Annotated in this window: 93 protein-coding genes, 1 tRNA gene and 1 pseudogene (1 of these 95 running past the window's edge); 49 read left to right on the forward strand and 46 right to left on the reverse strand. The window is 34.3% G+C overall.

The window, feature by feature from the left end; all coding sequences use genetic code 11:
- Positions 1–47: 47 nt before the first annotated feature.
- Genes OZP15_RS00005 through OZP15_RS00015 form a run of 3 tightly spaced genes read left to right on the forward strand, consistent with a single transcriptional unit; the run spans position 48 to position 3,912 of the window.
- Positions 48–1,595: a peptide MFS transporter gene (locus OZP15_RS00005; RefSeq protein ID WP_269226465.1), complete on the forward strand. Its 1,548-nt coding sequence runs from the start codon at positions 48–50 to the stop codon at positions 1,593–1,595.
- 4 nt (positions 1,596–1,599) lie between these two features.
- Complete coding sequence (locus tag OZP15_RS00010; protein ID WP_269226466.1) at positions 1,600–3,405, forward strand: peptide MFS transporter; 1,806 nt, start codon at positions 1,600–1,602, stop codon at positions 3,403–3,405.
- A gap of 45 nt (positions 3,406–3,450) precedes the next feature.
- The gene (locus tag OZP15_RS00015) at positions 3,451–3,912 is read left to right on the forward strand and encodes a thioredoxin family protein (RefSeq protein ID WP_269226467.1); all 462 of its coding nucleotides are present in this window, start codon (positions 3,451–3,453) and stop codon (positions 3,910–3,912) included.
- Between the two features lie 2 nt (positions 3,913–3,914).
- Here the strand turns inward: OZP15_RS00015 and OZP15_RS00020 are convergent, their stop codons facing one another.
- The 4 genes from OZP15_RS00020 to surE form a co-directional block, all read right to left on the reverse strand.
- Positions 3,915–5,951, reverse strand: coding sequence for a ComEC/Rec2 family competence protein (locus OZP15_RS00020; protein ID WP_281336651.1), 2,037 nt, complete (start codon positions 5,949–5,951; stop codon positions 3,915–3,917).
- 290 nt (positions 5,952–6,241) lie between these two features.
- Positions 6,242–7,354, reverse strand: coding sequence for a lipid-A-disaccharide synthase (gene lpxB / locus OZP15_RS00025; protein ID WP_281336652.1), 1,113 nt, complete (start codon positions 7,352–7,354; stop codon positions 6,242–6,244).
- Positions 7,355–7,377: 23 nt separating this feature from the next.
- Positions 7,378–7,650 carry a hypothetical protein gene (locus tag OZP15_RS00030; RefSeq protein WP_269226471.1) on the reverse strand — a complete coding sequence of 91 codons (273 nt, stop codon included), beginning with the start codon at positions 7,648–7,650 and terminating at the stop codon, positions 7,378–7,380.
- Positions 7,643–8,422, reverse strand: coding sequence for a 5'/3'-nucleotidase SurE (gene surE, locus OZP15_RS00035; RefSeq protein ID WP_281336653.1), 780 nt, complete (start codon positions 8,420–8,422; stop codon positions 7,643–7,645). The genes OZP15_RS00030 and surE overlap by 8 nt, the downstream gene beginning before the upstream one ends.
- 200 nt (positions 8,423–8,622) lie before the next feature.
- Here surE and OZP15_RS00040 point away from each other — a divergent pair, with 200 nt between their 5' ends.
- The 4 genes from OZP15_RS00040 to OZP15_RS00055 all read left to right on the forward strand — a co-directional run bounded on the left by OZP15_RS00040 (position 8,623) and on the right by OZP15_RS00055 (position 12,540).
- Positions 8,623–10,869: a carboxy terminal-processing peptidase gene (locus OZP15_RS00040; RefSeq protein ID WP_281336654.1), complete on the forward strand. Its 2,247-nt coding sequence runs from the start codon at positions 8,623–8,625 to the stop codon at positions 10,867–10,869.
- A 114-nt stretch (positions 10,870–10,983) separates the two neighbouring features.
- On the forward strand, positions 10,984–11,727 hold the full coding sequence (locus OZP15_RS00045; protein WP_269226472.1) for a DNA/RNA non-specific endonuclease: 744 nt from the start codon (positions 10,984–10,986) through the stop codon (positions 11,725–11,727).
- 274 nt (positions 11,728–12,001) lie between these two features.
- Complete coding sequence (locus tag OZP15_RS00050; RefSeq protein WP_281336656.1) at positions 12,002–12,244, forward strand: addiction module protein; 243 nt, start codon at positions 12,002–12,004, stop codon at positions 12,242–12,244.
- Positions 12,241–12,540: a type II toxin-antitoxin system RelE/ParE family toxin gene (locus OZP15_RS00055; RefSeq protein WP_269226474.1), complete on the forward strand. Its 300-nt coding sequence runs from the start codon at positions 12,241–12,243 to the stop codon at positions 12,538–12,540. Before OZP15_RS00050 ends, OZP15_RS00055 begins: the two co-directional genes overlap by 4 nt.
- 278 nt (positions 12,541–12,818) lie before the next feature.
- On the opposite strand, the gene OZP15_RS00060 is transcribed toward OZP15_RS00055, so the two are convergent.
- From OZP15_RS00060 to purH, 9 genes are all read right to left on the reverse strand, one after another.
- Complete coding sequence (locus OZP15_RS00060) at positions 12,819–13,442, reverse strand: hypothetical protein (protein ID WP_281336657.1); 624 nt, start codon at positions 13,440–13,442, stop codon at positions 12,819–12,821.
- Between the two features lie 286 nt (positions 13,443–13,728).
- Positions 13,729–14,844, reverse strand: coding sequence for a hypothetical protein (locus OZP15_RS00065; protein ID WP_281336658.1), 1,116 nt, complete (start codon positions 14,842–14,844; stop codon positions 13,729–13,731).
- 191 nt (positions 14,845–15,035) lie between these two features.
- Positions 15,036–15,302: a hypothetical protein gene (locus tag OZP15_RS00070; RefSeq protein WP_269226478.1), complete on the reverse strand. Its 267-nt coding sequence runs from the start codon at positions 15,300–15,302 to the stop codon at positions 15,036–15,038.
- A gap of 118 nt (positions 15,303–15,420) precedes the next feature.
- Positions 15,421–16,653, reverse strand: coding sequence for a rod shape-determining protein RodA (gene rodA, locus OZP15_RS00075; protein WP_269226479.1), 1,233 nt, complete (start codon positions 16,651–16,653; stop codon positions 15,421–15,423).
- A gap of 17 nt (positions 16,654–16,670) precedes the next feature.
- Positions 16,671–18,602, reverse strand: a complete 1,932-nt coding sequence (gene mrdA / locus OZP15_RS00080) for a penicillin-binding protein 2 (RefSeq protein WP_281336659.1) — start codon at positions 18,600–18,602, stop codon at positions 16,671–16,673.
- On the reverse strand, positions 18,599–19,105 hold the full coding sequence (locus OZP15_RS00085; protein ID WP_269226480.1) for a rod shape-determining protein MreD: 507 nt from the start codon (positions 19,103–19,105) through the stop codon (positions 18,599–18,601). Before OZP15_RS00085 ends, mrdA begins: the two co-directional genes overlap by 4 nt.
- Positions 19,098–19,925 carry a rod shape-determining protein MreC gene (mreC, locus tag OZP15_RS00090; RefSeq protein ID WP_269226481.1) on the reverse strand — a complete coding sequence of 276 codons (828 nt, stop codon included), beginning with the start codon at positions 19,923–19,925 and terminating at the stop codon, positions 19,098–19,100. The genes OZP15_RS00085 and mreC overlap by 8 nt, the downstream gene beginning before the upstream one ends.
- Before the next feature lie 62 nt (positions 19,926–19,987).
- On the reverse strand, positions 19,988–21,016 hold the full coding sequence (locus tag OZP15_RS00095; protein ID WP_269226482.1) for a rod shape-determining protein: 1,029 nt from the start codon (positions 21,014–21,016) through the stop codon (positions 19,988–19,990).
- Positions 21,017–21,068: 52 nt separating this feature from the next.
- Entirely contained in the window at positions 21,069–22,595 is a 1,527-nt protein-coding gene (gene purH / locus OZP15_RS00100; RefSeq protein WP_281336660.1) for a bifunctional phosphoribosylaminoimidazolecarboxamide formyltransferase/IMP cyclohydrolase, read from the reverse strand.
- 350 nt (positions 22,596–22,945) lie between these two features.
- On the opposite strand from purH, the gene OZP15_RS00105 reads away from it, so the two are divergent.
- The 3 genes from OZP15_RS00105 (at position 22,946) to OZP15_RS00115 (ending at position 26,732) form a co-directional block, all read left to right on the forward strand.
- Positions 22,946–24,196 carry an ABC transporter permease gene (locus tag OZP15_RS00105; RefSeq protein WP_281336661.1) on the forward strand — a complete coding sequence of 417 codons (1,251 nt, stop codon included), beginning with the start codon at positions 22,946–22,948 and terminating at the stop codon, positions 24,194–24,196.
- A 216-nt stretch (positions 24,197–24,412) separates the two neighbouring features.
- Entirely contained in the window at positions 24,413–25,729 is a 1,317-nt protein-coding gene (locus OZP15_RS00110; protein WP_269226483.1) for a hydroxymethylglutaryl-CoA reductase, degradative, read from the forward strand.
- Positions 25,730–25,814: 85 nt separating this feature from the next.
- Positions 25,815–26,732, forward strand: a complete 918-nt coding sequence (locus OZP15_RS00115) for a GYDIA family GHMP kinase (protein ID WP_269226484.1) — start codon at positions 25,815–25,817, stop codon at positions 26,730–26,732.
- Positions 26,733–26,803: 71 nt separating this feature from the next.
- Here OZP15_RS00115 and OZP15_RS00120 read toward each other — a convergent pair whose 3' ends face one another.
- From OZP15_RS00120 to OZP15_RS00145, 6 genes are all read right to left on the reverse strand, one after another.
- Complete coding sequence (locus OZP15_RS00120; RefSeq protein WP_281336662.1) at positions 26,804–28,903, reverse strand: peptidylprolyl isomerase; 2,100 nt, start codon at positions 28,901–28,903, stop codon at positions 26,804–26,806.
- Between the two features lie 109 nt (positions 28,904–29,012).
- Positions 29,013–30,272, reverse strand: coding sequence for a hemolysin family protein (locus tag OZP15_RS00125; RefSeq protein WP_281336663.1), 1,260 nt, complete (start codon positions 30,270–30,272; stop codon positions 29,013–29,015).
- 3 nt (positions 30,273–30,275) lie between these two features.
- Positions 30,276–30,470 carry a hypothetical protein gene (locus OZP15_RS00130; protein WP_269226485.1) on the reverse strand — a complete coding sequence of 65 codons (195 nt, stop codon included), beginning with the start codon at positions 30,468–30,470 and terminating at the stop codon, positions 30,276–30,278.
- Between the two features lie 18 nt (positions 30,471–30,488).
- Positions 30,489–31,031, reverse strand: a complete 543-nt coding sequence (gene lptC, locus OZP15_RS00135) for an LPS export ABC transporter periplasmic protein LptC (protein WP_269226486.1) — start codon at positions 31,029–31,031, stop codon at positions 30,489–30,491.
- Positions 31,032–31,080: 49 nt separating this feature from the next.
- Positions 31,081–32,334 (reverse strand): BamG family beta-barrel-assembly machinery protein, encoded by a 1,254-nt coding sequence (gene bamG, locus OZP15_RS00140; protein ID WP_269226487.1) that lies wholly within the window; start codon positions 32,332–32,334, stop codon positions 31,081–31,083.
- A complete protein-coding gene (locus tag OZP15_RS00145) occupies positions 32,327–33,061 on the reverse strand; it encodes a type III pantothenate kinase (protein WP_269226488.1) in 735 nt (244 codons plus the stop codon). The genes bamG and OZP15_RS00145 overlap by 8 nt, the downstream gene beginning before the upstream one ends.
- 142 nt (positions 33,062–33,203) lie before the next feature.
- Here OZP15_RS00145 and OZP15_RS00150 point away from each other — a divergent pair.
- Positions 33,204–33,276, forward strand: a tRNA-Phe gene (locus OZP15_RS00150).
- A gap of 195 nt (positions 33,277–33,471) precedes the next feature.
- On the opposite strand, the gene OZP15_RS00155 is transcribed toward OZP15_RS00150, so the two are convergent.
- The 4 genes from OZP15_RS00155 to OZP15_RS00170 form a co-directional block, all read right to left on the reverse strand.
- On the reverse strand, positions 33,472–35,160 hold the full coding sequence (locus OZP15_RS00155) for a sodium/sugar symporter (RefSeq protein ID WP_281336664.1): 1,689 nt from the start codon (positions 35,158–35,160) through the stop codon (positions 33,472–33,474).
- 185 nt (positions 35,161–35,345) lie between these two features.
- Positions 35,346–36,671 carry a xylose isomerase gene (gene xylA / locus OZP15_RS00160; protein ID WP_281336665.1) on the reverse strand — a complete coding sequence of 442 codons (1,326 nt, stop codon included), beginning with the start codon at positions 36,669–36,671 and terminating at the stop codon, positions 35,346–35,348.
- Between the two features lie 8 nt (positions 36,672–36,679).
- Positions 36,680–38,164, reverse strand: coding sequence for a xylulokinase (locus tag OZP15_RS00165; RefSeq protein ID WP_269226489.1), 1,485 nt, complete (start codon positions 38,162–38,164; stop codon positions 36,680–36,682).
- A 3-nt stretch (positions 38,165–38,167) separates the two neighbouring features.
- The gene (locus OZP15_RS00170) at positions 38,168–39,169 is read right to left on the reverse strand and encodes a GntR family transcriptional regulator (protein ID WP_432419381.1); all 1,002 of its coding nucleotides are present in this window, start codon (positions 39,167–39,169) and stop codon (positions 38,168–38,170) included.
- 142 nt (positions 39,170–39,311) lie between these two features.
- Between OZP15_RS00170 and OZP15_RS00175 the strand changes: the two genes are divergently transcribed.
- On the forward strand, positions 39,312–40,343 hold the full coding sequence (locus OZP15_RS00175) for a LacI family DNA-binding transcriptional regulator (RefSeq protein WP_269226490.1): 1,032 nt from the start codon (positions 39,312–39,314) through the stop codon (positions 40,341–40,343).
- Positions 40,344–40,448: 105 nt separating this feature from the next.
- Here OZP15_RS00175 and OZP15_RS00180 read toward each other — a convergent pair whose 3' ends face one another.
- From OZP15_RS00180 to galK, 10 genes are all read right to left on the reverse strand, one after another.
- A complete protein-coding gene (locus OZP15_RS00180; protein WP_281336666.1) occupies positions 40,449–42,197 on the reverse strand; it encodes a RagB/SusD family nutrient uptake outer membrane protein in 1,749 nt (582 codons plus the stop codon).
- A 28-nt stretch (positions 42,198–42,225) separates the two neighbouring features.
- On the reverse strand, positions 42,226–45,414 hold the full coding sequence (locus OZP15_RS00185) for a SusC/RagA family TonB-linked outer membrane protein (RefSeq protein WP_269226493.1): 3,189 nt from the start codon (positions 45,412–45,414) through the stop codon (positions 42,226–42,228).
- A gap of 18 nt (positions 45,415–45,432) precedes the next feature.
- Positions 45,433–46,905 (reverse strand): fasciclin domain-containing protein, encoded by a 1,473-nt coding sequence (locus OZP15_RS00190; RefSeq protein ID WP_269226494.1) that lies wholly within the window; start codon positions 46,903–46,905, stop codon positions 45,433–45,435.
- A gap of 54 nt (positions 46,906–46,959) precedes the next feature.
- On the reverse strand, positions 46,960–48,675 hold the full coding sequence (locus OZP15_RS00195) for a fasciclin domain-containing protein (protein ID WP_269226495.1): 1,716 nt from the start codon (positions 48,673–48,675) through the stop codon (positions 46,960–46,962).
- 15 nt (positions 48,676–48,690) lie between these two features.
- Positions 48,691–50,211: a RagB/SusD family nutrient uptake outer membrane protein gene (locus tag OZP15_RS00200; RefSeq protein ID WP_281336667.1), complete on the reverse strand. Its 1,521-nt coding sequence runs from the start codon at positions 50,209–50,211 to the stop codon at positions 48,691–48,693.
- Between the two features lie 17 nt (positions 50,212–50,228).
- On the reverse strand, positions 50,229–53,510 hold the full coding sequence (locus OZP15_RS00205) for a SusC/RagA family TonB-linked outer membrane protein (protein WP_281336668.1): 3,282 nt from the start codon (positions 53,508–53,510) through the stop codon (positions 50,229–50,231).
- Between the two features lies 1 nt (position 53,511).
- Positions 53,512–55,752, reverse strand: coding sequence for a fasciclin domain-containing protein (locus OZP15_RS00210; protein ID WP_269226502.1), 2,241 nt, complete (start codon positions 55,750–55,752; stop codon positions 53,512–53,514).
- A 698-nt stretch (positions 55,753–56,450) separates the two neighbouring features.
- On the reverse strand, positions 56,451–58,136 hold the full coding sequence (locus OZP15_RS00215; RefSeq protein ID WP_281336669.1) for a sodium/sugar symporter: 1,686 nt from the start codon (positions 58,134–58,136) through the stop codon (positions 56,451–56,453).
- 275 nt (positions 58,137–58,411) lie between these two features.
- On the reverse strand, positions 58,412–59,461 hold the full coding sequence (locus OZP15_RS00220; RefSeq protein WP_269226504.1) for a UDP-glucose--hexose-1-phosphate uridylyltransferase: 1,050 nt from the start codon (positions 59,459–59,461) through the stop codon (positions 58,412–58,414).
- Between the two features lie 3 nt (positions 59,462–59,464).
- Complete coding sequence (gene galK, locus OZP15_RS00225) at positions 59,465–60,631, reverse strand: galactokinase (RefSeq protein WP_281336670.1); 1,167 nt, start codon at positions 60,629–60,631, stop codon at positions 59,465–59,467.
- 129 nt (positions 60,632–60,760) lie between these two features.
- Here galK and OZP15_RS00230 point away from each other — a divergent pair, with 129 nt between their 5' ends.
- From OZP15_RS00230 to OZP15_RS00240, 3 genes are all read left to right on the forward strand, one after another.
- Positions 60,761–61,759 carry a GntR family transcriptional regulator gene (locus OZP15_RS00230; protein ID WP_281336671.1) on the forward strand — a complete coding sequence of 333 codons (999 nt, stop codon included), beginning with the start codon at positions 60,761–60,763 and terminating at the stop codon, positions 61,757–61,759.
- A 70-nt stretch (positions 61,760–61,829) separates the two neighbouring features.
- Positions 61,830–62,123, forward strand: coding sequence for a type II toxin-antitoxin system HigB family toxin (locus OZP15_RS00235; RefSeq protein ID WP_269226505.1), 294 nt, complete (start codon positions 61,830–61,832; stop codon positions 62,121–62,123).
- Between the two features lie 5 nt (positions 62,124–62,128).
- Positions 62,129–62,494: a helix-turn-helix domain-containing protein gene (locus tag OZP15_RS00240; RefSeq protein ID WP_269226506.1), complete on the forward strand. Its 366-nt coding sequence runs from the start codon at positions 62,129–62,131 to the stop codon at positions 62,492–62,494.
- A 106-nt stretch (positions 62,495–62,600) separates the two neighbouring features.
- Here OZP15_RS00240 and OZP15_RS00245 read toward each other — a convergent pair whose 3' ends face one another.
- A complete protein-coding gene (locus OZP15_RS00245) occupies positions 62,601–62,909 on the reverse strand; it encodes a hypothetical protein (RefSeq protein ID WP_269226507.1) in 309 nt (102 codons plus the stop codon).
- 537 nt (positions 62,910–63,446) lie between these two features.
- Here OZP15_RS00245 and OZP15_RS00250 point away from each other — a divergent pair.
- Positions 63,447–65,483 (forward strand): transketolase family protein, encoded by a 2,037-nt coding sequence (locus tag OZP15_RS00250; protein ID WP_269226508.1) that lies wholly within the window; start codon positions 63,447–63,449, stop codon positions 65,481–65,483.
- Between the two features lie 88 nt (positions 65,484–65,571).
- Here OZP15_RS00250 and OZP15_RS00255 read toward each other — a convergent pair whose 3' ends face one another.
- Positions 65,572–66,261 carry an NUDIX hydrolase gene (locus OZP15_RS00255; RefSeq protein ID WP_269226509.1) on the reverse strand — a complete coding sequence of 230 codons (690 nt, stop codon included), beginning with the start codon at positions 66,259–66,261 and terminating at the stop codon, positions 65,572–65,574.
- A gap of 287 nt (positions 66,262–66,548) precedes the next feature.
- Here OZP15_RS00255 and OZP15_RS00260 point away from each other — a divergent pair, with 287 nt between their 5' ends.
- The 13 genes from OZP15_RS00260 (at position 66,549) to OZP15_RS00320 (ending at position 85,175) form a co-directional block, all read left to right on the forward strand.
- Complete coding sequence (locus OZP15_RS00260; protein ID WP_281336672.1) at positions 66,549–68,096, forward strand: alpha-N-arabinofuranosidase; 1,548 nt, start codon at positions 66,549–66,551, stop codon at positions 68,094–68,096.
- Between the two features lie 93 nt (positions 68,097–68,189).
- A complete protein-coding gene (locus OZP15_RS00265) occupies positions 68,190–69,179 on the forward strand; it encodes a glycoside hydrolase family 43 protein (RefSeq protein ID WP_281336673.1) in 990 nt (329 codons plus the stop codon).
- Positions 69,180–69,241: 62 nt separating this feature from the next.
- Complete coding sequence (locus OZP15_RS00270) at positions 69,242–70,222, forward strand: arabinan endo-1,5-alpha-L-arabinosidase (RefSeq protein ID WP_281336674.1); 981 nt, start codon at positions 69,242–69,244, stop codon at positions 70,220–70,222.
- A 20-nt stretch (positions 70,223–70,242) separates the two neighbouring features.
- On the forward strand, positions 70,243–72,654 hold the full coding sequence (locus OZP15_RS00275) for a glycoside hydrolase family 2 TIM barrel-domain containing protein (RefSeq protein WP_281336675.1): 2,412 nt from the start codon (positions 70,243–70,245) through the stop codon (positions 72,652–72,654).
- A gap of 364 nt (positions 72,655–73,018) precedes the next feature.
- Positions 73,019–74,686 (forward strand): ribulokinase, encoded by a 1,668-nt coding sequence (locus OZP15_RS00280; RefSeq protein ID WP_269226515.1) that lies wholly within the window; start codon positions 73,019–73,021, stop codon positions 74,684–74,686.
- A gap of 10 nt (positions 74,687–74,696) precedes the next feature.
- Positions 74,697–75,395 carry an L-ribulose-5-phosphate 4-epimerase gene (locus tag OZP15_RS00285; protein ID WP_281336676.1) on the forward strand — a complete coding sequence of 233 codons (699 nt, stop codon included), beginning with the start codon at positions 74,697–74,699 and terminating at the stop codon, positions 75,393–75,395.
- Positions 75,396–75,488: 93 nt separating this feature from the next.
- Positions 75,489–76,997, forward strand: coding sequence for an L-arabinose isomerase (gene araA, locus OZP15_RS00290; RefSeq protein ID WP_281336677.1), 1,509 nt, complete (start codon positions 75,489–75,491; stop codon positions 76,995–76,997).
- A gap of 98 nt (positions 76,998–77,095) precedes the next feature.
- The gene (locus tag OZP15_RS00295) at positions 77,096–78,277 is read left to right on the forward strand and encodes an aldose epimerase family protein (protein WP_281336678.1); all 1,182 of its coding nucleotides are present in this window, start codon (positions 77,096–77,098) and stop codon (positions 78,275–78,277) included.
- Between the two features lie 432 nt (positions 78,278–78,709).
- Entirely contained in the window at positions 78,710–79,273 is a 564-nt protein-coding gene (locus OZP15_RS00300; RefSeq protein WP_269226519.1) for an acetate uptake transporter, read from the forward strand.
- Between the two features lie 120 nt (positions 79,274–79,393).
- A complete protein-coding gene (gene acs / locus OZP15_RS00305) occupies positions 79,394–81,301 on the forward strand; it encodes an acetate--CoA ligase (RefSeq protein ID WP_281336679.1) in 1,908 nt (635 codons plus the stop codon).
- A 124-nt stretch (positions 81,302–81,425) separates the two neighbouring features.
- Positions 81,426–83,216 (forward strand): glycoside hydrolase family 13 protein, encoded by a 1,791-nt coding sequence (locus OZP15_RS00310; RefSeq protein WP_269226520.1) that lies wholly within the window; start codon positions 81,426–81,428, stop codon positions 83,214–83,216.
- Positions 83,217–83,903 carry a glycerophosphodiester phosphodiesterase gene (locus OZP15_RS00315; RefSeq protein WP_281336680.1) on the forward strand — a complete coding sequence of 229 codons (687 nt, stop codon included), beginning with the start codon at positions 83,217–83,219 and terminating at the stop codon, positions 83,901–83,903.
- Between the two features lie 63 nt (positions 83,904–83,966).
- Positions 83,967–85,175: a BaiN/RdsA family NAD(P)/FAD-dependent oxidoreductase gene (locus tag OZP15_RS00320; RefSeq protein ID WP_281336681.1), complete on the forward strand. Its 1,209-nt coding sequence runs from the start codon at positions 83,967–83,969 to the stop codon at positions 85,173–85,175.
- Between the two features lie 5 nt (positions 85,176–85,180).
- On the opposite strand, the gene OZP15_RS00325 is transcribed toward OZP15_RS00320, so the two are convergent.
- Entirely contained in the window at positions 85,181–85,657 is a 477-nt protein-coding gene (locus OZP15_RS00325; RefSeq protein WP_269226522.1) for a TspO/MBR family protein, read from the reverse strand.
- A 99-nt stretch (positions 85,658–85,756) separates the two neighbouring features.
- Here OZP15_RS00325 and OZP15_RS00330 point away from each other — a divergent pair, with 99 nt between their 5' ends.
- From OZP15_RS00330 to OZP15_RS00355, 6 genes are all read left to right on the forward strand, one after another.
- Complete coding sequence (locus OZP15_RS00330) at positions 85,757–86,857, forward strand: diphosphomevalonate decarboxylase (protein WP_269226523.1); 1,101 nt, start codon at positions 85,757–85,759, stop codon at positions 86,855–86,857.
- Positions 86,858–86,885: 28 nt separating this feature from the next.
- Positions 86,886–87,104, forward strand: a complete 219-nt coding sequence (locus tag OZP15_RS00335) for a hypothetical protein (RefSeq protein ID WP_281336682.1) — start codon at positions 86,886–86,888, stop codon at positions 87,102–87,104.
- Positions 87,105–87,106: 2 nt separating this feature from the next.
- Entirely contained in the window at positions 87,107–87,409 is a 303-nt protein-coding gene (locus OZP15_RS00340; protein WP_269226525.1) for a type II toxin-antitoxin system RelE/ParE family toxin, read from the forward strand.
- Positions 87,410–87,422: 13 nt separating this feature from the next.
- Positions 87,423–88,361: a mevalonate kinase family protein gene (locus OZP15_RS00345; protein WP_281336683.1), complete on the forward strand. Its 939-nt coding sequence runs from the start codon at positions 87,423–87,425 to the stop codon at positions 88,359–88,361.
- A gap of 1 nt (position 88,362) precedes the next feature.
- Positions 88,363–89,283, forward strand: a complete 921-nt coding sequence (locus tag OZP15_RS00350; RefSeq protein WP_281336684.1) for a geranylgeranylglycerol-phosphate geranylgeranyltransferase — start codon at positions 88,363–88,365, stop codon at positions 89,281–89,283.
- Between the two features lie 269 nt (positions 89,284–89,552).
- Complete coding sequence (locus OZP15_RS00355) at positions 89,553–90,461, forward strand: pseudouridine synthase (protein ID WP_281336685.1); 909 nt, start codon at positions 89,553–89,555, stop codon at positions 90,459–90,461.
- Between the two features lie 57 nt (positions 90,462–90,518).
- On the opposite strand, the gene OZP15_RS00360 is transcribed toward OZP15_RS00355, so the two are convergent.
- Positions 90,519–91,499 carry a LuxE/PaaK family acyltransferase gene (locus OZP15_RS00360; RefSeq protein WP_281336686.1) on the reverse strand — a complete coding sequence of 327 codons (981 nt, stop codon included), beginning with the start codon at positions 91,497–91,499 and terminating at the stop codon, positions 90,519–90,521.
- Between the two features lie 78 nt (positions 91,500–91,577).
- Positions 91,578–91,949, reverse strand: a complete 372-nt coding sequence (locus OZP15_RS00365) for a heavy-metal-associated domain-containing protein (RefSeq protein WP_281336687.1) — start codon at positions 91,947–91,949, stop codon at positions 91,578–91,580.
- 112 nt (positions 91,950–92,061) lie between these two features.
- On the opposite strand from OZP15_RS00365, the pseudogene OZP15_RS00370 reads away from it, so the two are divergent.
- Positions 92,062–92,930, forward strand: a pseudogene (locus OZP15_RS00370) (DMT family transporter).
- 81 nt (positions 92,931–93,011) lie between these two features.
- On the opposite strand, the gene OZP15_RS00375 reads toward OZP15_RS00370, so the two are convergent.
- On the reverse strand, positions 93,012–95,060 hold the full coding sequence (locus tag OZP15_RS00375) for a M16 family metallopeptidase (protein ID WP_269226527.1): 2,049 nt from the start codon (positions 95,058–95,060) through the stop codon (positions 93,012–93,014).
- A gap of 12 nt (positions 95,061–95,072) precedes the next feature.
- Positions 95,073–96,398, reverse strand: a complete 1,326-nt coding sequence (locus OZP15_RS00380) for a M16 family metallopeptidase (protein WP_269226528.1) — start codon at positions 96,396–96,398, stop codon at positions 95,073–95,075.
- A gap of 265 nt (positions 96,399–96,663) precedes the next feature.
- Here OZP15_RS00380 and rplU point away from each other — a divergent pair, with 265 nt between their 5' ends.
- The gene (rplU, locus tag OZP15_RS00385; protein WP_281336688.1) at positions 96,664–97,077 is read left to right on the forward strand and encodes a 50S ribosomal protein L21; all 414 of its coding nucleotides are present in this window, start codon (positions 96,664–96,666) and stop codon (positions 97,075–97,077) included.
- 23 nt (positions 97,078–97,100) lie between these two features.
- The gene (gene rpmA, locus OZP15_RS00390) at positions 97,101–97,361 is read left to right on the forward strand and encodes a 50S ribosomal protein L27 (protein ID WP_111409679.1); all 261 of its coding nucleotides are present in this window, start codon (positions 97,101–97,103) and stop codon (positions 97,359–97,361) included.
- A gap of 141 nt (positions 97,362–97,502) precedes the next feature.
- On the opposite strand, the gene metE is transcribed toward rpmA, so the two are convergent.
- On the reverse strand, positions 97,503–99,827 hold the full coding sequence (metE, locus tag OZP15_RS00395) for a 5-methyltetrahydropteroyltriglutamate--homocysteine S-methyltransferase (RefSeq protein WP_281336689.1): 2,325 nt from the start codon (positions 99,825–99,827) through the stop codon (positions 97,503–97,505).
- Between the two features lie 156 nt (positions 99,828–99,983).
- Here metE and OZP15_RS00400 point away from each other — a divergent pair, with 156 nt between their 5' ends.
- The 4 genes from OZP15_RS00400 to OZP15_RS00410 are packed head-to-tail and all read left to right on the forward strand — an operon-like array spanning position 99,984 to position 102,405.
- Positions 99,984–100,445: an Lrp/AsnC family transcriptional regulator gene (locus OZP15_RS00400; protein WP_281336690.1), complete on the forward strand. Its 462-nt coding sequence runs from the start codon at positions 99,984–99,986 to the stop codon at positions 100,443–100,445.
- A 52-nt stretch (positions 100,446–100,497) separates the two neighbouring features.
- Positions 100,498–100,710, forward strand: a complete 213-nt coding sequence (locus tag OZP15_RS00405; RefSeq protein WP_269226530.1) for an addiction module protein — start codon at positions 100,498–100,500, stop codon at positions 100,708–100,710.
- 5 nt (positions 100,711–100,715) lie between these two features.
- On the forward strand, positions 100,716–101,003 hold the full coding sequence (locus OZP15_RS16285; protein ID WP_432419392.1) for a type II toxin-antitoxin system RelE/ParE family toxin: 288 nt from the start codon (positions 100,716–100,718) through the stop codon (positions 101,001–101,003).
- A gap of 55 nt (positions 101,004–101,058) precedes the next feature.
- Positions 101,059–102,405, forward strand: coding sequence for a deoxyguanosinetriphosphate triphosphohydrolase (locus OZP15_RS00410; protein ID WP_281336691.1), 1,347 nt, complete (start codon positions 101,059–101,061; stop codon positions 102,403–102,405).
- Positions 102,406–102,408: 3 nt separating this feature from the next.
- Here the strand turns inward: OZP15_RS00410 and OZP15_RS00415 are convergent, their stop codons facing one another.
- Both OZP15_RS00415 and OZP15_RS00420 read right to left on the reverse strand, forming a co-directional pair.
- Positions 102,409–103,440 carry a DUF3078 domain-containing protein gene (locus OZP15_RS00415; protein ID WP_281336692.1) on the reverse strand — a complete coding sequence of 344 codons (1,032 nt, stop codon included), beginning with the start codon at positions 103,438–103,440 and terminating at the stop codon, positions 102,409–102,411.
- A gap of 39 nt (positions 103,441–103,479) precedes the next feature.
- On the reverse strand, positions 103,480–105,249 hold the full coding sequence (locus tag OZP15_RS00420) for a 1-deoxy-D-xylulose-5-phosphate synthase (protein WP_281336693.1): 1,770 nt from the start codon (positions 105,247–105,249) through the stop codon (positions 103,480–103,482).
- Positions 105,250–105,432: 183 nt separating this feature from the next.
- Between OZP15_RS00420 and OZP15_RS00425 the strand changes: the two genes are divergently transcribed.
- A complete protein-coding gene (locus OZP15_RS00425; protein WP_269226533.1) occupies positions 105,433–106,536 on the forward strand; it encodes a Fic family protein in 1,104 nt (367 codons plus the stop codon).
- Between the two features lie 53 nt (positions 106,537–106,589).
- The gene (locus OZP15_RS00430; protein WP_281336694.1) at positions 106,590–107,033 is read left to right on the forward strand and encodes a nucleoside deaminase; all 444 of its coding nucleotides are present in this window, start codon (positions 106,590–106,592) and stop codon (positions 107,031–107,033) included.
- Positions 107,034–107,052: 19 nt separating this feature from the next.
- Here OZP15_RS00430 and OZP15_RS00435 read toward each other — a convergent pair whose 3' ends face one another.
- From OZP15_RS00435 to OZP15_RS00445, 3 genes are all read right to left on the reverse strand, one after another.
- Positions 107,053–107,835, reverse strand: a complete 783-nt coding sequence (locus OZP15_RS00435; RefSeq protein ID WP_281336695.1) for a hypothetical protein — start codon at positions 107,833–107,835, stop codon at positions 107,053–107,055.
- A gap of 350 nt (positions 107,836–108,185) precedes the next feature.
- Positions 108,186–109,730 (reverse strand): Rne/Rng family ribonuclease, encoded by a 1,545-nt coding sequence (locus OZP15_RS00440; protein ID WP_281336696.1) that lies wholly within the window; start codon positions 109,728–109,730, stop codon positions 108,186–108,188.
- Between the two features lie 382 nt (positions 109,731–110,112).
- Positions 110,113–110,403 (reverse strand): HU family DNA-binding protein, encoded by a 291-nt coding sequence (locus tag OZP15_RS00445; RefSeq protein WP_269226535.1) that lies wholly within the window; start codon positions 110,401–110,403, stop codon positions 110,113–110,115.
- A 132-nt stretch (positions 110,404–110,535) separates the two neighbouring features.
- Here OZP15_RS00445 and mutY point away from each other — a divergent pair, with 132 nt between their 5' ends.
- The 5 genes from mutY to OZP15_RS00470 all read left to right on the forward strand — a co-directional run.
- Complete coding sequence (gene mutY, locus OZP15_RS00450; protein ID WP_281337496.1) at positions 110,536–111,588, forward strand: A/G-specific adenine glycosylase; 1,053 nt, start codon at positions 110,536–110,538, stop codon at positions 111,586–111,588.
- A gap of 230 nt (positions 111,589–111,818) precedes the next feature.
- Positions 111,819–112,598, forward strand: a complete 780-nt coding sequence (rsmA, locus tag OZP15_RS00455) for a 16S rRNA (adenine(1518)-N(6)/adenine(1519)-N(6))-dimethyltransferase RsmA (protein ID WP_281336697.1) — start codon at positions 111,819–111,821, stop codon at positions 112,596–112,598.
- Positions 112,588–113,940 (forward strand): magnesium transporter, encoded by a 1,353-nt coding sequence (gene mgtE, locus OZP15_RS00460; RefSeq protein WP_269226536.1) that lies wholly within the window; start codon positions 112,588–112,590, stop codon positions 113,938–113,940. The genes rsmA and mgtE overlap by 11 nt, the downstream gene beginning before the upstream one ends.
- Before the next feature lie 131 nt (positions 113,941–114,071).
- Complete coding sequence (proC, locus tag OZP15_RS00465; RefSeq protein ID WP_269226537.1) at positions 114,072–114,848, forward strand: pyrroline-5-carboxylate reductase; 777 nt, start codon at positions 114,072–114,074, stop codon at positions 114,846–114,848.
- 209 nt (positions 114,849–115,057) lie between these two features.
- Positions 115,058–115,343, forward strand: partial view of a 2-hydroxyacid dehydrogenase gene (locus OZP15_RS00470; protein ID WP_269227838.1) — the beginning only. Its footprint extends 617 nt past the window's final position; only the first 286 of its 903 coding nucleotides appear in the window; its start codon is at positions 115,058–115,060; its stop codon lies beyond the right edge, outside the window.

Here is a 115,343-nt window from a genome sequence, read left to right on the forward strand (position 1 = left end):
CTTATTTGAAGCAACTTTAGTCTTAAAAATAATTCAGAACCGAGCTTATGACGAACGACTCAACTTTACCCAAAAATGATTTTCTAGGACAACCCAAAGCACTTTTTATTTTATTTTTTACCGAAATGTGGGAACGCTTTTCGTTCTATGGAATGAAAGCTTTGTTGATATTTTTTCTGACCAAATATTATTTATTTTCAGATGATGCTGGAAATTTATTAATAGGTAGTTATGCCGCTTTGGTTTATGCCATGCCAGTTGTGGGTGGGTTTATTGCCGATCGGTATTTAGGATTCAGGAAAGCCATTGTTTTTGGTGGAATATTACTAGTTCTAGGACATCTCGGAATGGCTTATGAGGGAAATGCCACCACAAAAACCCTAACAGGCGAAATAATAAGAGATGAATTTGCGCTTCAAATATTTTATTTATCATTAGCATTTATCGTGATGGGCGTTGGTTTTTTGAAAGCCAATATTTCATCGCTAGTTGGCGAATTATACGAAGAAGGCGATAAAAGACGGGATTCAGGATTTACCATTTTTTATATGGGAATCAATTTAGGATCTTTCTTGGCAACTATAATTTGCGTTTGGTTAGGTGAATCTTATGGTTGGAGCTATGGCTTCGGTGCTGCAGGAATTGGAATGCTTTTGGGATTAATCACTTTTATATCAGGAAGAAAATTATTATTAGGCAAAGGCGAATCAAAAAATCAAGCCTTTTTAGAAAAACGAATTTTTGGTCTAAAAAATGAATGGCTCATTTATACCGTTTGTTCAGCTGCTGCATTTATCGTTTGGCAAATGGTTCAAAGTCATAGTGTTGTTCAAAATTTACTCATCATTGCTGGAGCTATTTCCTTTATTTACATCATTTATTACGCTTTAACTCAATTAGACAAAATAGCCAGAGAACGCTTGTTTGCATTGACTATCTTGATTGTTTTTACGATTATCTTTTGGGCTTTGTTTGAACAAGCTTACACTTCCTTGAATTTGTTTGCCGATAGAGTTTTAGACCGAACTATATTTGGACACACTATTCCTGCTGGACAATTTTTAAGTTTAAATTCTTTGTTCATCATTTTATTAGCACCAGTTTTTGCTTGGTTTTGGATAAAATTAGAAAAATACAATCCGAACACGGCGGTGAAATTCTCTATCGCTTTATTATTAGTTGGTCTGGGGTTTGGTTCATTAGTATTTGGAATCAATATTTCTGAAATGGGAAAAGTAGGAGTGATATGGATTATTTTATTAAACCTTCTTCACACTTGTGCAGAACTTTGTTTGTCGCCTGTTGGTTTATCGGCAGTTACGAAATTATCTCCTGTAAAGATTGTAGGTTTCATGATGGGCGTTTGGTTTTTGGCTACAGCCAGTTCTGAATTTATTGCGTCTATTTTAGCCAATATCGCTTCTGTTGATACTTCGAATGGAGAAGCACCTGATTTGAATTTAGCCAAACAGAGTTACCTCAAACTTTTTGAATATTTATTTTACACCGGAATTGGTTTTGGAGTTTTGCTTTTGGCACTTTCTAAACCCATAAACAAATTAATGCACGGAGTGGACAAAGAATTAAACAACTAGAATCATGACTGAAAATACAACCGACCAATTTTTTAAAAATCCTGTTTTAGGACATCCAGCTGGATTATTTGTACTGTTTTTTACCGAAATGTGGGAACGGTTTTCTTTCTACGGAATGCGTTCTTTGCTGATTTTATTTTTAACAGCATCGGCTGTAGATGGCGGTTGGGAATGGACACGGGAAAATGCTTCTTCACTTTTTGGTTCTTATGTTGGTTTGGTGTATTTGTCCACCATGTTGGGCGGTTATTTTGCCGATAAAATAATTGGTTTCCGTTGGGCAGTTGTTGTTGGAGCTTTACTGATGACTTTAGGACACGCCTCGATGGCTGTTGAAACAGAATTTTCTATTTATCTAGGATTGGTTTTACTGGTATTTGGAAATGGCTTTTTCAAACCGAATATGACTTCGATTATTTCTGAAATGTACAAAGATCGTCCAGAGAAAAAAGATGGTGCTTACACTTTGTTTTACATGGGTGTCAATGCTGGAGCTTTCTTCGGGATTTTGCTTTGTGGATATTTAGGCGAAAAAGTAGGTTGGAGTTACGGTTTTGGTTTGGCAGGAATTTTTATGTTCTTCGGGATGTTGCAATTTTGGTTGTCGCAAAATATTTTTGGCGAAATTGGTTTGAAACCCAGTGTAGAAAGTAAAGCAAAAGCCGAAGCTGCCGATACTGATAAAAGAAATCCATTCACGCCAATACAATTGGGGGTAATAGCCGTAAGTTGCCTATTAGGATTACTATGGATTTTGAACGATCCTGCCTCAAAAATATCAGGGGGAAAAGTAAATATCTTTGTATTTTTGGGCGAAAACGGAAATTCGATTGCCATTGTTACTGCTCTGGTTTTATTCATCCTTTTACTAATTTACCGTTTTACTCAATATTCTCAAATCACAAAAGAGAAATTGATTGCAGTAACCTTTTTTGCTTTTTTAACGATTTTCTTTTGGGCAATATTCGAACAGTCTCCTAACAGTTTAACCATTTTTGCCAGCGATTATACTAATCGCGTTTTAGAAGGCAATTGGAGTGTTACGTTTTTGGTCATCAATTCTTTAATGACCCTTTTACCATTGGCCATAATTACTTGGGTTTTGACTTTATTATTCAAACAAACATTACAGAAATATACAGTTGCTTCCGTAATTTTGAGCAGTAGTTTTGTTATTATTTGGATTATTGCTTTATGGATGTTGGTCAAAGATTATTATTCTGCAGGTTATTTATCGTTGTCTGATGAAACGTTGAATTTATTAAAAATTGAAAAAGTTACCGAAGCCTTAACCGAAGTTCCTGCTACTTGGTTTTCTACATTAAACTCATTATTCATTATAACTTTAGCACCATTATTTTCTAAATTATGGGAAAGCAAATACAATCCGTCTGCCAATTTGAAATACGGAATAGGGATGGGATTACTCGCTATCGGGATGTCTTGTGTGGCTTTTGGCGCAAGCGATATTGAAGCGGGAGCCAAAACTGCATCGGTAAGCATGATTTGGTTGATTTTAGTTTATCTTTTCCACACCATGGCAGAATTGTGTATTTCTCCTGTGGGGTTGTCTTATGTGAGCAAATTAGTTCCCGCTAGAATGATTGCTTTTATGTTTGGAGTTTGGTATCTTGCTGTCGCTATTGGAATGAAAGGTGCGGGTATGTTTGGAGAAAATATCGACAAAATTGCTAACGAACACGGATTGAGTTATTTCTTCTGGATTCTGACGTCGATTTCTGTTGTTGTGGGACTATTTGCTGTTGTGATGTCGCCAGTGATAAAAAAATTAATGCACGGAGTACGATAGCGGCACTGTTTTTGGAAAGATAAATTTTAAAAATTAGATATAAAAATGAAAAAAATATTGATATGCTTATTAGTAGTAATGGCTTCTTTTACGGTTCAGGCACAGGAGCTAAAATGGGAAACAGATATTAACAAAGCCATAACAGTTTCTAATAAAACCAAAAAACCAATGTTACTATTTTTTACAGGAAGCGACTGGTGTGGTTGGTGTATTCGTTTGCAAAAAGAAGTATTAAAAACCCCTGAATTTACCAAATGGGCTAAAGCCAATGTGGTGTTGGTAGAATTGGATTTTCCTAGAGCTGTTCCACAATCCAATGCTTTGAAAGCACAAAATAATGGTTTACAACAAGCTTTTGGAGTGCAAGGATTTCCAACGGTTTATTTTGCAACCGCCAAAATAATAAAAAACAAACCAAGCTTTACTGGTTTAGGAAGCACGGGTTATGTAGCTGGTGGACCTGCTGCTTGGCTGGATGTAGCCAATGGTATTATCAAAAAGAAATAAATTTAGTTTAACCTAAAGAATCCCTTTTCGCCTGTTGCGTGAAAAGGGATTTTTTGTTTGAGGCAAGTCGCTTTCCATAGTTTCTGAATGTTTTTAAAATTGGAAGCATCAGCAACAACAATTTTAGGCTTTGCATACTTTAAAAAACGTTCCAAATTTATTTTTGGCGATTGTGTCAAAACTAGAATATCGGGACGAATGTCTTTTGGATAAACACCCAGACTATCTACAATTAGGATTTTATTTCCATTAAAATACAGTAGGTTTTGCAATCTTTTTTTAGATTTCAAATTACTAAAATTCCCCATAGAATAAGATGAAAGTGTTTGATTTTTGGATACCACTTTCAAAAGACTGTCATTGGCATATAATGTAATATTTTCTCCGTTACGTTCTGCTATCAAAGTATTTTTATTCGAATTAAAAACAACTAATTCTCTTTGACTTTCCACATCATAATGCGTTTTGAAATAGGCGATTTGCAAAACAATAACACTAATCAAAGTTAAAGCCAATCGATTAAAAATTGGTTTTTTGAACCAAAGAACGCTGGCAAAAATCAGTAAATAAATACTCAACAAAAACTGCCAATTAAACGGTATATCACTAATAACAAATTCTTTTAATGAAGCAATGGCGTTTATAATTTTATTCAAAAACCAAATACTCCATTCTAATGATTTGGAAAGAAAGATTGGAACAAAATCAAACGCTGCCAAAATCATTACCAAAACACCCAAGCCCATTATCACTGTCAAAAACGGAATTACCACTAAATTGGTCACAAAAAACAAGCCTGGAAATTGATGAAAATAATAAATACTCAATGGAAAAGCCCCAATTTGTGCTGCAATAGAAACGGTTAGAATTTCCCAAAAATAATTAGCAATTTTGTTTTTCGGTAACCAAATTCCCGCCAATAAAGGCTGTAACCAAAGAATAAAAAATAAAGCCAAATAACTCAATTGAAAACCTACATCGAATAAAAAAGAGGGGTGAAATAACAAAATCAACAACATCGAAACCAATAAAGTGTGGAAGATATTAGTACTTCTTCTTAAATACATTCCGATAGCTACAAACGAGAACATTGTAACCGAACGAATTACCGATGGAGCCAAACCTGCCAACAATCCAAAGGAAAATAACGAAAGTAAAATAATGATTAATTTGATTAACGAACCTCGTCGTGTATTAGGAAAAGGCTTTAAAATAAAAGTTACAAAAACTAGAATAAAGCCAATATGTAATCCCGAAACGGATAAAATGTGTACCGCTCCTGCGTATTGATAATCTTTTATAATGTCGGGAGAAATATCTTGTTGTTGCCCTAAAATTAGAGCAATAGCCACATTCAATTCTGCTTTATTGAAATTACTTTTTTCTAGATTTCGAATAATTTTGTTCCGTAACTTCGATGTATAATACCAAGGGTCTTTTTCAATAATAGAGCCTACTTTAACATCAGAGCCATCGGTATAGATTTGGGCATAAATTTGTTTGTTTTCGAGGTATTTACTGTAATCAAATTGATTCGGATTTTTGGCTGGACTGTTTTGATACAAACTCCCATCGATTTGTAAATGAGTTCCAATTTCAAAAGAATGATTCAAACTGTCTTTTCGAACATTCAAAAGAATTTTACCCGTCTTTTCTACATTATCAATTTGATTGACTAAAACAATATAACGATCATTGTAAACAGAACTTCGCAATTTTTCTCGAATAGTAACTCTAACTAAATGCGGTTTATCAAAAATAGTTTTGTGATGAGTATAATGACTTTTTTGAAATGAATCTGTATGGACAATTTGAGTAATAACACCCGTAACAAAAGCAATAAAGTAAGTAGCTATACCAAAACAGATAGCGTTATCTGTTTTTTTTCTTGACATCAAAAAAGCAATTATCAAAAAGAAAATTCCACCAAAAAGCAATCCCAACATTACTGGAATAGACATTTTAAAAAAATGCGTCAAAACAATTCCTGCTAAAAAACCAATTGTAATTCTCGCTAAAGGGAAGCCTAATACTTTCATAATGCTAAAAATACAATTTTTTTAGTACGAAATAACTTTGAATAAAAATATTACCTCATTTGGATAATAGCAATATTTCATTCATCGAAATTAAATAAGTCAAACTAACGAGATTGAAATTATTCCTCATTATTCTAACCTTAATTTACGAGAAAGCAAGTACTTGCTCCATTTTTTACATCCGAAATAATGAAGAAAAATCAGAGTATTACGAATCTATTCTATCACAATAAAACAAAAATTATTTACAATTTGAAATGATAGAAGCAAACTATTTTAGCAAAAGCATATTACCTCAAATCCTCAACAATCAATCTAGCGGTGTTTTCGCTAGCACCAATTCCACCTAGTTTTTGTTCCAAAACATCGTATTTTTCGAGGAGATTTTTGCGGTAATTGGGCTCTGTAATTTTTCTTAATTCTTCACAAATTCTTTTTTCATTGCAATCGTCTTGAATCAATTCGGTTACCACTTCTTCATCCATAATTAGATTGACCAACGAAATGTATTTCAACGTAATAATGCGTTTGGCAATTTGATACGAAATCCAACTTCCTTTATAACAAACCACTTCGGGAACTTTGAATAACGCCGTTTCTAATGTTGCCGTTCCAGAAGTGACCAATGCAGCGGAAGCATTTCGCAATAAATCATAGGTTTTATTCGAAACGAATTTGATATTTTCATTAGTTATAAAAGCTTCATAAAACGAAAATTCCTGACTTGGCGCACCCGCAATCACAAACTGATAATCTGGAAAATCATTAACCACGCTTAACATCACCGATAGCATTTTAGTAATTTCCTGTTTGCGGCTGCCTGGCAAAATGGCAATAATGGGTTTTTCGTTGAGTTTATTTTCCTTTCTAAAAACAGAAGCTTCAATCGCTGGATGATTCTGAATCGCATCAATCAGCGGATGACCAACGAATTCAACAGGAAAATGATGTTTCTTTTCGTAGAAATCTTTTTCGAAAGGCAAAATCACGTACATCTTATCTACATCGCGTTTGATTTCGGTGATTCTATTTTCTTTCCAAGCCCAGATTTGGGGTGAAATATAATAATGTGTTTGGAATCCGAGTGGTTTTGCCCATTTAGCAATACGCAAATTGAAACCGGGATAATCAATAAAAATAAGTACATCAGGTTGAAATTCGCTAATGTCTTTTTTACAAATTTTGATATTATTCAAAATCGTTCGCAAATGAAAAAGCACTTCTACAAAACCCATAAAAGCCAAATCACGGTAATGTTTGACCAATGTTCCGCCCACATTTTGCATCAAATCGCCACCCCAAAAACGGATATCCGCAGTTGGATCTTCTTTGTACAAAGCTTTCATCAAATTAGCACCATGCAAATCTCCCGAGGCTTCTCCTGCTATTATGTAGTATTTCATTTTACTGTTTTGTTTGTAAAAATTTATGCAAATATCGTAAAAATGGCAATGCAAATCACCGCCAAAATAACGCCTCTAGCCATGGTTTCTTTGTTTAATTTTAGCAAAACGGCAAAAGCCACAAGATCTAAAATAGTTCCAATGGTGATGAGTTTACCCAACTTACCTTCGGCCTTCAAGATTTGAATTCCAGTCTTAAAATCAAAATCGGTAAAAAAAGTAACAAAGAGAAAACAGCCCAAAATAGACATCGTAATTCCTATCGTCCAGCCATAAAACAATTCTAGTTTATTCATTCCAGTTCCAAGTATTAAGTTTTTGAATGGCATGATGCGCTGTCAAATCAAATTGCACGGGAACTATCGAAACATAACCATTTGCAAGTGCCCATTCATCGGTATCTTCGCCATTGTCTTGATTGACAAATTCGCCTGTTAACCAAAAATAATCTCTTCCTTGAGGCGTTTTTCGTTTGTCGAATTTCTCTATCCAAAGTGCTTTTGCTTGACGACAAATCTTTATTCCTTTGATTTCTTTTTCGGCAAGTTTTGGAAAATTGACATTCAAAACCACACTTTCTGGAAGTCCTTTTTCCAAAACTTCTAAAGTTATTGATTTGATAAATGATTTTATAGGTTCGAAATCAGCATTCCAATCGTAATCCGATAACGAAAATCCAATGGCTGGAATTCCTTCAATTCCCGCTTCGACAGCAGCACTCATCGTTCCAGAATAAATCACATTGATAGAAGAATTAGAACCGTGATTAACGCCCGACACACACAAATCTGGTTTTCGTTTTAGCACTTCATTCACCGCTAATTTCACACAATCTACTGGTGTTCCAGAGCAACTGTATTCCTGAATGACATCCGTATCTTTCGAAATTTTATTGATGTACAAAGTATCATTTATGGTAATCGAATGTCCTGTTGCACTTTGTGGGCTATCCGGAGCCACGACTACAACGGTTCCAATTTCTGCCATAACAGCAATCAAAGCTCGAATTCCAGGAGCGGAAATGCCATCGTCATTAGTGACTAACAGTAAAGGTTTATTTTTTTCCATTGGAGTTGTTTTTCAAATTATTGTATAGAAATTCGTGTAAAAAACAGTTGATTCTTCTAGTAAACAAAGTAACAAAATTAATCCAGTTCAAATATTAAACACTAAACAAAAAAACAATTTTATATCTTTAACAAAAAATTATGCGAGTCCCGTATTTCTTGGCATAGTTTTTACCGTAATTTAGTTTTTTTAAAAAATATATGAATACTATTATCGCCTTTATGAAAAGAAATTATAAAATACTCATTGCTGTAGTTTTACTTTCGGTTTCCTTATTTGCCTTCAGAAAAAGTAGCAACACTATTGAAACTTCCGAAAAGGATAAAATGCTACTAGAATTATTGACCTTTGTAATCGAAAAAGGGCATTACAGCCCCAAAACTATTGACGATACTTTTTCGAAAGGTGTTTACAAAGATTACATTCAAGCATTGGATCCATCCAAAAGATTTTTCTTGCAAGCTGATATTGATGAGTTTGCCAAATACGAAACCGAATTGGATGATCAATTGATGAACCGAGATTTGACTTTTTTCAATCTTACTTACGACCGTTTGATTAAAAGAATGGACGAAGCCAAAGTTTTTTACAAAGGAATTTTAAGCACTCCTTTTGATTATTCGGTTGATGAAACTTTCAATACGGATTACGAAAAAGCGCCTTATGCTAGTAACGAGCAGGAATTAAAAGAAAGATGGCGCAAGCAAATCAAACTTTCTACTCTTTCGTCATTGACCGATCGTTTGAAAATACAAGAAAACAAAGAAAAAGGTATTACTGAAAAAGATACTAAAAGCGATTTAGACACTACAAATCCCGTTGAGTTTTCAGAAAACACTGAAAAACCAAAAACCGACAAAACTGCGGATGAAAAGCCTAAAACATTAGCAGAATTAGAAAAAATCACTCGTGAAAGCTCATTAAAATCATTAGACGAATATTTTGGGTTCATGAAAGAATTAACTCGTGATGATTGGTTTTCTATCTACATTAACTCGATTACGGCTCGTTTTGATCCACACACGAATTATTTTCCACCAGAAGAAAAAGAACGTTTTGACGTAAGCATCAGTGGAAAATTTGAAGGAATTGGAGCGCGTCTTCAAAAGAAAAATGACTTTACTGAAATAACCGAATTGATTTCTGGAGGACCTGCTTGGAGAGGAAAGCAACTAGAATCGGGTGATGTGATTATGAAAGTGGCCCAAGGAAATGGCGAACCACTGGATATTGTTGGAATGCGTTTGGATGATGTGGTTAAAAAAATAAAAGGTCCAAAAGGATCGGAAGTTCGTCTTACAGTAAAAAAAGTTGATGGAACAATCAAAACGATATCTATTGTTAGAGATATAGTAGAAATTGAAGAAACTTACGCAAAATCAAGCGTTGTAGAACGTAACGGAATGCGTTATGGTGTGATTTATTTACCAAAATTCTACATCGATTTTGAAAATGCTGATGGTCGTGATGCTGGAAAAGACATTGCTGCCGAAGTAGAATCTTTGAAAAAAGTAGGTGTAAACGGAATTGTATTGGACGTTCGTGATGATGGCGGTGGATCACTTTCGACAGTAGTGGATATTGCTGGATTATTTATCGAACAAGGCCCAATTGTACAAATTAAATCGGCTGACAAACAAAAAGAAGTTTTATACGATCGTGATAAAAAAATCGAATGGGACGGCCCTTTAGTAATTATGGTGAACAGTTTTTCAGCTTCGGCTTCGGAGATTTTGGCAGCAGCCGTACAAGATTATAAAAGAGGAATTATCATCGGTAGCAAGCAAACTTATGGTAAAGGAACGGTTCAAAACGTAATTGATTTGAATAAATTTGTTCGCAGTAGCAGTTCTGGCGATTTGGGAGCATTGAAAACAACGACTCAAAAATTTTATAGAATTAATGGAGGTTCTACCCAATTAGAAGGTGTAAGCAGTGATGTGGTAATGCCAGACAAATATGCTTACCTAAAAATGGGAGAACGTGATGTAGAAAATGCGATGCCTTGGGATAAAATTGATCCAGCACCTTATTCTGTTTGGAAAAACAATGCTAATTTCAATAAAGCGATTGCCAACAGTAAGAAGAGAATTGCCACGAACCCACAGTTTAAATTGATTGAAGAAAACGCCAAATGGATTGACGAAAGAAGCAAAGAAAACTTGTATAGCCTGAAAATGGACAACTTCAAAAAGAGCCAAAAAGCCATTGAAGAAACTAACAAAAAATTCAAAGCTATTGCCGATTACAATTATAATGTAAAATTTACTTCTTTGCCACAAGAAGCTTTAGCGATGCAAAAAGACGCTTCGTTGAAAGAAAAAAGAGTAAGATGGCACGAAAGTTTATCGAAAGATATTTATGTGGAAGAAGCTTTGAATGTCTTGGATGATTTACAATCGAAACCGGTTGTAAAGAAAAACATTCCTGTGACCATGAAAAAATAAATTTATTGAAGAGCAACATTTTTATTTATGAGTAAATTAAATTCTTCATCAACATTTACGCTCCAGAAATTAAACAAAAATTTCTGGAGCGTTTTTGTTTTTAGTTTGGTTTTTATGGTTTTTTCGGCATTTGTTTTTGTACCAAAAGAGACTAAAACAAAAAACACCACATCCAAACAAACTTTTGATTTCTTACCGACATCGACTACCAACCAAATCGTAAAACACGCTTATTACACTTTATCGTATAGCGAAAAACACGAACAAGCAGAATGGGTAGCTTATGAATTGAAAAAGAATTATGTGAAAAATAACGATTTCAGAAGACCTTATTTTATTGAAGATCCGAAAGTAAAAACAGGTTCAGCCGATTGGCGGAATTACAAAAAATCAGGCTTTGACAAAGGACATCTTTGTCCTGCTGGCGATATGGAATTTGATAGCAATGCTTATACCGAAACTTTTTTTACTTCGAATATTTCGCCGCAACTACACGATTTCAATGGTGGAATTTGGAACAGATTGGAACAAAAAGTACGTTATTGGGCAACCAAATACGATGGCGTTTATGTTGTTACTGGTGGTGTTTTACAATCCTCCTTACCAAGCATTGGACAGGAAAAAGTTTCGATTCCTAAATATTTCTACAAAGTTTTATTAGACAATTCCAATGGCAACTATCGAATGATTGCATTCTTGGTTCCCAATAAAAAAAGCGACCAACCGTTGTATGAATTTGTAATTTCGGTAGATCAGCTTGAAAAAATGACAGGTATTGATTTCTTTCACAAATTAGAGGACAAAACAGAAAATCGGTTAGAGAAAGGTAGTGATTATAAGGGGTGGAGTTTTAATTAGGTACGATTTCCAATTCCTAGAAGAGTTTTCAAAAATTAGAATATTACTTTAAGCTGACATAATCCGTACAGAACATTATTATTTTGATACCATCTTATTTCAAAAAAAGCACTTACTGATGTAGTTTCAAACTTAAAATATTCAAAGAAAAGCAAACTTTTTTTTAAATAAAAACACTAAATTTGATAGCATTTAATCGGGTCTAACCTAGCCAAACTTTGTTGAACTTGATACATATTCAAAATTAAATAGGAATTACTAAATAAAAATAATTATGAATTTAAAATTTATACACGACAACAAAGGCAATAAAACGGGTGTTTTTATTCCTATAGAAGAATGGCAAACACTTAAAACAAAATATTCTGATTTGCAAAATGAAGAAGTGGAAAATAACATTGAACTAACTTCCTGGCAAAAAGAAATTCTTGATGAGCGTTTAGATGATTATTACAAAAATCCTAGTGATGTTGTAGATTTTGACACTACAATTGCTAGTATTAGAAAAAAAATATGAGCTATAATTTTGTAAACAAACCCAACGTAAATCAGGACATTGAGGACATTGTTGTCTATTACAAAAACATAAATCCCGAACTTGCCAATGCTATTTTAGACCGAGTGGAAGAAGCTAAAAAACACATTTCGGATTTTCCTCTCGCTTTTCAGATAAAATACAAGAATGTTAGAACCATACTTTTAGAACAATTTCCGTATCATATTCATTATATCGTGGACGATACCAACAAACAAATTGTTGTTCTTGCTATTATACACGCCTACCGAAACCCTAAAGATTATTCGAGGAGATAACAAATAACCAAGCAAATTTGATGGTTTCTTTTTGTCTTAATTGTTTGCCTGCTCAACTGTTTTGGATGCACAGCAATCCGCTAGTTTATACAATGCTTTCATTTCATGGAACACTTTAGCAGGGAATCAAAGCTAGGCAAAGTCTACCGTTTATAACCGTGTTAGAACCGCGCTCATCTATTCCTTCAGTATCAGTAAGTATTCGATGCAAATGAGTTTTAAAAAATTTAGAAAAATAAATACTACTATAAAATAGTAAAGTTTATTTAACCTTTACTTTATAGAAAATAATCACTTCCTTCTGATAAAATTTCACCTGTTGCTCCATCAACTTTAATATACTTGTAGGAACCATCATATTTACTTATATTATATCTTATCAAATAAATGTAACTATCAGTTTCTTTATCCAAACCTCTATTAATTAAGAGATCTTTTTTTTCACTATTCAAGTCTAATTGATTTGTTGTTTTTATCTTTGTTATTAAATCATATACAGAAAAAGGAAAGTTTTCCTCCCAATTTTTTTCTTCCTCTATTTGCCCTTTTTCATTATATCGTCTAGAAATATCGATAGAAATAGTATAAAATTGTGTTCCTGATGTGATCATTAAATAATTATTTTTATCATAAGTGAAATAATTATAAATGGCATGATTTTTTTTTCTTCTGGTTTCAATATAAGTATTACCATTATCTACTAATTCTACAATAGAATCGTTTTCATCAAATTGAATTTTTTGATTTTTTTGATTTATTTCTTGAATTTTATTCAAGTAAATGTCATCTAATTTTTTCATAATAATTAAATTCTTTATTGGTTTAATTACATTTTCTTTTTTTTGCCTATTGCAACTTATCAGCAAAGCACATATTAGAATTATTATAATTTTAGTTTTCATTGATATTATTTTTAAGATGTTTATGCAATAGATTTCATTGCCAGTACCAACTAGATTTTTATTATAACTTATAATATTACCATGTCACCAAAGTTTTTCAAAAAAAGTTTCAAGTGGCTAGCTGTATAAAGCTCTCGCCTTCCTACCTTACATATGTAGTTACTAGTTCTTAAAACTCAATATTTATTGTGACTTGTAAAGTTTGTGGTTATTTTATTCAAATATAGCTGTTTTTACTATGAATAAACAGTGGATTGTTTTGCTAACTCAACTGTGTGGTTTATCGTTATTTTTTATAAGTATTTGAAAACCAATATTTTTTATTTGTGTTTTCAATTTCTAATTCATCTAAAGCCCCTAAACCGATGCTAGAATTTATGTCTTTTGAGATTACAAAAAAGAAACTATATATTGTATTGACATCTGTTGATGGCACAGAAGGATAGTAATTAGTTCTTTTAAAATTATAATAATCATTATTTTCCTTTTGAGTATCAAAAAAAGACATTCCAATCGATTGGTTTATAACTGGATTAGGTCTATTCGATTTTTCAAATTCATTTAACTTTCTTCCCATAAATTTTTCAGCATTATAGGTTTTGCTTGAAAAATATTCTAATGTTCGATAAGTAATCGCAGATACTATTAAGTTGTTTTGTCTTAATCTTTTAATTTCTGGACTATTAAATCTTTGAAATTTAGTACTGTCTTTTTTTTGAAGTAGATAAACAAAAGGGCTATAAGGCCAAAATGACAAATGACCTTCTGAATTAAGAAATAAATTATAATATTGATATTTTCCCCAACTTACATCTTCAGGTGCTTCTTCAATAGATAAATTTTGCATTAGTTGTTTTATGATATCATTATTAAATAACTGTTCTCTTCCATGTTTGCTTATAATAGCAATATGATAAGGATCTTCCTTGTAAATATACCTGAAAGTTTTTCTTGAAATTTTTTTCTTTGAATGTTCTACTCTTTTTAAAAATTTAGGAGTTTTTAAATACGAAGTACGCTTTCCATTATCACAGCATGTTTCTATTGACAAAATAGGTTTCTCAAAACTATATGAAACATTAAACGGGTCATAAAGTCGTAACTTTAATTCTTTAGGCAATCCCTCAACATTTTGAAAACCTTTTTCATTGTATTCTTTATGATAAGCCATTATGGTGTTGTAACCAACAGGGATTTTTGTAAAATAATAACACTTCCCTGTTTTATCGTATTTTCCCGTTATAGCAGGAATTTCAAAACCTTCAAGCATTACTTTGGCATCATCAATATTTTTGCCTGTTTCGGCATCTTCCAGATAAATTTTTATGGCAATTGTTTCTTTATCTTGGGCACAAACAACAAGTGAAAAAAGGATAAAATAGAGTGTAAATATGTTTTTCATTATTTTGTTGGTTTAAAACTTTACTTACTAAATTTTATAACATTAATAATGCCAAATTTATATTCAATTTCGGAGTATTCAAAAAAAATCCTGTAAACTTAATTGTTTTACAGGATTTGTTATTCAATTTTATAAATTGCTTTTAACTGTGCTTTGGCTTTAATTGTCCAAACCTTTTTCAAATCCACCATTTACCAGTTATTAGACTCTTTTTCTAAATCTTCTTGACTAATGTATTCGCCTCTTTTTATTTCTTCTTTTGCTTCCTGAAGTTCGGCTTTGTATGTTGTTCTGGTTAACGGTGTTCCATCGATGGCATAAGCTACAATGTCATTTTCTTGATAACTTTCTATAACGGCTTTAACTACCTTCAACAAACGTTCGTCAGCTGTATTTATGTACTCTAAAACACTATCTCTCAATTCTAAAGCTCCCATAATAATTGTTTTAATACTCAAAGATAATTCTTTTGTTTCATTAATTATTTATCGAATGAAAATAATATGTAACCGAATTATGTTTAGTTTTATTCGTAAATAAAGCACAAAAACAAACAATAAATTCAGTTCTATAACCCTACCACTCATTCACCTTATTGGCATCCATTTTAATAAAAATAAAAAGCAAAATAGTGAAGCCCCAAAGTCCGGAACCACCATAAGAAAACAAAGGCAGGGGAACTCCAATGGTTGGAAAAATACCCAATACCATGGCAATATTCACGAAGAAGTGAATAAATAGAATACTGGCTACGCAATAGCCATACACTCGGCTAAACTTTGTTTTTTGTCTTTCGGCTAAATAAATGATTCGCAGTAGCAAGCCAACAAACAAGGCTATCACAATCAGAGAACCGACAAACCCCCATTCTTCTCCCACAGTAGTAAAGATGTAATCGGTGTGTTGTTCGGGTACAAATCCGCCTTTGGTTTGTGTTCCTTCAAGAAATCCTTTTCCGAACCAACCGCCCGATCCAATAGCAATTTCAGATTGATTAGTATTGTATCCAATCCCTTTCATATCCACCGATTTTCCTAATAAAATATTGAAACGATCGCGGTGGTGTTGTTTAAATACATTGTCAAAAACATAACTAACCGACAATACATATCCAGAAATCAGTATAAAAACAATACTACTCATGACTAAATTTCTATCGCCCAATCTCGATTTGAGATACACCAATACAATACCAACGAGTGATAAAAGGATTACATATTGAGGTTCTAAAACCAGTGTCAAAACAAATAGAACAATAGCAATAAATCCTGTCCAGATGTACCAAGCTGGCAATCCTTCACGGTACAGAACCACTATCAAAAAGCAATAAATTAAAGCACTTCCTGGGTCGTGAGGAACAATAAGCATAATAGGCAATCCCAATATACTCAATACCTGCCACTGTCGGTTGGTATCTTTTAAATTAATTTGAGTATCACTTAAATATTTGGCCAAAGCCAATGCTGTTGCAGATTTAACAAACTCCGAAGGTTGAATTCCAAAGGAACCAAAAGAATACCAGTTGGCTTGACCCTTAATTGTTTTTCCGAACACAAATAAACCCGCCAAAGAAAGTAAACCGATGACATAAATTACACTGGCGTATTTTTCATAAAACTTTCCATCTACATACAGTAAAACAAAAATCAAAGGAACAGTCAAAACAATAAACATCAATTGTTTGGTCGCTGTCGATTCCATAGACGACAAGGAGGAAGAATAGATATTCAACCACCCCATTATCACTAATAAACTATAGATGATAATACAAATCCAGTCGATATTATTGGTTAAACTTTGATTTTTCATTGCAAATGAATGGCTTGTTAATTACTTTTAGTAGTATCTACTGTTACTTTCGGAACTATAATTTTTGATTTTGCTATAGAATCTCTAATTCTCATTTCTTTCTTAACCGCTTCTGATAATCCGCCTAATTTAGCATAACGATCTTGCAAACTTCTGGCTAATGTTCTTTTCTCTAAATCGGTTCTAGTGATTTTTCCTTTAAGGTATTTTTCGATCATTAAACTAGCAATTGGCCCTGCAATGGTAGCTCCAAAACCTCCATTTTCGACCATAATCGCTATAGCAATTTTTGGATTGTCTTTTGGTGCAAAGGCAACAAATATAGAGTGATCTTCCAGCTTGGTTCTTTTACCATCAATTTTGGCAAAATTCTCGGCTGTTCCTGTTTTTCCACAAATATCAATCCCTTCAACCCGAAGTGCACTTGCAGTTCCTAGATTATACACATCAAACAAACCACTAATCATGGGCTTGAAATATTTTTTATCAATAGAAGTAACGTGTTTTACTTTAAATTTAGGATCAATTTGTTCGCCTTTAATTTTTTTGATGATGTGAGGTGTGTAATAGTAACCTTCATTAGCCACAGCTGCCATCATATTAGCCAATTGAATAGGTGTCATCAAAACCTCTCCTTGCCCAATAGAATTAGAAATAATGGTCTTGCCACTCCAACGCCAATCTGGATATATTTTTTTATAAGTTTTAGAAGTAGGCACTTTTCCTTTTCTACCCGTTGGTAAATCATAACCCATGAATTGTCCGAGTCCAAAGGTCTTTAAATGATTACCCCATTGATCTACTGCATAAGGTGCACTGTTGTACTTTCCGATAATCCTCAAATAAACATTAGCAAAATAAGCGTTGCACGAATTGTAAATTCCATTGTGCAATTGATGCGGACCAAATCCATGGCATTTCATAAATCGTCCAGGCGCATAAGCAAAACCGTGGTGACACATATAAGTCGTTTGCTCATTGATTACTTGCTCCTGAAGACCAATAAGTCCTGTCAATATTTTAAAAGGAGAACCCGGCGGATATTCGGCTAGAAGTCCACGATCATAAAGTGGTTTGGCTATAGAATCACGATACAAAAGAGTGTAATTTTTAGAACGCTGACGTCCCACCAGAATTGCAGGGTCATAAGAAGGGGCGGTTACCAATGCTAAAATCTCGCCTGTTTTGGGTTCGATAGCAACAATACCTCCTCTTTTATTGACCATTAATTCCTCGCCATATTTTTGAAGTTCGGCATCAATAGTTAGGTTTATATCTTCGCCTTGAACGGCAATGGTATCGTATTTTCCTTCTTTGAAAGAACCTATTTCACGATTGAATTTGTCTTTTTGAAAATATTTAACCCCTTTAATACCTCGTAATATTTCTTCATAACTTTCTTCAACTCCTTGTTTCCCTATTAAATCTCCACTCTTATAATACGGATTTTTTTCTATTAGTTTGTCATTTACTTGGGTAATGAAACCAAAAATATTAGCTCCAAAAGTAACTTGATAATCACGAAGGGAACGCTTTTGAAAATAAAAGCCTTCAAACTTTCGAATTTTTTCCTGAAAAGCAGCAAACTCTAATTTATTCAATTGAGGTAAAAATACCGAAGGCAAACGAGGGCTATACACCTTGGCTTTTTCTATTTTTTCGAGAAAATCTTCTTTGGTAATATCTAGTAATTCGCAAAACTCTAAAGTATCCAATTTTTTGATTTCGCGTGGAATAACCATGATGTCATACGACGGCTGATTAGCAACCAACAACTTGCCATTTCGATCATATATATAACCTCTTTCGGGGTAATCGTATTTAATTTTGATGGCGTTATTGTCTGACTTTAATTTTAAAGTATCGTCAATAATTTGCAAATAGAAAAGGCGCAACACAAGCAAACCTGCTACAACTATAATCAATGAAGGAAGCAGTAGTTTTCTCATCGTTTGTTCGGCTTAATAAGATATATAATTATGATGCAGAGAATAATAGTAAAAATGGTACTTAACAATGTTCGAATCAAAACATCCAAAACAAAGGTTATATCAAAAGCTTCTAGCACAAATAAAACTAAATGATGAATCACTACAGAAAGTAAAATGAACGAAAAACGTTCTGGTGTAAGTACATCATTCAATTTTACGGTTTGATATTCATAACTTAACCCAAAAGAAAACCTGAAAAGATAAGGTCGGTAATAAGCCAAAACTATACAAGCTGTAGTATGAATTCCGCCTGAATTACTGAACATATCCATAATTAATCCCAAGAAAAAACTAGCAATCAATAAGCCAAATTTATTGCTATTTACTGGGTATAAAATAATAAAAAGAAGATAAGGATACGGACTGATATAGCCCCAGAAATTCATGTTATTAAAAATAATAATTTGAACCGCTAGTAACAACAGAAAACGAAAAATATTTACGAATAATATACTATTCATCTTTTTCTTCCTTTTTTTCTAGATTGATAATTTCATCTCGATCTTTCCTTTTGATGACATACACATGACCTAAATTAGTCATATCATTAAAAAGTCTAATATTCAAAGTATAATAATTGGTTTCTTCATCAGTAAAAATATTATCAACCGTTCCAATATTGATATTCTCTGGAAAAATAACAGACTGTCCACCTGTTACAATAGTATCGCCTTTTCGAATGGCTGCCAATCTAGGAATATCGGTCAACTGAACAAAACCGGTGCTTTTCCCATTCCAACTCAAAGAACCAAAATGATTCGACTTTTTCAGCTTGGCATTGATTTGAGATTTCTTATTCAAAATACTGATTACAGTAGCATAATTTGCCGAAGTATTATCTACAATCCCTACAATTCCTTGACTATTAATAACGCCCATATCTGTTTGAACGCCATCCAAATCTCCTGAATTTATAGTCAAATAATTTTCATGACCATTAAAGTTGTTGTGAATGACTTTCGAAACCACAATATCAATAGCACGAACCCCTTTGATACTATCTATTTTAGGGATAGATGCAGAATCTTCTACCTGAAAAAGAAGGCTTCTTAATTTTGCATTTTCTTGAGCCAACGCATCGTTTTGAGTTCTTAAATTCAAATACTCACTAAAATCATTAATTTGCTCATAGACTCCACCGCTCAAAAAATTGGCAGAACTAATCACTTTGCTTCGATGATACGAATGAGATTGAATAGTAAGAAATAAGGAAATACCCAAAAGCAGCAAAAACAGCAACCTATTACTGTTTTTATAAATAAAATTAAATATTTGCTGCATATTATACCTGTATAATAGATGTGAAAACTATAACCCGAAACCTGTTACAAAAACCTTTTGTGTTATTTAATCAAAACACTTTTGAATTTTCCAATATTTTTAAGCGCCATTCCTGTTCCACGAACAACTGCTCTTAATGGATCTTCGGCGATATAAACTGGTAAATCTGTTTTTTGAGAAATTCTCTTGTCCAATCCTCTCAACATCGATCCACCACCAGCAAGATAAATTCCGGTATTGTAAATATCCGCTGCTAATTCTGGAGGTGTTTGAGACAAAGTTTCCATCACAGCATCTTCAATCCTTTGAATGGATTTATCCAATGCTTTTGCAATTTCTCTATAAGAAACGGCTACTTGTTTTGGTTTACCCGTCAATAAATCTCTACCTTGAACCGACATTTCTTCTGGAGGAGTTTCTAAATCTTCGATAGCTGCTCCTACTTGAATTTTTATTTTCTCTGCGGTACTTTCTCCAACAAAAAGGTTGTGTTGGGTACGCATGTAATATACGATGTCATTTGTGAAAACGTCACCTGCGATTTTAACAGATTTGTCGCAAACAATTCCACCTAAAGCGATAACGGCAATTTCTGTTGTTCCACCTCCGATATCAACAATCATATTTCCTTTTGGTTGCATGATATCAATACCAATACCAATTGCTGCTGCCATTGGTTCGTGAATCAAATAGACTTCTTTTCCATTTACTCTTTCACAGGATTCTTTTACCGCACGCATTTCTACTTCGGTAATTCCAGAAGGAATACAAACAACCATTCTCAATGCTGGCGTAAACATTCTTTTTTTCAATGCTGGAATGCTTTTGATAAGCATACTAATCATTTTTTCAGAAGCATCAAAATCGGCAATTACACCATCTTTCAAAGGTCGTATTGTCTTAATGTTTTCATGGGTTTTCCCTTGCATCATATTGGCTTCTTTACCAACTGCAATAATTTTTCCTGATATTCTATCACGAGCAACTATCGAAGGGCTGTCAATTACCACTTTGTCATTGTGTATGATTAAAGTGTTTGCGGTACCAAGGTCTATCGCAATATCCTCGGTCATGAAATCAAAAAATCCCATAAATTTTTAGGGGTTAAGAGTTATAAATTTGTAACACACAAAGCTAAACAAATTAATGTTTAAAATGACGTGTTCCTGTAAATACCATTGCTAAATTATTTTCATTGCAATAATCAATACTCAATTGGTCTTTTACCGAACCTCCTGGCTGAATTACAGCTGTTATCCCTGCTTCTTTTGCTAATTGCACACAATCAGGAAAAGGGAAAAAAGCATCACTCGCCATTGAAGCTCCTTCTAAACTAAATCCAAATGCTTTGGCTTTTTCAACAGCCTGCATCAAAGCATCCACTCTTGAGGTTTGTCCTGTTCCAGACGAAATTAAAGTTCCGTTTTTAGCAAAAACAATAGTGTTTGATTTGGTGTTTTTACACACTTTAGAAGCAAAAATTAAATCCTCAATTTCTTGAGTTGTTGGCGCAGTAGTAGTAACGGTTTTTAAGTCTTCTTTAGTATCTGTGATGTTATTTCTTTCCTGAACTAAAACTCCGTTTAAGCAAGTTCTCACTTGTTTTTGAGGCAATTCAACTTCATTTTGAATCAAAATAATTCTATTTTTCTTCTCTTGTAAAATGGCAATAGCTGCATCATCATATCCTGGAGCAATGACTACTTCACAGAATAATTTATTGATTTCTGTTGCTGTTTCAACATCTATTTTTGAGTTTGCAATCAATACTCCGCCAAAAGCAGAAGTTGGATCACAAGCCAATGCTACATTATAAGCTTCAGCAATAGTTGGTCTTGTTGCCAATCCGCAAGCGTTATTGTGTTTTAAAATAGCGAACGTTGGGCCGTCATTTTTGAATTCATTAATCAAATTTACGGCTGCATCAACATCTAATAAATTATTATATGACAATTCTTTTCCGTGTACTTTGTTGAACATGGCGTCAAAATCACCAAAGAAGAATCCTTTTTGGTGTGGATTTTCTCCATAACGCAACACTTGTCCATTTTCAATACTTGTTTTTAAAATAGTTTCGTCTGTATTGAAATAATTAAAAATAGCGCCATCATAATGAGAAGAAACGTGGAATGCTTTTGTAGCAAATAATTTTCTATCTTCCAATGTTGTAGCTCCGTTTTGTTTTGTAATAATATCCAAGAACAAACCATATTCAGCCATGGAAGGAATAATTACGGTATCCTTGAAATTTTTTGCACCAGCACGAATTAACGAAATCCCACCAATATCTATTTTTTCGATAATATCACTTTCGCTAGCTCCCGAAGCAACCGTTTTTTCGAAAGGATACAAGTCAACAATCACCAAATCAATTTGAGGAATATCGTATTCCTGCATTTGTTGCACATCAGATTCGTTGTCCTGACGATTCAAAATTCCACCAAAAACTTTTGGATGCAACGTTTTCACTCTTCCTCCAAGAATAGATGGATAAGAAGTCACATCTTCAACTGGAACAACTGGAATTCCTAGGTTTTTGATAAATTCTTCGGTACCACCAGTAGAATAAAAGATTACATTTTGTTCGTGTAATTTTTTAATAATTGGTTCCAAACCTTCTTTTGAAAAGACAGAAACTAATGCTGATTTGATTGTTTTTGTTGTGCTCATCGTGTAGTTAAAATTTTGTGGTGCAAAAGTAGTTTTTTTACAGATAAAATTCAAATCTATTTCTGTAACAATATTTTAAAAAATAAGACCAATGAAGAAGCCAATTTCAAAAATCAAAACTTCAAAAAAAAGAGCCACGAATTGCACAAATTAACACTAATTTATAGTCCCTTTGAATTACACTAATTCCCAAATTAGGTAAAATTTGTGTAATTGAATTTTAAATTGATATAATTTGTGACAATTTGTGCAATTCGTGGCTAAAAAACTGAAGCAAACTTACCCTATAAGTTTCATTAGGTTTTCGAATTATTTTTTTGGAATTTTACCCTAACACAAAATACGGTTTTATGCTAGTTTACCTTCGACTGTTATCCGAGAGTTTTCGTTTTGCCACAAATGCTTTGCGCAACAATAAACTACGCACCTTATTATCGTTGCTTGGTGTTACCATTGGAATTTTTTCGATCATTGCAGTACTTGCCGCAGTAGATTCGTTGAACAGAAAAATTACCAAAGATTTAAGCACTTTAGACAAAAATACTATTTACTTATTCAATCAATCCTTTGGTCCATCAGAGATTCCAAAATGGAAAAGAGAGCAATTTCCGAATGTAAAATACGACGAATACCTTTATATGAAAGGCGTAATGACCAATACCGATCAATTGGGCTACCAAATATTTACAAAAACCGAATCCATAAAATATGAATCCAAAACCGTTAGCGATGTAAACATTGTTCCTGTTTCGCAGGAGTTTATCGACATTCAAGGATTGGAATTTGAAGACGGACGTTTTTACACCGAATCCGAAGCCAATTCGGCTGCTCCAGTTGTTGTCATTGGAAAAGAAATTGCTACTTCTTTGTTTGAAGATTTCAATCCCATTGGCAAAAAAGTCCGTTTGTATGGACAACGTTTTACCGTTATTGGTGTTTTAAAAAAACAAGGAGCCGGAATGTTTGGCGACAGCGATGATACTTCGGCTTATCTCCCTGTAAATTTTATAAGACAAAAATTTGGAGATAACAATAAAGGATTGGTAAATGTAATTGTTTTCAAACCTGTAAACGGAGTTGATATGGAAGCTTACAAAGCCGAAATTAGTCAAAAATTAAGAAGTTTTCGTGGCATAAAAGCAGGGGAAATTGACAATTTTTTTATCAATGTTTTTTCTGGCTTTACAGATTTAGTAGATGGACTTATATCTGATATGCAATTTTACGGTTGGTGGATTTGTGGATTTTCTTTATTGGTAGGTGGTTTTGGGATTGCTAATATTATGTTTGTTTCCGTAAAAGAACGAACCAATCTCATAGGAATTCAGAAATCTTTGGGAGCCAAAAACCGATTTATATTATTCCAATTCTTGTTCGAAGCCATTATACTTTCTGTAATTGGCGGAATGATTGGTTTGTTTCTCGTTTGGATTATTGCCTTTGGCTTGACCAAAGCATTGGATTTTGAATTTGTTTTAGGAACAGGCAATATCCTTTTAGGAACTGGTCTCGCAGCTTTAATTGGATTGATTTCTGGAATTCTTCCCGCCATTTCAGCTTCTAAATTAGATCCTGTGGAAGCGATTAGGACTGGTATATAGTTTCAATTAAATAAAAAATTGACCACAAATTATACAAATTTTCACAAATCATTAAACCAACTCTATTCATTTTAAATAGCAATTAAATTTGTGAAAATTTGCGCAATTTGTGGTTAGAATTAAAAACACAATACTCCTTTCAATTTTCAAAGAAAACTATTTCAATAAAATGGAAACTGTATCTTTGCTCCCTCAATAAACCGTTATTTAAAAAATATGAGCAACGCTGTCGCTGGATTTTCAAAATTATCCAAAGAAGAAAAGATAAACTGGATCGCCAAAGAATATTTTTCTAATCCTCAAGAAGCTATTTCAATTATCAAAAACTATTGGAATGCTGACGAAAAACTTCAAAAACTACACGATGAATTCATAGAAAATACGATTAGTAATTTCTATATTCCACTTGGAGTGGCTCCCAATTTTTTGATTAATGGAAAGTATAATAGTATTCCGATGGCGATCGAGGAAAGTTCTGTGGTTGCTGCAGCATCAAAATCAGCCAAGTTTTGGGCTACCCGTGGCGGATTTAAAGCCACTGTTATCAATACTGAAAAAATAGGTCAGGTTCATTTTATTTTCAATGGAGACGCATCGAAACTAGAAAATTTTTTCACCCAAATCAAAGACAAATTCTTCAACAACACCGAAAGCATTACCAAAAACATGCAAAAACGTGGTGGTGGAATTCTGGATATAGTTCTAAAAGACAAAACCGATTTACTGCCTAATTATTTTCAACTGCATGCTACTTTTGACACTAAAGATAGCATGGGAGCGAATTTTATCAATTCGTGTTTGGAGCAATTTGCCAAAACATTGAAAGAAGAAGCTCAAGAATATAATTCATTTTCCGAAGCAGAAAAAGGCATCGAAGTCGTGATGAGCATTCTATCGAATTATGTTCCCAATTGTATTGTTCGTGCGGAAGTTTCTTGTCCTATTGAAGATTTAGAAGAAAAACACATCCCGAATCCAAAAGCTTTTGCCGAAAGATTTGTTCGTGCCGTTCAAATTGCCGAAGTAGAACCTTTTCGAGCGGTTACGCACAACAAAGGAATTATGAACGGAATTGACGCAGTAGTTTTGGCAACAGGAAATGATTTCCGCGCAGTCGAAGCTGGAGTTCACGCTTACGCTTCCCGAAACGGAAACTATACCAGTTTGTCTCACGCCAAAATCGAAAATGGAATTTTTAGTTTTTGGCTGGAAGTTCCGTTGGCCTTAGGAACAGTTGGCGGTTTGACATCGTTACATCCTTTGGTTAAATTATCTTTGCAAATGTTAGAAAATCCATCAGCTTCAGCATTGATGCAGTTTGTAGCAGTTGCTGGTTTGGCACAAAATTTTGCTGCTTTGCGTTCGCTAACCACCACAGGAATTCAAGATGGGCACATGAAAATGCACTTGAACAATATTCTAAATCAATTTGAAGCCAATGATGAGGAACGCACTTTGATTCGCAAACATTTTAAAAATCAGGTAGTTTCGCATAGTGGTGTGGTGGAATTTATTGAAAATTTAAGAAAATAATATAAGCCACAGATTAAACGGATCTAACGGATTGACACAGATTTAAAAAAAAAATTGCGCCTTCGCGCCTTTGCGGTGAAAAAACATGAAGAAAGAATTTTACAGTAACGGAAAACTATTAATCACGGGAGAATATTTGGTTCTTGACGGAGCCAAAGCTTTTGCTTTACCTACCAAATTTGGACAAAACCTGATGGTAGAAAAAGGAAAAAACCAAGAAATAAAATGGACGAGTTACGATTCAGACGGAAGTATTTGGTTTGAAGATACTTTTTCATTTGCTGATATTATCAATAAAAACATATCTGAAGAAGAATCATCCAAAAGAAATACTTTAATCGAAATTCTGCACGAAAGCTATTTGTTAAATACCGATTTTATTACTAATTCCGAAGGTTATTTGGTTACAACAACGCTCACTTTTCCACGGAATTGGGGACTGGGAACTTCCTCTACTTTGATTAATAATATTGCACAATGGTTAGAAATAGATGCTTTTGTATTGCTAAACAATAGTTTTGGCGGTAGCGGTTATGATATTGCTTGCGCTCAAAACAACAGTCCTATCTTGTATCATTTAGAAAACGGAAAACCAATTGTCGAAAAAGTGACTTTCGAACCTGAATTCCATGAAAATTTGTATTTTGTTTATCTCGACAAAAAACAAAGTAGCAAAACTGCCATCGCTTCCTATTACAACAACAAAAACGAAAATCTACCCGATAATATCCTCACCATTAATTCGCTAACAAAGGAAGTTTTAAACGCAAAAACGCTTCGGGAATTTGCCACAGCATTAGAAGAACATGAAGCTGAAATGAGCAGCATACTGGAACTGCAAACTATCAAAGAATCTTTGTTTCCTGATTTTGATGGCATAATTAAAAGTCTTGGTGCTTGGGGAGGTGATTTTGTATTGGTAATCTCAAAAGAAAATCCAACTGATTATTTTAAGGAAAGAGGTTTTGAAACTATCGTTTCTTATCAGGATATGATTTTGTAAATCTTATCAATATTCATAAAACAAAAAAAATCCCGATTGCTCGGGATTTTTATATTTCAAGAAGTTTGAATTTAGTAATTAAATTGACTTCTATTGTCTTCGATTTTAGCATTTGCTTTTAATGCTGGGATAACTCTGTTTACATCTCCTGCAGATTGCGCTTTTACTTTAGCAACATAAGCAGAATGATTTTTTATTGCCGGTGCTTTTACTGTGCTTTTGTTCAATACTACATAAACTCCTGTACTACCTTCGATTGGCGCAGAAAGTTTTCCTGTTGCCAATGCAAAAGCATTTCCAACTACTTTAGGCTCTTGACCTACTCCACCTGCCAAAACAGGATTGTCTAATGTAACATTAACCGCTTGTTGTATTGGTGATGCAACAGCTTTCGAAATGGCTTCTAATGAACTTCCTGACATTTTAGCTTTGATTAGTTCCGCTTTTTTCTTGTTTTTAAGAATTGGTTCTACAAAAGATCGTACTAAATCAACAGCCATTAATCCTTCTGGATTCACTTTAGTCATTTTAGCAATTACATGACCTAAATTAGCCACTTCAAATCTTTTTACAGCACCAACGTCTGTTCCTGATTCGAAAGCCCATCTTACAATATTTCTTTGATTTCCTAGAGGACCAAAAGATTCGTCCATTGCTTTTACAGTAACTGGTGATGCCACAGTCAATTTCATAGCAGCTGCAGTTTTAGCAAAGTCTTTTTCAGCTGTATCCATTTCAAATTGAGTTGCTTTAGTATATACGTCATTTGAAGTTGCTTCTGAAGCTTCTATTTTTTGAGCTATAGTTGCTAAACGAACTCCGTCTTGCTTGTCGGTTACTTTAATGATATGAAAACCAAAAGGTGTTTCTACTAATCCAACTTTTCCAATAGGACTGTTGAATACAAAATCATTGAATGGTTTTACCATTTGATTTGGTCCAAAAAAACCTAAATCACCACCTTGTTGTGAAGAAGAATCATCTGATGCTGTAAAAGCTAACATCAAGAAACTATCTGGATTAGCCGTTACTTGAGCCAAGATTGATTCCGCTTTTGCTTTTGCTTCTTCTTTGGTTCTTTTCTCTTTTTTGTTTGGTACTTGAGTTCCTTCGTAGCTAATTAAGATGTGACTTGCTTTTGCATTTACACCTACTTTTCTACCCAATGATTTAGAAATACAGTAGTATTTCCCGAACATATAAGGCCCATAAATTTCTCCTGGAGCCAAGTTGTACAATTTATCAGCATCTACAGCTGGTAAATCTTTTTTGGCAACATAAGTAGAATCATAAGGAATATCAGAATTTGAATTTACAAATTCAACAACATTTGCTGCTGATTTGAATCCTGGTAAAGTATCGTTTTTTCCTGTGGCTTGGTTGTAAACTACACTTCCTTTTAACAGTGCGTTGATTTTAGCTTTCACTTCTGCTTCATCAGCTGGAGATGCTTTGTCTTCAATCAATACGTATTCAACGGCACGAGTTTCGTCAGCTTTGTACTTTTTCTCGTTTTTCTTCATGAATTCTACGATTTCTTCATCTGAAACTTTAACTTGACTATCTTTAACAGAAGAATACAATCCAGCAACATAAGCAAAATTTACTTTGTTGGATTCCATTTCGTATTTCAATTTTCCTTCACTTTCAGTTGTGTACAATCCTGCTTTTACTAAATTGCTATAAATTTGAAATTTAGAATTCAATTCAGCATCTTTCTCTCTGGATTTGATATATTCAGCAATTTGTGGATTACTTTTAGCGGCTTCTTTAAATTTGGCTTCATCAAATTTTCCAGCGGCATTCAAGAACATTGGGTTTTGTCCAATATTTTGATCCGCTTTTAAAACTTCCATAATATGTTTTGCTCCTACTTTCAATCCTAATTTTTCGAATTGAGCCGTTAGCAAAGCAATGGTAACTTCTTGATCCCAAACGGTATTTGCAGCTGCAGTTGGCGTAATTCCTTGTTGACTTTTCTCAACATTACTTACTTTTAGTCGAAAGTCTTCAAATGCAATATCTTTTCCATCTATACTTCCTACGTCTTTAGAATTACCACCAAAACCTCCTTGATCGAAAAGGCTTGGTACTATAAATGCAAATAACGCGAATGCAATAATTACTATAGTTAAAGCCGAGCGTTGTCTAATTTTTTCTAAAACTGCCATTTTTATTGTTGTTAATTTTTAAATTCAGTTTGCGAAAATACAATTATCTAATTAATAATTATACTACTACCGCTATATTTTACAAGAAAATTTGATTTATCAAAAAAAATCATTCTTTTATTGTCATTTTAACCAATTCGATTTTCTTGTTTGTTGCTTCCTCAATGCTAAAATGGTAGTTATCAATACCGATTTCTGCTCCTTTTTGAGGAATTTCTTTTGTGAAATCAACAATAAAACCACCAAGAGTTCCATAAGAATCACTCTCCGGAATAGCTGTTTTATAGGTCTGATTGATATATTCTACATCCAATCGCGCAGAGAAAAGATAAATTCTTGTATCTAATTCTTGTTCGATTAATTCTTCCTGTAAATCGTGTTCGTCTTCGATTTCGCCAAAAAGTTCTTCGATAATATCTTCTATGGTAATAATCCCCGAAGTTCCTCCATATTCGTCTAAAACTACAGCTACACTTTTTCGCTTTTTGGTCAACAAATTCATAGCATCCTTGATATAAATAGTTTCAGGAACAAATTCGACTGGGATGATGATCGATTTGATATGTGTTGGTTTTTTGAATAAATCAAAAGAGTGAACATAACCCAAAATATCGTCCAACGAATTTTGATAGACTACAATTTTAGAATAACCCGTTGTAATAAACAATTCTTTCAATGTAGCAATAGAATCGAATACATCAATGGCAACAATTTCTGTCCTTGGAGTCATAACATCTCTAGCTTTTACACCTGAAAAGTCTAACGCATTCTGAAAAATCTGTATTTCGGAATCCATTTCTTCTTTATCTTCTAGAGTGCTTATTTGTTCGCTAATGTAATCGCCCAACTCTGCTTTACTGAAATACAAAGAAGCTTGACTGCCAGCTGCCTTTGAAAAATTCTTTAGAACAAAGTCAGAAATCCAAATAAAAAAAGTAGAGATAAAAAAAAAGAGAATATAGAAAAAATAGGCTGGAAGTGCAAAAACCTTGATTAAAGTATTGGCATAAATTTGAAAAAAAACCTTAGGAAAAAATTTTGAAGTCAGCAAAACTACTGTTGTAGTTAGTAGCATCTGAATTAGAACACTCATCAATTCCGAGAAGTAAAACCCAAAAGCATTGAATCCTTTTACTAACAATTCACTCATAAAGAGTGCATAAATCACAAGCGCAATACTATTTCCTATGAGCATTGCTGCAATAAACTTGGAAGGTTCTTGGGTAAGCTTGGTTAAAATAGTAGCAATAAACCCAGTTTGCTTTTTTTCTAATTCAAGGTAAATTTTATTGGATGAAATGAATGCGATTTCCATTCCTGAAAAAAAGGCACTACATAACAAACAAACTATTATTATACCTATTTCCATGAATTAAGGCTTCTTGTTTCTGTCTTCAAATTTGTTAGCAAATCTTCTTCTAAAGAAAAACATAAAAATAGAAAGGATAGCAATTCCAAGAAAAAGAAAATGCTGATCATTAGGCTCATCCCAAATTTCAACGGCTTTTACAATAAAAAAAACAGCTGCCACAAGATAAACGTATTGGGTATATTTTAGATAATTCATGATTAAAATGTATTGAAATTATTCGGATGATTCTACTTCTCCTACGATGCTTTGCGAATTGATAATTTTGAAATCTTTACTGAAATCAATTCCTTTGCCATAAGATACTCCTTTTGGGTCGGTAAAAGTGAAGCGTTTGTTGGTGAAAAACCATTCGTTTTTTTGATCAAAATATAGCTGATTGGTTTCTAGCATTTGTCCATCTTCCGATTGAATAACCACATCGCCTTCTAAATCGATAATATTTGTCAATTTATAAGAAGTGGCGTAATCGGATTTGATAAAGGTTCGCTTTCCCTTTTTGTCGTACAAAGTAACATCGATTCCTTTTGGAAATTCAGTAAAAGGAAAGTCCACGCTGGCGTATTCTTTCATTTTCGGGCTTATTAATATGGCCGTAATCCTGCCTGAATCAGTGTATTTTAAGTTAATTTTATCAGCCTCGCCACTGGGAACAAATTCCGAAAAATTACTTTTTTGCACTTCTTTAAAATTACTTTCACAACCTAAAATCAGTGTCAGAACAAGCATCAGAACCAAGTATTTTTTATATGGAATCATACGTCTGACCATGAGAAACTGTTAGTGTAATTAGAAAAAGTAACTGATTTTAATAAAACTTACGTTTCACAAACCACTTGTCATTTAATGAAAAACTCAAACTTACTGTAAAATAATTTTCTTGAACCAAGTTATCCGAAGTAGTTCCTTTTTTTCCGTATTCTAAACCTAAATTAAAATTAGACAAAGAACCCGTTATTGGCAATCCCATACCGAATGTCACAGCTGCATCATTAATAGAATTAGAATTAATCACAAGGCCTGTTTTTTCATATCTTAAACCTCCTCTGTAAGTAATTCTCTGAAAATAACTCGCAAAAGGATTTGAATTAGGAATATAATAACCTCCAATGCTGTATTTTTGACCACGCTCGTAACTCAAATTTGCAATAGTATTGTAATTGCTATTCAATTGACCAATGCCTTGAACAGCAACTTCTGCACCCAAAAGCCATTTTTTAGAATCTCCAATTCCTGCACCAAAAGATAATTTTTTTGGCAACTTCAATTCGTTATTCGAAAGCTCATCCTCTGAAATATCTATTATTGACAAATCAAATTGAGAGTTGTAATCAACAATAGCTACGTTTCTTGTATTTTCTGATTTCAGAGTACTTCCTGGTGAATAATATAAACTAGTAAAAACTGATAGTTTTTCGTTAAACTTGGCTTTATAAGTCATACCGAAATTAAAATTCATGCCCGACAAATTAGAAACATTCAGTTCACGAGAACCAATTCCTTGATCTTCGATATATTCTAAACTATTGCTTTGAATTTGTCCAAAGTTGTAAAAAGCATTTACACCGACATTCAAGTTAGGAAGCACTTTATAACCAAACCCCAAGAAAACTCTATTCAGACCTCCCCAACCGTTAAAACGTTTACTAACTTCGGAAGAAATAGGATTTTCATTCGAAATTCTATACCCTACAGAAGAGTAAGGAATCAGACCAAAAGCTCCTCCAAATTTTTTGCTCAAAGGGATTCCTAGTGCCAGATAATCTAATGTTACCTTTTTTGCAGAACCTTTTTCATCACCTGATTTTAGATTAGTAAAATTACTGCTACCACCAATGGTAAAAGAAGTCCAAGTTAAATTAGCATATCCTGCTGGGTTTTGTAAATTGATATGAGTACTATCTTGAGCTATGGACAAGCCAGCCATAGACCTATTTTCGAGTGTTCCGTTAAATTTCACATCTCCAATTCCATAAAAAGAGTAAGGCGATGAAGTTCCTTCTTGAGCAAAAGAAACAAGTGACAAAAACAAGCAAGCACTTATTATTATTTTTTTAATCATTGTTGATTTTATATTGAAATGTTTGGTTCAAACTTTCGAGAAGGAAATTTGAATTGGCAAATATGGTATTTTTTAATCGTTTAGCCAAAAAAACTGTATCTCCACCCGTTAAAATTATGATAAAGTTTGAATACTTTGCCTTATATTCATCTATAAAACCGTCGATTTCATAGACCAATCCGTTGACCACACCCGAATGAATGGATTCTGAAGTAGATTGCCCGATATACTGTTTTGGATTTTCTAATTCGAGCAAAGGCAATTTTGCAGTATAATCATGTAAAGCTTTGTATCTCATTCCTAAACCTGGAGCAATTGCTCCTCCAAGATAATGGTTGGACTCATCGACAAAATCATAAGTCACACAAGTTCCTGCATCAATAACCAGTCTGTTCTGATTCGGAAACTGAAGTGTTGCCCCTGCTGCCAGTACCATTCTGTCGATTCCTAAAGTTTGTGGTGTTTTATAATCATTAGTAAATGGGAAAACATCATTATGGGAAACAAAATGAACTTTTACAATATTTTCAAAGGCAGAAAAAGCCAGTTTTTCCAGATCTGAAACCGAAGAAATAACCAAATGAGTTGTCTTTTGATATTTTTTTAAAATATTTTTGATGTTTTTTTGAAGTTCTATTTTCAAAAAAACAAAGTCTTCCAAAACGATAGAACCCTCAAAGACAGCTGCTTTAATTCTAGTATTTCCCGCATCGATGGCTAAAATCATAATTTATATTTAGTAGCACGAAGATACGAATTGATTTTTTTTAAAATTTGTTTTGGATAAATTAAAAATGGTTCTATATTTGCACCCGCAAACAAGTTCATCCAACTCTTAATAAAATAAGAACGAAACGAATTTAAAGCATGGTGCCTTAGCTCAGATGGTAGAGCAATGGACTGAAAATCCATGTGTCCCTGGTTCGATCCCTGGAGGCACCACAACAAAACCCGAATAGTTACTATTCGGGTTTTTTGTTTTTTATTATTTTCTGGATTTTTTGAAAACAAAAAAACCGAGAAATTGACCATCGGCGAAGAAGAGAAAAAAAAATAAACTCTCCTTAACTGATCAGTCAAATCTCGGCTTCAAGACTATAAATTGAATCATAGAAAACCTTTTAGGCTATTGGAATCCTACCAGAAGATAGAATAAAGTGCTACTAATATTCCGCAAATGATTAATGAACCTACAGCAAAACCATTGCTCACTTTAAACATTTTAGAATCAATCTCCAATCCTTTTGATTCAACACCTCTTTTAGCGTCAAACAAACTGATAATAATCATCAAGATAACGCAAATTACAAATACAAATCCCATTCTGTCCAAAAATGGAATTTCATATAATTTACTTCCATTTTCTTGAAGTACTTGTGTAGCAAAACCCGAACTATACAAGAATTCTAAATTCACGTGTTCTGGAAGGAATTTTAATATTACTGATAATATAAAACCACCGATTGTTGCAAACATAGCTGCATTCGAACTTGTTTTTTTCCAAAAGAATCCTAGAATAAACATCGCAAAAATCCCTGGACTTACAAATCCTGTGTATTCTTGAATGAATTCAAATCCTCCTTTTTTGTCAATCCCCAACATTGGCGCAATCACAACCGCCAAAAGCATAGCGGCAACTACTGTGATTTTACCAACTTGTACCATTTTCTTTTCAGAAGCATCTACATCAATTTTTTTCTTAAAAATATCCAAAGTAAAAATAGTGGAGATACTATTTACTTTTCCAGCTAACGAAGCTACTACAGCTGCTGTTAAAGCCGCAAAAGACAATCCTTTTAATCCTACTGGCAATAAGTTTAATAATACCGGATAAGAACGGTCTGGATTTAGAATTCCATCAGGCCCTAACATCTCCGTTTGCAATTGTCCTTTAGTATAAATTACATAAGCCGCAATTCCAGGTAAAACCACAATAACTGGCATTAATAATTTCAAAAATGCAGCAAACAAAATTCCTGTTCTAGCGGTTTTCAAATCAGCTCCTAAAGCTCTTTGAGTAATGTATTGATTACATCCCCAATAGTTCAAATTCACAATCCACATTCCTCCTAGCAATACCGTTAATCCCGGTAAACTCGGGAAATTTTCATTCTCTTTTTTGAAAATCATGTGAAAATGATCTCCTGATTGATTATACATATAATTAAATCCATCAACAACACCACTTTGTCCGTTCAATTCAGCTACTTTATCTAAAGCTAAATAAGTAGTTACTAAACCTCCAAATATTAAAAACACTACCTGAACAACATCCGTGTATCCAATTACTTTCATTCCCCCTAATGCAATGATAATGGCAAAAAACGCCAAACCGTACATACACAGATTAATTTCAATTCCAGAAATTCCGTTGATAGCCAAAGCTCCCAAATAAAGAATAGAAGTTAAATTCACGATTACATACAGCAACAACCAGAATACAGCCATAATCATCGCTACATTTCCGTTGTATCTTTCGCTCAAAAATTGAGGCATGGTATAAATTTTATTCTTTAAATAAACTGGAATAAAAAATACAGCTACAATAATTAATGTTAATGCAGCCATCCATTCGTAAGTCGCAATGGCTAAACCCATTTTGAAACCGTTTCCAGACATGGCTATAAATTGCTCCGAAGAAATATTAGAAGCAATCAAGGAAGTTCCAATTGCCCACCAAGTCAAAGAACCCTCGGCTAAAAAGTAATCATGTGAAGCTGATGTGGATTGTGTTTTTTTGCGTATGTAAACAGAATAACCGTATCCAGCTACGATAAAGAAATACACTAGGAATACTAGGTAATCTGCTAATTGTAATGTGTTCATAAAGATGTTTTGGTTTTAAATTAATATGTTAGTTAAAAATTATGCTTTTTATTTCAAAAAAAACGCTGCCCAAAAATAGTATATTTATATCGAAAATTGGTCAAATAAAAAAAGGTGTTCGAAAGTATCTTATTTCTATAAAAAATAAACACTTCCAACACCTTTTTGAAAACTAATTCAAAATATTAAATATATTGATTAATAATATTTTCGAACAATTCTTGTTTGCCACTTTGAAGCGAAAGTTCTCCGTTTTCTTGGGCAATTTTGTATAATTCAGTAAGACCTAATTTTCCTTCTTCGAAAGCTTTTCCGTTTCCAGAATCAAATGAACTGTAACGCTCTTTTCTCAATTTTTCATAAGGAGAAGAAGTAATGATTTTATCAGCTGTCAATAAAGCTCTTGCAAAAGTATCTGCTCCGCCAATGTGTGCTAAGAAAACATCTTCCATATCAGTAGAGTTTCTTCTGATTTTAGCATCAAAATTAATTCCTCCGCCTTGCAAACCTCCAGCTTTCAAGAATACTAACATTGCTTCGGTAGTTTCCTGAATGTTGTTTGGAAATTGATCTGTATCCCATCCGTTTTGGTAATCTCCACGGTTGGCATCCAAACTTCCTAGCATTCCAGCTTTGGCGGCCACTTCAATTTCGTGTTGAAAAGTGTGTTGAGCCAAGGTTGCGTGGTTTACCTCGATGTTCATTTTAAAATCATTCTCCAAACCATATTGACGTAAAAATCCAATAGCAGTAGCGCAATCAAAATCATATTGGTGTTTGGATGGCTCCATAGGTTTTGGCTCAATGAAGAAATTTCCTTTGAAACCTTGTGCTCTTGCGTAATCTCTGGCTTTTACTAAAAACATTCCCATGTGATCCAATTCTCTTCCCATATCGGTATTCAACAACGTCATATATCCTTCACGACCTCCCCAAAACACATAATTTTCTCCACCTAAAGCAATCGTAGCATCCAAAGCCAATTTTACTTGACCACCAGCCCTAGCCACAACATTAAAATCAGGATTCGTAGCCGCACCGTTCATATAACGTGGGTTCGAAAAAGCATTAGCGGTTCCCCAAAGCAATTTCACTCCAGAAGCCGCTTGTTTTTCTTTCAAATATTCGGTGATAGTTGCTAATCTACTTTCTGATTCTGCGAAAGTTGCTCCTTCTCTCACCAAGTCGTAATCGTGAAAACAATAGTGACCAAAACCCATTTTAGTAATGAATTCGAAAGCTGCATCGGCTTTTTCTTTAGCAGCATCAATAGCATCTGCTGGCTGATCCCAAGCAAAATTTTGTGTTCCTGGTCCGAATGGATCGGAACCTTGCCCACAGAAGGTGTGCCAATAGGCAATTGCAAATCTAAAGTGCTCTTTCATTGTTTTTCCTGCAACCACTTGGTCTGGGTTGTAGTATTTAAACGCCAATGGATTGTCAGATTCCTTTCCTTCGAATTGGATTTGACCAATTCCTTTGTAATACTCTTTGTTCCCTAAAACTATCATTTTGTAAATTATTTATTTGTTATTATTTTTTCTAATGCTGTTTTCCAATTTTGATAGGCTTCTAAATAATGTTCTGCATTTTTTAAAGGCATATACGTCATAACGTGATCGTTATTCATAATGTTTTGACCAAATTTTTCATAATCGCCATCTACTAATCCGACAGCTCTTGCTGCTCCTACTGAACCTGTAGTGTTGTAAATTTCAATTTCATGTCCAATCAATGTGGCGACGGTATTCGAAAATATTTCTGAACGAAACAAATTGTCATTTCCAGCACGAATTACTTTAATTTCGGCATTGTCATTCTTCATAATTTCCATTCCATATACAAAGGAGAAAGCAATTCCTTCTAATGCGGCTCTGTATAAATGACCGTGGCTGTGTTTGTTGAAATTCAAATTTAGAATATGACTGTCTATATTTTTATTGTTCAACATGCGTTCGGCTCCATTTCCAAAAGGAATTACAACCACACCATCTGACCCAACTGGTACTTCTGATGCTAGGTTGTTCATGTTTTCATACGAATCCAAACCTCCTATATTTCGCATCCATCGGTACTGAATTCCTGCTCCGTTGATGCACAATAATTTTCCAACTGTTGGATTTTCATTGGTATAATTCACATGAACAAAACTATTTATTCGGGATGTTTCTTTGGATTTTAATTGGTCGGTAACTGCATAAATTACTCCCGAAGTTCCGCCTGTGGCAGCTATTTCTCCGGGTTTTAATATATTTAACGACAAAGCATTGTTGGGTTGATCTCCAGCTCTATAAACGACAGGAATTCCTATTGGCAATCCAGTTTCTTGAGAACCTTTGTCGTTCAATTCGCCTTGATTGGTAAAATTTTCGACAATAGCTGGTGTCAAAGATTGGTCAATTTCGTAGTAATCTAATAGCCAAGTGGCCACTTTGTTTTCTTTGTAATCCCAAAGCATTCCCTCGGACAAACCGTTTTTGGTAGTGGTTATTTGTCCCGTTAACTTAAAGGCAATAAAATCGCCAGGTAACATGTATTTATAAATGTTCTTGTAAATTTCGGGTTCGTTTTCTTTGACCCATTTCAATTTCGAAGCGGTAAAATTCCCTGGCGAATTCAATAAATGTTCGGAGCATTTTTGTTCGCCGATTTCAGCAAATGCTTTGTCTCCAATTGTTACTGCACGACTGTCACACCAAATGATTGAGTTACGTAACGATTTTCCAGCTACATCAACTACTACTAAACCGTGCATTTGATACGAAATTCCAATACCTGTTATTTTTGAAGCATCAATATTGGCTTCCTTAATAGCTCTTTTGGTACCGACACAAATGTGTTGCCACCAAATTTCAGGATCTTGTTCTGCCCAATCTTTGTGATGCGCCATAATTTCCATTTCATCTTGTGGCTCGTGGAGTGCAATAATTTTTTCTCCTGTAGCTGCTTCAACCAAGGCTATCTTGACTGAAGAACTTCCTATATCATAACCTATATAATACATACTTTATAATGATTCTCTTAATATTAAATTGGTTGACACATAAAACTGCATCGGTTCATCTCTGGTAATAAATTCAGCTCCTTTTGTTCCTAATTCTTTAAAATCAGTAGAAATTACAGAAATACCTTTGTAAATGAATTTTTTCATTGGAGTATCATTATACGATAGTAAACCCACATCAACTCCTGGTTCAAAATCTTTCTCTCGACATTGCTCTAAAAACACACCCAAAATTCTATCGCTCACACTAATATAAGCTTTGTTCTTCTCTACATTAAACTCTTTTGGATTGGTAATCACATTAAAATCAAAACCATACTCTTTGCAAAATTTCTTAAAAAAAGTAACAGTCTCCAATGGATGATTGGTGTAATTTGGATATAAAAAATCGATTCCGTTGTACTTTTTAAACAAATCAACAGCACCAATTAAAGATTCATAAAATGCTTTTCCAAAATCTTGAAAAACATAATTATTCTTGGTTTTAGAATGAACATTCCAATCAATTAATAAGAGTTTATCATTGGAAATATTATTCAATACTGAAACTACATCTTTGTGATCAAAATTCATCACAACATACTTATAGTATTTCCCTACACTATTATTGATTATAGTTTTGAAATTATCAATATTATAGTGATGAAATTGTACATCGGTAATGATATTATCCGGCAAGTTATTTACGAACGAGTGATACAAAACCTCTTTGTAAGCTTTAAAAGTATCTAGAACCAAAAGTACTTTCCTAGTTTCGCCTGCTACATAATAGCCCTTATTAGGAACCGATTCTATAACTTTTTGATCTTTCAAAATAGAATAAGCTTTAAAAACAGTATCTCGAGAAAGTTTATTATCTTTACAGATAGTATTTACAGAAGGTAGTAAATCTCCCTTATTCAAAAGGTTTTCCGCTATAGCATTATTAATAGAATTTACTAATTGCTGGTATTTTGGGATATCACTCTCATGATTGATGCTAAAAGCAAAATTCTTTTCATTCATAATTATTGTACTGTTCTGTTCCGTTATGCTAAATTAGTTATTTTTTTGAAATAAAAAATTTTAACAGTATAAATTTCAAAACTTTTTCAATTTTTCGACTATTTCAAAAAACAGTATATTTGTATTCATTATTTTTAATGCTATGGAAGAAAATAAAGACGTTACGATATACGATATTGCTGAAAAACTAAATCTTGCCACCTCTACCATTTCAAGAGCGTTGAAAGACCACCCTACCATAAGCAGTAAAACAATAAAAAAAGTCAAAAAGACAGCCGAAGAAATGGGTTATGTCCCTAATACTTTGGCGGCAGGATTGCGAGGAAACAAAACCAATACTATTGGAGTTTTGATACCAACAGTTACCCAACCCTTCCTTTCTTCCTTGATTAGTGGTATTGAAATCACAGCTCAAAAATCAGGATATAATGTTATTATTATGCAATCTCACGATTCTTATGACGAAGAAGTGAGTATGGCAAAGTCATTATACAGTAGTAGAGTCAGCGGCATAATTTGTTCACTGGCGATGGAAACCCGAGATACTTCACATTTTCAACAATTTGTCGCCAACAACATTCCATTGGTTTTTGTGGATCGGGTTCCTAAAGATTTTAATACTTTTCGAGTAATTATTGACAATTATTCTGCTGGATACAAAGCCACAACTCATCTAATTGAACAAGGCTGCAAGCGTATTGCTCACATTACTGCTGGATCAGAATTTGGAAATTTATACAACGAAAGAAAAAGAGGTTATCTCGATGCCTTAAAAGAAAACAATTTACCTATTGACGAAGAACTAATTGTAAATTTAAAAGCTGTTACTTATGAAGAAGGCGTTAGAGCTAGTAATTTACTACTTGATTTAGAGAATCGCCCTGATGGAGTTTTTTCTTCAGGAGATATTATGGCAGTTAGTGCTATTCAGTCTGCAAAAAAAAGAGGCCTAAAAATCCCAGAAGAACTAGCGGTAATAGGATTTAATAACGATCCTATTTCTCAAATTGTAGATCCAAATTTATCTACTATCACGCATCCTGCTGCAAAAATGGGCAAAATGTCGGCTGAAATTATTTTGAAAAACATCAAATCATTAAAAAAAGACGATGTGAAAGAAATCACTTTTTTGAATACGGAAGTACTGGTTCGGGAATCTTCGAGTAAAATATAGAATCAAAATATTATTCATAAAGCAATTAAAATAAACCTACCAAACAAAAAACTCCTTGTGTAATATACACAAGGAGTTTTTGTTTGGTGCAATTAATTGTACTTTTTACCAAGAAAAAGGCAAATACCAATTATTGACATTCATTAATTTTTCACGTACTGAACTTGCTTGGGTGTTTCCTTCTTTACTCAATTTGTCATACACTTTATCTGCTAAAAAGGCTGGATCATTACGACGTAATGCCACACGCACTAAATCTTCCCAACGGTTACCTTCATAAGCTAATTCTAAAGCATCTTCTCTGATAATGTTATTTTCTGTAGTAATCATATCATCGCCAATTGCTCCCGCTGCTCTTAATCTAGCACGACCACGAACACCTGTATTACGGTGCCAATTGGCTCTAAAGTTAGGGAAGTCACCATTTCTAGCATCGAAATCATAAGGGAATGGCAACATCGTTTGTTGTATATTAGTAACATCTGAAGGCACAGGATTTACGTTGTATGCCGATTGTATTCCATTATTCAATATAGCATAAGCTACTTTTTGCTGATTGTCTCTGTTAGCTGCTTCGGCATAACGCAAATGTAATTTTGCAGCACGGTACAAAAACCATTGTCCTTTAGTATTAGGTACTCCAGCAGTTGTTGCTACAGCCTCACTACTGTATAAATATTTCATAATCACTGGATCTCCATTTACTATATTATAAGAGAATTTCGAACCTCTAGCATCATAAGGAAAGTCATTTGCTTGTGTTTGACTATTCCACAAATCCATAGCTGATTGTGATGGCTTAACTAAATAAGAACCATTTCTATTCGAAAACAAATTGATGAATGGATTTTTAGGAGCAAAATTATTATCAAAAGGTAACGACCAAATCCATTCACTATGCCACAATGCATCTCTATCTCTTGCAAAAATAGAACGCCAACCTTGAGTATTATTATTAACTAAAGTTGTGGCATCTTGTTCAGCATATCTTAAATACCCAACTGCTAAATCTTCGTTAGTAATAACTTCAGCATATTTTACACGGTAGGTATCATATAATGCTGTATTATCTCCACCTCTAGTTCCGGTTTCCATTACGTATTTGTAATGATTAGCTGCTTCAAGATAATTCCCTTTCCAAAGATGCAAATCACCTAATAAACATTCTTTGTTAATAAAAAATTTACCTGTATTAAAACCATCAACGGTAATTACCATCGAACTGCCCGAAGCATATAAATCTTTGTATGGTAAAGCATCAGCAAAGATTATTAATTTATCTAACAATTCATTAAAAGATATTCTAGGATACTTTGAAATATTTTTTACATCTTCTAATGTTTCAATAGGTTCTGTAATGTAAGGTACACTTCCGTAATGAATTCCTAATTGTAAATAAACCCATGTACGAATGGCTCCAATATCAGAATAACGCTGATTGTATTGATCTACAGTAAAACGCTTCTTTTCGAGCATAATATCGAAGTTTTTAAGCACATCATTACAGTTTTGAATCACGGCATAAAACTCTTTTGGGCTAGCATAAGGGTTATTAGCAGAAACATTGTGTTCTGAAATTTCTTTCAAAAAAGGGCTTGAGTTACGAGTTGTGGTCATCAAGTCAGCACGCATTTCATTAAGAATTACATTTTTTTCTGCAAGAGCCATAAATTTACCATAAACTCCGAATACGGCTGCATCGGCATCATATACATTTCGATATACTTGCTCTCCAACCAATTTATCTTCTGGCTCCACATCAAGAAAATCCGAACAAGAGCTAAAAGTAAAGACTAATGTCATTACTAATAATAAGCTGCTCTTTTTTGTTTTTGTATTAATTGTTGTTATCATTTGTATTTTTCTATATTGTGTAAAATAATTAAAGACCTAAACGCAATCCTAACTGAAAAGTTCTAAACTGTGGAGTCAATCCTACATCAGCTCCTTGTCCAAATATAGAAGAAGAGCCACTAAATTCAGGATCAAAACCTAAATAATCAGTTAAGGTAAATAAATTATTGGCTGTTGCATAAATTTTAATAGCTTTGATATAATTCATTTTTTCTACATTAAAATCATATCCAATTACTAAAGTTTTAAGTCTTAAGTAGGATCCATCTTCAATCCATCTATCAGAGAAACTGGCATTCCCCATTGGATCTCCCCAAACTGCTTTAGGCATGTTTGTAATTTGTCCTTCGGCTCTCCAACGATTTTCTACCGCTACACTTTGATTTTCGTAACCACTCATTTTCTCTAAATTGTAACGTACTCCGTTATACAAATCGTTTCCTATAGAGAAATTGAACAATCCTTGAAGACTAAAACGCTTGTAAGTAAAGTTAGTCGTAAAACTTCCCATCAAATCAGGATTTGGATTTCCAATTTCCATACGGTCGTTATCATCAATAACTTTGTCTCCATTTCTGTCTGTAAAACGCATATCTCCACCTTTGAAAGGAACTAATTCTCCGTTTGTTAAACGTCTAGATAAGCCATCAGCTTGTGCCTCTGTAGTTGTTGAATATACACCATTGGCTTTCAAACCATAAAACATGTTAGCATCACTTCCTACAGCTGTTCTGTATGTAGCTCCAGCAAATTGTGTAAAGATTTCACCATTTGGCAATCCTTGTACTTTATTTTTATAATGTGATAAGTTCACTCCAAAATCAAAAGTAAAATCTGGCGAATTGATTACACGGGCATTCAAAGACAATTCAGCACCAAGAGTTTGCATAGCTCCACTATTAGAAACTACATAATCAAAACCACTCAAATTTGAAATAGTTTCATACACAATCATATTAGCGGTTTTCTTTCCGTAAACATCCATCGTAAGATTAAGACGCTCGTTGAACATACCAAAGTCTGCTCCTAGATTAATTTTTTTAACTCTTTCCCATTGTAAATTTGGATTTCCAATATTGCCACGAACTAATCCTTGAACACCTAATAAGTTTTGAGAAACATAGTATTTTTGAGCAGTAAAATTACCTATATCATCATTTCCGCTTTCACTTAATGTTCCTCTTAATTTTAAGTAATCAAAAGTTTTAGAATCTTTCATGAAATCTTCTGCAGAAACTAGCCATGCTCCAGTAATAGAAGTCATTAAGGATAATCTATCTTTTCCATTCAATTTATCACCAAATCTACTAGATCCATCTACAGCATAACTTGTAGTTAAAAAATATTTATCTCGATAATTATAATTACCACTAGCATAAATATTCAACCATGTCCATTCGCCTAAAGCTCCACCTACTTGACGTAGCAAATTAGAACCTGCACCAACACTGATAAAATCGTCTGTAGCTGAATTGAATCCTAATCCTAAATCACTTTCTGAATGACTTTTTTGAGTTCTAAATCCAAAACGCACGTCTAGTTTGTGATCTTCTTTAAATTTCTTAAAGTAGTTGGCATAAGTATCAGTATAAATACTATTCATGATTTGTACTTCGCTACCTGAACGATTCGTTCCTATAGCTGTAGGAAGAATAATATCAGCAACTCCAAGATCCGGAATAAAGAAAGATTCACGCTCTTTGTTATAAGTTAAACCAAAAAGAGTATTTACATTCCAAGCCTTATTGATTACATATTTAAAATTCATATTTCCGAAGAAACGGTAATTCTTATTTATTCCAATTCCGTTATCCAAGATAGCTCTTGGATTACTGATATTAAAATCATCAGTATCGGCTAAATTAGGCGATACATTACCTAGTGCATCAAAAGCATTTGAAGCCAAAAATGGTGCTTTAGTTAAAGCCAAATACAGCGGACTAGTTTTGTATGCAAACCCTTGATCTCTTTGGTCTTGAAGATTATTGATAAATGACATATTAGCATCTACAGAAAGTTTATTGGTCAAACGCAAAGCAGCATTCAAACGAGTACTGTAACGTGTAGATTGACTACCCTCAATAATTCCTTCGTTATTAAGATAACCAACAGATAAACCATACTTTGCAATTTCATCACCTCCACGAACTTTAAGGAAATAATTTTGACTTATACTAGATTTGAATACTTTATCTTGCCAATTGGTTTGGTTATGATACCTGTAATATCCTGAATAAGCAGGATTGTCAATCATATAAGGTAGATTACCAATTTGATCTTGCGTAAGACCACGAGTGGTTTCTAATTGTGAAATATGAGTTCGGTAGGCATCAGCCTCCATAACAGGTAATTGCTCTGGAGTTTGATTGGCACTTCCGTACATTGTAAAATCAATTTTAGTTGTAACTTCGGTAGCGCGAGTAGTGTTGATAATAAGAACACCATTAGCACCTTTAGTTCCATAAAGAGCGCTATCGTCTTTGAGAACTGTAATGTTTTCAATATCTTTTACATCTAAATTCTCTAGCGGAGAAGAGCTATTATTTTGAATAATTCCTGAACCATAATCTTCATCATCATAGATCATTCCATCTACAATAATCAAAGGTTTATTTGATCCGTAAAGTGAAGTAAAACCTCGTAAATTTAAGTAGGCTCCAGAACCAGGAACACCTGATCTTCTGATACTATTTAGTCCAGCAACTCTACCTTGAAGAAAGTCTCCTACTGATTCTTTGATAGGACTAGACCATTGATTGGTTTTGAAGTTGACTACATTTACAGCTTTAGTTGTTCCGTATTGCATTTCTTGTCCATTTGGCAAATTTCCAACTTGGTAAGTAGGGGCATAATACGCTTCATACAAGAAAATTTCTAAACTTGAATCTCTATTTTTTAGAGGATACACTTTGGTTTGAAATTCTTGACCACCCACAGTGAGCAGCGACTCTAAATGAGGAACATTGATTTCAAAGGTTCCATCATCTTTAGTAATTGAAGCAGAAAAATCTTTAACAACCACATTTATTCCTGATAATACTTTTTTGGTTTTTGCGTCTTTAACAATCCCTTTAACTACAATCCCTTTTTTAATTTTTGGAGCTGTAGTAATTACGGTTGATGTTGAATCCTGCTCGGTTTGAGCGTACACTTGTACACTAAAGCTTCCTGCTAAAAAGATGCTCATCGCACAGGTTAGTTGTAAATTTTTTAACATATCTATTTTTATAAAATATTATTTAACGACAGGAACAAATTTTAAATAATCTAGGGTAAGGGAATTGTTACCAATTGTTGAAGATGCTGCTGCAACCAAAGAAATTCTATTGATATCTCCTGCTTGCGGCAAAGTAAATTCACCTATGTAAACTTCATCATAAAATCTTAAATCTACATTTGTATAGGGTAAAGCCATAAGAGAAGTGGTCAAATCAATAGTACCATCTAGCTTAAAAGCAGTTCCTATTACTAAACGTTGGCTGATAACATTAGCTTGAGAATCGTTAATAGCTCTCCAATACACTTTATAAGTTGTACTATACATATTAGATGCCGTATAATTGATAAAGAAATTAGGTCCTTCTGTTACTCTATGATATTGATAAATATCATTAAAAACAACCCCTGAAGGGTCTTTCTTATCTCGGTAAAAAATAGTAGCTCTATTTCCACCCGTAGAAGGAAAATAGGAAAGGTTTTTCTCACCTTCAATTTTTGTAGTTACCAATCGTTTTTCTAATGGTACATCTACTTTTTTCATGATGTAAACAATTCCGTTACTCAAAACAATAGGTTCTCCTACGATTTGAGTCTTGTCAATTGGCACTTCAACACCAAAACGAGTTGTCAAAACTGCTGGTAATTCATTAGGCAAATACGCTTTAGGAAAAACCATATCTCTTGTCGTAAAATATCTAGAATAAGTATCGGTTCTATCTGCACTATTTTTTGTCAAATACGGCTTTAGTTTTGTTACTTCATCGTTATATCCAGCATCCTCCATTAAGAATAAAGTGTATGAATTTTTTTCATTGTTCAAATTATACACATTTCTTAAATAAGAATTGGTCAAAGAATCTGAATAAATACCTGGAACTGGATTAATTTTTCCAATACTATCAGCTGGATAAATATTCAATTCTGTTAAGCTTACTAAATACTGACTCATTGCAGAGCTAGAAGCCATCCCTTTTACGTACTGCCAAATATTTTGTTTTGGTGTTAATGCTTTGCTCACAATGTGAAAAACACCATTAGCGGCGTATTTATCCGCCGATGCAATTGTTACATCACCTATTAAAGCCGTTCCATTAAATAATAAATACTTGTTATTAAGCATTTTAATTTTTTCTGAAGCTTTATCTCTTACTGAAGAATAAGCCGTAAGTGCAATATGGTTTTGCACAAAAGCCGTAACCTCTTCTGGTGTATCAAGAACTGAAGCGTCAACTTGATCCATTGCTTGATTTGTTGGAGCAAAGACAGTATAGGTTTTAGATTCGGACAAAATTTTGTCATAACCCGATTGGACTAACAAACTAGCAAACTTGGAAGTTTCAGTAGTATTGGCAATAGCTTCACTCAAACTAAGATTTAGATTGTCGTCGCCATTGTTTTCGCGCTCTGACCATGGGTCAGAACACGAAACTAATGCTATTGTCAGAATACCAACAAAAAGTTTTTTATTAATTAATTTTAATGCGATCATTTTTAGGTGATTAAGTTTTTTTTATTAGAATGCTTTTTGATTTAAGGATGAAAATTATGGCACAAAACCTTCTCCACCTGATTGTAATCTTGGATACAACTGATCCATATCAATAGGGCGGAATTCTACAGTATCCATCCAAGCTGTATCTCCAGGATTAGAAAGAGATTCAAAAGAGATAGTATGCCTTCCTGTAGTTGGCACATCAATAATACCGCAAAGTCTTGCGTTAAACCTGTTAGTAAATGGTGCAATATGACTTTTGTAACCTTGAGATTCTAACACTCTTTCGTTAATAGAGTTTGTGCCTTGCTCTTGAAAGTTAATCAATCTTGGCAATGCTACCCCATTAAAATATGCTCTGACCGTTGGGTTTTTAGTCCCTTTCCATCTGTAAGACACCCATACTTTATATTTACCTTTAATGATTACTGGTGTTTTAAAAGCTAAATTTTGTGTATTTCCGTTTCTAAAACGGAATATCTCAATAATATCTCCATTCCAAGCACGGTCTTGATAACTTGAACTTCCTTTGGTAGCACAAACATAAGTCAAAGCATCGTTACCATCCCAAGTAACATCTTTGAATTGAGCTTTAGGAAGTGATGCGTATTGACCTGGCTTTCTAAAAACAGCACTCAATTGTCTGAATTCTGGTTGATCTCCAAGGTCAAAATAAACAGGTGCCGGTACTCTCTTTTTGATAAAGAAGTTGGTATCAACTCCATGAATTACACCGTTTGAAGCCACAGCATCACTTGCTGCACGGTTTACTAGAATACCTGGCTCTAAAACTCCATTGAAGGTTTCTTCATTTAATAAAATATTTCCTGTTGCTAATTTTACACTAATTACTTCTAGTGGCGCTTTAGTTTCTAAAGATGAAGAAACAGCCAAATCAGCTAAAAATTGAAGTCTTGGTAAAATACGGTAACTTACAAAAAGATTCAAACTATCTGCAGGATTCAAAGGATCGTTTAAGTGGCTGTATTTTGCTTTCAAATCAGCAAGGCTATTAAAACCAGCGGCTTTAAACACCTCATCCGTTTGGGCTAACACTGTTAAATGTCCACTTTTAGTAACTGTTGTGGTAGTAGTTCCATTTGAAGTTGTTGTAGTTGTAGTAGAAATTAAAGGTTGATTTAATTTATCATACCAACCTGTAGCTTTTAAGGCTTCAGTAAACAATGAAAATGTTTGATCCGCTTCGATAGTTTGTGCTAATGTCTTGTCGGCTACACGCAATACTTTATCAATTTGATGTATCACACCATTTCCTACTTCAACATTGGAAGCAGTAATTAAAGCTGTTTTATTAACCGTAATACTTGAAACACCATCAACATTCGCAGCACCAGTAATTATAAACTGTCCTTGTTGGCTAGGTGTTGCTATTTTACCATCTGTAAAAGAGGTTGTAGGTACTTCTTGATCTAATATATGTAGTTTTACTAATTCTTTTAAATCCTCTAAAGGAACATCTTTTAAAGATGCTGCACCTACATCGGCTAAATACTTTTTAACTGCCTCATTATCTGGTAAAAACAAAGTATAAGTACCATAAGTATTCATGAATGATGCGTAGTTAGTAATTTCTAACATTTCTAAAAACATAGAATAGTCATCATTTTGTCTCAAAAAATCAGTAATATTTACTGTTTCGTCAGTTCGTTCGTAAATCTTTTCCGAAGTACAATTAAGAAATGCTAGGGTTAAAACAACCACTAAACTAAGTCTCATCAATCTAGGTAACATAAGAAATCTTTTCATGACTTTAGTATTTAATTATTTATAAAATGGATTTTGAACAAGTGCTTTATTCGTATATAATTCATATATATTGATTGGCAAGTAATGGCTATTTGGATCTTGCAATTTAGCTAAAATGGATTGCTGCTGATCAGCAGGAGCACTAATCAAAGCCATAGCTCTCAAAAGATCTAACCGCTCATAATTATTTCTTCTTGCGTTTCTTAACACATCATACCAACGTTTTCCTTCGAAAGCAAATTCACGAGCACGCTCTGCCAAAAGATAATCAGTCATCTCTGATTTATTATCTGGATTAACTATTTGAGTAGTTGCTGCGATAGCTTTACGTTTCAATCTTAAATCTTCAATAATAGGCAATGCTTCGGCTCCACGACCTAACTGGATTAAGGCTTCGGCTTTCAATAGCAATACATCTGAATATCTGTAAACAAACCAGTGTGTATCACATTCTTGTAATGCTTTACGGTCGTTATTATTAAGTCCAGTATATTTATATATCTCATTACTCCCTGCTATCAATGCGCATCTTTCACCACGAACGTCTCTATTGTTTGCATCCGCAAAATCAACTCCAAATACATCTTCTAAAACTGTTGGTGCAGCAACAAATTCTGGTCTTCCATTTGCAAAAAACATATCGTAAAATGGGTTCAAATTTTGAGGGTTATATTGAAATTCAAAAATACCCTCTGATGAATTTCCTACAGCGAAAACTCTGTTAAACCAGCTGTTATTTCCTTCAATCAATGCAAATTTACCTGAATTTTCTACTTTGGTCGCTGCTGCAAGTGCTGCTTCATAATTGTCCATCCATAGATAAACATCGGCTTGCATAGCGTTAATGGTGTAAACAGTAATTCTTCCTTTATTTGATGCGTTATTTCCGTAATCCTCTACTGCATATTCTTCTGCCAAAGTAAGATCTTTAATTACTTGTGCAAAAACTTCACTTTGTGGTGTTTTGGCCAACTGAAAATTATCCAAATCTGAAAGAGTAGCATTCAATTTAAGTGGTACATCTTTAAAAGTACGAGCTAATGTAAAATACATGTAAGCTCTGATTGCTAAAACTTCAGACAAGTAATTATTCAACTGTGTTCTTGTCAAGGTAGGATCACTATCCAATACTGCAGGTGCTAAATCAATAACTGTATTACAGTAATTGATTGTACGATAAAATGCAGACCAACTAGTCAAATCGTTTGATGGTAAAATATTTGAGGTAGTAATATCTCTTTGTTCTTGAGTTATATTCCCTCCAGGAAAGATCATATCGGCTCTAAGTTCTCCAAACATGAATAAATACTCACTGATGTTATAGTCAGTTCCATCTGTAGGCACTTGGGCTCCTGGTGGTCTTTTTAGCAAAGAAGAATAAGTCCCCATAACGGCGGCTTGAATATCTTCTTTGGTTTTCCAAAATTCTTCTCTTACGATTCCATCTTCTGGTCGTAAATCCAAATAACTGTCACACGAAACAACGCTGATAACAATTAGTAGGAAGGCTAGTATAGCTTTTATTTTAGTTTGCATAAAATCAATTTTTATATTTAGAAACGTGTTACAAGACCTATTGATACACGGCTGGTTGGAGGAGTTCTTGAGTTGTCAATTGCCATTCCGAAAACACCACCTGACATATTAACTTCTGGATCTTGACCTCTATAGTTTGTCCATGTGTATAAGTTATCAGCGGTGATGTAAGTTCTTATTTCATCCATTTTTAAAGCTTTTAGTAATTTTTTACTTAAAGTATAACTAAATGTAATAGAACGAAGACGAACAAATGAAGCATCTTCTACATAGCGATCAGATCCTAACCAGTTGTATCCTGCACCGAATATACCTCTAGGCATATTAGTTACATCTCCTGGATTACGCCATCTGGATAAAGTAGCAGTACTTTGATTTGCATATCCAGACATGTTGGTTGTGTACATATCTGTTCCATTAACTAAATCATAGTTCAAACGATAGTTAAAGAAAAGCAATAACCTAAATTGATTATTAAAGGTAATGGTTGGACCAAATCCTCCTGTTAGTTTTGGGTTACTATTCCCTAAATACACTACATCACGACTATCTATGTTACCATCTTTATTAATATCCTCATAGATTGCGTCTCCAGGTTGAAAAACATAATCTGTATTAGGAAAATTAAAACGCATGTAAACTGTTTGTCCATTTGGACCAGTTATAACATTTCCGTTACCATCTCTAGCTAAAGTTGCGTCTTTATCAACATAAACACCTTTGAAACGGTATCCGTAGAAAGATCCAAAAGGGTTGTCTTTTTGAAGGAAACGTTTGTACTGTCCATTTACATCTGTATTACCTTCCTCATTTTTAAAAAATGGTGAAATTTCACGAATCATATTTTCATTGCTCGCCATATTAAAGTTGAAATCTACTTTCCACTTATCTGTTTTTACAGGTGTTGTATTAAGAGCAATTTCCCATCCTTGATTTTCCATTGTACCCGCATTTTGATCTAACTTACTATATCCTGAAACTGTGGTTATATCAAGATTATTGAAAATCAAATCTTTAGTAGTATTTTGATAGACATCGATATCTAAACTAACGCGTTTTTTAAACAATTGAAGGTTGAAACCTAAATTTTTCCCTATTAATGTTTCCCAACGGAAGTTACTTAATTGAATATTTTGAGGATATACTCCATTTAGACCTAAATATTCAGTACCTGAATTAGCATAAACGTTGAAGAAACGGTAATCTGACCTTGGTGCTCTTCCTGATTGACCATAACTAAATCTGAAACTTAAGTCATCAATAAAAGTCAATTTCTTCATAAAAGGCTCCCCTGAAACCCTCCATCTACCTCCTGCAGAAGGGAAAAGTCCGTATCTGTTTTCTTGACCAAATCTTGAGTTTCCATCAGCACGCAAACCAACATTAACGATATAACGATCTAATAATCCATATTGTGCATTCAATAAACTACCTACAGTTCTGGTTTGACTACTATTGGTGTATAAATTCAATCCTGCATTTTGAGTTCTAGAAGGATTCGATGGATCAGTCAGCAACGAAGATGCTGTATTTGAGGTGATAACTTGATGAGACTCATAACGAGAATCATTTGATTGTAAAGACAAAAGTACGGATAAATCATGTTTTTCACCTAAATCTGGTGTGAAAATAAAATTGGTTTTAGTAGTTATATTAGCCTGATCTACATCTACATCCGAAGCACGATTTACTACTGTTTCAGTAATTGGACGACCTGTTGCGTTTTGTGGTAAGAAAGACTTGGCTTTTGTACTGTTAAAATCAAACAACAAATCAAATGTTGAGATCAATCTTTTTGGAATAATTTGCACATTCAAATTAAAGTGAGGAACAATTCTATTACCTACTTGGTTATTAGTTGCAAATTCAGCCATGGCTACAGGATTATATGTCCCTGGATATCCACCTTGAATATTTTGAGCTGGCGAGAAATAATTAGGAGTAAGTACTCCGGCTGCGTCAAATTCAAAAATACCCATATTAGGCATTTTACCATAAGAAACTGCTCTCAATAAATCTCTATCATTACCTGAAAAGTTATTTACATAATTACGATCTGTACTTGAGAAAGTATAAGCTATATCGGTTCTGAATTTAATACGGTCAGAAACTTCATAATCAAGATTCAAACGAGCACTTACACGCTCAAAACCAGTTCCAATTGTAACCCCTTTAGAGTTATAATACCCTACAGAAGTATAGTAACGAGCTCTTTGTCCACCACCTTGTAATGACAAGGTATGATCTCCAATTAAACCTACTTGAGAAATCGCTTTAGTCCAATCTGTATTATTGCTATAGTTTTTATAGAAATATACTTCTTGTGGATCGTATGAAAACTCTTTTACGAACAATGTATTCAAAGGAACACCATTTCTGTTCATAAATATTTCTGGTATCAAAGAGGAGTACTGATCCCCGTTAAGCATTGGAATTGGGTCTGGAATTTTAGAATAAGTACCTACAAAAGTATATCCAATTTTTGGTGCACTAACTCCTCCACGCTTGGTATTGATAATAATTACACCTCCTGCTGCTGCAGAACCCCACAAAGCGGTTGCTGAAGCATCTTTATCAATAGTAATGGTTTCAATATCCGAAGGAGCAATGTTTAACAAAGCCGCATACCCCTCGTCGTCTGCAGTACCAAAATTAAAATCGGCTGGAATAGATGTTTCATAAGGCATACCATCTACAACAATCAATGGAGTTGAAGTACCAGAAATAGAAGACGCTCCTCTAATTCTAATTTGCATTCCAGCTCCTGGATCACCACTTGAAGCGATGATATCAACACCTGCAATACGTCCTTGCAATTGTTCATCAATAGAAGCTGCTTGTGAATTAGCTAAATCAGCTGCTTTAATAGTCACCGAACTAGTCGTTTTATTTCTATCAGCAATATTTAGCAATCCATTTTCTACTCTTTTTTGACCTGTAATCTCAACAGCTTTCAAAGATTCGATAGTAGATACTAAAGCAATTTTAATATTAGTTTTACCATTAATAGCTACTACTTTGGATTTGTATCCAATGGTTGAAATTAATAATTTATTGTTTGGATTTTTTATCTGTATTGCAAAATTTCCATCTGCATCAGACATTACGCCTCCAACGGTACGGTTTTCAGCATCCTGTTCTACAACCGTTGCTGCTGGTATAGGCAAATTATCACCTGAATCGACAACCTGACCACGTACTATAGTGCCTTTTGCTGCTTGAGCAAAAGAGGGTAGCGCTGCCAAGAAAATTAAGGCAAATGAAAAACAGTAAAGTAAATTGTTTATTTTTTGTTTCATTTTATTCCGTATATAAAAGATAATTATCAACTAAATGGATCAAGGTTCTGTCTGCAAGATTATTACTTTGAGCAGGGATAAAGTTTGCCGATTTTTTGGCCGCATCAATAAAAGTCAGTACACCTTTATCACTTAAAACACCTACATATGTTTTTTCATCACGACTACTTTTTCTTAATGTCTCTATCTGACCTCCTAAAAGACCATCATCCGAAACCGTTTTAGTAACTAAAATATGGTAACGAATAAAATCCGCAACTAAATCTTGTTCTCCTAAAGTAGCTGGGGTAAAATTTGGCACACCTGTAGTACGATTTCCTGGCAAAACTCCATCTTTGACAGCCTGAACTATAGCAGCATTATTTGGTACTACAAACGTGTAAGAAGTTCCAAGATCAACTCCTGTTATCTTGTCTCCTGTAGCAGTGAAAATGTTAGAATTTTTCAAATAACTGTAGAAATTAAAAAATTGAGAGCCAGCTGGTGCTGCTAGATTCTTAAGATCTACCCCTGGCGACTCTTCACTAAATTCAAGCAATTTATCAATATAATAAGTACGACCGTTTTGTTGATCTTCAAAACCAAGAATATTAACCGTATTACCTAAAACTTCATTACCTGCAGCAAATACTTTATTATTGCTCCATTTAATATATTCACCAGGTAAATCTAAATCTCCAGTACGAATGATTCCTGATCCTGATAAATCATTCAACTCATTTTCTGGTGTAGGGACGATACAATTGTATAAAACGCGTAATAAACGTAATCTAGCATTAGCTCCAGAAATAGCTGCCCCATTTACTGGTGATGTATAATTCCATTCTGATCGAGCAACATTATAATCGTATCCAAGACCACGTAATACTTGATCTGATGGAAGAAATAAAGTATATTTATTATTAATATTACTTATAATTTCTCTATAAGAAGAACCATCGTTAAACAATCGAGTAGCCAAAGTGAATTTTGGATCTAAATAAGCTGAAGTATAGACACTATAAAACAAGTTAGATGCTTGTACTTTATTCGTTCCATAGAAAAATCCATTACTCAATACTTTAGCTTCTTTTACATCGGTTGCTAAATTAAATCTTAAATCTTCATCTAATCCATTGTTAAAAGAAATTAATTTAGAAGGCCAAACGGCACCAATTACCATGTGTGCTTTAAATAAATCCTGATAAACGTATTTTGGTAGTGTTTCTAGAGTAAAGTGTTTTAATAAAACTTCATTGATAAATTTTTGTAAAGAAGCATTATCAGGAGCAAACATAGTGTAAGCATCACTTTGCCCATCATTATCGGCTTGTTTTAAGAAATTCTCGTTATTTGGAGAAAAAGGCAAGGTAGCGTCATAATATTTAATAAATACCCTATCTGTTTTACCTGTAAAATTACGATACACATCTGTTGCTGCCTGAAGAAATTGATAATTAACCAAATTCTTTTGAAGCAATTCATTAAACAAACTATATTCAGTACTCACTTTTAAATGTTCATCAATACTTGGTAACGGAAGTGAAACTTGGCTCACTTCTTGAATAATTCCATTTTCGGCAACTATATTCGCTTCTTTTATAGATCCTTCAAATAAATTAAAATCAGTAAAAGTTGAATTTGGGTAGAAAAAATTATAATCACTCGCATTCAATGCTTGAGCTGCAAAATATTCTTTTTCAAAATAAGATAAATACTTATTATTATTGTCTGTAGTAATGTTTGAAGCACTAACTCCCCATGAATAGCCTCCATTTCTATTTGAATCTAGAAATACAATAGAAGTCCCATCAACTGTTACATTTTGAAATCCAACATAATAAGCAGTTCTCCTTCTAAAAGCTTGATCAACAACCCAGCCAGTGCCTGATTGATAATCTGAAAGCTGCTCGGTACGGAAAGCGTTATACACAAGAGCGTATTTTACAATTTTAGATGCAGTGATAGAATCTACCTTTGTAACATCAGAAATTCCTTTCTCTTGAAAAAACTTGGTAAATGCCTCGTCATTTGGAGCAAACATTGTCCAATAACCTGCTTTACTCAAAATGTCTTTGTAACCTGCTTTAGTAATTAATGCTGTCAGGTTTTTGAAATTACCACGCTCTTCCAATTGTTGGTAAATTGGATCTTCCAGATAACCTGGTCTTGCATAGTAATCATCAAACACGTCTTGGCTACAACTGGCTAAAAGAGCCAGAAATGGTAGGACAAATAAATAGTAGTGAATTTTTTTCTTCATTATAGATAACTTATAAAGTTGGTAACAAATATTTATACTTTTTTTAACGGTTATTATTCATTCTTTAACATTTCCAAATTTATGGGATAGTTATACTACCTCTATCCTGCTGTATCCTGTTTTTTTGTATTATATAAAAAAAAAACAAAAATTTTAAATTAATACCATAATCTATTAACGATTAATATTGCAATATAAAATTATTAGAGCTTAATAGCCTATATAAAAGTAAACATTTTTTTTAGAAAATCAGAACACAAAAAGTTAATTATATAAAAGCCAATTTTATAAATCACAATTTTATATTAAAAAAATAAAACATCAACTCATACAAAATACATCCTTTGTTATTATTGAAATATAGCATAAAAAAAACCGCCTCTAGTTCAGAGACGGTTCCTTTTAGACGACAACTCTTGTTTGTATATAACATGCTGAAAATGGTCTAACTCTGTTTGGGCAAAAGCCAAAATAATCGGTAACAAAGTCGAAGTTTGGAATGAAAAAATCAACAATTATACGGTAGTTCTTTATGCTTGGGACAATAATCCAGCGGCTGCTAATTTGTTTTCAAAAGACGGATTGCCAGTTACTCCTTTTGAGGTTAAAAAGAAATAATTTCAAGAAGTTCAATCAAACAAAAAAGGGTAAAACTAAAATTTAGTTTTACCCTTTTTGCATTAAAATAAAGATTATTGCTACCAGAATTTAGCGTACAATGCAAAAATAACCAACAACGTAATTACAATTAAAACGGTAGTTTGAGGTTTGATTTTGAACATTTCAGTATCCAATTCGAATGCTTTTGGATTCACTTTTGGCCCAGCAAAACTGATTACAATCATCAACAACATCGTGAAGAAGAATGACAATCCCATACAGATATGGAATGGTATTTCGAAACCACCTTTTCCGTTATTGTAAGCTGTGTATAACAATGTTTCGTTTCCGAATAATGCTGGTGCAAACTCGTTGAATAAAACTGACAATAGAAATCCAGCAATTACACCCACTATCGCAGCAGTTCCAGTTGTTCTTTTCCAGAACATACCTAAAATAAACATAGCAAATACTCCAGGACTAATAAAACCAGTATATTTTTGGATAAATGTAAATCCACCTTCACCACCAATACCTAGAGTATCGTTCCAAGTAAAGAAAACAGCCAAAAGCATAGAGGCAAAAATAGCGTATCTTCCGATGTTTACTTGTGTTTGATCACTAGCGTCTTTTTGAATGTATTTCTTGTGAACATCAAGCGTATAAATAGTGGAAATACTGTTTACTTTTCCAGCCAAAGAAGCCACAATAGCTGCCGTTAAAGCCGCCACAGAAAGCCCTTTTAAACCAGTTGGCAAGAACGTCAAGATTGCGGAATACGCTCCGTCTTTTCCACCCACTAATTGTGGCAAATGTCCGTTTTCGTATAAAACATAAGCAGCAATACCAGGAACCATTACGATAAGTGGCATCAATAATTTTAAGAATCCAGCAAATAAAATACCCGTTCTAGCGGTTTGCAAATCAGCACCCAAAGCTCTTTGAGTAATATATTGGTTACAACCCCAATAGTTCAGGTTAATAATCCAAATACCCGCCAAATATGACATCATTCCTGGGAAAGTAAGGTATTTATTAATATCATTTTGAGAAGAAGTAGCCGTTGGTTCTGGAATAATCATCTTGAAATGATCGGGTGCTTTCTCCATTAACACTTGGAAACCAGCGATAGCATCTTGACCTACACCAAAATATTCTCCAACAGTTGTCAACGCAATATATGTGGTAACCAAACCACCAATAATCAAAACTGCCACCTGAATTACATCGGTATAAGCCACTACTTTCATCCCTCCTAAAGAGATTAAAAGCGCAAAAACAGAAAGACCAATCATGATAACGTGCAAATATTCTCCACCCGCTAAACCATTAATAGCAACTGCTCCTAAATATAGAATAGAAGTTAAATTCACAAAAACATACAAAAACAACCAAAAAACAGCCATAATCAAAGCGGTAGATTCGTTGTAACGTGTTTTCAAGAATTGTGGCATCGTGTAAATCTTGTTTTTTAGATAAACAGGAATAAACCAGATTGCAATAATAATCAAGGCAATAGCAGCAATCCACTCATAAGCTGCAACGGCAACTCCCAAGAAGAATCCTTCTCCACTCATTCCGATAAATTGCTCTGCCGAAATATTAGAAGCAATCAAAGACGCTCCAATAGCCCACCAAGTCAGTGTTCCTTCTGCTAAAAAGTATGCTTTTGCATCGTTTTCGTTTTTTTCACGTTTACGATAAATGGTATATCCATAAACGGACACCACGATAAAATAGATAATAAATACTGCATAATCTGCAAATGCAAGGTTCTGGTTCATAAGTAATTCAGTTTTTTAGTAATTAATATAACAAAGAGTACAATTGAAATTTTTCATTCTTGAATAAGAAAACATTAGTCTAAAAAAATAGCAACACAACTCTAAAATTAACTTTAAAATGCAAGATGTGTTTTATTTCAATAGTTTTATTATGAAAAACGAAAGCCAAATGTAAAATAAAAAAATGTATTAACCTCGTTTACAAATGTATTTTTTACATTTATTATAAATTCAAAGGTTAATACATTTAAAAATAGTATTTCAACCATTACAAACTATCGCTGTTTGTAATGAATATCGGATTGATTTCTCAAGACTTCAGCACTTTTTTCGGGTGTAATATCTCTTTGGGATTCACCCATCATTTCATATCCAACCATAAATTTTTTCACAGTAGCCGAACGCAACAATGGCGGATAAAAGTGCATGTGAAAATGCCATTCCGGATGCAATTCACCATCCGTTGGCGATTGATGAATTCCTGACGAATACGGAAATGAAGTTTGAAAAACATTATCATATTTAGTGGTCAATTGTTTCAAAGTCAAAGCAAAATCAGTTACTTCTTCTTTTGTAAAATCAGTAATTCTAGCGATATTTCTTTTGCTAACAATCATGGTTTCAAAAGGCCAAATTGCCCAAAAGGGAACCAATGCCACAAAATGCTCGTTTTCGACCACAATACGCTCTCCTAATTTTATTTCTTCTTTCACATAATCTTGTAAAAGTGTTCTTCCGTGTTTTCCGAAATAGGCTTTCAAACTGATTTGGGTTTTCTCTACTTGGGTTGGCAATGAAGATTGCGCCCAAATTTGTCCGTGTGGATGCGGGTTGCTACAACCCATCACGCTTCCTTTATTCTCAAAAATCTGTACGTGATTGATGTAATCTACAGCACCTAAATCGGTATATTCTTTTTGCCAAGTTTCAATGATATTTTCAATTCCCGAAACCTCCATTTGTGGCAAAGTCAAATCGTGACGAGGCGAAAAACAAACCACCCTCGAAATACCTCTTTCTGGTTTTGCCTTGAAGAAAGTCTCTTTTATATCTTCTTCGAAAGTAATTTCTTCTTGTTTCAAAGCCGCAAAATCATTTTCGAAAACAAAAGCATTTTCATACTGTGGATTGATTTCTCCGTTAATACGAACATTGCCTGCACACAAATAACAAGTTGGGTCGTATTGTGGCAACTCATCAGTAACTACCGCTTCATTTTGCCCTTGCCAAGGACGTTTCGAACGGTGTGGTGAAACCAAAACCCATTCGTTGATTAAGGGATTAAAACGTCTGTGTGGATCTTCGTTTATGTCAAAATTTTTCATTTCTTAAGCAGTATAAAGTGATGTTCCGTTTGAGATTTTAACATCATAAATTTTTAATTCTATTCCAAAAGTATCAAAATAAAGGCCCGCAAGCTGCGATTTGATACGCTCTTCTTCGCCTTTTTTAATCAAGTTGATAGTACAACCGCCAAAACCGCCACCCATTAATCGAGCACCCACTACGGCTTCTTCTTTTTTCAAAGTATCGACAATCATGTCCAATTCAGCACAACTTACTTCATAGTCTTTCGATAATCCTTCGTGCGTTTCGAACATTAGTTTTCCCAAAGCTGGAATATCACCATTGTCTAAAGCTTCGCAAGCCAAAGCCACACGCTTGATTTCTTTCACTGCAAAAAGGCTTCTTTTAAAAACGTCTTTGCTCATTTTGTCCTTCAAGCTAATTACTTGATTTTCGGTGCAATCTCTAAAACTAGTGATTTTTGGAAAATTCTTTTTTATAGTAGCAATTCCTTCTTCGCATTGTTGTCTTCTCTCGTTATAAGCCGATGTCATCAAGGAGTGTTTCACATTCGAATCGAATAAAATCAAAGAATAATCCGTGAAATTAGCATCGTGATAGGTGTATTCTAATGTGCGGCAATCAATTTTTATCACTTTATCTTCCTTCCCCATCACACTCGAAAACTGATCCATAATTCCGCAATTAATACCTACCCAATGTTCAGCACTTTGACCCATTAAAGCAATATCAACTGGTTTTATGTTCAAATCAAAAAGTTCATTCATTCCGAACAAAAACCCACATTCCAAAGCTGCCGAAGAAGACAATCCAGAACCGGTAGGGATGTTACTACTGAAAACACAATTCACACCTTCGAACTCAAATCCTTTTAATTTCAATTGATGAATAACTCCACGAATGTAATTCGTCCAAACATTATCGGTCAATTCCATCGAACTATTCATCTCAATTTCAAAAGAATCGTCTAAATCGATTGCAATTATTTTCGAAGTATTGCTATTACTTTTTTCGAAAGCAAAACAAATAATTTTGTCAATTGCTGCTGGCAAAACATAACCATCGTTGTAATCGATATGCTCGCCAATGATGTTAATTCTTCCCGGAGAAAGCACTACTCTTTCGGGCTTTGAACCAAAAGTCTTTTCGAAGAAGTCAGTCGTTTTTTGTATTAAAATAGCATTCATGGTTGTTGGTATTAAGCTGTTTTTTATTAAAAATTTAAAATCAGTGAACCAAAAATAATTCAATCGTTGTAAATTACATACCAGTACCCACCAGTTTTTTAGTATCTTGCCAAAAATTAGTGTTTTCTCATGAAAATTATCCAAATCCAAAACAATCAAGGCATTCCTAAATACAAACAAATCATTTCTTCTATTGAAAAAACCATAGAAGAAGGTTTGTTAAAAAAAGACGAGAGATTGCCCTCTATCAACAAAGTTTGCTTGGAACATTCGTTGTCCCGCGATACCGTTTTGCAAGCCTATGAAGATCTCAAAAAAAGAGGAATTATCTATGCTATTTTAGGCAAAGGCTATTACGTAAAAAGCACTGAAATCAGCATCAAGCAAAGGATTTTTCTACTTTTCGAAGAGCTGAATATTTTCAAAGAAGACCTCTACAATTCGTTCCTAAAAAACATTGGAAAAGACGTAGAAGTGGATATTTTTTTCCATCATTTTAATCTGAAAGTTTTTCAAAAACTGATTAACGACAGTAATGGAAATTACACCAAATACATCATCATGCCAGCTAATTTGGTTGGCACTGCCGCTATTGTTAAAACCCTACCAGTAAATGAGGTTTATATTCTGGATCAAACTAATCCGGAATTGAAATCTTTTCCTGCCGTGTATCAAAATCACTTAACGGATATTTACAATGGTTTGCAAAAAGGAAAATCCAGACTCAACAAATACCAAAAATTAATCCTGATTTTTCCAGGTTCGAAAGAGCCGCTGGGAATGAAAATGGGTTTCGAAAGTTTTTGCCAAGATTTTGCTTTCGAACACGAAATCATCACCGAATTCAACACTAGAGAAATCAAAAAAGGCGAAGTTTATATTATTCCGAACGACCGAGATTTGGTTCAGGTTATCGAAAAAGCAAAACTCCAAAACTTAAAACTAGGGAGCGATTTTGGCATTATTTCCTATAACGAAACGCCTTTAAAAAAAATTGTCGAAAACGGAATTACCACCATTTCAACGAATTTTGAAGACATGGGAAAAATTCTAGCCCAAATGATCCTGAAAGGAAAAAACGAACAAATAGAAAACAAAAGTAATTTGATTATTCGAAATTCTTTATGAGGATTTCGATATTTGTAATTTTGTTTTATTTATCGAAATTATTAATATATTTGCAATAGATTATAAGCCAATGAGAATAGTAACTTTTACCAAAATTAAAGACTTTACAGAAAAACATTCCAGTTCGGATGTTGCTTTGAGAGATTGGTATTTTAAAACCAAAAGAAGTGAATGGAATACTTTAATGGATATTAAACAAACTTTCAACTCTGTTGATTACATTGGCAATAATCGATATGTTTTCAACATCAAAGGCAATGATTATCGACTTGTTGCCATTATTATTTTTGCTTCCAGCAAAGTATATATTCGGTTTATTGGAACCCATGCAGAATATGACAAAATAGACTGTTCAAACATTTAGAAACTATGAGAACAATAGAAACAAAAAAAGAATACACCGCTATAATCAACCGTATCGAGGAATTATTAATCCTCGTAGATAACACCACGCCTACTACCGATAAAAACTTCATCGAATTGGATTTGCTTTCTGACTTAGTTGCTGATTATGAAGAAGTAAGCGACCCCATAAAAGCGCCAACACTTGTAGAAGCTATGAAATTGCGTATGTATGAACGAGGTTTAAATCAAAAACGGCTGTCGGAATTACTAGGTGTTAGCACTTCAAGAGTCAGTGAATATTTAACTGGCAAAAGTGAACCGCCGCTAAAAATAGCAAGAGAAATTAGCCAAAAACTAGATATTGACCCTATGATTGTTTTGGGTATTTGATTTAAAGATCTCTATGCAAAAAACTACAACCCTAAAAAAGTTGTAGTTTTTTGTTTGCTCAACTTTATGTGAACATAATGTAATTATACCTAATCATAAGTGGAAATTAATTCATATTCGATCGATTGGGTCTTTTCTGCGAATTAAAAATTTCGTTGAATAAGTTATTACAATCTGTTTGAACATTAATATCTAAATCATTATCCTTCGTAAAACCGAAAGTTACACCATCTGAATTAGTAATTATAAGATAATGATTATGTAATCGATCGTTTTTATCGAAACTAATCTTTGACACGCGATTTTCAAAATATTTAGAATTTTTCTGCTCAATATTAAGAAGTTCTGCTTTAAATTGATCTAATTTATGAGCTGCTTCATTACCAAAGAACAGCTCGTTCAAATTTTCTTTCATTACGTTATATTTAAATAATTAATAATAACAAATATAGAAAATTACAATCAAAAAAAAATAATTCATAGTTTTTACTTATAAACATTTTATTAACTATTTGCAACAGTAATTAAAAAGCTTGTATGAAACTAATTCATGAAAACACCAAACCATTAACTCTTCTTAAAAACCGACAGTTCGGATATATTAAATATTGCTTCTATGGTTAGCACAGAATTAAATTCTATACTACTCCAAAAGACGCCAAAACAAATCTGAAGAAATTACTTTCGTATAATAAACTAAATCCTAAAAAATTAAAAACAACCAAAACCCCTCAATAATTCGAAATTATTTACAAAATAATACAACGCACCATTTTATAACAATAAACTAAAGAACTAAATGATTTGTTTTGAAAAAAATGTCTATTTTTGGCACTGTTTTTTTTGCATCAAATTTTGTGATGCAATACAATCACAATCAATTAGCTACCAAATAAAATTCACTACACTATAATCACACTTTACAAGCATACTTAATTTTTACACTTTAAACATGAATCAAAAAATTGACAATTTAGCCGCAGATAACATAAGAGCATTAGCCATTTCGATGGTAGAAAAGGCAAATTCAGGACATCCTGGAGGCGCTATGGGAGGTGCTGATTTCTTGCACATTCTATACACCGAATATTTGAATTTTGACCCAACTGAAATGGATTGGCCATTTAGAGATCGTTTCTTTATGGATGCGGGTCACTTATCGGCTTTGATGTATGCGCAATACAATTTATTAGGAAATTATAAAAAAGAAGATCTTCAAAGTTTCAGACAATGGGGTTCAATCACGCCAGGCCACCCTGAAGTAGATGTGTTAAGAGGAATCGAAAACACTTCTGGACCATTAGGACAAGGTCACGCTATGGGAGCTGGAGCTGCTATTGCTGCGAAATTCCTTGACGCTAGATTCAACGGTCTTTTCGAACACAAAATCTACGGTTTTATCACGGATGGTGGTGTTCAGGAAGAAATCTCTCAAGGTGTGGGTCGTATTGCAGGACATTTAGGTTTGAACAACTTTATCATGTTTTATGATTCGAATGATGTGCAACTTTCTTCTATGACAGACGAAGTGACATCAGAAGATACGGCTATGAAATACGAAGCTTGGGGATGGAAAGTAATCACTATTGATGGTCACGATCACGAGCAAATTCGTAAAGCGTTGAACGATGCGAATGCTGAAACTGAAAAACCAACCTTAATTATTGGTAAAACCATTATGGGTAAAGGTTGCGTTCTTGCAGATGGGTCTATGTATGAAGGAGAATGCGAATTGCACGGAAAACCAATTGGTGATACCAAAGCAGATTTCACAAAAACTTTAATCAATTTAGGAGCAAATCCTGAAAGTTCTTTCGATATTTTCCCAGAAGTTCAAGCACACTACACATCAGTTTTAGCTAAAAAAACGGCTGCTGCTGCTGAACAAAAAGCAAAAATTGCTGCATGGAAAACGGCTAACCCAGCATTGGCATCCAAAATGGATTCGTTCCTTTCTGGTGTACTTCCTGATTTAGATTTGAGTCAAGTAGTTCAAAAAGCAAATGTAGCTACGAGAGAAGCTTCATCAGCTGTATTGGGTTATTTAGCAGAAAATTTAGAAAACGTAATCGTTTCTTCTGCCGATTTATCGAACAGTGATAAAACAGATGGTTTCTTGAAAAAATCTTCTGTATTGCAAAAAAATGATTTCAGCGGAGCTTTCTTGCAAGCTGGAGTGGCTGAATTAACAATGACGGCTATTGCCAACGGAATTGCTCTTCACGGAGGTGTTGTGGCTGTAGTAGCGACTTTCTTTGTGTTTTCTGATTATATGAAACCAGCGATTCGTTTGGCTGCTATTCAGGAATTGCCTGTAAAATATGTCTTGACTCACGATTCATTCAGAGTTGGAGAAGATGGACCAACCCACCAACCAATTGAGCAAGAAGCGCAAATGCGTTTGATGGAAAAAGTAAAAAATCACTCGGGAAATCCAAGTTTATTAGCACTTCGTCCTGCTGATGCTATCGAAACTTCAGTAGCTTGGGATATGGCGTTGAAAAACACTAAAACACCAACTGCTTTGATTCTTTCTAGACAAAACATCAAAGACATTCCTGCTGTATCATCTAGATATGAGGAAGCAACAGCAGCTAAAAAAGGTGGTTATTTAGTAAAATCGACTCCAAATGCTGATATTACTTTATTCGCAAATGGATCGGAAGTTTCTACATTATTAGGCGCTGCTGAAATTTTAGAAAACGAAAACAATCTAAAAGTAAACGTAGCCTCTATCATTTCTGAAGGATTGTTCAAATTACAGTCAAAAGAGTACCAAGGAAGCATCATCCCTAAAGGAAAATTAGTTTTCGGTCTTACGGCTGGACTTCCTGTAAACTTGGAAGGATTGATTGGCGATAGCGGAAAAGTAGTTGGATTAGACCATTTTGGTTATTCAGCTCCAGCTAGTGTGTTGGATCAAAAATTCGGATTCAACCCTGAAAGTGCTGCTAAAGAAATCTTGAAATATATTGCAGAAAGTAAATAATACTGCTTTTCATATTAAAGCAAAACCCGTAGTAAAAATTATTTACTACGGGTTTTTTTTTATAACTTTCAAAAAAAGAAGCGAAATTTTACAAATTCAAAACAAAGTCATTCAATAATTTGGCATCGTATTTTTCTTTGTCAAACGTATAAAGATAAGAGCCTTTACGGGAGGATTGCATGTCTTTTTCATCCAACTTAATCAAAATGTCTAGAGAATTGATTTTGCTAATAAAATTTCGTTTGTCCAATTCTTTACTCAAAATAGATTCATACAATTCCAATAGTTGGCGCATCGTAAATTTCTCCGGCAAAAGCTCAAATCCAACTGGTTTTATTGAGGTTCTGTAACGCAATCGTCGAATCGCATGACGCAACATAGTATCATGGTCAAAAATCAATTTAGGTGCATCGGCAACACTAAACCATTGCGGTTCGTGATTTTGAATCAATTCGGCATTGTGATTTTCTATATTAATCAAAGCATAATAGGCAACCGAAATTGTTCGTTCTACAGGATCACGATCTACTTCGCTATAGGTATGCAATTGCTCCATATATACATCATGAAGACCCGTATAACTTTCTAGAATTCTGGTGGCGGCAATGTCTAGCTTTTCTTCTTTTTTAAGAAAACCACCTATCAAAGACCACTTCCCTTTTTCGGGTTCAAAATCCCTTTTGATTAAGAGTATCTTTAATCCTTCGTGGTCAAAACCAAAAATGATACAATCCACAGCTAACAAGACTTTGTCAGCTGTACTATAACTATTTAACATCTTTAAATTTATTTTTTTCAGGGTAAATATAACAACTTCCCTATAGGTTTCATAATTTATTAATGTCAATATCACACTTAAACTAAAAAAGACTTGTAAATTCAACTAAATTTTGAACTTCAAAAACCTCTTCTATCGCCTCTAAATTTTCATATAAATCCCAGTATCAAAATCAATACACCTTTAAATTATTTATTTTTTGAATGTATTTTTAACACTTTAATTTCTTTTTGCAGATTTTTTTATTAATTTTACAAATGTAAAACACACACTTATACACTATCCAAATGAAAAAAACCACTTTTTTTTTACTTCTTTTAACTTTTTGTAGCCAAATCAGTATTGCTCAAAAAGAAGCGACAGTAATCACTATTAAGAATACTGAAAACACAACAATAATCAACAAAAACATTTACGGTCATTTTGCCGAACATTTAGGCAAGTGTATCTATGGTGGTTTTTTTGTGGGTGACACCTCAAAAATACCTAATACAGCAGGAGTTCGAAACGATGTTGTAGCTGCATTAAAAGACTTAAAAATCCCTAACTTACGCTGGCCAGGTGGTTGCTTTGCCGATACGTATCACTGGAAAGATGGTATTGGACCAAAAGAACAACGTCCAACAATTGTAAATCAATGGTGGGGTGGCGTTACAGAAGACAATAGTTTTGGAACCCACGACTTTTTGAATATGTGCGAACTGATAGGAACTGAACCTTATTTGGCTGGAAACTTAGCAACTGGTACCGTTCAAGAAATGGCAGACTGGGTACAATACGTAAACTTTGCAGGCAAAAGTCCAATGAGTGATTTGCGCGTGAAAAACGGTAGAAAAGAACCATGGAAAGTAAAAATATGGGGCGTTGGCAACGAGGCTTGGGGTTGTGGTGGTAACATGACACCTGATTATTATGCTGGTGAATATAGAAAATACGCCACCTTTATGTCTGATTGGACTAACTCTGGTGGTTTGATGCGTGTGGCTTCAGGAGCAAACAGTGGTGATTACAACTGGACAGAAACGATAATGAAAAACATTCCAGGCAACATGCTGGGCGGTGTAGCTTTACATCATTATTCTGTAATTGATTGGAACAAAAAAGGAGATGCTGTCGATTTTGCTGAAGATATTTATTTCAGAACGATGACCGAAGCCTTAAAAATGGAAGAATTGGTTACCAAACATTCTGCCATTATGGACAAATACGATCCGAAGAAAAAAATTGCCTTGGTAGTCGATGAATGGGGCGGTTGGTACGAAGTAGAAAAAGGCAGTAATCCTGGCTTTTTATACCAACAAAACACCATGAGAGACGCCGTATTGGCAGGAACAACCCTGAATATTTTTAACAATCATGCCGAGAGAGTTCGTATGGCGAATTTGGCTCAATGCGTCAATGTATTACAAGCGGTAATCCTTACTGATAAAACAAAAATGTTGCTAACACCGACTTATCACATCATGAAAATGTATGCTGTACACCAAGATGCTAAACTGATACCTTTATCATTCGAATCCCCATCATACACATTCAATGACAAAACCTTACCAGCCATAAACGTTTCGGCTTCCAAAGATGCTAAAGGTTTAACACACATTTCATTGGTAAATATTGATTCTAAAAAAGAAAACAAAATAGAAATTGACCTCAATGCACTTGGAATAAAAACCATAACTGGAACCATCCTAAAATCATCCAAATTGCAAGACCATAATACATTTGAAAATCCAACAAAAATTCAACCAACTGTTTTTAAAGGATTCGAAATCAAAAAAGGAAAACTAGAAATCGTAATTCCTCCTTTCTCTGTTATAACATTAGAAGGGAAATAATTTATATAAATGTTTTAGTTAGTTAGAAAAATGCTCTTCCTCCTATTAGGAAGAGCATTTTATCAAATAAGGAGATTCAAAAACCTAAAATCCATGAAAAACACACTCATTACCCTATCGCTTTTAACCCTCATTACGTCTTGTAAAACCATAAAATCGGATAAAGTTTCGGCTTCCGCCAATGGTGGAAATACAACATTGACTATCAACAATCCTATCATCAAAGACAAATACACTGCTGATCCAGCCGCATTGGTTTACAAAGACAAAGTCTATCTTTATGCAGGACATGACCAAGCTCCAGATGATGTCAACTCCTATCGAATGCACGAATGGTTGCTTTATTCCTCTTCGGACATGGTAAACTGGCAAGAACATCCTGTGCCTTTGAAACCAGCTGATTTTACTTGGGCAAAAGGCGACGCTTGGGCATCGCAAGTAATTGAACGCAACGGAAAATTCTATTGGTATGTTACCGTTTCACACGGAACCATTCACGGAAAATCTATAGGAATTGCTGTTTCAGACAGTCCAACTGGTCCTTTCAAAGATGCTCTAGGAAAAGCACTAATTACCAATGACATGACCACCAAAACCAAAATCAGTTGGGACGATATTGATCCAACTGTAATGATTGACGATGATGGTCAAGCCTATTTATTTTGGGGAAACACGGTTTGCAATTACGTGAAACTAAAAGAAAATATGATTGAATTTGATGGACCAATCCAAACCATTGACTTGCCTAATTTTACCGAAGCACCTTGGATTCACAAACGCAAGGATTGGTATTATTTGTCTTATGCCTACCAATTTCCAGAAAAAATCGCTTATGCTATGAGTAAATCCATCAATGGCCCTTGGGAATACAAAGGAATTTTGAATGAAGTAGCTGGGAATTCAAACACGAATCATCAGGCAATTATTGAATTTAAAGGGAAAGATTATTTTATTTACCACAACGGAAGCATTCCAACTCACGGAGGCAGTTTCAGAAGATCGGTTTGTGTTGATAGACTCTATTACAATCCCGATGGAACAATGAAAAGAGTAATTATGACTTCAGAAGGAATAACAAAGTAGGCAATATTTAGATTTCAGTATTCAGTTTTCAAAACATACCTTATCTAGTTAAAAAGTAAAAAATGAAATTATACAAATACACCCAAAAGCCATTCCTTTTTCTAGCACTATTGATATGCTGTTTTTCGTCGGCGCAAGATATTTCCGTTCATGATCCTGTGATGATTAAGCAAAAAGACACTTATTATCTGTACTGCACCGGAAGAGGCATTAGCGTTTTTAGTTCCAAAGATTTAAAAAACTGGACGAAAGAACCAGCCATATTTCCAGAAAAACCGGTTTGGGCTGATGCTGTTGCTGCTGATTTCAAAAATCATATTTGGGCACCTGATATTTCTTTCCACAACAACACCTATTATTTGTATTATTCGGTTTCGGCTTTTGCCAAAAATACTTCGGCAATTGGCGTTACAACCAATACTACTTTAGACCCAAAAGACCCTGCTTACAAATGGGTCGATCAAGGAATTGTGATTCAATCCATTCCCAATCGTGATCTTTGGAACGCCATTGATCCCAACTTGACTTTCGACGAAAATAATACACCATGGCTGGCTTTCGGTTCTTTTTGGGAAGGATTGAAAATGGTCAAATTGAATCCAGATTTAAAATCAATTGCACAACCGCAAGAATGGCATACGATTGCCAAACGCAAAAGAACTTTCGAATTAGCCGACAGTAATCCTGGAGATGGTGCTCTTGAAGCTCCTTTCATTTTCAAAAAGAACGACTATTATTACCAATTTCTTTCTTGGGATTTGTGTTGCCGTGGCGAAAAAAGTACTTATAAAGTAGTGGTTGGAAGATCAAAAACTATAGCAGGTCCTTATGTTGACAAAGACGGAAAATCCTTGAATGAAGGTGGCGGAACTTTATTGATTCAAGGAAATGAAAATTGGTTTGGGGCTGGACACAACAGCACTTACACTTTTGACGGAAAAGATTACATCATCTACCATGCCTATGATGCCAAACAAAATGGAAAACCAATGCTACAAATAAAACAATTGCAATGGGATGCTAATTTATGGCCAATACTATAAATATATTTAAATTCAATAAGATGAACTATTTTAAACTTTGGCTGGTAATTACAATTATCACCTTACCATGTATTAACCTTGATGCCCAAAACAAAACTACTAACACCAAAAAACTATTTGATTATGATTGGAAGTTTTATTTAGGCGACAATGATGATGCTAGCAAAATTAATTTTGATGATTCGAATTGGAGAATGCTTGATTTACCACATGACTGGAGTATAGAAAGTGATTTTTCTTCAAAAAATCCAGCGGGAAATGATGGCGCATATTTGCCAACAGGAATAGGATGGTATAGAAAAACATTTAAAATAGCAAAAGATAACAAAAACAAAGTGGTTATCATCAATTTTGAAGGAGTGTATATGAACTCCGAAGTTTTTATCAATGGAAAATCTTTGGGCATTTATCCTTATGGTTATACTTCTTTTAGTTATGAATTGACACCGTACTTGGACTATGAAAAAGAAAATGTTATTGCAGTACGAGTAGATAATTCAAAACAAAAAAACAGCAGATGGTATAGTGGTTCAGGAATTTATCGTCATGTTTGGTTAAAATCAAAAGGCAGAGTACATTTCGAAAATGATGGCATAGGAATTAGCACACCGATTATCAAAAGTAATTCAGCAACCGTTGAAGTTAGTACAACTATTAAAAACAATAGCGATCAACCTAAAAGCATCCAGCTTGAGACAATAATTTTTGATTCAAAAAACAACAAAGAAGTAAAAAAATCCTCTATAACTGTTCAAATCGATTCAAAAAGCAAAAAAACCATCAAACAAAATTTAAAAGTTTCAAAGCCAAAATTATGGTCGCCAGAATCTCCAAATCTTTATAATGCAAAAGTCAGCCTAATTGATAAGGAAGAAATTGCAGACCAATCAATTCTAAATTTTGGAATTCGATCCATTAGTTTTTCAGCTACAGAAGGTTTCCTATTAAATGGGAAAACGACACTTTTAAATGGAGGTTGCGTTCATCATGATAATGGAGCCTTGGGAGCCGCATCTTATGACAGAGCCGAAGAAAGAAAAGTCGAGCTATTAAAGGAAGCAGGTTTCAATGCACTACGCACCTCTCACAATCCTCCTTCTCAAGCCTTTTTAGAAGCCTGTGATCGCCTTGGAATGCTAGTCATAGACGAAGCATTTGACGGTTGGAGAACCAAGAAAACAGAATATGATTATGCGATGTATTTTGACAAATGGTATGAACGTGATGTTCAGGCTATGGTGAAGCGTGACCGCAATCATCCTTCGGTTATTATGTGGAGTATTGGAAATGAAATAATAGAAAGAAAAGAACCGCAGGCAGTTGCAACAGCAAAAAATCTTGCCAATGCAGTAAAAGCTATTGACACCACACGACCAGTTACATCTGCAATGACAACTTGGGACAAAGATTGGGAAATATTTGACCCATTAATGGCAGAACATGATGTTGCTGGATATAATTACGAACTAAAGCGAGCTCCAGATGACCACAAACGTGTGCCAACAAGAGTAATTGTTCAAACCGAATCCTATCCTAGAGAGGCATTTCAAAATTGGAAATTGGTAAATGAAAACAAATACATTATTGGTGATTTTGTTTGGACAGCAATGGATTATCTAGGCGAATCGGGTATTGGCAGATGGTATTATTCGGGTGAAGTTACAGGCGAACACTGGGAAAGAGACCTTTTCCCTTGGCATGGAGCTTATTGCGGAGACATTGATATGATGGGTTGGAGAAAACCAATATCGCACTATCGAAGTATGTTATATAATAATAATGAAAAACTTTATTTAGCGGTCAAAGAACCTAATCCAGATCCTTTAGAGATAATTGAAACGAGGTGGTCTGTATGGCCAACGTGGGAAAGTTGGACATGGCCAGAATTTTTGGGAAAAGAAATTCAGGTTGAAGTGTATTCAAAATATCCAAAGGTTAGGCTTTATCTCAATGATAAAATTGTTGGAGAAAGTGAAACAAATAGTGACACTCAATTCAAAGCTACCTTTTCTGTACCTTATAATCCGGGCCAATTAAAAGCTGTTGGATTACAAAATGGGAAGGAAACTGAATCTAAAATTTTAAAGACCGCTGGAAAAGCAACAAAGATTGTCCTCAAGGCTGACCGAAACAATATTAAAGCCGATGGACAGGATTTATCTTATGTCACTTTGGAAATTGTGGATGAATTTGGCACAATTGTACCTAATGCCGATTTGAAAATTCAGTTTACTATTTCGGAATCTGGTTCTATTCTCGGAACTGATAATGCCAATATCAAAGATGTGAATTCCTATGTGTCTCAAACCAGGATGACTTGGAAAGGAAAAGCATTAGCCATCATAAAAAGTAACCGAACCAAAGGAGAGATTCTACTATCCGCAAGTGCCGATGGTTTAGCAACTGCTACCCTAAAAATAAAAACAGAGTAAATAAAATAAATTAGAGTCAATTCCAATAATTTCAAATCCTAAAATAGTATAGAAAATGAAACATAATTTAATCAAAAACATCACACCTTGACTTGAGGATTGTCGTTTACGGAATTATATTTCAATACAAAAACAACAAGCCACAGCTAAAACTTCCTGCCTACTCTGTGACTATTTTGAAATTAAAAATGAACTAATCGCAACAAAACAAACTAATGAAATAAATTCATTAGTTTGTTTTTTCATAAACAGCTGTTTTGATGATATATTATTAAAAATAAAGGCATTAAAGTTAAATTAAGTGTTTTTTACACACTTAAAATTATTTATATTATATTTGTAGCTACAATTTAAAGAATTTAGAATGAAAAATTACGTTATAGGATTAGACTACGGAACAGACTCTGTTCGTGCCGTATTGATTGATACAGAAAATGGACAGGAGATTGCTTCTGAAGTTTCATATTACAAAAGATGGGCAAACAAGCAATATTGCAATGCCGCCATCAATCAATTTCGTCAACATCCTTTGGATCATATCGAAGGATTAGAAACTACCATAAAAGCAGTTGTAAGTCAATCTAAAATTAACCCTTCTCAAATCAAAAGTATTTGTATTGACACCACGGGTTCATCGCCAATTCCAGTTACAGAAGATGGAACGCCATTGGCTTTGACAACTGAATTTGCAGAAAATCCAAATGCGATGATGATTTTATGGAAAGATCACACTGCTATAAATGAAGCTAACGAAATCAATGAATTATCAGCCACTTGGGGTGGAGAAAATTTCATCAAATATTCAGGAGGAATTTATTCGTCAGAATGGTTTTGGGCAAAAATAACACATATCGCTCGTGTGGACGAAGCCGTTAAAAACGCTGCTCACACTTGGATGGAACATTGTGATTTAATGACCTATTTGTTAATTGACAATAAAGATTTAAAATCGTTCAAAAGAAGCCGTTGCGCCGCAGGACACAAAGCCTTATGGCACGAAGACTGGAACGGTTTGCCTCCTGTTGAATTCCTTGAAAAACTAGATCCTTATGTAGCACAACTTCGTGGAAAATTATTCAACGAAACTTATACTTCTGATGTGGTTGCTGGAAATTTAAACCAAGAATGGGCAACCAAATTAGGATTGACAACCGATACTGTAATTGCTGTTGGAACTTTCGACGCACATTCAGGAGCAGTTGGAGCTAAAATTGACGAGAATACTTTGGTTCGCGTTATGGGAACCTCAACTTGCGATATTTTGGTTTCTGACAAAGACATCGTTGGAACGAAAACGGTTAAAGGAATTTGCGGACAAGTAGATGGATCGGTTATTCCGGGTTACATTGGTTTAGAAGCAGGACAATCGGCTTTTGGCGATGTTTTGGCTTGGTTCAAAGACACACTTTCTTGGCCGTTAGACAATTTGGTTTACACTTCTACCCTATTATCCGACGATCAAAAAACACAATTAAAAGCAGAAATTGAATCTAATTTCATCAAAACCTTGACTCAACAAGCAGAAGTGATTCCGTTATCGGAAAGTATTCCAACTGCTTTGGATTGGGTAAACGGACGAAGAACTCCAGATGCAAATCAAGGATTGAAAAGTGCTTTTACTAATGTTTCGTTAGGAACAAAAGCACCTCATCTTTTCAAAGCTTTGATTAATGCTATATGTTTTGGTTCTAAAAAAATTGTGGATCGATTTGAAGAAGAAGGCGTTCGAATTAACAGCGTTATCGGAATTGGAGGAGTGGCAAGAAAATCACCATTTATTATGCAAACTTTGGCAAATGTATTGAACAAACCTATCAAAGTTGCCGCTTCAGATCAAGCACCAGCATTGGGAGCAGCGATTTACGCAGCGGTTGCGGCTGGAATTTATCCAAACGTAATTGAAGCCAGCAAAAAAATGGGAAGCGATTTTGAAAGCGAATATTTCCCAGAATCAGACAAAATAGAAGCTTATCAAGAATTGATGGATTCGTATTCTGATTTGGCTAAATTTGTAGAAAGTATAACAAAATAATAAATTTAGAATGTCAAAATATACCGCTTTAAAACAAGAATGCTACGAGGCTAATATGCAATTGAATGCCTTGAAATTAGTTGTTTACACTTTTGGAAATGTAAGTGCTGTAGATAGAGAAAATGGTGTTTTCGCTATTAAACCTAGTGGCGTGGCTTACGAAGAATTAAAAGCCGAAGATATTGTGATTGTGGATTTCGACAACAACATTATCGAAGGTTCGATGCGTCCGTCATCTGACACGAAAACGCACGCTTATTTATACAAAAACTGGCCAAATATTGGTGGTGTTGCTCACACTCACGCTACGTATTCTGTAGCTTGGGCACAAGCACAAAGAGATATTCCAATTTTTGGAACTACGCATGCCGATCATTTGACTAAAGATATTCCGTGTGCTCCGCCAATGGCTGACTCGCTTATCGAAGGGAATTATGAACACAATACTGGAATCCAAATTTTAGACTGTTTCAAAGAAAAAAACCTTTCTTATGAAGAAGTAGAAATGATTTTAATTGGCAATCACGGACCTTTTGCTTGGGGAAAAAATGCTGCAAAAGCAGTGTACAATTCTAAAGTTTTAGAAGTTGTTGCCGAAATGGCACATCTAACGGAATTGATCAACCCAAATGCACCAAGATTGAAAGATTCTTTAATCAAAAAACATTACGAACGCAAACACGGAAAAGATTCGTATTACGGACAGTAATTTTAGTTTAAGGTTTCTTTAGTTTAAAGTTGTTTAAACTAAAGAAACTTTAAACAATTTTAAACTTTAAACAATTTTAAACAATATATTATAATGATAGATATTTCTAAAAAAGAAATTTGGTTCGTAGTAGGAAGCCAAAACTTATACGGTGAAGAAACTTTAAAACAAGTTGCGGTACATTCGCAAGAAATTGCAAAAGGAATTGATGCTTCTTCTTCGGTTCCAGTAAAAGTGATTTACAAATCGGTGGCAAAATCACCTAGTGAAATTACGGATATTTGTTTGGAAGCCAATACCAACAAAAACTGTATTGGTATTATCGCTTGGATGCACACCTTTTCTCCAGCCAAAATGTGGATTAACGGCCTGAGCATTCTTAAAAAACCATTGTGCCATTTACACACCCAATACAATGCTGAAATTCCTTGGGCAACCATCGATATGGATTTCATGAACTTGAATCAATCGGCTCACGGAGACAGAGAGTTTGGGTACATTATGTCTAGAATGCGCAAGAAACGTAAAGTGGTTGTTGGTCACTGGGAAGACAAAAGAGTACAAACTAAATTAGGAAACTGGTCGAGAGTTGCTTTAGGTTGGGATGAAATGCAAAACCTAAAAGTAGCGCGTTTTGGAGACAATATGCGTGAAGTTGCCGTTACTTGTGGCGATAAAGTGGAAGCCCAAATTCGTTTTGGAATGTCTGTAAACGGATACGACTCTTCTGATATCGTAAATAAAATGAAATTGGTTACCGATGCACAAGTAGAGGCGCTGGTAGCAGTTTATGAAGAATCATACAATTTGGCTCCTAAATTGCAAAAAGGTGGAGAGCAAAGACAATCATTATTGGATGCTGCCAAAATCGAATTAGGTTTGAGAGCATTCTTAGAAGAAGGTGGTTTTGGTGCTTTTACCGATACTTTCGAAAACTTGGGAGAATTAAAACAATTGCCAGGTATTGCAACGCAACGTTTGATGGCTGATGGTTACGGTTTTGGTGGAGAAGGCGACTGGAAAACAGCTGCCATGGTTCGTGTCATGAAAGTAATGAACATCGGTTTGGAAGGCGGAACTTCTTTCATGGAAGATTATACCTATCATTTCACTCCTGAAAAATCATACGTTTTAGGTTCACACATGTTGGAAATTTGTCCTTCTATCACTGACGGAAAACCTTCTTGCGAAATTCACCCATTGGGAATTGGAGGAAAAGAAGATCCAGTTCGTTTGGTGTTCAATTCACCAGCTGGAGATGCAATTAATGTGTCATTAGTAGATATGGGAACTCGTTTCCGTTTGATTGTAAACGAAGTTACAGCGGTTAAACCAATGGCTGATTTGCCTAAATTACCAGTAGCGCGTGTACTTTGGGATTGCAAACCAAACCTTGATATTGCTGCAACAGCTTGGATTTTGGCAGGTGGAGCGCATCACACGGTGTATAGCCAAGCCGTAACTACTGAATTCATGGAAGATTTTGCCGATATTGCAGGAATCGAATTGGTTGTAATTGACAATGATACTAAAATTCGTGCTTTCAAAGACACTTTGAATGCCAATGAAGCCTATTATCACTTGTTTCAACACGGACTATAAATAAGTAAAAAATAAAAAGTTTGAAGGTTAAAGAACAATCTGTTTTGAAGCCTTCAAACTTTTCTTTAATTAATATTAACCCAAAAAACCAATAAATTATGAATGTATTAAAACGTTGCATTTATGGAATTTCCTTAGTAAGTTTGGCAAGTATGAATATTCAATGTAAAGGAGACAAAAAAGTGGAAGAAATAACCCTAGAAACAAAAGCTACCGATTCAGTGTCAATCGTAAAATCAGCCTATGGCAAAACTGCCACTGGTGAACAAGTAGATAACTACACCCTAAAAAATCAAAAAGGGATGGAAGTAAACATCATCACTTATGGTGGAATTATTACTTCGCTGAAAGTACCTAACAAAGCGGGAGTATCAGAAGAAGTGGTTATTGGTTTCAATAATTTAGAACAATACCAAAAAGCCAATCCTTATTTTGGAGCTTTAATCGGAAGATACGGAAACCGAATTGCTAAAGGAAAATTCAGCCTTGACGGTAAAGAATACCAATTGGCATTGAACAATGGCAAAAACGCTTTGCACGGTGGACCAGAAGGTTTTCACAGAAGAGTTTGGACTGCCGAAGAAGCTAAAGGTGGTGCTAATGCAACTTTAAAATTAAAATATGTAAGCAAAGACATGGAAGAAGGGTATCCTGGAAACCTGACTGTTTTTGTAACTTACACTTTAAACAATGACAATTCATTAGACGTACTATACGAAGCGACTACGGACAAGAAAACGGTGGTTAACTTAACGCAACATTCTTATTTTAACTTATCTGGTGATTTCACTAAAACAATTTTGGATCACGAAGTTGTGATTGATGCTGATAAATTAGTTCCTGTAGATGGAGATTTGATTCCAACAGGACAATTAACGGATGTGACTAATACGCCTTTCGATTTCAGAAAACCTAGAGTGATTGGAAAAGATATCGAGGCAAAAGACGATCAATTGAAAAAAGGGTTAGGATACGACCACTGCTGGGTGTTGAACAACCAAGACAAAGGCGATCGTTTTGTAGCATCAGCTTATGAAGCTAAAAGTGGAAGATTGTTAGAAGTATTCTCAACAGAGCCTGGAATTCAATTGTACACTGGAAATTTCCTTGATGGAACATTACCAATGAGAAACGGTGGAACTTATGCTAAAAGAACTGGTTTGTGTCTAGAAACACAACATTATCCAGATTCTCCAAATCAAAAAGACTTCCCAACTACAACATTGAGTCCAGGAGAAAATTACAAAACAAAAACAACATTCAAATTTTCTGTAAAATAATAACAGAATCGAATAATTTCAAAAAAGTCCAGAGGTATTGCTTCTGGACTTTTTTTTATTTGTTAAACTGAAATTAGGTTTCGGTGTGAAACAAAAAAACTTCAAATTAATCGGTGCAATCCTCTACATACAAAAAACAGGGCATTCGCTTTTAAAACCGAAGAAATTCTAAATAAAAAACACCGCAGATTCGCAGATTTTCAGAACATAAATTAGAAAAATTAACACTAATTTTTGAATTAGTGCAATAAAATAGTTCTGATTTATTTTTAAAATCTGCGAATCTGCGGTAATTTTCTAAAAGCGAATGCCCTAAAAAACAAAAAAATATTCCTGAAAATCCAGTAGGTTTAATATATTTGTGTATTGACTAAAAAACAAACCAAAATCAAACGCTATTTACTAACAAAAACCTTAAATTATTAAATCTTTATGGAACAAATTATCAAAGACACTACAGCTAATCCAGCACCTTTAGGACTTTTCGGATTCGGAATGACTACCATGTTATTGAACATTCATAATGCCGGTTTTTTCGAACTCAACTCCATGATTATGGGAATGGGAATCTTTTTTGGAGGAATCCAACAAGTTATTGCCGGAATTATGGAATGGAAAAAAGGAAATGGTTTTGGTATGACAGCCTTTATGTCTTACGGTTTCTTTTGGCTTACACTTGTTGCTTTGTGGGTAATGCCAGCAATGGGTCTTGCTACAAAACCCGACGGAGCTTCTATGGGATGTTATCTAGGAATTTGGGGTTTATTTACCTTGGCTTTTTTCATCGGAACCTTAAACGGAAACACCATCGGAAAACTCATTTTTGGTTCACTAGTGATTCTTTTTGGCTTATTGTCCGCAGCTAGTTTTACAGGTAGCGAGGAAATTCACACTATTGCAGGTTACGAAGGAATTTTATGTGGTTTTTTTGCTTTTTATGAGGCAGCTGCGTTGGTTATCAATCAAAAATTAGGAAAACAAGTGTTACCTATATAAAAAAGGCAAGTTTCTTCTAAAACTAAATCGCCTATTCTTATATTTGCAAAACAATAGGTTTTTAATTTTGTTAATCTCAAACCTTAACATTCAGACTTTTATCAATAGAAAAAATTCAATATGAGTTATTATAAAATAGACAATTTAGAACAATACTTCAAACATTATAACAAATCCATTCGTGAACCGAGAAAATTTTGGAGCAAAATTGCTTCCGAAAACTTTACTTGGTATCAAGAAAGTGAGAAAATAATGGAATTTGACATGGCAGAAGCCAAGATTGAATGGTTTGTTGATGCCAAATTAAACATCGTTAAGAACTGTATTGATAGACATCTTGCCAAAAGAGGCGATAAAACCGCTATTATTTTCGAACCGAACAATCCAGACGAAGCGGCACAGCATATTACTTACAACGAATTGTATGTAAGAGTGTCAAAAATGGCAAACGTGCTTCGCGAACAAGGAATCAAAAAAGGCGATAGAGTTTGTATCTATTTACCAATGATTCCAGAATTAGCAGTTTCTGTTTTAGCTTGTGCTAGAATTGGAGCCATTCACTCGGTTGTTTTTGCTGGATTTTCATCTTCAGCAGTAGCGGCAAGAATTAACGATAGCGAATGCAAAATGGTTATTACATCGGATGGTGGTTATAGAGGTGAAAAAACCATTGACCTAAAAGGAATTATCGATGATGCTTTGAACAACTGTCCTTGCGTTGAAAACGTTTTGGTTGCCAAAAGAACCAATGCTGAAATAAATATGAAAGAAGGTCGTGACCAATGGTTGCAACCTCTTTTGGATGCCGCTCTAGACAACAACGTTGCTGAAATTATGGATGCCGAAGATCCTTTGTTTATCCTTTACACATCGGGTTCTACAGGAAAACCTAAAGGAATGGTGCACACTACAGCAGGATATATGGTTTATACTGCTTATACTTTCAAGAATGTTTTCAGTTACGAAGAGAACGATATTTTTTGGTGTACTGCCGATATTGGTTGGATTACTGGTCACTCTTACATCCTTTACGGCCCATTATTAAACGGTGCTACAACCGTAATTTTCGAAGGAGTTCCTTCATACCCTGATTACAGCCGTTTTTGGGAAACTATCGAAAAACACAAAGTAACTCAATTCTATACTGCGCCAACAGCTATTCGTGCTTTGGCAAAAGAGAAACTAGAATATGTATTAAAATTCCCTTTCAAATCATTGAAAGTAATTGGATCGGTTGGAGAGCCTATCAACGAAGAAGCTTGGCACTGGTACAACGACCACGTGGGCGGAAAACGTTGCCCATTAGTAGATACTTGGTGGCAAACCGAAACGGGAGGAATTATGATCTCACCTCTTGCTTTTATTACGCCAACAAAACCAACTTATGCTTCTTTGCCATTACCTGGAATTCAACCCGTATTAATGGATGAAAAACGCAACGAAATCGAAGGCAATCAAGTTACGGGAAGTCTTTGTATCAAATTCCCTTGGCCTGGAATCGCTAGAACCATTTGGGGCGATCACCAACGTTATAAAGACACCTATTTCAGTGCTTTCCCTGGAAAATATTTCACAGGAGACGGCGCTTTACGTGACGAAGTGGGGTATTACAGAATCACAGGACGTGTAGATGATGTGGTAATTGTTTCAGGTCACAACCTAGGAACTGCCCCTATCGAAGATGCGATCAACGAACATCCAGCAGTTGCCGAAAGTGCCATTGTAGGATTCCCGCACGATGTAAAAGGAAATGCCCTTTATGGTTTTGTAATCTTGAAAGAATCTGGTGAATATCGCGACAAAGAAAACTTAAAAAAAGAAATCAACCGACATGTTTCGGATCATATTGGACCAATTGCCAAGTTGGACAAAATTCAATTTGTATCAGGTTTGCCAAAAACCCGTTCTGGTAAAATTATGCGTCGCATTCTTCGCAAGATAGCCGAAGGTGATTTCTCTAATTTTGGAGACACCACTACGCTATTAAATCCAGAAATTGTGGATGAAATAAAAGATGGGAAATTGTAATCCAAAAATTTATTATATCAAAGGCTGTCCGTAAAAGACAGCCTTTTTCATTTAATATTTTACAAAAAACTCCTTTTTCTAAAAGGAAAAAGATAAATTTACTGTTCACTTTCCAACTCTGCCTATGTTGCCTCAAATAGAAAAAACAGAACCTCCTTTTTGGTATGCAGGAATGAACAATCCCGAATTGCAAATTCTATTTTATGGTAAAAATATAGCAAAGTACAAAGTTTCGATTTCTAATAAAATTCCCATAATAAAAGTAAATAGAACTGAAAATCCCAACTATATTTTCGTTACTATTGCTACTAAAAACTGTCCTCCCTCCGACTTTCATTTCATTTTTAAAGAAAACGAAAAAGTAGTTTTTACCCAAAAATACAGCCTAAAACAACGAAGAGAAAACTCGGCAGAACGACAAAGTTTTGATGCTTCAGATCTTATTTATTTGTTGATGCCCGATCGTTTTTCGAATGGAAATTGGAACAATACAAACGATGCTTCAACCACCGAAAAATACAATCGAGAATTACCCGAAGGCAGGCACGGCGGAGATATTCAAGGAATCATCAATCATTTGGATTATATTCAGGAACTCGGCGCAACCACCATTTGGAGCACACCTCTTTGCGAAGACAATGACGCTGTTTGTTCGTATCATACCTACGCCCAATCCGATGTGTATAAAATTGACCCTCGGTATGGGACTAACGAAGATTATGTAAAGCTAGCATCAGAACTTCACAAAAGAAAGATGAAATTGGTTATGGATTATGTAGTAAATCATTGGGGACTGGAACATTGGATAATCAAAGATTTACCCACAAAAGACTGGATCAATCAATTCGAAACTTACACGCAAACCAATCATAAGAGAACTCTAGTTCACGATATTCACGCCTCGAAAATTGACACCAAAACCTGTTTCGATGGTTGGTTTGTTCCTTCGATGCCCGATTTGAATCAACGAAATCCATTGGTTTTGACTTACCTCATCCAAAATGCGATTTGGTGGATTGAATATGCGAATCTGGACGGTTTTAGAGTCGATACGTATAATTATGCCGAACCAGAAGCTGTTGCAAAATGGACCAAAGCTATAACCGACGAATATCCTAATTTCAATATCGTAGGCGAAATTTCGATGCGGGATCAAGCTCAACTTTCGTATTGGCAAAAAGATAGTGTGATTGGAAAAATTCAAAATTTTAATTCCCATTTACCCAGCATAATGGACTTTATTTTATCGGATGCGCTATTGACTGTTTTCAATGAAGATGGCAATTGGGAAACAGGAATGATCCGAATTTACAATAATTTTACCAATGATTTTTTGTATCCGAACGTCAATAATTTACTTGCTTTTGCCGAAAATCACGATACTCATCGCTTGAACCATGTGTATTACAACGACATTCAAAAATACAAAATGGCGATGGTATTGCTTGCCACCGTTAGAGGAATTCCTCAAATATATTATGGATCCGAAATAGGGATGAATGGCAACAAAGACAATGGCGATGCCGATATTCGCTATGATTTCCCTGGTGGATGGAAAAACGATACTAATAATGCGTTTACCAAAACAGGAAGAACACCAATGCAAAATGAATATTTCGATTTCACTTCCAAATTATTCAATTGGCGGAAAACAAAATCCGTAATTCATTCTGGTAAAATGACGCATTATATTCCAGAAGACAATGTTTATATCTATTTTAGACACGATGAGTCCGAAAGTATAATGGTGATCTTCAACAATAGAATTGATGCTAAAACACTAGATTTAAATCGTTTTCAAGAAAATCTAAAAAATTACAAAACTGGAAAAGAGGTTCTTACAGAAATTAACATCGATCTGACCAAGGAAATTCTTTTGGAACCCAAATCCGTATTGTTATTAGAATTAAAATAAATGAATAAAATTCTCAAAATCGGACATCGTGGTGCGAAAGGTTACGAACCCGAAAATACCTTAATTGCTTTCGAAAAAGCGATTGAATTAGGTTCAGACGGCATCGAACTTGATGTACATTTGAGTTCCGATAATGAATTAATTGTTATTCACGACGAAACTATTGACCGAACCGCTAACGGAAAAGGTTTTGTTAACGAATTGTCTTTAAAAGAATTGAAAACTTTCAGAATTGAAAACAACCATGGAATCCCAACTTTAATTGAAGTTTTAGATTTGGTCAATCGACATTGTTTTATCAATATTGAACTCAAAGGAATTGGAACGGCAAAACCTGTAATAGAATTAATCACTCGTTATATTTCAGAAAAAAATTGGCATTATACTGATTTTTTGATTTCCAGTTTCGATTGGAATATGCTTGAAGAAATTCATTTATTAAATTCAAAAATCAGAATTGGGGTTTTGACAGAAGATTCTATTTCCACAGCTTTGGCTTTCGCCAAAAAAATAAAAGCATTTTCCATTCATCCCGATTATGAATTGTTATCCAAAGAAAATGTAGCTTTGCTTCAGGAAAACGGATTCCAAGTCTATCCTTGGACGGTGAATTCGAAAGAAGCTATTCAAAAAATAAAATCATTCAACGTAAACGGAATTATTTCTGATTTTCCAGATAAAATATAAAACAATCTCATTACAGCTTTGTCAAAGTTTTGAACTTTGACAAAGCTAGTTTCAAACCAAAATATGAACCAGAATTTTGACATTATAATTGTAGGCGGTGGCGCAGCAGGATTTTTTACAGCAATCAACATTGCAGAGAAAAATCCAAAACTAAAAGTAGCCATCCTCGAACGTGGAAGCGAAGTATTGTCTAAAGTTCGTATTTCTGGCGGAGGAAGATGCAATGTAACGCACGCATGTTTCGATCCCAATGAATTGGTTAAATTTTATCCCCGAGGCGAAAAAGAATTGCGTGGGCCTTTTCATCAATTTTGTTCGGGAGACACAATAGAATGGTTTAGTAATCACGGCGTAGAACTTAAAATTGAAGACGATGGAAGAATGTTTCCGGTTTCGAATTCGTCGCAAACCATCATTGATTGTTTTATACAAGCCACTCAAAAATTGGGAATTACAGTTTTGACAGGACAAAGTGTACAATCCATTTTCAAAAAAGACAATTTTTGGAAAATCGAAACAAAATCCGAAAATTACATCACCGAAAAACTAATTCTAGCCACGGGAAGCAATCCTAAAATATGGGAAATGCTGCAAACTTTTGGTCACGCGATTGTAAATCCGGTTCCGTCTTTGTTTACTTTTAATATCAAAGATACTCGAATAAAGGAATTACCCGGCGTTTCGGCACAGGTTTCTGTAAAAGTAAAAGACACCAAATTGACTTCGACAGGTCCATTGTTAATCACGCATTGGGGAATGAGCGGGCCAGCCATTTTAAAATTATCCGCTTGGGGAGCTCGAATTCTATTTGAAAAGAATTATCGATTTACCATTTTTGTCAATTGGCTGAACGATCTTGACGCTGAAGATGCTGAAAAAATCCTAAAAGATTTAAAACAGGAAAATGCCAAAAAAATGGTTTCCAAAAAATCGCCTTTTGAAATTACCAACCGTCTTTGGGAAAATTTAGTTCTGGCTTCTGAAATTTCTTCCGAAACCAAATGGGCTGATTTATCTAAAATTCAACTACAAAATTTAATCAATCAACTGACCAATTCCAGCTTTCAAGTAAACGGAAAAAGCACTTTCAAAGAAGAATTTGTAACCGCTGGAGGAATTGATTTAAAAGAAATCAACTTCAAAACGATGGAAAGCAAACTACACGAAAACCTTTATTTCGCTGGCGAAATAGTTAATATTGATGCTATTACTGGAGGATTTAATTTTCAGAATGCATGGACAAGTGGATTTATTGTGGCGAATAATTTTTAACAAAACTACCTGTTCAACCACCAAATACTTCCATTCAAAACCGCAGCAAAACTCACCCAAAGTAAATAAGGAACAAACAAATAACCTGCAATTTTGTTGATTTTAGAAAACTTCAAATAGGTTTCATAAATCATTAGCCAAAGAATAATTATTTCCAATCCTGCTAACATTGGATTTTTCAAACCAAAAAACAAAAAAGACCACAAAGCATTCAAAGCCAATTGAACAGCAAAAAAAATCAAGGCATTTTTTACTGCTTCTTTTTCCTGTTCCATTCTGCTCCAAACCAATCCTGCTGCGACTCCCATCATAATATAAAGCATACTCCAAACGGGTGCAAAAATCCAATTGGGCGGATTAAAACTCGGCTTTACCAATGTTGGATACCAAGTTGTTATAGCGGAACGGGTTACCATTCCGGAGAAATATCCAACTACCAAACAGGTTACAACAACGACTAGAATTTTAGAAATCTTATTCATCTTTGATTTTTTTTCAAAATTAATCAAAACTTTGAACGATTCAATAAATAAAAAATCAAGGTTTAAAGCAAAAAAGTATCTTTGCAAAAAACTTAATTGATGTTTACAGCAAACGATTTTATTCCGTCTTCTTACACAAATGCTATAGATTCAGGAAAATTCCAATGGAGTTCTCCCAGCAATATTGCTTTAGTGAAATATTGGGGCAAAAAAGACAAGCAAATTCCAGCCAATCCTTCGGTAAGTTTTACTTTGAATAATTGTAAAACGATTACCTCATTGACTTTTGATAAAAAAGACATTTCGTCTCCGCTCAATGTGACAGATACTTTTTCTTTCGACTTGCTTTTTGAAGGAAAAGCAAAAGAAGATTTCAAGCCAAAAATTCAGCAGTTTTTTGAAAGAGTTTTGGTTTACTTACCTTTTTTAAAAGACTATCATTTTACAATTGATACAGAAAATACTTTTCCGCACAGTTCAGGAATTGCTTCTTCTGCTTCAGGAATGGCGGCATTGGCAATGAATTTAATGAGTTTAGAAAAAGTATTAAATCCAGAAATGACTGAGGATTATTTTTATCACAAAGCTTCTTTCTTGGCACGTTTGGGTTCAGGAAGTGCCTGCCGAAGTGTAAAAGGAGAAGTAGTCGTTTGGGGCAATCACAACAATATCAAAGGAAGTTCGGATTTGTTTGGAGTAGCATTTCCAAACACGATTCACGAAAAATTCAAGAATTTTCAAGATACCATTTTATTAGTTGACAAAGGTGAAAAACAAGTTTCGAGTTCCGTTGGTCATAATTTAATGAACGGACATCCATTTGCTGAAAAACGTTTTGAACAAGCTCACGAAAATTTAGATAAATTAATTACCGTTTTCGAAAGCGGAAATTTAAACGAATTCATAACAATAGTCGAAAGCGAAGCCTTAACATTGCACTCGATGATGATGACTTCGATTCCTTATTTTATTTTGATGAAACCCAACACACTCCAAATTATTAATGCCATTTGGAAGTACCGAAACGAAACTAAAATACCTGTTTGTTTTACATTAGATGCTGGTGCAAACGTACACGTTTTATACCCCGAAAATGTAAAAGAAAACGTTTTGCAATTTATTAAGAACGAATTAGTTGGCTATTGTCAAAATGGTCAGTACCTTTGTGACGAAATTGGAATGGGTTCAGCTAAAATTTAATATATTTATATTTCTAAAAAGATAGAATATGAACATTGAATTAGAAAAATCAAAATTGATGAAATTGTTGGAAGAAACTAACGATGAGTCTATACTTGCATCTATCCGAAAAATATTCTCAACCGAAAAAAAAGATTGGTGGGATGAATTGACGGAGGAGCAACAAGATATTATAAACGAATCAATGGAACAATACGAAAGAGGTGAATATTCATCATTTGATGATTTTATAAAACCACATCTTTAGTAATGAAAAGAGAAGTCGTAATTACTCCTCGAGCGAAAATTGAATTTCAAAATGTTTTTAACTATTTGGAATCAAAATGGAATGAAAAAACAAAAAAGAAGTTTTCAAATAAAATCAATTCCATTATAAATTTAATTCTTGAAAATCCAGAATTATTTCCAGTTTCGGGCATCAATAAAAAGATTAGAAAAGCTGTAATTAGCAAACAATCTACTTTGTTTTATCATTACAACAGCAAACACATTATTATACTTTCTGTTTTCGATACCAGACAGAATCCAATAAAAATTAACAAAATAAAATAAGTTCAAACGATATATGAAAGGACCTTTATTTTACTCAAAAATATTACTCTTTGGAGAATACGGAATCATTCGTGACTCTAAAGGTTTATCTATTCCTTATAATTTTTATAATGGAGCTCTGAAAAGAGAAGAAAATCCATCTGCAGAGGCCATAAAATCAAACGGGAATTTAAGACGTTATGTTTCTTATTTAGAAAACTTGCAAACCGAACAACCGGAATTGGTAAGTTTCGATTTGGTCTCACTAAAAAATGATGTTGAAACTGGAATGTACTTTGATTCCAGTATTCCACAAGGGTATGGCGTGGGAAGTAGTGGTGCATTAGTAGCCGCTATTTACGACAAATATGCACAAAATAAAATTACTGTTCTTGAGAATTTAACTCGTGAAAAATTATTGCAGCTAAAAACTATTTTTGGACAAATGGAATCTTTTTTCCACGGAAAAAGTTCAGGATTGGATCCTTTGAATAGTTATTTAAGCATTCCGATTTTAATCAATTCGAAAGACCATATTGAGGCGACTGGAATTCCAACTCAAAGCTTGGAAGGAACTGGCGCTGTTTTTTTAATAGATTCAGGAATTGTAGGCGAAACAGCTCCAATGGTCAATATTTTTATGGAAAAATTGAAAGATCAAGGTTTCCGAAAAATGCTCAAATCACAATTCATCAAGCATACCGATGCTTGTGTGGAAAGCTTTTTGGGTGGCGATATGAAGTCTTTATTTTCAAACACCAAAAAATTATCTAAAGTTGTATTGAACAACTTCAAACCAATGATTCCGGAACAATTTCATGGTATTTGGCAAGAAGGAATCGATTCCAATGATTATTACCTGAAACTATGTGGTTCTGGTGGTGGTGGCTACATATTAGGTTTTACCGAAAACTTGGAAAAAGCAAAATTAGCCTTGAAAGATTATAAATTAGAAGTCGTTTACCAATTCTAAAATGCTTAACCGAAAGAACAAACTTATAGTTCTGAAATTCATCAGTTTGTTCTCTGTGATTAGAGGTTACAACATTCCGATTATCGTTTTGGCTCAATACCTTTCGGCTATTTTTATACTCGCTCCCGAAAAAAGAGCGTTATCCGTATTACTTGACTTTGATTTATTTATAATCGTTTTTGTATCCTCATTAACGATTGCATCTGGCTATATTATCAACAACTTTTACGATAGCAAAAAGGATTTAATCAATCGCCCCAACAAATCAATGTTGGATCGATTAGTAAGTCAAAAAACAAAACTTCAAGTTTATTTTACCCTTAATTTTATCGTAGCCTTGTTAGCTGTTATGGTTTCTTGGCGTGCCTTTTTATATTTTTCGGTTTATATTTTCTTGATTTGGTATTACTCCCATCGCATTAAAAAATACCCAATAATTGGGAACTTAACTGCTGCAATTTTGGCCATTTTACCCTTTTTTGCGATTCTTTTGTACTATAAAAATTTTTATGAAGTTATCTTCGGACACGCAGTTTTCTTATTTCTATTGATTTTAATTCGAGAAATGATTAAGGATTTAGAAAACATCAAAGGCGATTTGGCTAATGACTATAAAACGATTCCGATTATTTATGGTGAAGCTATTTCTAAAAAAATAATCAGCTTTTTGACAATTTCCACTATAATTCCCGTCTATATTTTAATCGAAATTTTCGACGTGGGTTATATGGACATTTATTTTTATTCTTGCCTTATCATCTTGATTTTCTTCCTGCTTTACTTATGGAAATCTAATACGAAAGAGCAATATGTATTACTTCATAATGTTTTGAAATTCTTAATCGTGGCGGGTGTTTTTTGTATTGTGCTCATCAATCCAAGTGTGTTGTGGCACGGTGAGAAACTATTGAGATCTATTTAATTCATAAAATTTCGCCACGAATTGCACTAATTTACACAAAAAATGTTTCTCTAAAAATTACACTAATCCTTAAACTACAATTAAGGATTTGTGTGATTCAATTTTAAAAATTCATGAGATTTGTGGCGATTAGTGCAATTCGTGGCGAAAAATCTCAAAATTGAATTCTTTGCTAATCCAAAAACAATCAACTAGTAAGCAATAAAAAACTATCTTTGCACACACGAGGCCATCAAAGGCCGAACTGACGAAGTAAATTATAGAATATTATGAACAACAAGGAAGGCAATAATAAAAAAAGCGGTGGTAGGGCAAACAGCTCAAGACCAAGCTCGAATAAGCCAAAACCTGCGATGCCAAAAAGGGCACAAGGTCCTAAAAAAGCAAAACCAACTACTAAAGCAGTTGAAGCTACGACTGATAAAGTAGAGAAAAAACCAAATCAGGCACCTAAAAGACCTAAAGCAAAAGACGAAATTCGTTTGAATAAATACATCTCCAATTCTGGTGTGTGTTCACGTCGTGATGCCGATATTTATATTCAATCTGGAAATGTTAAGGTAAACGGAATTCCTGTTACCGAAATGGGATATATGGTAAAACCAGGTGACGAAGTGAATTTTGATGGTGTAAAACTAACTCCAGAAAAAAAAGTATATATTTTATTGAACAAGCCCAAAAACTTTACTACAGCACTTGACGAAGGTCAGGAATACCGCAATGTTTTGGAATTGGTTAAAGGTTCGACTACGTCTAAAATTGCTCCTGTTGGAAGAATGGACAAAAATACTACTGGATTGTTGTTATTTACAAACGATACGGATATGATTCGTAAGTTTACTTTACCAACCAATAAATCATCAAAAATCTACCAAGTTTCTTTGGATAAGAATCTGAAATTTGAAGATTTAGAAAAAATAAGCAAAGGATTAGTTCTAGACGGACACCGTGTTTTTGTAGAAGAAGTAAGCTATGTTGAAGGTGAAGCCAAAAGCGAAATTGGTCTGAAATTAAGGTCTTCTAACGTTAAAGTGGTTCGTTCTATTTTTGAACATTTCAGTTATGATGTTTTAAGAATTGACAGAGTTGCTTTTGCAGGTTTAACCAAAAAGAATCTTCCAAGAGGAAACTGGAGATTACTTACCGAACAAGAAATTATCAATTTGAAAAATGTTTAATTTTTTGAGATACTCTATTCATAGCCATTCTATCATTTTAGAATAAACTCAAATAGACTAAATCACCATCAAATTACAACCCCGAATATCAGAGTTATCAAAACGTCCCAATACCTCGAAAGAGTTGTTGGGATATTTTTTGCCCAAATCTTGCGTAGCAATAAACGAACAAGAATTGATATTGGCTAAATCAATCACGTTAATCCCGCCAGTTTTTCCTTCTGAAACATAAGTCAAAGCATCTTCGGTATCACGAACTAGGATTTGCATCCAAGAAGGACATTCAAACACTCCGTTTCCTAACGAATAGGCTTGTGATAGTAATTCGGTCATTCCGTATTCCGAATGGATGGCTGCAACTCCAAAACCCTCACACAAAAGTTCGTGCAATTCTTCACGAATCATTTCTTTGCGCTGGCCTTTCATTCCGCCCGTTTCCATGATGATTGTGTTTTGCAGTTGAAACTTTTTCTTTTCGATCAAATCCAATAAAGCATAAGTAACCCCAATTAAAATCAGGTTTTGTCCAGCATTGTCCAATCGAATTAATTTTTCGATAAGCTCATCGTGATTGTGAAGATAAAATCCACTTTCGGGATTGTTGGTCATCTGTATTAAATCTTCGACCATATAAATCAAAGAAGATCCTTCTCGTTCTAGATAAGAAGGAAGCAAAGCCAAAATCACATAATCTTCAATATTACCATAGAATTGCGAAAATCCTTTTCGGTAACTTTCTTCATATAATAAAATATCGGTAACATGATGTTTGCTGGTCGCCATTCCAGTTGTTCCGCTGCTGGTAAAAGTTTCTTCGGCTACATTGGTATTCGAAACCACCTTGTGGCTTTTAAAAAACTGGATAGGCAAAAACGGAATTTGCTCCAATGCTTTTATTTTTTGAACATCTGTTTTTAAAAAATCGCAAAATTCACGATATACCAAATTGTTTTCATATTGGAAACGAAAGGTTTTTAAAGCAATTTTTTCAAATTGTTTATGGCTGGAAATCGAAAATATGTCGGGAATAGAACTCAAAAAAATAATTTTGACAAAGGTAATTAAATAAAAAACTCCAACTTTAGAATTGGAGTTTTATTGAATTTTTTCGTTTTGTTAAAGTTTCATATTCGAAACTTTGTAGGTTTTTCCGTCTCCGGTATTTTCAACTACTTTAGTAATTGTTTCCGATTTGAGGATGCTTTTATCAAAAGAGACTACTGCTGATTTTTTTTCAAAATCTATCGTAGCGTTTTGAATTCCCTCTAATCCGCTTAATTCTTTTTCTATAGTTTTTGCACAACCAATAGCGCAAGTCATTCCGTCGATTGAGAAAGTGGCGGTTTGCAAATTAGCGGCTGTTATTTCTTTTTTTACTTTAGGGACGCTAGTATCTGTTTCTGAAACAGGGTCGGTAGTTTTGTCTTTACAACCCACGAATAAGAGGCTTGCAAGCGCTACTGATACTATTGATTTTGAAAAATTCATTATCATTGGGTTTTTAATAGTTTTTGATAAACTGTTGTTAGGGACAAAATTAAAGAAAAAAAACACTTCTAATTCATAAAAAAATTACAATTTTGAGCCAAATTTTAGGTATATGGATTCGAAAAAGTTAAAATGGGTTTATTTAATAACTCTTGCCTTTATTTGGGGAAGTTCATTTATCTTAATAAAAAAAGGATTGATTGGCTTGACGCCAACACAACTAGGTTCATTGCGAATTCTATTTGCCGCTACTTTTTTATTATTAATTGGGTTTAAAAGTCTGGCTAAAATCCCTCCCAACAAATGGAAATACATTACTTTAACTGCCGCTTTAGGAACATTTGTTCCCGTATATTTATTTGCTTTGGCACAAACTCAAATGGATAGTACGGTGAGCTCTATACTTAATTCTTTAACGCCATTAATACATTGATTATCGGTGTTTTGGCTTTTGGATTGAGTTTCAGGAGAGCGCAAGTTTTTGGGGTTATTATCGGGTTGATAGGCACTTTTTTATTAATCGTGAATGGTGCTTTGCATCATCCAGAGCAAAATTATTATTACGCTATTTTAGTATTGATGGCTTCTGTTTGTTATGCCATAAATGTCAATTTAATCAAGAAATATTTGTCGGATTTGAGTCCGTTGAGTATTACAACGGGTAATTTTATGGTCTTGCTTTTGCCAGCGATTTTGGTTTTGTTTTACTCTGGATTTTTTGATGCAATTGCTGTTGAAAGTGTGCAACATTCCGTGTTTTTTATTTTTATTTTGGGAGTGTTAGGAACTGGCGTTGCTAATATTCTTTTCTTTAAAATTGTTCAAATTGCATCGCCTGTTTTTGCTACTTCGGTTACTTATTTGATTCCAGTGGTAGCTTTTTTTTGGGGATTGTTGGATAACGAAATGTTGACTCCTGTTCAGTTTCTGGGAGCTTTTATTATTTTACTAGGCGTTTATTTGTCAGCCAAGAAAGAGTGATTTTATTTCAGATGGCATTTTGCAGAAAAAACAAAGGCCGTCTATTTTGAGACAGCCTTTGTGAATTTATAAAACATTTTTTTATTTGAAATCGGCATCAGTAACACCTTCGTTGATTTTTACTTCAGACATTTTGATGTCCAATTCAAAGCCTACATTCTGAATAATATTGAAAGGTAATTTCACCCCTTTTACTTCTCTGTAATCTTTGTAATAGGTAGTTGAAGTTACTTTGTTTTCGCCTTGTTCTTGGATTTTAGAATCAGCAACTTTTAAACCTGATTTTACATCATAATACAAAGTGGTTTTTCCGTTTTGAATGGCGTAAGCATCATTTCCGTCGATAGATTCGATTCCGGTAAGTTTGATATCCGATTTTTTTGCTAATTGAATTTCTTCAAAAGGAATAGCACTGGCTTTCATTTCGGCTAAATCAGCCCCTGTAATTTCTTTTCTTTGTCCTTGTTGTGTTACATAAGCGCCTTTTTCGTTGACTACTTGTTTCATCAAACTCATTGCTCCCATAGCGATTTCTACAGCCAATTTCCCTTTATTATCTACTTTGTTGGTAAATGTTAATGGCGATGGTGCTTGCGGAATGGTGGTTGAGCCTAACATCGAAATAGTTTTTACACTACCAATTGCTTTTTCGCCACCAATGGTTTTGATGTAATTGTCTAAAACGCTTTTAGCCGTAATACCAGCTGGAACTTCTTTTTTAAGCACTGGTTTTGCTACAGGATTTCCGAATTTATCAAAATAAAAGATGGGTATTTTCAGTTTTTCTAAACCTGGAATAACATCAGCACCTTTTCCTGCAATTACAATTCGAGTGTTGTCAATCATGAAATATTTGTTGGCAGCAGCCTGAATTTGCTCTGGCGTTACAGCGTTAATGGCTTTGATATAATTCTCATAAAAATCTTCGGGAAGATCTTCGGTTTCAATTCGCAACGCATATCTCGCTACGGCTTGAGGTTGCTGTACTTGCATTACAAATTTTCCAATGAAGGAAGCTTTGACATCGTTGAGCAGTTCGTTGCTTACTTTCTCGGTTCGAATTCGTTTAATCTCTTTGATAAATTCTACCACAGCACTATCGGTCACTACGTTTCTTACTGCCGATTTAGATTTTAGCTTGGTTACATATTTAGCCGTTCCGATAATGGCATTCGCACCATACGTCCAGCCATGTTCTTCTCTTAAATTCATATTCAAATAGCTGTTGAAATCGCCACCTAAAATGTGTGTTGCAAATACGGCAGGAAAAAAATCAGGGTCATTCATTTTTAAATGCACTATGTTGACTAATCCAATTTCGGACTGTACCGCATTAGGCATATCTATAAAATTGATTTGAGTGAAATCAACATCTTTTGGATCAGGATAAGTCAGTTTTGGTGTGCTTCTTTTTGGCCAAGAACCAAATAATTTTTCAATAACAGGTTTAATTTTTTTGAATTTTACATCGCCAATAACCACTAAATACCCGTTTTCAGGAACAAAATAGTTTTGATAATTCGTTTGAACATCAGCAAGCGTTACATTGTTGAGTGTTTCTTCGGTTACAAATTCGCCAGACGGATGGTTTTTTCCAAAGGTTAACGCATCAGTAACTCTATTGGCAATGGCTGGAACACTTTTTTCATCGGCCTTAAGACCTTCAAGCATTTTGGCTTTTTCTTTGTCGAATTCTTCTTGAGTAAAGTTGGGGTTCAAAGCACCTTCTGCCATTAATTCTAATATTCGGTTAGAATATTTAGAAAGCGCAGTAGCAAAAGCACCACTAGAACTAAAGTTGATACTGGCTCCATAAAAGTCAATTTCTTCGTTAAAATCGTCTTTGTTTATTTTTTTAGAACCGTTTCCGATGAGACTACTGGTCAATTCGTCAACTCCTTTTATTTTTCCTTCAGCAAATGGAGCATTGTCTAGGGTAAGATTAAAAGAAACTCTTGGTAATTTATGATTTTCAACAATCATTACTTTCAAGCCATTGGGCAAAACAAAGGTTTGTGGTTTTTTAATATTGACTTCTGGTGCTTTTCCAGCTTTGGGTTGTGGTCTATCTTGTGCTTGCATAATTCCGTTTAAGAGCAAAATGAATAGTAGTAAACTTGTCTTTTTCATGATTTGTAGGGCTTAATTTTGAACTTTTTCGGTTGCTGGAATGTAATCCAAAATCAGTCTTTGGTTTGGATTTAAGTACTTTTTGGCTACATCTCTAATTTCTTCTCTTGTGATGGAATGGTATAAATCAATTTCGTTGTTTATCAAATTGATATCTCCGTAAAGCATATAGTATTTGGCTAGATTTTCGGCCACTCCTTCTACATTGGAATTGCTATTTACAAACTGATTGTCAAAAATGTTTTGTAGTTTTTGATAATCTTTTTCAGAGATCAAATCCGTTTGCAGTTTTACAATTTCTTCGTCCATTTCTTTGAGTAAATCGCTGGTTGTAACGGTTCCCATTGGTAATCCATAAACGATGTACATTCCGTAATCTTCCTGATTAAAACCAACGGCTCCTATTTGAAGTGCCATTTTCTTTTCATCTACAATTTTCTTGTATAATTTGGAGCTTTTTCCGTCGCTCAAATAAGATGAAATTAAATCCAAAACTCGAGCATCACGGGTTTTCATGGATGGTATTCTGTAAGAAGCTACCAACATTGGGATTTGAATATTTGGGTCTTTATAGGTAGCCTTGATAGTTTGTGTAATAGGCTCTTCGGTGTAAGATTCTTTTTTGAGAGTTTCTCCTTTTGGAATAGCACCAAAATATTTTTGAATCCATTCTTTGGTTTGAGCGATATCAATTTGTCCTGCAACTACTAGAACGGCATTATTAGGCGTGTAGAATTTTTTGTGAAAGGCTTGAAATTCTTCCAAAGTAGCGGCATCTAAATCTTTCATTGACCCAATAGTACTCCAGCGATACGGATGTTTTTTGAACATATTTTCTTTAACCACTGTTACTATGTTACCATAAGGGCGATTGTCAAAGCTGGTTCTTTTTTCTTCTTTAACGACTTCGTTTTGAGTATCTACACCAATTTGATTGATAACAGGATGCAACATTCTTTCGGATTCCATCCAAAGTCCTAGTTCTAAATTATTAGATGGAAATACTTCGTAATAATAGGTTCGATCGTCTGTTGTGTTAGCGTTGTTCACACCCCCATTCGAAGTCACTATTTTGAACCACTCCCCTCTTTTAATATTTTTGGTTCCTTCGAATAACAAATGTTCAAAAAAGTGAGCAAAACCAGTTCTATCTGCTGTTTCATCTTTCGATCCCACATGATACATTACCGAAGTCACGACTACAGGAGCGGCATCATCGTTGTGTAAAATTACGTGTAATCCATTATCTAAATTGTATTCTTCGAAATCCACTTTTTGGGCAGAAGCGATTCCTCCGAGCAAAAGTGATGCAGTTAACGCCATTATTGATTTTTTCATAAGGATTAATAAATTTATTCGTTGTTGGTGTAATTAAACCAATTATTGTTACATCAAAAATATCTTATTTTTAAAGATGAACCGAAAATCATTTCAACTTTGGTAAAAAATTAACAATTTTCCTCCAAAAATTTAGTTTCAAATCAAACAGAAAGCCTTTAAAAACAAGTATTTAGACAAATAAACTAATTTTTAGAAGAACTAATTGCAGGTTAAATATTTAATTGTATATTTGCATCCTTAAAAATTTATAAAACAATTTGTTATGTATGCAATCGTAGAGATAGCAGGGCAGCAGTTCAAAGTTAGCAAAGACCTAAAGGTTTACGTTCACCGTTTGGCAAATGAAGAAGGTTCGAAAGTTTCTTTCGACAAAGTTTATTTGTTAGATGATAACGGTTCAATCACAATAGGCGCCCCAGCTATAGAAGGAGCTTCAGTAGAAGCCAAAGTGTTACAACACTTAAAAGGAGATAAAGTTATCGTTTTCAAAAAGAAAAGAAGAAAAGGATACAAAAAAAGAAACGGTCACAGACAATATCTTACTCAAATTGTAATTGAAGGCATTACAGCTTCTGGTACTAAAAAAGCAGCGGCAAAAAAAGAAGCAGTAGCAGCTGAAGAAGTTGATGCAGCTCCAAAAGCTAAAAAAGCTAAAAAAGAAGACACTCAAGAATAATAACAATATAAAACTAATACGTCATGGCTCACAAGAAAGGTGTCGGTAGTTCCAAGAATGGTAGAGAATCAGAATCAAAACGTTTAGGCGTTAAGATTTTTGGTGGACAAGCTGCTATCGCAGGGAACATCATCGTAAGACAAAGAGGTTCAAAACATAATCCAGGTGAAAACGTTTACATTAGTAAAGATCACACCCTACACGCAAGAGTAGATGGAGTTGTTCAGTTCCAAAAGAAAAGAGATAATAAATCGTATGTATCTATTCTTCCATTCGAAGCATAAGCATCAGATTCTATTTATTACAAAACCCGTTTCGAAAGAAGCGGGTTTTTTGTTGCTGTTATGGTATAAAATTTTGCCATAAAGCAAAAACCCTAGTAAATATAAAAATCTACTAGGTTTTTTTTAGTTATAATTACAATTTTAAACCGTTGCTATATTTTCAACAGCAACTCGCATTTGTTGTGCTGCAGCAACCATTTCAATTAAGGCTTTTTTAGTTTCATCCCAATGTCTGGTTTTTAAACCACAATCAGGGTTTACCCAAAGTTGATCTACAGGAACAACAGCGGATGCTTTTTCTAATAAATGAACCATTTCATTTCGTGAAGGAACTCGTGGCGAGTGAATATCATAAACTCCAGGACCAATTTCGTTCGGGTATTTAAAATCAGCAAAAACATCCAATAATTCCATTTGCGAACGTGAACATTCAATAGTGATAACATCGGCATCCATATCGGCAATATTTTGAATAATATCGTTGAATTCGCTGTAGCACATGTGTGTGTGAATTTGGGTATCGTCTTTTACACCTGAAGCCGAAATTCTAAACGCTTTTATCGCCCAATCCAAATAGTTTGCCCATTCTTCTTTTCGTAATGGCAATCCTTCACGAATAGCAGGTTCGTCAATTTGAATGATTTTGATTCCGGCTTTTTCTAAATCCACCACTTCATCACGAATCGCCAAAGCAATTTGCGTACAAGTTTCAGAGCGCGGCTGATCGTTACGAACAAACGACCATTGCAGGATAGTTACTGGCCCAGTTAACATTCCTTTTACCCATTTTGGCGTAAGTGATTGTGCAAAGGATGACCATTTTACAGTCATTGGTTTTGGACGGGAAACATCACCATAAATAACGGGAGGTTTCACACAACGGCTACCGTAGCTTTGAACCCAGCCGTTTTTGGTGAAAGTAAATCCATCCAGTTGTTCGCCGAAATATTCCACCATATCATTACGTTCGAATTCTCCGTGAACCAAAACATCAATTCCTGATTCTTCTTGAAAACGAATGGTTTCTTCAGTTTCTTTTTGAAGTAAATCGTCGTATTGTTGTTGGCTTAATTCCCCTTTTTTGAATTTGGCTCTCCAACTACGCACTTCAGCCGTTTGGGGAAAAGAACCAATTGTTGTCGTTGGAAACAAAGGAAGATTCAAGGAGTCAATTTGTTTTTTTCTTCTTGTGGCAAAAGGATTTTTTCTTTCATCATCTCCAGTTGTAATACTCGCCACACGATTTTTCACGCTATCGTTATGGATTAATTTTGAAGTTTTACGGTTTTCATTAGCAAGAGTATTTTGTTGAAACGAAACAGAATCAACCAGACTTATTTCGTCCAGAGCAAAGTTTTGAAGCAATACAATTTCTTCTATTTTTTGTTTGGCAAAAGCCAGCCATTGTTTGATTTCAGGCGTTAATGTTGCATCGTTGGTTTCTAAATCCAAATCGCACGGACTGTGAATTAGTGAACAAGACGGCGCAATCAAAATTCGGTCTTTACCAATAGCGTTGGTTGCTTTTTCAATTAATGCTAACGATTTTTTGAAATCATTTTTCCAAATGTTTCTTCCATCAACCACTCCAAGAGAAAGATTTACGTTAGATGCCAATTTTCCTGAATCTAAAATATCATCCAATTGTAAAGAACAACGTACCAAATCCAAGTGTAGCGTATGAACTGGTAAAGCTAAAACAGTTTCTAAATTCTCTCCAAAACAGTCAAAATAATTGGCTAAAATTATTTTTAAGGAAGGGAATTTTTGGTTGATTTCATTGTAAACGTAAGTAAACGCATTACGTGCTGCATCCGTCAAATTCAAAGCTAAAAATGGCTCGTCTAACTGAATATATTCGGCTCCTTCGTTTTGTAAAGCTGTAAGAATTTCAAAATAAACGGGCAATACTTTTTCGATCAAATCAATTCGGTGAAAATCGTCGCCTTTTTCTTTACCCAATAATAAATAAGAAACAGGTCCAATAAGTACTGGTTTTGTTTTAATTCCCAATTTTTTTGATTCTACAAATTCGTCAATTATTTTGGTTGAAAACAATTCAAATTTTTGGTTTTTTGTAAATTCAGGAACGATATAATGGTAATTGGTATCGAACCATTTGGTCATTTCCATTGCTACCACGTCTTGCCCTTCTTTTTGCGAACCTCTTGCCATTGCAAAATACAAATCCAAAGCGGAGTTGGTTTTAGCAATTTCGCTATACCGTTTTGGAATTGCTCCCAAAGTAAGTGTCAAATCCAAAACCTGATCGTAAAACGAAAAATCATTGGATGGAATTAAATCGATTCCTGTTTTGGCTTGTAATTGCCAGTTTGTAGCACGAATGTTTTTTCCAACTTCTAATAATTCATCGGCAGAAATTTTTCCAGCCCAGTATAATTCGCTGGCTTTTTTTAGCTCTCTGTTGCTACCAATTCTTGGGTAACCCAAATTGTTTGTTTTCATTATATTAAAGTATTTATTACTGTACAAATGTATTATAATGGATTTTTAAACTTAAATTTACCTAAAATTTAAGTTTAATGAATTGTATTTTGAAATTATTACAGTAATTTTATCTTTACAAAACCTTTAGATTGAATTCTAGCAGTAAAAAAAACTATGGAAAACTTGGACCACATCGATTTACAGATATTAAAACACCTTCAGGAAAACTCTAATATCAACACAAAAGAGCTCGCTAGTAAATTATTCCTGACGGTTACGCCCGTTTATGAACGTATCAAAAGATTGGAGCGTGATGGTTACATCATGAAATACGTGGCTTTGTTAGACAAGAAAAAACTCAATCTTGGAATGACTGTCTTTTGCAATGTCCGACTAAAAGAACACGCCAAAAACGTGGGAAGCAATTTTGTAAAAGACATTGTAGCACTTCCAGAAATCATCGAATGTTATAACATTGCTGGCGATTATGATTTTATGCTGAAAATTTTGGTCGAAGATATGTCTAGCTATCAAGATTTTGTAATGAATAAATTATCTACCATCGAAAACATTGGCAATACACAGAGTATTTTTGTGATGGGAGAAATTAAGCATAGTACGGCTTTGGCGATTTGATATGATTTTATAGTTTTATTTGTTTAAATTTGTAAGTACTAAATGAGAATTTATGGAAATCAAGAATTTATCTAAATATAGTAATGCCGAAAAAATTGTTCTTGCTGAACAATTATGGGATAGTGTTTCTAAAAAAGAATTGGAAATATCTGATGAATTGAAAGCAGAATTAGATATCCGATTACAAAATTTAGAAGAAGGTAAAACCGAATTATATACTTGGGATGAGGTGAAAAATCATTTGAAGTCGATTAGGAATGTATAATATTCATTTTTTCCAAAGAAGCTTTATTTGACATTGAAGCCATTGTTCTTTGGTATGAAAACCAAAGACTAGGACTATCTTATGATTTTGAACTTTGTTTAGAAGCTGGGATTGATGAAGTCTTAAGAAATCCCGAAGCGTTTCAAAAAAGATACAAACAGGTAAAAATTAAATTTATTTCACGCTTCCCTTATGGAATACATTATGTGTTTATTGAAAATGAAATAACGGTTATTGGCGTATTTCATACTTCACGATCTCCTAAAAATTGGTCAAAAAGACTTCGTTTATAATTGCATTTCCAATTCTACAATCCAAAAAAAAATAATTTTCAATAACCTCACCACAATGAACTGGGAACAACTATTGTCTTTAAAACGCCAAGGCGACAAAGGGAAACGATTACGAATTGAGCAAGACGACACTCGTTTGGGTTTCGAAGTCGATTATGATCGAATAATATTCTCGTCGGCTTTTCGAAGTTTACAAGACAAGACGCAGGTTATTCCTCTTTCAAAAACTGATTTTGTGCACACTCGATTGACACACAGTTTGGAGGTTTCGGTTGTTGGTCGTTCCCTTGGAAGATTGGTTGGAAAAAAAATCATCGAAAAATACCCGCATCTTTCAGCAATTCACGGTTTTCAACCGAATGATTTTGGAGCCATTGTTGCCGCAGCTTCTTTGGCTCACGACATCGGAAATCCGCCTTTTGGACATTCGGGCGAAAAAGCCATTGGAGAGTATTTTTCTATTGGAAAAGGACAGCAATACAAAGACCAACTATCCGCCAAAGAATGGCAAGATTTAATCGATTTTGAAGGCAATGCCAATGGTTTTGCAGTTTTGTCCAGTTCGCGTCCAGGAGTTATGGGCGGCATTCGATTGACTTATGCAACTCTTGGTGCGTTTATGAAATACCCAAAAGAGAGTTTACCTAAAAAACCAACTTCAAACATTGCTGATAAAAAATATGGTTTCTTTCAATCAGACGCAGCTTTCTTTCAAGAAGTTGCTTCCGAATTGGGATTAATTCCAAATAAATCCAGCAATGACATTGGTTTCGAAAGACATCCTTTGGCCTATTTGGTTGAAGCTGCCGATGATATTTGTTACACGATTATCGACTTTGAAGATGGTATTAATTTAGGTCTGGTTTCCGAAGATTTTGCTCTAGAATATTTAATCAAATTAGTCAAAGACAGCATCGATTCTTCTAAATACAATACTCTAACTACCAAAGAAGACCGCATTAGTTATTTGAGAGCTTTGGCAATTGGTAGCTTAATCAACGATGCAGTAAAAGTTTTTATCGAAAACGAAGAAGCTATTTTAGAAGGTAAATTTCCTTATGCTTTGACCGACAAAAGTAAATACAAGGTGCAGATGGACGACATCATCAAATTGAGCGTCAAAAACATTTATCAAAGTCGCGAGGTGATTGAAAAAGAGATTGTGGGTTACCAAATTATCCAAACTTTATTGGATAAATTCATCACCGCTTTCAATAATAAATTTGAAGGAAAAGCTTCTAATTACGACAAATTATTGCTGAAAATGTTACCCGAAAAGTTCCATGAAGAAAAAGAAGATTTGTATAGCAGACTCTTGCATATTTGCCATTACGTTTCCCTTTTGACCGATGGAAACGCCTTGGAATTATACGACACAATTAATGGTAGAAAAACAAATTAAGGCTTAAAAAGCATACACCATCCCAACACCAAGGGATTGTTTCAATTGCAAAACAGGACCTCTAGCTACTTTTGTACCTCCAATTTCTTCGGTGGTTTTTACGTCGTCGTCATAAATGGCGTGCGCCCCAATGTTCGCACTAACATAGCGATTAACCACCAAGTCAAATTGTAATCTCCAGTCTAAATCAATGTTTCCAAAGTTATTGGCGTAATCAGAATAAAGACTCAAGCGATTTTCCATGGTGATGTTTTTCCAAACTTCTTTTTTGTAATAATTGGTTACCAAAAATCCAATTTCGGTTTTGGATTGTTTTCCTGCTGTAAGCATATTCCCTTCAGCATCATAAGTGGCTTTGATTACTCCAAAAGCCCCTTTATTGGCCAAGGTTTGATCTAAAACCAAAGTACTTTTCATAGTCACAGGCGAAATATAAACATCTAATTTCTTGGCCTTGTCATAATAATTAGCACCCGCTCCTAGGAAAGTATAAGCTGGGGCAAATGGTTTAGAGATAGCATTATCTGTATTTGGATACTTATAACCATTGCTAAATTGAGTATTAAAATTGAATTTAGCCGAATGATACCAATTAGAATCATCGTTTTTTCTGTAACCAAAAGTAGAATTTATTCGAACTTCATCATCTGATTTCCGAACTCTAAATCCATCTTGTTTATTAATTCCATAGCGAACAATTAACTCATTTGTCCATTTAATTTTTTCTGTAGAATATACTCGTGTAAAATTTCCTTTTAACAAACCCGAAATAGAACTTACACCTCCCGCATTCCAATTGACAAAAGCAATTTCGCTCAAGTCAAAACCTATTGTGTTTTTTTTTGTCCAAGCCGAAACAGGAAATAATGGTGCGTTAACTCTTGATTTTATTATTGCCGAAGAAGTTATGGGATCAGAAAATGTTGTAATTGGAATAATTTCTACTACTATTGGTCGTAAAGATTCCTCTTGAGAATAACTATTAGTTATAATTATTAAGGCTAATAAAAAATATAGTTTATTTAGTAATTTCATTATCAAATAATTAGATTAAAAATGCAAAAATAATTCATTTCAATAACTTGAAAAAATATTCTTTAGGCTTTCAACGTCAATTTTGCAATATTGTTGTAATTCCTCAACAGTTCCTTGTTCAATGAATTCGTCAGGAATTCCTAGTATTTTAAGTTTTGAAGTGTAATTATTTTCCGATGCGAACTCTGCAATAGTCGTGCCAAAACCTCCTTTGATAACTCCATCCTCAATAGTAATTATAGTTTCAAATGCTTGAAAAATGGTGTGTAACAAGTTTTGATCCAACGGTTTAATAAATGCAAAATCATAATGTGCAATGGTTTCTGGATTGTTTATTTCAGCCAAAGCCATAGTCACATTATTACCAATTGTTCCGTTAGAAAGCACCACTGTTTTGGTTCCTTTTTTTAGACAATTCGCCTTGCCAATTTCTATTTTTTCATACGGTTTTTGCCAATCTACAATTTGCCCACGACCACGAGGGTACCGAATCGCAATAGGATGATTCAACCCCAATTGAGCAGTGTATAAAATATTGCGCAAAGCAATTTCATTCAAAGGCGAATAAACAATCATATTCGGAATACAACGCAAATAAGCCAAATCGAAAACCCCATGATGAGTCGCTCCATCTTCGCCAACTAATCCAGCTCTGTCTAGACAAAAAATCACAGGCAAATTCTGTAAAGCTACGTCGTGAATGACTTGGTCGTAGGCTCGCTGTAAAAAAGTGGAATATATATTACAAAAAACCACCATTCCTTGAGTTGCCATTCCTGCTGAAAGTGTTACAGCATGTTGTTCGGCAATTCCCACATCAAAAGCGCGTTTTGGAAAAGTGTCCATCATCAATTTTAGCGAACTTCCCGATGGCATTGCTGGTGTTATTCCGATTATTTTTTTATTGGATTTTGCCAAATCTAAAAGGGTCAATCCAAAAACATCCTGATATTTAGGCGGCAAATTCTCTTCCGATTTTGGGATAATTTCTCCAGTTGTAGCGTCAAATTTTCCTGGAGCGTGGTATTTTACTTGGTCTTTTTCGGCTTGTTGCAAACCTTTTCCTTTGGTAGTGATGAGATGCAAGAATTTAGGACCTTTTATTTTTTTTAATCTTTTTAATTCCTTCAACACTGCAAAAATATCGTTCCCATCAATGGGTCCTGAATAATCAAAATTCAGGGATTTGATCATGTTGTTTTGCTTTGGATTTTTCCCCTCTTTCACAGCAGTGAGATATTTTTTTAAAGCACCAACGCTTGGGTCAATTCCAATAGCATTATCATTGAGAATGACTAATAAATTAGCATCGGTGACACCAGCATGATTCAAACCCTCGAACGCCATTCCCGATGCGATGGAAGCGTCTCCAATAACTGCAATATGATGTTTCTCGAAATCGCCTTTCAAATTAGAGGCAATCGCCATTCCCAAAGCAGCGGAAATAGAAGTGGAAGAATGACCTACACCAAAAGCATCGTAAACACTTTCGCTGCGTTTTGGAAAACCAGAAATTCCATTTAATTGTCTGTTGGTATGAAAAATTTCTCTTCGTTCGGTTAATATCTTATGTCCGTAAGCTTGATGACCCACATCCCAAATCAATAAATCATTTGGAGTGTCAAAAACATAATGCAACGCAATAGTAAGTTCAACAACGCCAAGGCTAGCACCGAGATGTCCTTCTTTTACAGCCACAACGCCAATAATAAAATCACGCAATTCTTGGGCAACTTGAGGAAGTTGAGCTTCGTCGAGTTGACGTAAATCGGTTGGATTGTTGATGTATTGAAGTAAGTTGCTTTTCATTAGATTTTAAAAAGCAAATTTACGGTTTTAAATTTAATTCTAATTTTGAATGTGTAGAGCAAACTGTATTTTCAGCTTGAATAGCATTCTAAAATTACCCCAAATTTAAAAATGAGGCGATTAAATCTGTTAATTGCCTCAAAAAATCATTATATTTGAGGCGATTAATAAAATAATTGCCTCATGATATACAATTGGCAACATCCAAATTGGAAAAACTTTCTTTTTGATGATTCAGTAATAGATTCATTATGTATGGATTTTGCATTGGAAACAGGCGAACTAAAAGGTCTTGTCGATTCTTTATCAACGGAGATTCAACACGAGACTATTTTGCATTTTATGATTTCAGAAGCTATAAAAACTTCAGAAATAGAGGGAGAATTTTTTAGCCGTCAAGATGTAATGTCCTCGATTAAGAAAAATTTAGGTATTACAGATGCTTTAGGGCAAATTAGAGACAAGAATGCACAAGGAATTGGAAAGTTGATGGTGACGGTTCGAAATTCTTATGCTGAAAAGTTAACTGAATTTTCGATAAAAGAATGGCATGCTATTCTTATGGAATTTTCCAAGCATATTAACCCAGGCGAATATAGAAGTGGCGAGGAGCCTATGCAAATTGTTTCAGGATCTTATGGTAAGGAAATTATCCATTTTGAAGCACCACCATCCAACCAAGTTCCTGTTGAAATGCAAAATTTCATCAATTGGTATAATGATTTCGAAGTAAAACCAACCGATATTAAAAGGGCATTAATTAAAACTTCGATTTCGCATTTGTATTTTGAAAGTATTCATCCGTTTGAAGATGGAAATGGCAGAATTGGTAGAGCAATTGCCGAAAAATGCCTGTCAGAATCTTTAAACCGACCTGTTTTGATGAGTATTTCAAGTACGATTGAACTGAACAAAAAACAATATTATGAATCTTTAAAACAAGCTCAAAGAACACTAGAAATCACAGATTGGATTCTTTATTTCTCTACATTGATTTTAGAATCACAGAAAAATGCCAAGCAAACAGTGCTTTTTACATTAGGTAAAACGAAATTTATAGACCGTTTTAAAAATCAAATGAATGAAAGACAATTGAAAGCTGTTTTGAAAATGTTTGAAAATGGTGTTGCTGGTTTTCAAGGAGGTATGACGGCTATAAAATATGTTTCTATCACAAAAACTTCAAGAGCAACAGCTACAAGAGATTTACAGGATTTGACCGAAAAAACCATTTTGATTCCAAAAGGAGAAGGAAGAAATAGAAGTTATGATTTGAATTTACTGTAAAAACACTATTTTTAAATTAACACTGAATTATTTCAAAATCGTACTTTTGCTTTATGGAAAACCCTTTCACCGACGAATATTTTATGAAGAAAGCCTTGCAAGAGGCAGAAATGGCTTTTGAAAAAGACGAAATTCCTGTTGGTGCACTAATCGTTATCGACAATAAAGTTATTGCCCGAGGCCACAATCTCACCGAAATGCTCAACGATGTCACTGCCCACGCTGAAATGCAAGCCATAACCGCGGCGGCCAATTTCTTGGGAGGGAAATATTTAACGGAGTGCACGCTTTATGTTACTTTGGAGCCTTGCCAAATGTGTGCTGGAGCTTTGTATTGGAGCCAGATTTCAAAAATTGTTTTTGGAGCCAGCGATGAACATCGTGGTTTCGAGAAAATGGGAACCCAATTGCATCCAAAAACTACTGTCGTTCGTGGGGTTTTGGCAAATGAAGCTTCGGAATTGATGAAGGCTTTTTTTGCTAGAAAGAGAAAGTGATTTCCAATTGATTTTTGTTTTATTTGAATATTTTATCAAAATTTTTTTCTGGGTAATTTTTATCTATTTTTTTAAATATAATAATGCCGTGGCGTTTAACAATTGTTGCAGTAGTCCATTCATCATTGACAAAACGCATACGAAGTAGTTGAGTAAACTCGCCATTATTTGCGTAAAAAAAAATATTTAAATTAACTCCCTTCTTTTTGTCAAGGTGAAATTTATCTGAAGATACTTTGGAAATATTACCTATTTCTAAACTTTCTAGATTAATGAATTTATCAACAGGTGGATCATCAGGAGTTGGTGGATTTTCTTTATCATAAGTATTTAGGTCAAAAATTCTTGCTTGAATATTTTTTAATGGACTTTTGTTGTCAGGTCCAAGAATAAAAGAAAAGTTTCCAATGTCTTTTGATTTATAATAAGTAGACATTAAAATAAAACAATAACAATAACTATCTCCTCCAGTTAAGTTATTGTAGATTTCTAATGAAGAGCTTGCTAATTTGGAGTATAATTCTATGTTTTCTTTTCTTAATGCTTCAATAGTATTTATTTGTACATCATTTTTTTTATTGAGTTCGGTTGATTGATAGATCAGCTTTTTGTTTTCTTTTCGTAATTTTAATAATTCTTGATTTGTAGTTTCTCCAATTGTTAATCCTTTATTAACACCAGTTTCTATTCTTGAAGATTTTTCTGAGGAACTCTTGTTTTGCCTCCATGAACCAATCGCTCCCAAAATCCCTCCGAAAATTACAATTAATGCTCCAATTAGAATTAAATTCATAGGTTTCATTTATTCTTTGTTTTTTAATTTAATAATGCCGCTATCGACAATATTAATATTAGCTCTATCTATATAATAGAGGCTGTTTTTTAACACTTTTATTTTTGGATAAAAAAATTATACATCAAATATATAAAATTTGTCTTATAAAATTAAATAATGTTAATTGTAATAAATTTATTCCTTTAAAAGGCAAGCCCTAGCCCAGATAGCAGTGGAAATTCTTTTTATTTTTCCTTTAAAAATAAAAAGATTGTAACGAATAGCTGGAAATAGCTCCTAAAGAAAAGATTGCTTCGGAAAATCTCACAATGACACACAAAAAAACCGCCAATCTCTCGAAAGGCGGTTTTTGTTTTTTATTCAATAATAACATTCTTCGTTTTGTCGTAGAAATGGTATTCTAAATACGTGTAAGCGTCACGCGGTATGATTTTTACCCATTTTTTATGTTCAAAAAACCATTTTGAACGTATTGATGGAAAACCTTTGGTAAGGTATGCAGCCACAAATGGATGTACATTAAGCACAACGTTATTGTGGGTTTTTAGAATGCTTTCTAAATCCAGAGCGATTTTGTCAATGATTTGAATTGGCGCTTCAATTTCGCCGTTTCCATTGTTTGGATCTTCTTCTCTGGTTTTGATGTTGACTTCCGGTCTTACTCTTTGTCGGGTAATCTGGACTAATCCAAATTTACTCGGTGGTAAGATTTTGTGTTTCGCTTTATCATCGCTCATTTCTTCCCTCAAGAAGTCGAACAGGACTTTACGATTTTCGGGATTTGCCAAATCGATAAAATCAATTACGATTATGCCACCCATATCACGAAGACGCAATTGTCTGGCGATTTCAGCGGCAGCAATCATATTAACTTCCATGGCAGTGTCTTCTTGGTTAGATGCTTTATTAGAACGGTTTCCGCTGTTGACGTCAATAACGTGCAAAGCTTCAGTGTGTTCGATAATAAGATAAGCACCTTTACTCATAGAAACTGTTTTTCCAAAGGAGGTCTTGATTTGTCTCTCTATATTGTATTTCTCGAAAATTGGAGTGTCTTTGGATTGATAAAACTTAACAATCGATGTTTTCGAAGGCGCTATTTCTTGTAAATAGTCCTTGGTTTGGTTGTACAACTCTTCGTCATCTATTTGGATGCCACTAAAGGTATCGTTGAAGACGTCTCTTAATATTGATGAAGCTCTATTGAGCTCTCCTAATACCTTGGACGGATGATGAGCGGTTGGTAATTTTTTACACATTGCAGTCCATCTCTCTATGAGGTTCTGCAAATCTTTTTCTAATTCTACTGTGCTTTTGCCTTCGGCTACTGTGCGAACAATAACACCAAATCCTTTTGGTTTGATGGATTGCACAAGACGTTTCAAACGTTCTTTTTCTTTTTTGTCTTCTATTTTTTGAGAAATAGAAACACGGTCAGAAAACGGAACTAAAACAATAAATCTTCCGGCAAGTGAAAGCTCTGCGCTAATTCTTGGTCCTTTGGTAGATATTGGTTCTTTGACGACTTGTACTAAAATAGATTGATTGGCATTTATGATTTCTGTAATCGAGCCATCTTTGTCTATCTCTTTTTCAAACTGAAAGTTTTTTAGGGAGAAATCTTTTATTTTACCTGCGCTTACAAGTTTTATGAATTTCAGTTGGGAAGCAAGATTAGGACCCAAATCGTGATAATGTAAAAAAGCATCTTTTTCGAAGCCTACATTTACAAAAGCAGCATTTAGTCCGGCAACTGGTTTTCTTATTTTGGCAATAAAAATATCGCCAACCTGGAAGTTGCTCGTTTCTTGTTCTTTGTGTAATTCAATTAGTTTTCCATCTTTTAATAAGGCAAAATCTACGGCTTCGGAACTAGATCTAATGATTAATTCTTTATTCACTCTGTAAATTTTTATCCAAGAATTGGTTGTAAGTTGTAAGTTGTAAGTTGTTGGTAAAATAACCATCAACCATAAACTATCAACCATCAACTTCTACAAGGATGGATTAAACAATAATTTTAACAGGTATTGAACCCGGGGAAAATTAGTTGGCAGTTTACAGTATTCAGCTAGCAGCTAACTGAACACTAAATACTGAACACTGATCACTAATTTTCAATTTCAATGAACGTTTAAAAAGAAAAAAGTAGTTATAAACTACTTTTTCTTCTTGTGACGGTTAGCTCTCGCTCTTTTTTTGCGTTTGTGCGTTGCTACCTTATGTCTCTTTCTTTTTTTACCACTTGGCATAGTAGGGTGATTTTTTGATTAATAAATATTTTTATTTTGCTTCGTTATTAACTTTTACTCCTTCAACAAAAACTTTTGCAGGTTTAAATGCTGGGATGTTGTGAGCAGGAATTTTAATAGTTGTATTTTTAGAAATGTTTCTTCCAGTTTTTTCAGCTCTTGTTTTTACAATAAAGCTTCCGAAACCTCTTAAGTAAACGTTGTCTCCAGTTTCTAGAGAAGTTTTAACTTCAGTCATAAAGGTCTCCACTGTTGCTTGAACATCTCCTTTTTCAAGACCTAATTTGTCTGCAATTTTTGCAACGATATCTGCTTTCGTCATTTTCTTTCCTATTTATAAATGGTGTACTAATTTTTGAGGTTGCAAATATATGAATTAAAAAAACAATTATTCAAGCTAATTCATTAAATTTTAATCATATAAACTTTTACTTTTGTTGACTAAAATTTAATGATGGATTTTTCCAACAGCTTGATAAAATGGTATTTACAAAATAAAAGAGATTTGCCTTGGCGCAAAACAGCAGATCCATACCCGATTTGGCTCTCCGAAATAATGCTTCAACAGACCCGAGTAGCACAAGGAACACCTTATTTTTTGTCTTTTACAACTGCTTTTCCAACTGTTTTTGATTTGGCAAATGCAGATGAAGAACAAGTGTTAAAACTTTGGCAAGGTTTAGGCTATTATTCCCGTGCCCGAAATTTACACAAAACAGCTCAATTCGTTGCCAACGAACTGTCAGGTAAATTTCCGGACAACTACAACGACTTATTAAAATTAAAAGGTATTGGCGAATATACAGCCGCCGCAATTGCTTCTTTCTCCTATAATGAAGCCGTTCCAGTTGTTGATGGAAATGTTTTTCGGGTGTTGTCTCGTTATTTTGATGTAGAAACCGATATCGCTGTGGCTTCTGCCAAAAAAGAATTTGCTGCTCTAGCTTTCGAATTGATGCCAAAGGACAACCCTGCTATTTTCAATCAGGCGATTATGGAGTTTGGCGCTTTACAATGTGTTCCTAAAAGTCCCAATTGTGGCATTTGTGTTTTTAATACGAGTTGTGCCGCTTTGCAAAAAAAGAAAGTCAATCAATTGCCTGTAAAATCAAAGAAGTTGAAGGTTAGGAATCGTTTCTTTAATTATTTAGTAGTTTCAGATAAAAATAAAAATACGATAATCCAGAAACGAACAGCAAAAGGCATTTGGCACAATCTCTACGAATTTCCATTGATTGAAACCGAAGCTCCAGAAGATTTTGATTTTATTACCAAGAAAATTCAAAGTGATTTCTTCAAAAACAACCATATAATAAGTATCGAAGATTGTATTGACAAAACGATTATTCATAAATTATCGCATCAACATCTACATATTAAATTTTGGAAAGTAGGAGTTGACGGAAGTATCGAAAACGGAATAAATTCAGAAACTTTGAAAACGTTTCCTTTCCCAATAGTGATTCATAATTTTATCGAAAGTTTCATTTTAGCGGAACAGAAATGATTCAAACCATTTAAAATCGAATTGTAAAAATATAATTTGTTGCTGTAGAAGTGTTTTTTGGTAAATTTGCACCAACAGAACACACCATGCTAGAGTTTTTAGCAATAAAACAGCATTTCAGGGTGTGTCTTTTGTTTTAAACACATTTCTTTTAATTAACAATATTAGAAAAACTACTTTAATAAAAGCTTTGCGCCTTCGTGTCTTTGCGGTTAAAAAATAAAACAATTATGGAAAAAGTAACAGCCAAAAAACACCTCGGACAGCATTTCTTAAAAGACGAAAGCGTAGCAAAAAATATCGCCAACACTTTAAATTTAGAAGGTTACGAAGACGTATTAGAAATAGGCCCTGGAATGGGAGTTTTGACCAAGTATTTATTAGAAAAACCAATCAATACTTATGTTATCGAAATTGACACCGAATCGGTAGAATATTTAGATGTTCATTATGCCAAATTAAAAGATAAAATCATTTCTAAAGATTTTCTGAAATACGACATCAATGAAGTTTTCAAAGGAAAGCAGTTCGCTATCATTGGCAATTTTCCATACAATATTTCTACCCAAATTGTTTTTAAAACATTAGAATACCGAGATCAAATTCCAGAATTTGCTGGAATGTTCCAGAAAGAAGTAGCCGAACGTATTTGCGAGAAAAAAGGAAGCAAAACATACGGAATTCTTTCAGTCTTGGCACAAGCATTTTACGATGTCGAATATTTATTTACGGTAGATGAACACGTTTTTAATCCGCCGCCAAAAGTAAAATCGGGTGTAATGCGAATGCGAAGAAAAGAAAATTACAGTTTGCCTTGTGGTGAAAAATTGCTTTTTACAGTAGTGAAAACCGCTTTTCAGCAACGCAGAAAAACCTTGAGAAATAGTTTAAAAACACTAAATTTGTCCGACAATTTGAGAGAAGACGAAGTTTTTAACCTGCGTCCCGAACAATTGAGCGTAGAACAATTTATAGCATTGACTCAAAAAATAGAAGCCGATGGAGTTTAAAGTCAGCAAAGAACTGGTACACCAATTAGAAGAGCTTATTCAAAATAAAGACGACCAACAACTGGAGCTTTTATTGAATGACTTGCACCATGCTGACGTTGCCGAAATTCTAGATGAACTTGATTTTGATGAAGCCACGTACATTTTCAAAGTTTTAGATTCTGAAAAAACTGCCGAAATTCTTCTGGAATTAGAAGATGATTTACGAGAAAAAATATTAAGCCGACTTTCACCAAAAGAAATTGCTGAAGAGCTGGATGAACTCGAAACCAATGACGCTGCCGATATTATTGCCGAACTTTCGCAAAGCAAAAAACAGGAAGTAATCTCGGAACTGCAAGACGTAGAACACGCCAAAGACATTGTCGATTTGTTGCGTTATGACGAAGATACTGCGGGTGGAATTATGCACAAAGAGTTGGTAAAAGTCAACGAAAATTGGGATGTTTTTATGTGCATCAAACAAATGCGCATTCAAGCTAAAAATATTTCGAGAGTACATTCTATTTATGTGGTGGATGACGAAGATCGATTATTAGGACGTTTGTCTCTAAAAGATTTATTGACAACTCCATCAAAAAAACCCATTAGCGAAGTTTATATCAAAAAATTAAACTCTGTAATGGTCGATACCGAAGATGTGGAAGTCGCTCGTATCATGCAAAAATACGATTTAGAAGCCATTCCTGTTACGGATGAACTGGGTCGATTAGTGGGTCGAATTACCATTGACGATATCGTAGATGTAATCAAGGACGAAGCCAACGAAGATTACCAGTTGGCGGCAGGTATCTCGCAAGACGTTGAGGCCGATGATAGTATTCTGGAACATACAAAAGCACGTTTGCCTTGGTTAGTTTTAGCCCTTTTAGGCGGTTTTATATCTGTAAAAGTTCTTGGATTATTTGGTGGAGCTATGACCAATCACGGCAATTTATTCTTTTTCACACCACTTATTGCTGCAATGGCAGGAAATGTAGGCGTACAATCGTCAGCCATTATTGTGCAAGGTTTGGCAAATGATACTTTGAGCGGCTCTTTGTTTAATCGATTGATAAAAGAAGTTTCTTTGAGTTTATTGAACGGAATAATACTGGCGACCATTTTATTTTTAGGAAGTCACTTCCTTTTGAATGTTGAATTTATAATAGGAATCATTGTAACCATTGCTTTAGTTTCAGTAATCATTATTGCATCACTAATAGGAACATTTGTACCTTTATTATTAGATAAATTTGGAATTGACCCCGCATTAGCAACTGGACCCTTTATAACCACGAGCAATGACATCTGCGGCATTTTAATATATTTTTCAATAGCCAGATTGATATTAGGATTTTAAATCAATTACGAATTAAAAATTACGAATTACGATTAAAGTAATTTTTGCAATTAAGTCAAAAATAAAATTAATACATTCTCATATCAACCCCCTTACTTTGGAGCGAATTGGGAAGAAGAAAAATACAAAAAATGAAAGTACACATCATTGGAGGAGGAAATCTTGGCGTTTCCATAGCATTAGGATTAGCTCGATTTTCGAAGAATAACCAAATTACAGTAACCCGAAGACATACGGCAAGTATTCTACATTTGGAAGAATTAGGAATCACCGTTTCGACTGATAACAAACAAAGAATTCAGGAAGCAGATGTCATTATCCTAACTATAAAACCGTATCAGGTGGATACTGTTTTGGCTGAAATTCTTCCCGTTATTTCTAATAAAGTGATTGCTTCAGGAGTAAGCGGATTATCTATAGAAAATTTACAAAAAAAGATAGGAGATAGTAATATTGCTGTTAGAATTATGCCCAATATCGCTGCACAGTTTGGAGCTTCGGCAACTTGTATCAGCTTTAACGAACAACATTCAGAACAAGCCAAAAATATAGTAACTCTTTTTCAAGATTTAGGAACTGCTCCAGTTATCGACGAAAAATTAATGGATGCAGCTACCGTTTTAGCGGCAAGCGGAACTGCTTTTGCTTTAAGATATATTCGTGCTTCGATGCAGGCAGGAATCGAAATTGGTTTCGATTGGCAAACGGCTTTGGCTATTTCGGCACAAACTGTAAAAGGTGCTTCAGAAATGATTTTGGCCGAAAATATCCATCCCGAACAATTAATTGACCGAGTGACAACGCCTCAAGGTTGTACGATTGCCGGTTTGAGCGAAATGGAAACCCACGGATTCAGTTCGTCATTGGTTCGTGGAATCAAAGCAGCCTTGAAGAAAATAAAGGGATAATTTTTTGGGCGTTTTGTTCCATTTGTCACACTGTAAGCGTCTCAACACACTAGAGCAACATAATTGAGACGCTTACAGCGTGACAAAGAGCAAGAATAAATATTTACAAGCACAAAATCCGCAATCAAGAATCGTTAATCTTCATTCAAAAATATAAAATTTTGAACACAGCCATCAAAATCCTCCATATCGACAGCAATAATCCAATAATGATGGAACAATTGCAAGAAGCAGGATTTACCAATCACGAAGATTTCACTTCATCTAAAGCAGAAATTGAACAAAAAATTCACGAATATCAGGGAATTGTTATTCGCAGCCGTTTTAAAATTGATCAAACTTTTTTGGACAAAGCCACTAATTTGCAATTCATTGCCCGTGTTGGAGCAGGTTTAGAAAGTATTGATTGTGAATACGCTTTATCCAAAAATATTCAATTGATTGCTGCTCCAGAAGGCAATAGAAATGCTGTTGCCGAACATAGTTTAGGAATGA

The organism is Flavobacterium eburneipallidum (genome assembly GCF_027111355.2).
In the GTDB taxonomy this organism is placed as follows: Bacteria; Bacteroidota; Bacteroidia; order Flavobacteriales; family Flavobacteriaceae; genus Flavobacterium; species Flavobacterium eburneipallidum.

Bases quoted from the DNA above. Each gene is read 5' to 3' on its own strand.
- OZP15_RS00005 (WP_269226465.1), top strand. From the start codon at position 48: ATGACGAACGACTCAACTTTACCCAAAAATGATTTTCTAGGACAACCC.
- OZP15_RS00010 (WP_269226466.1), top strand. From the start codon at position 1,600: ATGACTGAAAATACAACCGACCAATTTTTTAAAAATCCTGTTTTAGGA.
- OZP15_RS00015 (WP_269226467.1), top strand. From the start codon at position 3,451: ATGAAAAAAATATTGATATGCTTATTAGTAGTAATGGCTTCTTTTACG.
- OZP15_RS00020 (WP_281336651.1), bottom strand. From the start codon at position 5,951: ATGAAAGTATTAGGCTTCCCTTTAGCGAGAATTACAATTGGTTTTTTA.
- lpxB (WP_281336652.1), bottom strand. From the start codon at position 7,354: ATGAAATACTACATAATAGCAGGAGAAGCCTCGGGAGATTTGCATGGT.
- OZP15_RS00030 (WP_269226471.1), bottom strand. From the start codon at position 7,650: ATGAATAAACTAGAATTGTTTTATGGCTGGACGATAGGAATTACGATG.
- surE (WP_281336653.1), bottom strand. From the start codon at position 8,422: ATGGAAAAAAATAAACCTTTACTGTTAGTCACTAATGACGATGGCATT.
- OZP15_RS00040 (WP_281336654.1), top strand. From the start codon at position 8,623: ATGAATACTATTATCGCCTTTATGAAAAGAAATTATAAAATACTCATT.
- OZP15_RS00045 (WP_269226472.1), top strand. From the start codon at position 10,984: ATGGTTTTTTCGGCATTTGTTTTTGTACCAAAAGAGACTAAAACAAAA.
- OZP15_RS00050 (WP_281336656.1), top strand. From the start codon at position 12,002: ATGAATTTAAAATTTATACACGACAACAAAGGCAATAAAACGGGTGTT.
- OZP15_RS00055 (WP_269226474.1), top strand. From the start codon at position 12,241: ATGAGCTATAATTTTGTAAACAAACCCAACGTAAATCAGGACATTGAG.
- OZP15_RS00060 (WP_281336657.1), bottom strand. From the start codon at position 13,442: ATGAAAACTAAAATTATAATAATTCTAATATGTGCTTTGCTGATAAGT.
- OZP15_RS00065 (WP_281336658.1), bottom strand. From the start codon at position 14,844: ATGAAAAACATATTTACACTCTATTTTATCCTTTTTTCACTTGTTGTT.
- rodA (WP_269226479.1), bottom strand. From the start codon at position 16,653: ATGAAAAATCAAAGTTTAACCAATAATATCGACTGGATTTGTATTATC.
- mrdA (WP_281336659.1), bottom strand. From the start codon at position 18,602: ATGAGAAAACTACTGCTTCCTTCATTGATTATAGTTGTAGCAGGTTTG.
- OZP15_RS00085 (WP_269226480.1), bottom strand. From the start codon at position 19,105: ATGAATAGTATATTATTCGTAAATATTTTTCGTTTTCTGTTGTTACTA.
- mreC (WP_269226481.1), bottom strand. From the start codon at position 19,925: ATGCAGCAAATATTTAATTTTATTTATAAAAACAGTAATAGGTTGCTG.
- OZP15_RS00095 (WP_269226482.1), bottom strand. From the start codon at position 21,016: ATGGGATTTTTTGATTTCATGACCGAGGATATTGCGATAGACCTTGGT.
- purH (WP_281336660.1), bottom strand. From the start codon at position 22,595: ATGAGCACAACAAAAACAATCAAATCAGCATTAGTTTCTGTCTTTTCA.
- OZP15_RS00105 (WP_281336661.1), top strand. From the start codon at position 22,946: ATGCTAGTTTACCTTCGACTGTTATCCGAGAGTTTTCGTTTTGCCACA.
- OZP15_RS00110 (WP_269226483.1), top strand. From the start codon at position 24,413: ATGAGCAACGCTGTCGCTGGATTTTCAAAATTATCCAAAGAAGAAAAG.
- OZP15_RS00115 (WP_269226484.1), top strand. From the start codon at position 25,815: ATGAAGAAAGAATTTTACAGTAACGGAAAACTATTAATCACGGGAGAA.
- OZP15_RS00120 (WP_281336662.1), bottom strand. From the start codon at position 28,903: ATGGCAGTTTTAGAAAAAATTAGACAACGCTCGGCTTTAACTATAGTA.
- OZP15_RS00125 (WP_281336663.1), bottom strand. From the start codon at position 30,272: ATGGAAATAGGTATAATAATAGTTTGTTTGTTATGTAGTGCCTTTTTT.
- OZP15_RS00130 (WP_269226485.1), bottom strand. From the start codon at position 30,470: ATGAATTATCTAAAATATACCCAATACGTTTATCTTGTGGCAGCTGTT.
- lptC (WP_269226486.1), bottom strand. From the start codon at position 31,031: ATGATTCCATATAAAAAATACTTGGTTCTGATGCTTGTTCTGACACTG.
- bamG (WP_269226487.1), bottom strand. From the start codon at position 32,334: ATGATTAAAAAAATAATAATAAGTGCTTGCTTGTTTTTGTCACTTGTT.
- OZP15_RS00145 (WP_269226488.1), bottom strand. From the start codon at position 33,061: ATGATTTTAGCCATCGATGCGGGAAATACTAGAATTAAAGCAGCTGTC.
- OZP15_RS00155 (WP_281336664.1), bottom strand. From the start codon at position 35,160: ATGAACACATTACAATTAGCAGATTACCTAGTATTCCTAGTGTATTTC.
- xylA (WP_281336665.1), bottom strand. From the start codon at position 36,671: ATGATAGTTTTAGGGAACAAAGAGTATTACAAAGGAATTGGTCAAATC.
- OZP15_RS00165 (WP_269226489.1), bottom strand. From the start codon at position 38,164: ATGTATTATATAGGTTATGATATAGGAAGTTCTTCAGTCAAGATAGCC.
- OZP15_RS00170 (WP_432419381.1), bottom strand. From the start codon at position 39,169: ATGAATGAAAAGAATTTTGCTTTTAGCATCAATCATGAGAGTGATATC.
- OZP15_RS00175 (WP_269226490.1), top strand. From the start codon at position 39,312: ATGGAAGAAAATAAAGACGTTACGATATACGATATTGCTGAAAAACTA.
- OZP15_RS00180 (WP_281336666.1), bottom strand. From the start codon at position 42,197: ATGATAACAACAATTAATACAAAAACAAAAAAGAGCAGCTTATTATTA.
- OZP15_RS00185 (WP_269226493.1), bottom strand. From the start codon at position 45,414: ATGTTAAAAAATTTACAACTAACCTGTGCGATGAGCATCTTTTTAGCA.
- OZP15_RS00190 (WP_269226494.1), bottom strand. From the start codon at position 46,905: ATGATCGCATTAAAATTAATTAATAAAAAACTTTTTGTTGGTATTCTG.
- OZP15_RS00195 (WP_269226495.1), bottom strand. From the start codon at position 48,675: ATGAAAAGATTTCTTATGTTACCTAGATTGATGAGACTTAGTTTAGTG.
- OZP15_RS00200 (WP_281336667.1), bottom strand. From the start codon at position 50,211: ATGCAAACTAAAATAAAAGCTATACTAGCCTTCCTACTAATTGTTATC.
- OZP15_RS00205 (WP_281336668.1), bottom strand. From the start codon at position 53,510: ATGAAACAAAAAATAAACAATTTACTTTACTGTTTTTCATTTGCCTTA.
- OZP15_RS00210 (WP_269226502.1), bottom strand. From the start codon at position 55,752: ATGAAGAAAAAAATTCACTACTATTTATTTGTCCTACCATTTCTGGCT.
- OZP15_RS00215 (WP_281336669.1), bottom strand. From the start codon at position 58,136: ATGAACCAGAACCTTGCATTTGCAGATTATGCAGTATTTATTATCTAT.
- OZP15_RS00220 (WP_269226504.1), bottom strand. From the start codon at position 59,461: ATGAAAAATTTTGACATAAACGAAGATCCACACAGACGTTTTAATCCC.
- galK (WP_281336670.1), bottom strand. From the start codon at position 60,631: ATGAATGCTATTTTAATACAAAAAACGACTGACTTCTTCGAAAAGACT.
- OZP15_RS00230 (WP_281336671.1), top strand. From the start codon at position 60,761: ATGAAAATTATCCAAATCCAAAACAATCAAGGCATTCCTAAATACAAA.
- OZP15_RS00235 (WP_269226505.1), top strand. From the start codon at position 61,830: ATGAGAATAGTAACTTTTACCAAAATTAAAGACTTTACAGAAAAACAT.
- OZP15_RS00240 (WP_269226506.1), top strand. From the start codon at position 62,129: ATGAGAACAATAGAAACAAAAAAAGAATACACCGCTATAATCAACCGT.
- OZP15_RS00245 (WP_269226507.1), bottom strand. From the start codon at position 62,909: ATGAAAGAAAATTTGAACGAGCTGTTCTTTGGTAATGAAGCAGCTCAT.
- OZP15_RS00250 (WP_269226508.1), top strand. From the start codon at position 63,447: ATGAATCAAAAAATTGACAATTTAGCCGCAGATAACATAAGAGCATTA.
- OZP15_RS00255 (WP_269226509.1), bottom strand. From the start codon at position 66,261: ATGTTAAATAGTTATAGTACAGCTGACAAAGTCTTGTTAGCTGTGGAT.
- OZP15_RS00260 (WP_281336672.1), top strand. From the start codon at position 66,549: ATGAAAAAAACCACTTTTTTTTTACTTCTTTTAACTTTTTGTAGCCAA.
- OZP15_RS00265 (WP_281336673.1), top strand. From the start codon at position 68,190: ATGAAAAACACACTCATTACCCTATCGCTTTTAACCCTCATTACGTCT.
- OZP15_RS00270 (WP_281336674.1), top strand. From the start codon at position 69,242: ATGAAATTATACAAATACACCCAAAAGCCATTCCTTTTTCTAGCACTA.
- OZP15_RS00275 (WP_281336675.1), top strand. From the start codon at position 70,243: ATGAACTATTTTAAACTTTGGCTGGTAATTACAATTATCACCTTACCA.
- OZP15_RS00280 (WP_269226515.1), top strand. From the start codon at position 73,019: ATGAAAAATTACGTTATAGGATTAGACTACGGAACAGACTCTGTTCGT.
- OZP15_RS00285 (WP_281336676.1), top strand. From the start codon at position 74,697: ATGTCAAAATATACCGCTTTAAAACAAGAATGCTACGAGGCTAATATG.
- araA (WP_281336677.1), top strand. From the start codon at position 75,489: ATGATAGATATTTCTAAAAAAGAAATTTGGTTCGTAGTAGGAAGCCAA.
- OZP15_RS00295 (WP_281336678.1), top strand. From the start codon at position 77,096: ATGAATGTATTAAAACGTTGCATTTATGGAATTTCCTTAGTAAGTTTG.
- OZP15_RS00300 (WP_269226519.1), top strand. From the start codon at position 78,710: ATGGAACAAATTATCAAAGACACTACAGCTAATCCAGCACCTTTAGGA.
- acs (WP_281336679.1), top strand. From the start codon at position 79,394: ATGAGTTATTATAAAATAGACAATTTAGAACAATACTTCAAACATTAT.
- OZP15_RS00310 (WP_269226520.1), top strand. From the start codon at position 81,426: ATGTTGCCTCAAATAGAAAAAACAGAACCTCCTTTTTGGTATGCAGGA.
- OZP15_RS00315 (WP_281336680.1), top strand. From the start codon at position 83,217: ATGAATAAAATTCTCAAAATCGGACATCGTGGTGCGAAAGGTTACGAA.
- OZP15_RS00320 (WP_281336681.1), top strand. From the start codon at position 83,967: ATGAACCAGAATTTTGACATTATAATTGTAGGCGGTGGCGCAGCAGGA.
- OZP15_RS00325 (WP_269226522.1), bottom strand. From the start codon at position 85,657: ATGAATAAGATTTCTAAAATTCTAGTCGTTGTTGTAACCTGTTTGGTA.
- OZP15_RS00330 (WP_269226523.1), top strand. From the start codon at position 85,757: ATGTTTACAGCAAACGATTTTATTCCGTCTTCTTACACAAATGCTATA.
- OZP15_RS00335 (WP_281336682.1), top strand. From the start codon at position 86,886: ATGAACATTGAATTAGAAAAATCAAAATTGATGAAATTGTTGGAAGAA.
- OZP15_RS00340 (WP_269226525.1), top strand. From the start codon at position 87,107: ATGAAAAGAGAAGTCGTAATTACTCCTCGAGCGAAAATTGAATTTCAA.
- OZP15_RS00345 (WP_281336683.1), top strand. From the start codon at position 87,423: ATGAAAGGACCTTTATTTTACTCAAAAATATTACTCTTTGGAGAATAC.
- OZP15_RS00350 (WP_281336684.1), top strand. From the start codon at position 88,363: ATGCTTAACCGAAAGAACAAACTTATAGTTCTGAAATTCATCAGTTTG.
- OZP15_RS00355 (WP_281336685.1), top strand. From the start codon at position 89,553: ATGAACAACAAGGAAGGCAATAATAAAAAAAGCGGTGGTAGGGCAAAC.
- OZP15_RS00365 (WP_281336687.1), bottom strand. From the start codon at position 91,949: ATGAATTTTTCAAAATCAATAGTATCAGTAGCGCTTGCAAGCCTCTTA.
- OZP15_RS00375 (WP_269226527.1), bottom strand. From the start codon at position 95,060: ATGAAAAAGACAAGTTTACTACTATTCATTTTGCTCTTAAACGGAATT.
- OZP15_RS00380 (WP_269226528.1), bottom strand. From the start codon at position 96,398: ATGAAAAAATCAATAATGGCGTTAACTGCATCACTTTTGCTCGGAGGA.
- rplU (WP_281336688.1), top strand. From the start codon at position 96,664: ATGTATGCAATCGTAGAGATAGCAGGGCAGCAGTTCAAAGTTAGCAAA.
- rpmA (WP_111409679.1), top strand. From the start codon at position 97,101: ATGGCTCACAAGAAAGGTGTCGGTAGTTCCAAGAATGGTAGAGAATCA.
- metE (WP_281336689.1), bottom strand. From the start codon at position 99,827: ATGAAAACAAACAATTTGGGTTACCCAAGAATTGGTAGCAACAGAGAG.
- OZP15_RS00400 (WP_281336690.1), top strand. From the start codon at position 99,984: ATGGAAAACTTGGACCACATCGATTTACAGATATTAAAACACCTTCAG.
- OZP15_RS00405 (WP_269226530.1), top strand. From the start codon at position 100,498: ATGGAAATCAAGAATTTATCTAAATATAGTAATGCCGAAAAAATTGTT.
- OZP15_RS00410 (WP_281336691.1), top strand. From the start codon at position 101,059: ATGAACTGGGAACAACTATTGTCTTTAAAACGCCAAGGCGACAAAGGG.
- OZP15_RS00415 (WP_281336692.1), bottom strand. From the start codon at position 103,440: ATGAAATTACTAAATAAACTATATTTTTTATTAGCCTTAATAATTATA.
- OZP15_RS00420 (WP_281336693.1), bottom strand. From the start codon at position 105,249: ATGAAAAGCAACTTACTTCAATACATCAACAATCCAACCGATTTACGT.
- OZP15_RS00425 (WP_269226533.1), top strand. From the start codon at position 105,433: ATGATATACAATTGGCAACATCCAAATTGGAAAAACTTTCTTTTTGAT.
- OZP15_RS00430 (WP_281336694.1), top strand. From the start codon at position 106,590: ATGGAAAACCCTTTCACCGACGAATATTTTATGAAGAAAGCCTTGCAA.
- OZP15_RS00435 (WP_281336695.1), bottom strand. From the start codon at position 107,835: ATGAAACCTATGAATTTAATTCTAATTGGAGCATTAATTGTAATTTTC.
- OZP15_RS00445 (WP_269226535.1), bottom strand. From the start codon at position 110,403: ATGACGAAAGCAGATATCGTTGCAAAAATTGCAGACAAATTAGGTCTT.
- mutY (WP_281337496.1), top strand. From the start codon at position 110,536: ATGGATTTTTCCAACAGCTTGATAAAATGGTATTTACAAAATAAAAGA.
- rsmA (WP_281336697.1), top strand. From the start codon at position 111,819: ATGGAAAAAGTAACAGCCAAAAAACACCTCGGACAGCATTTCTTAAAA.
- mgtE (WP_269226536.1), top strand. From the start codon at position 112,588: ATGGAGTTTAAAGTCAGCAAAGAACTGGTACACCAATTAGAAGAGCTT.
- proC (WP_269226537.1), top strand. From the start codon at position 114,072: ATGAAAGTACACATCATTGGAGGAGGAAATCTTGGCGTTTCCATAGCA.